Genomic DNA, 115343 nt, shown 5'->3' with positions numbered 1-115343 from the left:
ACCTCGTGGAACGGCGAGTGGCGGGCCGTCGGCCCCGGTGGCAGCGCCACCTGGGACGGCGAGCACCGGATCACCTCCAGCCTCGACGGGGCCGCCGACGTGCCGCCCGGCGAGCACGAGCAGATCGCCGGGGCGCTGGTGGAGTTCGTCGCGGCGGTGCGCGGCGGCCCGACGCCCTCGGGGGCGATCGCCCGTAACATCGGCAGCCTGGCCATGGTGGAGGCGGCGGTCCACGCGGCCGAGACCGGTGAGCGGGTCTCGATCGAGGAGCTGCTGTCCAGCGCGTACGCCGAGGCGCTCACGCTCCCGGCGCGCGAGGAGATCCACGCCCGGCTCGCGTCCTGGCCGTCGCCCGCCGAGCACCTCAGGAACGCCTGATGTTTCCCGCCCTCCCGCTCGGTTAGGTGAGGGATCGCATCCGACGAGCGGGAGGGAACGGGCATGAGCACCGACGACAAGATCCGCAACAAGGCTCAGGAGCTGAAGGGGCGGGCGAAGGAGAACATCGGCGACGCCACCGACGACGAGCGGCTGCAGGCCGAGGGGCGCGCCGACCAGACCGAGGGCGGCCTGAAGCAGGCCGGCGAGAAGGTGAAGGACGCGGGCAAGAAGGTCAAGGACGCCTTCAAGAAGTGACCCCGCGCCGCCGCCCGGGCGCCTTCCGGGGGTGCGGGCGCCCGCCGTGGCGGCGCCGTCGAGGACACGGTGCCGGCGGGTCAGCGGGTGCAGGCGGGGACGGGGCCGAGCCGGACGGTGACCGTCTGGCCGTCCGGCAGGCCCAGGAGAACCGCGTCGTCCGTCACCGTCACCGACGGTGCGGGCGGCTCGGCTTGCGTTCCCGACAGGTGGACGAGGCTGACGTAGACGGCGGTGCCGCCCGGGTGTCCGATCGCGACGGCGTACGGGGTGGCGGAGCAGGGGCCGAAGGCGTTGGCGTGCTCCGCCGTGGCCAGGCCGGTGCCGGTGAAGCCGTGCAGGGCGCGTACGGCGCTGGTCAGGCCGTCGGCGCGCCGGGCCGAGGCCACGCCGTCGCCCTGCCGCAGCTCGGGCGGCGCGGCATCGGCGAGCGCGTGGCCGCCGTCGCGTACGTGGTGCCCGGCCGGTGCGGTGACCTGGTGGATCCTGATCTCTGACGCGCCCGCCGCGACGACCGCCGTCACCACGCGTACCTCCCCGTCCTGCCACGCCGACGCGGCGAACCCGTCGGAGACGGCGAGGGGCTCGATGACCCGCCGCAGGTACGTGGCGCCGCCCGGCGCGATGACGGCCAGGTTGTTGTCCACGCCGCTCGCCTCGGGCCCAGTGTGGCTGGTGTAGGCGAGCCTCAGGTAGTGGGGGTCGGGCGGGCCGTCGGGGTTCCTGACGCGGTCGCGGTCGCTGCCGTGGTTGAGCAGGCGTACGACGCCGTCGCCACGGGTGGCCTCGATCAGCCAGCCGGGCGCCGGCATGGCCACGCTCTGGTCGGCCAGGTCGATCGCGGCCGGCTCCTCGGGCTCGGTCCAGACCGGGTGGTCGGGCGGCAGCAGCAGGCCGAGGAACGCCTTGCTGGCCCAGTACGGCGACGCCGGACCGGAGTAGGGCTGGACGACCGGCGGGAAGGGGTCGTACCAGCCGAGGGTGAGCAGGCCGCGTTCGTCGGGCGCGCCGCGTTCGGCGAAGTGCCGCAGCACGCCGCTGGCCAGGCGGCGGGTCCGGCCGGGCGGCAGCGGCGTGGCGCCGGTCAGCGCGCCCAGCCACAGCGGTGCGACGGTCGCGAACCGGTACGTCAGCGACCGCCCCTGGTGCACGGGCCCGCCGTCGGCGGCGAAGAAGTGCTGGTACTGCTCGAGGAAGAGGCGCAGGCGCTCGGCGTACCGCTCGGCGCGGGCGGTGTCGCCCGCCATCCTGGCCCACAGCGACGGATAGAGGTGCAGGGCCCAGCCGCAGTAGTAGTCGTAGTTCTTGCCCGTGCCGTCGGTGTACCAGCCGTCGCCGGTGTACCACTCCTCGATGCGCTCAAGGCCGCCGGTGATCTCGCCGGGCTCGTACGGGCCGCCCACCTCGGCCAGGAACTGCTCGACGATCACCCGGAACAGCACCCAGTTGTTGTCCGGGGTGCGCTTGCCGATGAACCCGGCCAGCCAGCTCACCACCCGCTCCTGCTGCTCCGGCGTGAGCCCGTCGTACAGCCAGGGCCGGGTCTCGTGCAGGGCGATCGCGATGGAAGCGGCCTCGACCAGCGGCTGCGCCATGTCGGTCAGCTCCGGCCAGGCGTAGGGGTGGCCGCGGTCGGTGCCGGAGATCAGGCCGGTCGCGTACCGCTCGATCAGCTCGGGCGGCACCTCGCCGCGCGCCCCCGCGATCCTGAACGCGGCCAGCAGGAACGTGCGCGCGTAGCCTTCGAGCCCGTCGCTGACCGTACCGGAGATGCTGGGCTTGCCGGGCAGCCGGTATTGGGCGAAGCCCTCGGTGGCGTACGGCACCACCGAGGCCAGCAGATGGTCGGCCATCGCCTCCCAGTGGGCCCTGGTCCAGCCGGTGTGTCCGGACAGCCGGTCGTCGGGCGGGGGGAGGTGAAGCGGCATGAACCGCATCCTAGGTGGATCAACCGCCCGCATTCGAGACCGGGCCGGGCGCTGCGCGGAACCGGAGCGGGTGGTCGAGCAGGGTGCCGGCGCCCGCCCGCTCCCGCTTCCGGCCGACCTGACCGCACCACACCGGCTGAGCACGCGCCCCGACGGTCAGTGGGCGGGCCGAGTCACGTGCGCGGGTGGGTGTCGTCCGTCGCAGGGGTGCGTGAGGGGGTCTGGCGGACGGGGATGGGGTGGACAGCGGCGATCAGGGGCCAGGTGAGGGCGGCCATCTCCGACGGAGGGCGGGGGCAGCCGCGCTGGAGCCAGTCAGCGGCGACGCCGATGAGCGCTCCGGCCGTGAAGGCGGCGACCACGTCGTGCGTGTCCTGCGAGTCGCCACGGTCGCCGGGCGTGCCGGGGCGGGCGGCAGGCTCGGACGGACGCACGCCGGCGCGGGCGGCGGGCTCGGCTGGTCCTGCGCCGGCGCGGGTGGACTCTTCGTGCAGGCGGGCCTCGATGGCGGCGGCGGTGCGGCGGCGGATGTGGTCGGCGACGCGGGCGCTGCCCTGAGGGCCGAGCAGCGCGCGGTAGAGCCCGGCGTGCTCGGCGAGGCTGGCGAAGAACGCCTCCAGCGACGCGGCCGCCTCGGCGAGCGGGTCGTCGGCGTCGAGGCCGGGCATGGGCAGCGACTCGATGAGCCGGTCGATCATCGCGGTGCAGGCGGCCTCGGCCAGCTCGTGCACGTCGCGGTAGTGGTCGTAGAAGGTCGAGCGGCTGACTCCGGCGAGCTCGGCGACGTCGGCGACGGCGATGCGGGACAGGTCGCGTTCCTCGACGAGCCGGAGCAGGGCACGGGCGAGGGCGGCCTGAGTGCGGCGGACGCGCCGATCACCCGATGGTGTGTTGCTTGCTCTCGAGGTCGCCACGCGCTTCACCCTACCTTCTGACGACAGGTGTAGGTTTTCCTACATGTGTGGGTAATGTTCGGGGCGAGAGGGCGGAAAGGACCAGGACATATGCGCATACATGCAGCCGGGGACGGGAGGAAGGCGGAGTGACACCGCCAGAGAGCATCCTGATCGTCGGCGCCTCGGCCGCGGGTCTGGGCACGGCCGAGGCACTGCGGCGCAACGGCTACACCGGGCGGCTGACGCTGCTCGACGCCGAGCCGCACCTCCCCTACGACCGGCCGCCACTGTCCAAGCAGGTGCTGGCCGGGGCGTGGGAGCCGGAGCGCGCGCAGCTCCGCACGCAGCAGCAGCTCGACGCCCTGGGCGCCGGCTTCGTACGCGGCGAGCCGGCCACGGCCCTGGACGCGAAGGCGCGGGCGGTCACCACGGCGTCCGGCCGCGTGGTGCGCGCCGATGCCGTCGTCATCGCGACGGGCCTGGTCCCGTGCCGGCTGCCGGGCCAGGACGACCTCGCGGGCGTGCACGTACTGCGCAGCCTTGACGACTCGCTCGCGCTGCGCCTCGGGCTGACCGCGGCCAGGCGGCTGGTGGTCGTCGGCGAGGGCGTGCTGGGCGCGGAGATCGCGGCGACGGCCAGGGGCATGGGCCTCGACGTGACGCTCGTCGGCATGGGCAGGGCGATCCTCGCCGACCAGCTCGGCGACGTCATCGCCGATCACCTGACCCGTACGCACGCCGAGCAGGGGGTGCGGCTGCGGCTCGGCGTCGCCGTCGAGGCGCTGACCGGCACGGCCGGGCGGGTGACGGGCGTGCGCCTGGCCACCGGCGAGACGCTCGACGCCGATGCCGTGGTGGTGGCCATCGGCTCCCGCCCGGCCACCGGCTGGCTGGAGGGCAGCGGGCTGCGGCTGGGCGACGGGGTGGAGTGCGACGCGCGCTGCCGGGCGGCCGACGGCGTCTACGCGGTGGGCGACGTGGCGTCCTGGCATCACGAAGGGCTGGGCCGCAGGCTGCGCCTGGAGAACCGGACCAACGCCACCGAGCAGGCCCAGGTCGTGGCGGCCAACCTGCTGGGCGCGGACCGGGCGTACACGCCGATCCCCTACTTCTGGACCGACCAGTACGACGTCAAGATCCAGGCGCACGGCCTGCCGTCGGCCGCGGCCGAGACGAGCATCGCGGAGGGCGATCCCGAGCAGCGCCGCTTCGCCGCCGTCTACCGCGAGGACGGCCGGATCACCGGCGTGCTCGGCTGGAACATGGCCAAGCAGGCCCGCGTGCTGCGCCAGCAGCACCTCACGCCCGCGTGAGGCGGCGTCACCGGCATCACCGAGCCGCCCGCGCCGGGCGGCGGACCATCCGAACACGAGGAGAGGCCGCATGAGTGCCAACGAGCAGGTCCTGAACTACCCGATCCCCAACGACGCGGCGCTCGACCCGCCCGCGGAGTGGGCGCGGCTGCGCGCGGAGTGCCCGGTGGCGCACGTGAAGCTGCCGAGCGGCGACGGCGCGCGGCTCATCACGAGGTACGAGGACGTCAAGGCGGTGCTCGCCGACCCGCGCTTCACCCGCCGGCTCACCGCCCCCGACGCGGCGCGGCTGTCGGCGGACGGCGGCGGGGTGTTCAACAGCGACATCGCGCAGATCATCCCCGACGGCGGCGAGGGCCACCAGCACTGGCGGCGGCTGGTGGGCCGGTGGTTCACGGCCAAGCGGATGGCGGCACTGCGGCCGTCGATGACGCAGATCGCCGACGACCTCATCGACGACATGGTCAAGCGCGGCGCGCCCGCCGACCTCAAGGCGTCGCTCGGCTTCCCGCTGCCGGTGTACGTGATCTGCGACATGCTCGGGGTGCCCGCCGAGGACCGCGACCGGTTCTCGTACTGGTCGGACACGTTCCTCAACCTCACCCGCTACTCCAAGGAGGAGATCGACGCCGCCCAGGCGGAGTTCTTCGAGTACATGTCCGGCCACGTCGCGGCCAAGCGGGAGCAGCCGGGCGAGGACCTGCTCAGCGAGCTGCTCGCGGCCGGCGGTCCCGAGCAGGGCGGGCTGTCGGACCTGCAGATCCTGGTGACGGGCATGGGGCTGCTGGTTGCCGGGCACGAGACCACCGCCAACATGATCGGCAAGATGGTCGCGATGCTGCTCGCCGACCGGAGCCGGTGGGAGCGGCTGCTGGACGAGCCCGCGCTGATCCGTACGACGGTCGAGGAGTCGCTGCGCATGGACGCGAACGCCGGCGTCGGCCTGCCCCGCTACCTGCCGGTCGAGGCGGAGGTCGGCGGTGAGGTGCTGCCCAAGGGCACCACGGTGATCTGCAGCATGGCGGCGGCCAACCGCGACGAGCGCGCCTTCGCCAACGCCTCCGAGATGGACATGACCCGCAGCCCGAACCCGCATCTCGCGTTCGGCTCCGGCGCGCACTCGTGTCTCGGCCAGGCGCTGGCGCGAACCGAGCTGCAGGTCGTGCTGGAGGTGCTGCTGCGCAGGCTCCCGTCGCTGGAGCTGGCCGTGCCCGTGGAAGAGCTGGAGCGCGTGGAGGGGCTGGCGGTCGGCGGCCTGCGTACGCTGCCCGTCCGCTGGTGACACCCCGTTCGAGAGGAGACGGACACCGATGAAGGTCATCATCGACGAGGACAAGTGCTGTGGTGCGGGGCAGTGCGTGCTGCTCGCGCCGGAGGTGTTCGACCAGCGTGAGGACGACGGCATCGTGATCCTGCTGGACGAGACGCCGGGCGCGGGCCAGCACGCCGCGGTGCGCGAGGCGGCCGCCGTGTGCCCGGGGGCCGCCATCGGGCTCGCGGAATGACCATCGGGCTCGCGTGATGAGACCGGGTCCGTCCGGCGGTCGTGGCGGCCGGGCGGGCTCTCACCGGGCGAGGCGCGGGTCTCCTCCCTCCGCGCGGCCCGGTGGAACACCATCCACGCCCCGCTGACCCCTTCCGCTCACCGGAGTCAGCCCGGCGGAGCCACGCGTACGCCCCGCCGGCCCCGTTCGCGGGGGTCAGCGGGGCGTTCTCGGTATGCCCGCGATGATGGAGCGGGTGCGGGCCGGAGCCGTGGGCGGCAGGTCGGCGAGCACATCGGCCAGCGTGACCGCCGCGAGGCTGCGCCGCCACGCCTCGTGGGCCTCGAACATCTTCGCCGCCAGCACGCAGGTCTCCCTGCAGTCCTCGGGCGGCAGCGCGCCGCGCCCCCGCATCCGGATCTCGCGGCACTCGTACGGCGAAGCAGCCCCGTCCACCGCCTCCACGATCTCCAGCAGCGTGATCTCGCCCGGCGGCCGGCCGAGCCTGAACCCGCCTTTCGGCCCCGTCGTCGTCGCCAGCACCCCCGCTCTGACCAGCGCCTGGAGCTGCTTGGCCAGGTAGGGAGCGGGCAGGTCGTAGTAGTCGGCGAGCTGTGCGGCCGACGCGGTCGCTCCCGGGTCGAGCTGCGCCAGGGTCGTGGCGCAGTGCAACAGCCATTCGGTGCTCACAGGCAACTTCACGACGACCAGCATAATCTGAGATATTGAGGATCCGAAAAGTCCGAGATATAGTTCGTGACGTCATCGCACACATGGGGGAGATCAACCATGCGCATCGCAGTCGCCGGAGCCACCGGCAACATCGGCTCCAGGACGGCCGCCATCCTTGAGAAGGACGGGCACGAGGTCGTCCGCATCAGCCGGTCGCTCGGCGTCGACCTGACCACGGGCGAGGGGCTCGACCAGGCGCTGGCCGGGGCCGACGCGGTCATCGACGCGCTCAACGGCCCGCCGGGGGGCGTGGAGGAGACGGTCGCGTTCTTCGGCACCACCACCCGCAACCTGCTGGCCGCCGAGCAGCGCGCCGGGGTTCGGCACCACGTGCTGCTGTCGATCGTGGGCGTCCACCGCGTGCCGGGCAACGCCCACTACGCCGGCAAGCGTGAGCAGGAGCGGCTGGTGGAGGCAGGGCCGGTGCCGTGGACGATCGTGCCGGCCACGCAGTTCCACGACTTCGCGGAGATGGTCGCGAGCTGGACGGAGAAGGACGGCGTGGCCACCATCGCGCCGCTGCTCGTCCAGCCCATCGCGCCCGAGGACGTCGCAGCGGTGCTGGCCGAGGTCGCGCTCGGCGAGCCCCAGGGCCGCTATGCCGACGTCGCCGGGCCCGACCCGCAGGACCTCGTGGACATGGCACGGCGCACGCACCAGGTACGGGGGCGCGAGGTGAAGCTGGTGCCGACCTGGTCGGGGTTGTTCGGGCCGTCGATGGCGGGGGACGTGCTGCTGCCGGGCGAGCGCGTACGCATCATGCCGACCACGTTCGAGGAGTGGCTGGCCCAGCAGAAGTGAGTTCCGTGCGGCCTCTTCCTCCCGCGGGCGGAAGGGGCCGTTTCCGGCGGGCACGGCCGGGGGCGCCGGCTCCGGCGAGGGCCGGGATGAGAGCGGCCGGGTCCGGCAAGGGCTGGCGAGAAGTACTGGCCGGTTCAGAAGTACTGGCCGATATGGAAGGGGCGCACGGTCAGCGACGCCGACGCGCGGCTGATCACCTTGACCTTCCTGATGCCCTTCTTCCTGTCGATCCGCACCTTGACGCACTTCATCCGCACCTCGTGGTGCCCAGGCGGCGCGAAGCGGGAGATGATGATGCCGCGCCTGCCGAAGTTCCGCCCCGTGAGACCCACGCCCACCTCGCGGAAGGTGCGCCAGGAGCCCTTGATGGGGAAGGCCGTCGAGCCGACGATCGCGTGGCTGGCGGCGTCCGGGCAGTGCAGGAGCACGCGGATGACGTCGTTCTGGTGCGGCGACTCGGGCGAGACGAAGAAAGAGGTGAGCGTGCGCCAGACCGGCTTCTTGCCGTCGCCGTTCCCGTCGTCATCGTCCTCGGCGGCCTGTACGGGGGCGGCGACGAGCGCGAGCGTCACCGCCATGGCCGCGATCGCCCGCATCCATCCCCCTCGCCTTGTGTGGCCGGCGTCTCCCATGGTGGCGAACGCGACCGTCGTCGCGGCCGGCGCCACGCCGCACCGGCGGCTCGTCCGGACGGCGGGCGCATAAACTGCCGGATATGCGGCGTTTGAGCAGTACGGTGGTCGTGGTCGCCGGGGATGGGGCCGCTGACGTGATCGCGGGGCTGGACGACCGGCACAACGTGTACGCGATCCGGCGCGGCGAGCGCACCGCGGCCGAGGTGACGGATCTCGCGGCCAGGTCGGCGGCCACGTACGTGGTGCACGACGCCGACCCGCTGGCCGACGTGGCCGCGGCGTGGACCGCGTACTTCGACGGCACGGGCGTGGTCGGCGCGCTGGAGGTGGCCATCGAGGCCGCGCTCGCCGACCTGCGGGCGGACCGGCTGGCGCTGCCCGACTACTACCTGGTGCTGGAGTCCGGCGACATGCCACAGACGTGGCGGCACTGGTGGCTCGGCGTGCTGGCGGGGGAGGCGCCCGTACGGGTGGTGCCGGTGCCCGCGTCGTCGTCGGCGGTCGCCCATGAGCTGGGCCGCCTGGCGGCCGGTCGGTGGTGGCCCTCGGACCTGGAGACGTGGCTGCGCGGGCTGCCCAAGGTGGTGCCCGACCAGTTGCTGACGGGTCCGGCCCCGTCGTAGCCGGCGAGCAGGCGGCGCGGCCGCCCGCGACGCGCTGCCCGCCGGCGGGACCGAGGTCGTACAGGAGCGCCTCGTCGCGCATGGTGACGGCGTCGGGAGCGAAGAACGCGCACTGCCCGTGATCTCTGGCAGCGCGGATTTCAGGTGCGGCAGCGGCTCGCCCGTGTGGGTTTCTCAGGGGCGCACCCGGGCGGCGGCGGCCCGGCCCGGCCCGTGAGGACTCTTGGGGCACCCGTGCGGCGGCAGCAGGCCCGCGTATGTCTGATCGTGGCGGGCCCGGCCGTGGCCGCCGTAAGTGCTCCTCGCCCGGTCTCCGCCCTGCTCGGGAGAGCGGCTCGGAAGGGAGACGGTGGAGCGACTCCGGCGCTCGCCGGATAGGGGCCCGGTGGGGGCTCGACCCTGTCCGGCGGCGCGCGGCGAAGGCGGCGAAGCGGGCGCCTCCGGCGCGAGGAGTCACGTCACCGGCTCTGCCGGACGGAGGGGACGCGAGGTCGTCGCGCCCCTCGGCGCGTCCGTCAGCGGATCCGTGTCCGGATCCGTCAGTGAGCGGCCTCGTACTGCTCGACGACGGAGGAGGCGATGCGGCCTCGCTCGCTCACCGGCAGACCCTGGGCCTTGGCCCACTTGCGGATCTCGGTGGCCTTCTCGCGGCTCACGGCACGCGAGGAGCCGCCGCGGCGGCCGCGTCCGCCCCGGTCGGCGCGGACGGCCCTGGCCTTGGTGATAAACGGCGCCAGCGCCTTCTCGAGCTTCTCTCTGTTGGCTCCCGACAGGTCGATCTCGTAGTTGGTGCCGTCGAGCGCGAACCTCGTCGTGCCCTCGGCTTCACTGCCGTCGATGTCATCGATAAAGGATTCAACAATGCGCTTCGCCATTAGGTGCTCCAAATACGTTTACGTTGCAGGTACTGTAACGCTCTTCAGCAGGAATCGCATCTCAGGGGCGTGTCGTGCCTCCGATGGCCCGTCCTCCGGCGCTTTCCCTGGTCAACACTAAACATACCCTCCACCTCATGATTCCGGGTACGGGCCGGCGAGGCCCGCGGTTCGGCCTTCAATGGCGCCGAAACAGCGGTGTTGAAGAGCAATTCAAAGGACACGGTCCGGCCTCGGACATAGGCGAACTCGTCACATCGCCCCGCCCCGCGCGGCGCTGCTTCAACGGTTACTCAAGACCCGCAAGGGCCGGACGGCACGGCGCAGCGCGCCATTGACGGGCTTGCGACCCGGGAACGTTCCAGCAATCCAAGCCGCTTGCGCGGGTACTACCGCTCCCCTAAGTTACGGTCCATAACTTAGGGGGTGATCCGGTGCGGACGGGTGGCCGCCCGGCGAGCTTCACCGTCGCCGACGTGATCGCGGCCGGCAAGCGGATCGGGCTCAACGAGCTGACCATGCAGCGCGTCGCCGACGCGCTCGGCGTGACCACGGCGGCGATCTACCGCCACGTGCCGAGCCGCGCCGACCTGGAGACGCTGGTCGGCGAGGCCATACTCGACGAGCTGCGGCTGGCCGACGACCCCGACGAGCCGCTCGTCGCCCACCTGGTGAGCTTCGCGCTGCAGCTGCACCGCTTCGCGCTCGCCCATCCGGGCTGCGCCTCCTACATGCTGCGCCTGTTCCCGCGCGGGGCGTCCGGTCTCCGGCTGATGGAGGAGGAGCTGCTCGCCCTCGGCAGGCGCGGCTACGATCCCGCCGCCGCGACCGTCATCGCCTCCGGCGTCTCGATCATCGCGCTCGGCCTCACGGTGGCCCAGGAGGAGCGGGCCACCATCGCCGGGTCGCCGGTCGTCGCGCAGGCGCTCGCCTCGATGGACGACTCGGCACTGCTGCGTCAGGCCAAGTCCGGCATCCCCCACCACACCCCGGAGGACCTCTTCGTGCTGCTGCTCAGCGCGGCCGTCGAGGGGCTGGTCGCCCGGCTGCCGCCGGGCGCGCCCGTCCCGGACTCGCCATGGGCGCACAAGCCCCCCGGTGATCCCACCATCCCGACCACGGAGAAGACGCCCTGAACACCGACGACAACGGCCTACCGCCCCTGTCCCCCGAGGACCCCGCCACGGTCGGCCCTTACCGGATCGAGAGGCGGCTCGGCAGCGGCGGGCAGGGCGTCGTGTACGCCGGCCGCGCCCCCGGCGGCCCCCTCGTCGCGATCAAGCTGCTGCACGCCCACCTCGTCGCCGACGACGGCGCCCGCGACCGCTTCCTGCGCGAAGTGGAGACGGCCAAGCGGGTGGCGCCGTTCTGCACGGCCCAGCTGCTCGACTCGGGGTTCGCCTGGAGCCGGCCGTACATCGTCAGCGAGTACGTGCCGGGACCGTCGCTGCAGACCTCCGTACGCGACGACGGGCCGCGCGGCGCGGCGGCGCTGCACCGGCTGGCGATCAACACCGCCACGGCGCTGGCCGCCATCCACGCCGCCGGGGTGGTGCACCGCGACTTCAAGCCGGCCAACGTGCTGCTCGGGCCCGACGGTCCCGTAGTGATCGACTTCGGCATCGCCAAGGCGCTCGACCAGAGCCTGTCGGTGATCAGCAGCCAGCCGTTCGGCAGCCCGGCGTACATGGCCCCCGAGCAGATCTCCGGCGGCGAGGTGGGGCCGCCCGCCGACATGTTCGCCTGGGCCGCCACCATGTACTACGCCGCCACGGGCCGGCGCGCGTTCGGCGGCGAGGGCATCCCGGCGACGCTGCACGCGGTGCTGACGAGCGAGCCCGACCTGACGCCGCTTGACGAGCGGCTGCGCTGGCTGCTGCGCGACTGCCTGGCCAAGGATCCGACGCGCCGTCCGGCGTCGGCGCAGGTGGTGGAGCGGTTACGGGCGTTCGCCTCGTTGACGGACCCGCGCATGCCCAGCCTGGGTCCCGCGCCGAGCCCCGGAAACCCGCCGTGCTCCAGAGACCCATCCGCTCCTGGGCACCCATCCGCTCCTGGGAACCCGCCCGGGAATCCGTCATCGCCCGGGGGCCCGCCGTCCGGCCCCTTCGGCGTGGTTCAGGGGCCGCCGTCCGGACCCTTCGGCGCCGTCCAAGGACGACCCTCCGGACCCTCCGGCGCCGTCCAAGGACCACCTTCCAGACCTTTCGGCGCCGTTCAGGGGCCGCCCTCCGCCGACACCGGCCCGAGCGCGCAGGTGCAGGGGGCCGCGCTCGACACCGGACCCACTCCGCGCGGCAGGACGCGCGCGCTGAAGGTGGCCGTCCCGGTCGGGGCGGTGGCCGTGATCGCCGCCACCGGGATCGGCTGGTACGCCCTGTCGCCCGCCGTCTCCCGGCCTGAGGCGGCGGCCCGCACCCCCGTGCCAACCGCCACGCAGCCACCGCCGCAGCCCACCGCCGAGACGACGACCGAAGAACCCGCAGAAGAACCCGCAGAAGAGCCCACGGAGGAGCGCAAGCCCGCCGAGGCCAGGACCCGCAGGGCGAAGGACCTGGCGAGCTCACGGCCCAGATCCGCCACGCCCACCGCGCCGCGCCGCGTCCCCGCCACGACCGCCGCCCCGACCCCTGCCTCCGTTCCGACGAGGACCTCCGTTCCGACGAGGAAGGCGTCCGCGACGCCCACCCGCAGACCGGCGACCCGCACGCCCGAACCCACCGCGAAAGCATCGAGGTCACCGGCCTCCAAGCGCACCTCCGCCGCGCCCGCCCCCGAGCCCACCACGGGCACGATCTCGTGGTCGGACGTCGACGGGTACTGCAAGGCCAAGGGCTATTCGGGTTCGTACACCGCCGGGTGGACCTACACCGGCTGCAACGGCTCCGACTCGACGATAGACCTGGCCGCGGTGTGCCGGTGGAAGTACCCGGGCTACTCCAACGTCAGCGCCAAGATGCCGGCCAATCCGTGGATACCGACGACGACGTGCGACTTGTCCTGAGACCCCGCCGGGCCGAAGCCCCCGCTTTCAGGGGTGATTCCAGGGATGACCCGGAGGGCGAAGCGGGCCCGCCCCGGAAGAATGGTGCGACATGACGATGAGGAGAGCGGTGCTGATCGCGGGTCTCGCCGGGCTCGCGGCCGTGACGACGGCCTGCGGCGTGGGGGGCTACGTGAGCGAGGACTCCGTCTCGTACGACGTCCCTGACAAGGTGGCGGCGCTGCGGGTCACGACCGACAGCGGCACCATCGAGGTGGTCGGGTCCGACCGTGAGGGCATCCACGTGACCGAGCGGCTGCAGTGGCGCAAGGACAAGCCGACCACGTCCCACGACGTGCGCGGCGACACGCTGGAGCTGGCGTTCGAGTGCCCCACCGCGTGGGGGCTCGGCGCGGCCGGCGTCACCTGCGACGTGTCCTACCGGGTCGAGGTGCCCAAGGCGACCCGCCTCAAGCTGGCCTCCGATTCGGGCGATGTGAAGGTGATCGGCGTCGCGGGCGACGTGGAGGTCACCAGCGACTCCGGCTCGATCAAGGGTGACGAGCTGAGCGGCAAGCGGGTCATCACGAAGTCCGACTCGGGCGACGTGACGCTGGCCTTCGCCGGGCCGCCGGATTCGCTCACCACCGAGACCGACTCGGGGGACACCGAGGTACGCGTCCCCGAGGGGCCGTACCGGATCACCGCCAAGACCGACTCCGGTGACAAGGACATCAAGACGACCGGCGACGCCAAGGCGCAGCGCTCGATCCAGCTGACCAGCGACTCCGGCAACCTCGAACTCTCGCCCGCCTGACCGGGGAAGGCGGCGCTCCCGGCGTGGGCGGCGCCGCCAGAACGTAGGGTCGAGATCGTCACCACATCGGCCTTTTGTGGAGCGTCCATGACCGTCACTCCGGCGCAACTGCGGGCACTCGCGAACCGGGCAGAAGCACTCGCCGCCGAGGTCCGCGCCCTGTGCGCCCACCCCTCCCCTGTCACCACCCCGGACGCCGGCGCGTCGCCCGGCGCCGACCCCCTGGCGGCGGCGCGGCAGGCCGCCGACTGGCTGGCCAGGAGCACCGACGACCTGCGGCGCGCGGCGACCGAGCTGGCCAGGCTGCAGGTGGAGCCGTGCGGCCTGGCCTGGGCGGTCTGCCCCGAGCACGGCAACACGCTCTCCTCCATGGCGGGCGTGTCGAAGTGCCGGGTGTGCGGGTGGAGCCGGAGCACCCCGCGGCCGGGTCAGCCGTGCGGGGCGCCGGTGACGTGGAAGGTGATCGACCGGTCGGGCGGCGAGACGCGGATGTGCGACGGCCACGTGCTCGGCGCCCGCGCGGTCTCCCAGGGCGCCACGTTCATCCGCATCGACCAGGCCCTTACCTGACGGCGGGTTGCGGGAGGGCCCGCGCGGCCCCTCCCGCACCGCTCCTCGGCTATTCGACCTCCGCCACGGGCTGCGCGAACTGCGCCTCGTGCAGGCGGGCGTACGCGCCGCCCGCGGCGAGCAGCGACTCGTGCGTGCCCTGCTCGACGATCTGCCCGTTCTCCATGACGAGGATGAGGCTGGCGTCGCGGATCGTGGACAGCCGGTGGGCGATGACGAAGCTCGTCCGCCCCTTGCGCAGCTTGCTCATCGCCCGCTGGATGAGCACCTCGGTACGCGTGTCGACCGAGCTGGTGGCCTCGTCCAGGATCAGGATCGCCGGTTCGGCGAGGAACGCCCGCGCGATCGTGATGAGCTGCTTCTCGCCCGCGCTGACCGCCGCGCCCTCCTCGTCGATGACGGTGTCGTAGCCGTCGGGCAGCGTGTGGGCGATGCGGTCGACGTGGGCGGCCTCGGCGGCGGCCTCGATCTGCGCGCGGGTGGCGTTCTCGGCGCCGTAGCCGATGTTCTCGGCGATCGTGCCGCCGAACAGCCAGGTGTCCTGCAGCACCATGCCGATGTTGGAGCGCAGCTCCTCCCTCGGCATCTCGGCGATGTCCACGCCGTCGATCGTGATGCGGCCGCCGGTCACCTCGTAGAAGCGCATGATGAGATTGACCAGCGTGGTCTTGCCCGCGCCCGTGGGGCCGACGATGGCCACGGTCTGGCCGGGCTCGACGGTGAGCGACAGGTTCTCGATCAGCGGCCGGTCGGGGCTGTAGGAGAACGACACGTTCTCGAACGCCACCCGCCCCCTGACCTGCTCGGGCCGCGCGGGCTCGGCCGGCTCGGCCGACTGCTCGGCAGCCTCAAGCAGCTCGAAGACCCGCTCGGCGGAGGCGACGCCCGACTGCACCAGGCCCGCCATGCCGGCCACCTGGGTGAGCGGCTGGCTGAACTGGCGGGAGTACTGGATGAACGCCTGCACGTCGCCCAGCGAGATCGACCCCGACGCCACCTTGAGCCCGCCCACCACGGCGACCAGCACGTAGTTGAGGTTGCTGATGAACATCATGGCCGGCTGGATGACGCCGGAGATGAACTGGGCGCGGAAGCCGGAGGTGAACAGCGCCTGGTTGTGCTCGGTGAAGGTCTCGGCCGACTCCTTCTGCCTGCCGAACGCCTTGACCAGCGTGTGGCCGCCGTACATCTCCTCGATGTGGCCGTTGAGCTTGCCGGTCGCGGCCCACTGCGCGATGAACTGCGGCTGCGACCGCTTGCCGATGAACGCGGTGACGACGACCGTCACCGGCACCGTGACGACCGCGATCAGCGCCAGGATCGGCGAGATCACGAACATCATGGCCAGCACCGCGACGACCGTCAGCAGCGAGGTGACGAGCTGGCCCATCGTCTGCTGGAGGCTCTGGGCGATGTTGTCGGTGTCGTTGGTGGCGCGGCTGAGGATCTCGCCGCGCGGCTGGTCGTCGAAGTACCGCAGCGGCAGCCGGCTCAGCTTGCCCTCGATGCGCTCGCGCAGCCGGGCGACGGCCCGCTGCACGACGGTGGTGGTCATGCGGAACTGCGCGATGCCGAGCCCGGCCGCCAGCAGGTAGACGGCCAGCGCCCAGCCGAGCACCTGGGCCAGCTCGGTGAAGTCGATGCCCTGGCCGGGCACGACGTGCATCGAGGCGACCATGTCGGCGAAGGTGTCCTGGCCCTGGGCGCGCAGCCCGGCCACCGCCTGCTCCTTGGTGACGCCGGCCGGGAGCCGTTCGCCGATGACGCCGGAGAAGATCAGGTCGGTGGCGTGGCCGAGGATCTTCGGGCCGATCACGGTGAGCGCGACGCTGGACGCGCCGAGCAGCAGGATGACGATCACATGTGCGCGTTCCGGCCGCAGCAGCCGCAGCAGCTTGCGCAGCGTGCCGCCGAAGTCGAGCGGTTTCTCCGGCGGCCCGCCCATCATGCGGCCTGGGCCGATCTGCGGTTGGGGCCGGCGCGCGGGTGCCTGGGTCGTCATGCCGCGGCCTCCTGTTCGGTGAGCTGGGACAGGACGATCTCCCGGTACGTCGGGCAGGTCGTCATGAGCTCGGCGTGGGTGCCGCTGCCGACCAAGCGGCCGTCGTCGAGCACGAGAATGCGGTCGGCGTCGCGGATCGTGTTGACCCGCTGGGCCACGATCACGATGGTGGCGTCGGTGATCTCCTCGGCGAGCGCGGCCCGCAACCGGGCGTCGGTCGCGTAGTCGAGCGCCGAGAACGAGTCGTCGAAGAGGTAGATCTCCGGCCGGTGCACCAGGGCCCTGGCGATGGCCAGGCGCTGGCGCTGGCCGCCGGAGACGTTGGTGCCGCCCTGCGCGATCGGCTCCTCCAGCTTGTGCGGCATCGCCTCGACGAACTCGCGGGCCTGCGCGATCTCCAGGGCGTGCCACAGCTCCTCGTCGGTGGCGTCGGGGCGGCCGTACCTGAGGTTGGAGGCCACGGTGCCGGAGAAGAGGTAGGGCGCCTGCGGGACCAGGCCGACGATGCGGGAGAGCACGGCCGGGTCGAGGTCGCGTACGTTGACGCCGTCGACCAGCACCTCGCCGTCGGTCGCGTCGAACAACCTGGGGATGAGGTTGAGCAGCGTGGTCTTGCCGCTGCCGGTGCCGCCGATGATCGCGGTCGTGCGCCCGGGACGGGCGGTGAACGTGATGTCCGACAGCACCGGCTCCTCCGCGCCTGGGTAGCGGAAGCCGACCGAGCGCAGCTCCAGCTCGCCGATGCGGCGCTCGGGCGTGACGGGCTTCGCCGGCGGATGCACGGTCGGCTCGGTGTCGAGCACCTCCTTGATGCGCTCGGCGCAGACCTCGGCGCGCGGGATCATCATGAACATGAACGTCGCCATCATCACTGACATGAGGATCTGCATCAGGTAGGAGATGACCGCGGTCAGCGCGCCCACCTGCATGTCGCCGCCGGCGATGCGGTGGCCGCCGAACCAGACGACGGCGATGCTGGAGAGGTTCACGATCAGCATGACCGAGGGGAACATCAGCGCCATCAGCCAGGCCTTGAGCGAGACGTCGGTGAGCCGGTCGTTGGCCACGGCGAAGCGTTCGCGCTCGTGCTGGTCGCGGACGAACGCCCTGATCACCCGGATGCCGGTGATCTGCTCGCGCAGCACCTGGTTGATGCGGTCGATGCGCTCCTGCATGAGGCGGAACAGCGGCCGCATCCGTACGACGATCAGGCCGACCGCGACGACCATCACCGGCAGCACCACGAGCAGCAGCGACGACAGCGCGGTGTCCTGCCGCACCGCCAGCACGATGCCGCCCACGCACATGATCGGCGCGGCCACCATCATGATCAGCGTCATCATGACGAGGAGCTGGATCTGCTGCACGTCGTTGGTGCTGCGGGTGATCAGCGACGGCGGGCCGAACTTGTTGACCTCCTGGACGGAGAAGTCCTGCACCCGGTGGAAGACCGCGGCCCGCAGGTCCCTGCCGAGTGCCATGGAGGTGTAGGCGCCGTAGTAGACGGCCACGATCGAGCAGGTGATCTGGATGAGCGTGACGCCCAGCATCACGAGCCCGACGCGCAGGATCGTGCCGGTGTCGCCCTTGACGACGCCGTCGTCGATGATGTCGGCGTTGAGCGTGGGAAGGTAGAGCGTGGCCAGCGTCTGGACGAACTGGAAGAGGACGACGAGCGTGATCTCTTTCCCGTACGGCCTGAGCTGGACGCGCAGGAGACGGAACAGCATCAACTACTGCTTTCTGTGTCAGGGGTGGGGGTTTCCGGCTGGTCGAGCAGCCGGCCGAGCAGCACGAGGTCGTCGTCGTGCCGCTGCTGCGACGGCCGTACGAGCAGCCCGTCGAGGAGCAGGGACACGATCTGGGCGTCGTCCATGTCGTCGATCTCGTCGGCGCCATAGCTCGACTTCGCCTGCGCGGCGACCGCGATCAGCATGAGCAGCAGGTGCGCCGCGGTCCGGGGAGAACGGTGCAGCCGGTCGCGGTCGGGCTCCATGAGGGCGGCCAGCGCGTCGATGATCCGGTTGCGGCTGTCGACGAGATGCCGGCCGAATTCCTCGTCCTCCATCGCGAGGTCTCTGGCAGCGATGTGCAGCCTTTCGTTGATCGCCATGCCCTGGCGCACTTTGCCGACCACCCGCACCAGGCGGGCGCGCAGTTCGAGCTCGGTGCCGACGGCCTCGATCTCCTCGACCGCCGGCCGGGGGTCGAACGCGCGCACGAGCGTCGCCCGTACGAGCGACGCCTTGTCGGGGAAGACGCCGAAGATCGTGCCCTCGGCCACGCCGGCGGCCTCGGCGATCTGCCGGGTGCTCACCGCGGTGCCGTGCTCGCGCAGCAGGGGGAGCGTGGCCTCGACGAGTGCGGCCCGGCGGTCTTCCGGCGCCATCGCCGGCACCCTTCGCCTCTTACTCGCCGGCACCCTTCGCCTCATACTCATGGGATCGAGGCTAATGAGTGAGTACTCGCTCGTTCAACGGGTTTTTCGGAAGCTGTCCTTTTCGTGCGGGCTCATGGGGTCTGGTGAGGAGCCAGGCCGGTGGCGTCGAGAATTCTGCGGACGGTCTCCTGCGGCGTGCTGTCCTGCCCCACGATCGTCTCCCGCCCGCCCGGCAGCAGATCGCGCTCGCGGTACCACCGCCGCATCTGCTCCACGGTGAACTCGCTGCGCTGCGGGTCGTGCTCGCGCAGGATGTCGCGGCGCACGACGTCCTGGCCGATCAGGGCGAGGCCGCGGCGGCCGTACGCCTGCCTGAGCGCGCGGGCGACGCTGGTCTTGCCGGAGCCGGAGTTGCCGCGGATGACGACGAGGACGGTGCCGGGAGAGCCGCAGAGCACGCGCGACACCGTACCGGAGGCCGCCGGCCACGAGAGGCGGCCTCCGGAGGCGCGTCGGGCTCAGGCGGCGGCGCCGAGGTAGCCGTTCGGGTCGAGCACGTACTTGCGGGCCGCGCCCTCGTCGAACTCGTGGTAGCCGCGCGGCGCCTCGTCCAGCGGGATCGGCGTCGCGTTGACGGCCTTGGCGATCTGTACGCGATCGTGCAGAATCGCCTGCATGAGCTGCCGGTTGTAGCGCATCACCGGGCACTGGCCGGTCGTGAAGGCGTGCGACTTGGCCCAGCCGAGGCCGATCCTGATCGACAGCGAGCCCTGCTTGGCGGCCTCGTCGGCGGCTCCCGGGTCGCCGGTCACGTACAGGCCGGGAATGCCGAGCGCGCCACCCGCCCTGGTGACGTCCATCAGCGTGTTGAGCACGGTCGCCGGGCGCTCGGTCTGCGCCTCGCGGCCGTGGCCGCGCGCCTCGAACCCGACCGCGTCCACGGCGCAGTCCACCTCGGGCTCGCCGAGTATCTGCTCGATCTGGTCCTTCGGGTCGCCCAGCGAGACGTCCACGGTCTCGCAGCCGAAGCTGCGCGCCTGTTCGAGCCGCTGCTCGTTGAGATCGCCGACGATGACGACGGCGGCCCCGAGCAGCAGCGCGGACGCGGCTGCCGCCAGCCCCACGGGACCCGCGCCGGCGATGTAGACGGTCGAGCCCGGCTGCACCCCTGCGGTCACGCAGCCGTGGTAGCCGGTCGGGAAGATGTCCGAGAGCATCGCCAGGTCGAGGATCTTCTCCATCGCCTGGTCCTTGTCGGGGAACTTCAGCAGGTTCCAGTCCGCGTACGGCACCAGCGCGTACTGCGCCTGCCCGCCGACCCAGCCGCCCATGTCGACGTACCCGTACGCCGAGCCGGGCCGGTCCGGGTTGACGTTCTCGCAGATGCCGGTCTTGCCCTCCTTGCAGTTGCGGCATCGGCCGCAGGAGATGTTGAACGGCACGGACACCAGGTCTCCGGTCTTGATGAACTCGACACCTGGCCCCGTCTCGACGACCTCGCCGGTGATCTCGTGGCCGAGCACGAGCCCCTGGGGCGCGGTCGTACGGCCGCGGACCATGTGCTGGTCGCTGCCGCAGATGTTGGTCGCGACGGTCTTGACGATGGCGGCGTGGGGTACCTTGCGCCCCACGTTGGCCGGGTTGACGCCGGGGCCGTCCTTGAGCTCGAAATCGGGATAGTCGACTTCGTGCACCTCGACCTTGCCTGGGCCTTCGTACACGACTCCCTTGTTGCCGGACATGGGGCACTCTCCCTTGTCAGAAGGTGACGAGCGTGTGGATCTTCACGGCTGTTCAGATCACCTCACCTTCCCGGATATAAGGGACAGGAGCTGACATAGACGCACAAATCTGCATCTATTGCCGAGAATACCTTTCGACTCTCGCCCGGTCGCGGCCGTGACCGACTACGGGGCCGCCGTTGACCGACCCCTGCCGTAGGACTGAAAGAAGCTTTCATGGTTCCGATAATTTTCGGCCGCTATAGATACACGTGAGAGCCGCTGTTACCCGGGCTTTTACCGATGATGTACCGAAACATTTCTGCTTCTCGTTGACACATTTCGGAGGCGTACTCACAATGACCGGCAGGTGCAGCCCCCGAAATGATCAAAGGGACCAGCATGATCGAAAGGAAACGCCGCAGCGCGCTCGCCACCGCGCTTTTAAGCGGGCTCCTCGCCACCTGCCTCGCCGTGACCGTGACCTCCGCCGTCGCCTCGGCCTCCGCCGCGCAGCGCCACACCGCAGCCGCCGACTGCAGCGCGGGTTACGTCGCGCTGACGTTCGACGACGGGCCCAACCCCGGCAACACCGCCAACCTGCTCAACGCCCTGACCTCGAACGGCCTGCGCGCCACCATGTTCAACATCGGCCAGAACGCCCAGAACAACCCCTCCCTGGTCAGGGCACAGCGCGACGCCGGCATGTGGATCGGCAACCACAGCTGGTCGCACCCCCACCTGACCCAGCTCGGCAGCTCGCAGGTCGCCTCCGAGCTGCAGCGCACCCAGCAGGCGATCCAGCAGGCGACCGGCAGCGCGCCCCGGCTGTTCCGCCCGCCGTACGGGGAGACCAACGGCACGGTCAGGTCCGTCGCGCAGCAGCTCGGGCTCACCGAGGTGCTGTGGGACGTCGACTCCCAGGACTGGAACGGCGCCAGCACCGCCCAGATCGTCCAGGCCGCCAGCCGCCTGCAGAACGGCCAGGTCATCCTCATGCACGACCAGTACGCCACCACCCTGGCCGCCATCCCCCAGATCGCCGCGAATCTCCGCAGCCGCAACCTGTGCGCCGGCATGATCTCGCCCACCACCGGCCGGGCCGTCGCACCCGACGACGGAGGCGATCCCACCACCCCGCCGCCCGGCGACTCCTGCACCGCCACCATCACGCCCGGCCAGCAGTGGAACGACCGGTTCAACCTGTCCGTGACCGTGTCCGGGTCCAACTCGTGGATCGTCACCGTCACCCTGACCCCGCCGCAGCGCGTCATCGCCACCTGGAACGGCACCCCGTCGTGGGACTCCAGCGGGTACGTGATGACGATGCGGCCGAACGGCAACGGCAACACGTTCGGCTTCACGATCCAGCATGGCGGCAATTGGAACTGGCCCTCGGTCTCCTGCCGTACCGGCTGACCCGCCTCTGGCGGCGCGAGCGGGGGTGACCCGGCTCTGGCAGCGCGAGCGAGGGGTGACCCGCCTCTGGCAGCGCGAGCGAGGGGTGACCCGCCTCGTGGGGTGCGATGGGGGGGTGACCCGCCGCCGTGACCGACCGCCCGCGCGAGGCCGCCAGAGGTGAGCGACCGCAGCCCTCGCGCGGGCGCCGGAGTTGAGGCGGCCCACGCGAGCCGGAGCCGAGGCGACCCACGCGAGCCGGAGCCGAGGCGACCCACGCGAGCCGGAGCCGAGGCGACCCACGCGAGCCGGAGCCGAGGCGACCCACGCGAGCCGGAGCCGAGGCGACCCACGCGAGCCGGAGCCGAGGCGACCCACGCGAGCCGGAGCCGAGGCGGCCCACGCGAGCCGGAGCCGAGGCGACCGCAACAACGCGCCGGCGCGAGGGCCGGATAGGGCGAGCGGCCACCTCCCCGACGACTCGCCCTACGGGAGGCGAGACCAGGTGCGACCACAGGCCCCTGGCGCGAGGTGCCGGGCGGGGACGGCGGCGCCGTCTGCCGGGACGGCTGCCAGGGCGATGGCCGCCCCGCCCGGCTTCGCGCAGGCGCGCAGACGGGTGTGGGCTCATCCGGCCTCACACCCTGGAGCTCCCAGCCTCACTTTCCGCAGTGGCGGGTCGGGCGGGACGGCGGCTGCAAGGCCAGGCTGCGACCGCAGCCCACGGTCACCGGTCCGGGCAGGAGGTGCGGGGTCGGCTGGGGTGAGCGACCACCGCGGGCGGCCGGGGGCGCGAGAGGCCGGCCGATCCTGCCCGGACCGGCCCTCCACGCCCGGCCGGTCGTGGCCGTCCGCTCCCCCGGGGCGGTCCATGATGTCGCCCCCGGCAGGTCCGGGCCGTCCTCCTCTCGGCGGGTCAGGCCGTCCCCGTCCCACACGGTCAGAGCCGTCCTTCTCTCGGCAGGTCAGGCCGTCCCCCTCCCACACCGTCAGGGCCGTCCTCTCCCGGTGGGTCAGGCCGTCCCCCTCCCCCACCGTCAGGGCCGTCCTCTCCGGCCGGTCCGGGCCTTTCGACCTCTCTGGCCGGTCGTGAAGCCCTGGTGGCCTTCTAGTGCGGCCGGCCGGGGAGCTCGCGGCGGACCCACGAGCCGGGGGCCCGCCGCCAGGCCGGCGTCACGAGAGTGGCGCCGGCCATGCCGCGTCACGGGCGCGGCACCGACCGCACCGACGCCACGCACGCAGCACCAGCCACACCAACGCCACGCACGCCGACCGGACCGACGCCACGCACGCGGCGCCGACCGCACCGGCGCCACTGACAGCACCGGTGTGCCACGGGGAGCGGCGCCGCCAGACCCGGTGTCAGCGAGAGGCCGGCGAAGGCAGGGCGTATGGGAACAAGCCGGGGGCTTCACCGACGCAGCGGCCGTGGTCAGGGCGCCACCGTCCGGTGCGCCTTCACCGACGCAGCGGCCGTGGTCAGGGCGCCACCGTCCGATGCGGCGTTTCCGCCGGCGGTTGCGTGCTCCAAGCATGACTCAGCGACCGGCTCCAGCATGCTCAGCCATGGCTCCCCGGCAATGGCTCGGCGACGTTGCGCGTGTGACGTTCGAGCGGTCGTGACCGTACCGGGTCCCCCAGGCCCGGGACGATCATGGTCGTTCGTACGCTTTGGGCGGGAACCGTTACCAGTCCCAGCCGCCCCAGGGGCCGCCCCAGCCCCACCAGCGCCTCCTCCTCCAGCGCCAGCGCCTTCTCCGCCAGCGGCATCGCCAGCCTCGGCGTCCGCAGCCGCCCCCTTGGTCGTATCCCGGGATCCCAGCCATGGTGATTCCTCCCCCGTGTTTACTCCCTTCGCATTCACACTAGGCCGGAAATCACCACAAACTAGGACATATTTCCGGATTTCGCCGACCTTTGACGGCGAATTCACTACGTAAAGCGGTCAACGCATCGGCCCGTCCGCGGCCCCCATCTCCGCCGACAGCCAGGCCGCGATGTGCTCGGCGTAGCTGCCGGGATAAGGCAGCGGATCACCGCCGATCGTGAACACGGCGCACAGGATGTTCACCCCGAACAGCCGGTCCCAGACCCGCGCCCGGCGGTACGTCCCGGCGTCCACGGCCGCACGCACGTTCGGCCAGCCGTGCCGGCTCATGAACGCGGCGTCGATCGCCGGGTCGAACAGGTGCGCACGGTCCCAGTCGAGCACCCCGACCAGCGTCCCGTCCGGGGCCCAGTGCACGTTGCCGCCGGCGAGGTCGCCGTGCACCAGCACGTCGGGCACCGCCTCCAGCTCCAGCGCCGCCGCCAGCCGGCGCTCCGCCTCAGACCGCAGCCGCGACGGCAGCCGGGGCAGCACGTCGTGCTCGATCACGCGCGCCCAGTGCCCGTCGTGCGCCCGGGGCGCGGGCAGCAGCCTGCGCAGCTCGTCCGTCACGGGCAGCTCGCGCAGCGCCGACAGCAGCCCGGCGATCCGCCGGGGATCGCCCTGGCCTTCAGGCAGCCCCGCACCGTCGATCCACGAGACCGCGACCGCCCGGCGCGAGCCGAACTCCACCACGGGGGTCAGCGGCTCCGGCACCTGGAACGGCGGCCCCGCGGCCTTGATCGCCCGCAGGATCTCGACCCCGCGCGGCATCTGCGCCGCTCCGAGCGGGCGCTTGGAGACGCGGACGGCCGCCACCCCCGGCAGCAGCACGACGTCGTGCACGTTCCCTGGGCCGAGCCGCGCCTTGTCGAGCGGCGCTCCGGGCACCAGCGCGTCGGCGATCTCCAGCAGGTCGTCGGTCAGCCGGTCGTTCTCAGTCGATTGCACCGCGCGAGACTATCCGCTGCCGGCAGAGCCGCGAGGATCAAACCTGCACAAGGGGCGCGTGTCACCAGCGGGACGGCGGCCCGTCCGTGCCTAGCGTGAGCGCATGGACGACCGGATACGCCATCACTGGGCGGCTTTCAAGGAGTCGCCGTTCGTGCCCGCCGCCGTGCTCGTCCTCATCGTGTCCGCGGGCGCGGGGCTGTTCGCCGGGTCCTACACGTACGCCATGGCGAACCCCACCCCGCACCGGATCCCGGTCGCCGTGGTCGGGGTGACCCACGAGACCGTACGCGGCGAAGCGTTCGCCGCCGGCATGGAGCAGGCGCTGGACGCCTCGCTCGACCTGACCTATCAGCCGTCCCTGGCGGCGGCCCTGCAACTGGTCGAAGAGCAGCGGGTCTTCGGCATCCTCGTGGTGCGCGGCTCTGACGTCAGGCTCGACGTCTCCGGCGCCGCGGGCGCGTCGGTCGCGCAGGTGCTCACCGAGGCCGCGCCCCAGGTGGCCGCCCGCATCGGGGTACGGCTGACCGTGCGCGACATCAAGCCGCTGCAGCGCGGCGACCCGCGCGGCCTCGCGCTGTTCTACATCACGCTGGCCGCCGTGGTCATGGGGTTCATCGGCGCCGTCCAGCTCAGCGTGCACGCCTCGGAGCTGTCGCCCTGGGAGCGCATCGCGGCCGTCGCGGCGTACGCGGGGCTCGGCGCGCTGGCCATCGTGGCCATCGTCGACTGGGTGCTCGGCGCGCTCCACCTGCCGGTGCCGGAGTCGTGGTTCATCCTGGCGCTGACCATGTTCACGTCGGGGATGGTGTTCACGATGTTCAACACCCTCGTCGGGCGCTGGGCCATGGTGCCCACCTGGGGGCTGATGGTGCTGCTCGGCAACCCGTCGTCGGGCGGCGCGGTGTCCTGGCCGCTGCTGCCGTCGCCGCTCGGCGCGATCGGCCGCTGGCTGCCGCCCGGCGCCTCGGTCAACGCCCAGCACACCGCCGTCTACTTCAGCGGGCACCAGCGGCTGATACCGTACCTGGTGCTGGCGGTCTGGGCGCTGGGCTCGATGGCGGTCTTCCTCCGCTACCGCGAGCGACACCCCGGCCCGAGAGCGCGACACCGTACCGGCTCATGACCGCAACGACGCGGGCTCGTCCAGCCGCAGCGCGAGCAGGGCGACGTCGTCGCAGAACCGGTCGCCGCGGTGCGCGAGCAGCCGGTCGGCCATCTCCTCGAGCGGCAGGTGGCGCAGCGCGGAAGCGGCGGCCGCGAGGTCGTCCATGCCCGCGCCGATCCCCTCCGCCGGCTGCTCGACCAGGCCGTCGGTGTAGAACAGCAGGGTCGAGCGGGCGGGCAGGACCTGCGCGTGGTCGGGGCGCGACAGCTCGGGTGCGACGCCGAGCGGGTGACCGCCGTCGGTGCGCAGGTAGGAGGCGGTGCCGTCCTCGGTGACCAGCAGCGGCGGCGGGTGACCCGCGCTGGACCAGCGCAGCAGCCACTCCCGGTCGCCGTGCTCCTCCAGCCGGGCCAGCAGCACCGTCGCCATCGGCCCGCCGTGCAGGGCGTGCAGCACCTCGTCCAGGCGGTCGAGGATGCGCGACGGCGGACTGCACTGCTCCCAGGCGATGACGCGGAGCATGTTGCTGATCTGGCTCATGACGACCGCCGAGCGCACGTCGTGGCCCATGACGTCGCCGACCACCAGGCAGGCCACGCCGTCGGGCAGCATGACGACGTCGTACCAGTCGCCGCCGATCGGCGGGACCGCGCTGGAGGGGCGGTAGCGGGCGCACGCCCGCAGGCCGCGCATGTCGGGCAGATGCGGCAGCAGGCTGCGCTTGAAGGTCTCCGCGGCGCGGCGGAGTCGTTCGTACAAGCGGGCGTTCTCGATGGCCACGCCGGCCGCGCTGGCCAGGGCCGCGATGAGGTGCTCGTCGTCGTCGGTGAACGGGCCGCCGCCGCGCTTGTCGGCGAAGTACATGTTGCCGTACGCGGTGCCGCGCACCATGACGGGCACGCCCAGCAGGGTGCGCATCACCGGATGGCCGGTCGGGTAGCCGCGGAAGGCGGGATGCGTGGTCACGTCGTCCACCCGCATGGGGCGGCGGCGGGAGACCAGCTCGGCCAGCAGCCCGTGCGCGGTGGGCATGCGGCCGATCTCGTCGGCGACGTCGTCCGCCACGCCGTACGTGACCAGGTCGGTGAACTCGCCGTGCTCGTCCAGCACGCCGAGCGCGCCGTAGCGGGCGTCCACCAGGTGTGCCGAGACCTCCACGATGGTGTGCAGCGCCTGGTTCAGCTCCAGCTCCGAGCTGATCGCCAGAAACGCGTCGAGCAGCCGCCCCATCCGGCCGTGCAGCTCCTGGATCTGCCGCAGCCCCGCTCGCATCCGCTGGACGCTCTCCGCGCCGAGCGGGCCCAGATCGTCGCCGTACGCGCCGTTTTCGCGTTCCTGCTCGCTCACCTCCACCCCCCGGGACGCCTCGCCACCCTCATGCCCAACCGCTTTGGCATGACACCTGGTCAGCGGGGGTGCGCGGCGGGGAGCCGCACCCCGCCACATCTTGACTCTCAGCGTTCACCCAGGTTGACCCTTTAGCGTTATGGGATGGTTACCAACCTGGCCGCCGAGAAAGGCAGCGGCCTGCAAAGGCACACGCAAGCGCTGGAAGCCCGGCAGACCTGGCTTGACGCGCTCCGCGGCCTGGCCGTGCTCGCCGTGCTCTTCGAGCATCTGATCGACGCGCTGTTCCCCGAGGTTCGTACGACCGTCAGCCCGTGGTTCGACTTCGGGCAGTACGGCGTGATGGTGTTCTTCCTCATCAGCGGATACGTGGTGCCGGCCTCGCTGGAACGGCGGGGCAGCGTCACCGGCTTCTGGGCGGGGCGGTTCTTCCGCCTCTACCCGCTGTGGATCCTGGTGGCGCTCGCCGGGACCCTCTTCGCTCTGGTCCCCGTCTACTGGGAGCTGCCGGAGCAGGTGGCCGAGCACCCCATCGCGGGAGCCGTCGCCCACGTGACCATGTTGCAGGACTTCCTCCAGGTGCCCAGCGTCGTCAACGTGTTCTGGACGCTGTCGTACGAGATGGTGTTCTACCTGCTGGTGACCGCGCTCTTCCTGCTCGGCCGGGGCCGCCCGCGCACCGCCGGGGTGCTCGGCGTGGCCGTCGCGGGCGTGCTGGCGGGCGGGCTGCTGCCCGCGGGCGCGCTGTCGAGCGCGCTGGGCGTCGAGACGACCGTGCTCGCCGTCACCGCCGTGGGCGTGCTGGGGCTGGCCGCCGTCCTCGCCGGCGGCCCCCGTCTGCGCCTGGCCGGGGCCGCCGCCATGGCCGCGCTGGCCGTCGTGCTGCTGTGCGTCAACAGCCGCATCGGGGCCTGGCAGAGCGTCGCCATCATGGCCACCATGTTCGCCGGGACCGCGCTCTACCGGCTCGACCACGGCCAGCTCAGGCGCGGCGTGGCGCGCTGGACGATCGGGCTGGTGCCCGCGGCGTCCATCGCCGCCGCCGTCTGGTACGGCCCCGGCTGGGGGATGCCGGACGACGAGGCGATGGCGTTCCGGTGGAGCTGGTCGGCGGCGGTGGCGGCGGCCTGGCTGACGTTCCTGGCCTGCCGCCTGCTCCGCTCGTACGCGATGCCGCGCCCCTTCGTCCGGCTCGGCCTCATCAGCTACTCCGTCTACCTGGTGCACCCCCTCTACATTCAGGTGCTGCGGCGGCTGGTCCCCGACCCGGGGCCGGTGCCGCTGCCCGCCCGCATCGGCTACGGGCTCGCGGTGGGCTGCACGGTGGTGGGGTCGGCCGCCCTGACCTACCGGTACGTCGAGCGGCCCGCCCACGCGTTCGGCCGCCGCCTGCGCGCCAGGTCCGCAGCCGGAAGGCCGGGCCGGGCGGTCAGAGCGTCGAACTGAGCCCCTCGGCGATCTTCCACATCTCGGCCTTGACCTTCGCCATGCTCCCGAGGTCCTTCACGAGCAGCGGGCTGATGGAGATCTCCACCCACTGCCGCTCGGCCAGTTGCAGCAGCAGCGTCGGCGTGCCGTCGCCGCCGTCCTCGCCGGCCCCTGGACGACGTAGTAGCCGGCACGGCCGCCGACGGTGACGTCCTCGCCGTCCTTCTCGTCGCGCAGCGCCTGGATGCGGTCGGTGACGTCCGCGGTGGCGTCGTTCTCGTACACGTAGAGCTGGACGCAGTAGTAGCCGTTCTCGTCGCCGTTGTAGTCGTAGGAGGTGGTGTACCTGTCGCCGAAGTCGAGCGACCGGTGCTTCCACCGCAGGCCCTTGGGCAGGTAGCCCACCTTGACGTGGCCGAACTCCCGCCCGTCGCCCAGGTCCCCGAGGCTCGGCGGATCCGATGGCTCCTGCGGGACGTCGTCGATGGGCGGCGGCTCCGGCGCGGGAGTGACCGTGACCGGGTCGGGAGGCGTGGCCAGGGAGCCCGCGGCCACGTACCCGGCGGGCACGGCCGCGGCCGCCGCCATCGCCAGAGCCGCCGCGGCCGCCCTGAGCCTCCTGCGCCGGCTGCCGGTGCCGGCGATCACCCGTTCCAGCAGGTCGGGCGCGGCTTGCAGGTGCGCGGTCCCCTCGGCCATGGCCTGGCGGAGCGCCTCCTCAAGCGTGGGCATTCCTGATCACTCCTTCCAGTTCCTCGTCGCCGAACGCCGCACGCAGCTTCGCCATCGCCTTCGACGCCTGGCTCTTCACCGTCCCGGCCGAGCAGCCCAGCACCTCGGCCGTCTGCTGCTCGCTGAGGTCCTCCCAGTAGCGCAGCACGATCACCGCGCGCTGCCTGGGCGGCAGCGCGCGCAGCGCCTCCATGAGCACGTGCCGCAGGTCGGCGTCCGTGACGCGGGCCGCACGCTCCGGCGGGCTGTGCACCGGGATGATGCTGAGAATCGCCCGGCGGCGGGCGCGGCTGATGGAGAGGTTGATGATGGCGCGGCGCACATAGGGCTCGGGGCTGTCGCGCCGGACCCGGTCCCAGTTCCGATACGTACGCTCCAGCGCCGTCTGCAGCACGTCCTCGGCCTCCGTCGCGTCCCCGCAGGCGAGGTAGGCGACGCGCAGCAGGCTGGTGCCGCGTGCGGCCACGAACGCGGCGAAGTCGTGTTCCGCGCCGCTCATGATCGTCTTTCCACTGTCACGCCCTCTAGTACGCCTGGGCCGCGAGCCGCGTTGCCCGGTGGCCGGCGATCATCTCGCGGGCGCCCGCGGGCAACTGCCGGGCGGGCTCGGGCGTATAGGAGGGCGTGACGAGACGTATGAGATCGATGGTCCGCTCGGTGATCGCCGCCGGTGCGGTGCTCACCCTCGCCGCCGCACCGCCGGCCGCCTCTGCCGCCGCCGCGCCGCCCGAGGGAGCCTACTGGCGCACCCGGATCATCATGGAGTGGAGCAATTCGCACAGGTTCGGCACGAAGGCGCACCCGTACCGGCTCTCCGAACGGCTGGTCGCCGAGAAGTGGGCCACGCCCGACGGCCGTTTCTGGAGCGGAAGCCGGCACCTGGGGGCGCGGCAGGCCGGTCCCGCCGACGAGAAGGCGTGGCGGCGGGACGGCTCCCCGGCCACGTGGAACAAGACGATCGACGGCAAGACGGTCAAGCTGTCGGCCAAGCCCGCCCACGGGCACGTCACCCCCGAGCGCGAACGGAACCAGTTCTCGCTGGCGGGGCAGCGGCTGACGTACGACGAGGTGCAGCGCCTGCCCGCCGACCCCCGCCGCCTGAAGGACTGGCTCAGCCAGGCCGGCCGGGTCCGGAAGATCGCTGAGAACCAGATGAACTCGTGGGTCCAGGGAAACCTGGAAAAGCTCCTGTTCGACCTGCCCGTCCCGAAGGAGGTCCGTGCCGGGGCGTACCGGCTGCTGCTCACGCTGCCCGGCGCGCGGGCCGCAGGCCAGGCCAAGGACGCGCTCGGCCGCACCGGCGCCGCGGTCGTCATCACCTGGGCCGAGGGCGAGAGCTCGGGCACGCAACGGTTCATCATCGACACCGGGCGGATGGTGCCGCTGTCGTTCGAGAACATCAGGAAGGACGGCGCCGGGCCTGCCGACCGGACGACCACGACGCTGGTCGAGGCCGGCTGGACCGATACGCCGCCGGCGGTCCCCGCGCTCCCCTGACACCCCGGCCGACGCCGGTCCCCGCGCTCCCCCGACACCCCCGTCCGCCGGCCCCGGGGGCGGTCGGCGGACGGGGTGTCCCGGCTGGTCGGCGGCCATGGCGATCTTCCACCTTCCGCTATAGGCTCCAGATCAAGATCATGTGTCCTGCACCACGCCCACCCCAGGGGAGCGTTCACGGCCGGACCCAGGCGCCGCCCGCGTGATCGGAGCCCCGAGGCCACCGCCCGGCCCCGGCCGGACGCCTGACAGGGAGCCGCCCATGCCAGGAACCAGCTCGATGCGCGTGATCATCGCCGGTGGCGGCATCGCCGGGCTCACCACCGCACTGAGCCTGCACGCCGCCGGCATCACCGACGTGACCGTCCACGAGGCGGTGGAGGAGATCCACCCGCTCGGCGTCGGCATCAACCTCCTCCCCCACGCCGTACGCGAGCTCATCGAGCTCGGACTGGGCGACCGCCTGGCCGAGGTCGGGGTGGCCACGGCCGACCTCACCTTCCTCACCCCGCGCGGGCAGCAGATCTGGTCGGAGCCGCGCGGGCTCGCCGCCGGCTACCGGTGGCCGCAGTACTCCATCCACCGGGGGCGGCTGCAGTTACTGCTGCTCGACGCCGTACGCGAGCGGCTCGGCCCCGACGCGGTCGTGCTCGGCTCCCGCATCACCGGCCTCGACCACGACGCCGACCTGCTCGTCGGCGCCGACGGCATCCGCTCGGACGTGCGGCGGGCGCTCTTCCCCGACGAGGGCGAGCCGATACCGGGCGGTGACGTGCTGTGGCGCGGCACCACGTACGGCAGGCCGTTCATGACCGGCAGGTCCATGATCATGCTCGGCGACCGCACGCAGAAGCTCGTCGTCTACCCGATCGCGCCGCCGTCGGAGGACGGCACCCAGCTCATCAACTGGGCGATCCAGCACCGCACCGACGTCCTGGGCGTGCCCACCGGTGACTGGAACCAGCCGATCAGCGTCTCCAAGGTGCTGCCCCACGTGCAGGGCTGGCACTGCGACGAGCTCGACGTGTACGGGCTCGTCGCGGGGGCCGAGCAGGTGCTCGAATATCCGCTGGTGGACCGGGATCCCCTGCCGTACTGGTCGAAGGGGAACGTCACGTTGGTGGGCGACGCGGCGCACCCGATGTACCCGACCGGGTCCAACGGCGGCACCCAGGCGATCATCGACGCGCGCGTGCTGGCGTACGCGCTGGCCAACGGCCTGGGCCTGGAGTTCTACGAGGAGCAGCGCCGCCCGGTCACCGGCGAGATCGTGCTGGCCAACCGCAAGGACGGCCCCGAGGTCATCCTGAAGATGGTCGACGAGCGCGCGCCGCAGGGCTTCTCCGACATCGAGTACGTGATGCCGCGGGCCGAGCGCGAGGAGATCGCCCTGCACTACAAGAAGCTGGCCGGGTTCGAACCCACCACGCTCAACGCCCGCCGCAGCTGGTCAGTGACGCTGGACCGGTGACGGCTCGGCGGCCGGCAGCGGCTCGCGCGCCCGGCCCAGGCTGCTCGGCCACCAGGCGCGCCCGCCGAGGTCGCGGACGAGCGCGGGCACCAGCAGCGACCGCACCACGAGCGTGTCGAGCAGCACGCCGAACGCGACGATGAACGCGGTCTGCACGAGGAACGTCAGCGGGATCACGACCAGCGCGGCGAACGTGGCGGCGAGCACGACCCCGGCCGAGGTGATCACGCCGCCGGTGCTGACCAGGCCGCGCAGCACGCCCTCGCGGGGCCCGTGCGCCTGGGTCTCCTCGCGGACCCTGGACATCAGGAAGATGTTGTAGTCGACGCCCAGGGCCACCAGGAAGACGAACCCGTACAGCGGCACGGACGCGTCGCTGCCGGTGAAGCCGAGCAGGTGCTCGAAGACGAGCATGGAGACGCCGAGCGTGGCCAGGAAGTTCAGCGCCACGGTGGCGACCAGCAGCACGGGCATGGCCAGCGAGCGCAGCAGCACGATGAGGATCAGCAGGATGATCACCAGTACGACCGGGACGATGAGCAGCGTGTCCTTCTGCGCGGTCTCCGTGGTGTCCACCTGCTGGGCGCTGTAGCCGCCGACCAGCACGCCGTCCTCGGCGTGCAGCGCGTCGCGCAGCCGCTTGACGGTCTCCTTGGCCGGCTCGCTGTCGGGCTCGTCGCGCAGCGTGGCCTCGATGAGCACCTTGCCGTCCACGACCTTGGCCTCGCCGCCCGGCCGGCCGGTGGCGCTGACCGGCGCGGCGTCGAAGACGCCCTCGACGGATTTGGCCTTGTCCGTCACGGCGGCGGCGCGCCCGGCGGGCGCGACGATGACGGCGGGCTGTCCTGAGCCGCCGGGGAAGTGCTCGCTCAGCGCCGCCTGCGCGGCCACGGAAGGCGCGTCGTTGACGAACGTCTCAGCAAGCGGCACGCCCCTGGCGTTGAGCTGGGGCGCGAAGAGCGCGAGCGCGGCGAGCGGCAGCACGGACGCGACCCAGACGAGGCGGGGCCGGCGGTCGATGAGCCCGGCCACGCGGTCCCAGATGCCGCGCGCGCCGGCCTCGCCCTGGCGCGGCTTGGCCGGCCACAGGGCGGCGCGGCCCAGCAGCACCAGGGTCGCGGGCAGGAACGTGAGCGCGCTGAGCGCGGCGCAGGCGATGCCGATCGCGCCCACGGGGCCGAGCGCGCGGTTGTTGGTCAGGTTGCTGAGCAGGAGGGCGAGCAGCCCGAGCGCCACGGTGGCGGCGCTGGCCAGGATGGGCTCGATCGAACGGCGCAGCGCGATGCGGCCGGCGGCGTACCGGTCGCGTCCGGCGGCCAGCTCCTCGCGGAAGCGGGCGGTGAGCAGCAGCGCGTAGTCGGTGGCCGCGCCGATGACGAGGATGGACAGGATGCCCTGCACCTGGCCGTCCACGCGGACGATGTCGCGGTCGGCGAGGAAGTAGACCACGGCGCAGGCCAGCCCGAGCGCGAAGACCGCGCCGGTGATGATCACCAGCGGCAGCAGCACGCTGCGGTAGACGGCCAGCAGGATCACCAGGACGGTGACCAGCGCGACCGCGAGCAGCAGGCCGTCGATGCCGGCGAAGGCGTCGCCGAGGTCGGCCCTGGTGGCGGCGGGCCCGCCGAGGTGCGTGGTCAGGCCCTCGACGGGGACGGCCTTGCGGATGCGCTCCAGCACGTCGCCGAGCTCGCCGCTGCCGATGTCGGGGCTGAGCTGCACGATGCCGCGCAGCGCCCGCTCGTCATCGGAGGGGAAGGCGGGGGTGGGGGTGCCGACGACGCCGGAAGCGCCGCTCAGCCCGGCGAGCGCGCGGGTGGCCGCCGCCGTCTGCTCGGGGGTGATGCCGGAGCCGCCTGAGGTCCAGATGACAATGACCGGTTGCGCGGCTCCCTGCCGGAACTTCTCCTGGACGTCCAGAACGCGTGTGGATTCGGCGCTCTGGGGCAGGAAGGCGGCCTGGTCGTTCGTGGCGACCTCGGTGAGCTTGCCGGCGAACGGTCCGAGCCCGCCTCCCACGGCCAGCCAGGCCAGCACCAGAAGCGCCGGGACGAGCCAGCGGATCGATCGCCGCGCCATGGCGGTCACCCTTTCGTCATGCTTTGTAGCTCAACCAATGAGATTCTCAATAATTGAGCTAATGTAGCATGGACGCCATGAACGGCGGCGAGGGGGACATCGATCTGCACTCCTTCGCGACCCGGCTACGCCGGATGACCGCCGAGTTCAACCGCATCGCCCACGAGTTCGCGCAGGCACAGGGCCTGCACACGACCGACGTGCAGGCGCTCATCATGATCTTCGACGCGCCGTCCCCCATCACGCCGGGCAAGCTGCGCGAGGAGCTCAACCTCACATCGGGCGCGGTCACCGCCTGCCTCGACCGGCTGGAGCGGGCCGGCCACATCCGCCGGGTCCGCGACGCGCACGATCGGCGCGTCGTCCACCTCCACTACCGCGAGGCGGCCCAGGAGCTGGCCGCCGCGTTCTTCCGTCCCCTGGCGGATGGCACCGAGCGTGCGCTGAGCCGCTTCAGCCCCGCCGAGCTGCGCACGGTCGCCGCCTTCCTCGACACGATGAACGAGGAACTGGGCGCCCTCCGCTCGGCCCCGCGCTGACGCGCCCGCCCGCCGCCGCCAGGCGAACCCCACCCCGCCCGTCCACCACGCGCCACCCCCCGGCCTTCTACCGCCGTCACGCGCTGCCCACCCTGCCCGCCCGCCTCCGTCAGGCGAGCCCCCGGGGCTCAGGTTCAGGTCGCGGTCGAGACCACGACGCGGCGGTTCTTCGCGCGGCCGTCGGGATCGTCGGAGCCGTCGGGCTTGGTGTTCGGCGCGACCGGCTTGCTCTCGCCGTAGCCCCGCGCCTTCAGCCGCGACCTGTCCAGGCCGCCCTCGGTGGCCAGCCAGTCCACGACCGCCTGCGCCCTTCGCTCCGACAGCGCCTGGTTGTGGTCGTCCGAACCCTTGGCGTCGGTGTGGCCGTCCACGTTGATCACGGCGTCCTCGGCCGCCTTCTTCGCGATCTCGCGGGCCACGCGCTTGAGCTCGGCCTTCGCGGCGGGCTTGATCGTCGCGCTGTCGAAGTCGAACAGCACGTCCGCCTCGATGCTGAACGCGATCGAGTCCTCCCCTTCGAGCGCATCGCTCTCGCCCGCCTCGTACGCCTTGAGCTCCGCCGAGGGGATCTCCACGGCCGGCACGTCGACCGCGGGCACCTCGACGGCGGGCACGTTGACCTCCGGAATGCACTCGTTCTGCTCGTTGCAGGCACTCGGCCGGTAGGCGGAGCTCCGGTAGAGGGACGGCCGGTAGAGGGAGGGCCGGTAGACGGAAGACCGGTAGACGCTCGGCACGTAGCCGCCGTCCTTGGGCACGACCTGGCATTCCTCCGGCTCGGACCGCCCTTCCTGGCGCCTGGCCTCCTCCCGATCGCCCTCCACGCGTACCGGGTCGAGCTTGATGCCGCCCACGTTGACGCCGGGGATCTCCACCGGCGGGATCTCCACGGCCGGGATCTCCACCGGCGGGATCGACGCCTTCCCGAGGCACCCGCCGGGAGCGGGCGCGACCTCGGTGCACTGGGCGGGGACGCGCTGTGCGGGGATGTCCACGCCGGGGATGGTCACGGAGGGCACCTTGACGCCGCCGATCACGGCCTCAGGGATGACCACCGGGTCACTGTGCACGGCCGGGATCTCGACGGCGGGGATCAGCTCCCCATGAGGGCAGCTCGTCGGCTCCGGGGTGGGCGTGCCGGGCTGCCGCGGGGCGCGCGGTGTGGCGGCGCCCGCCACGGGTGACCCGGTACTCGCCGGTGTCCGCCCTTCCTCGCCGCCTCCCCCGTTCGCAGGCGCGCCACACCCCGCCAGCACCATCGCGAGAAGTGACACCACGAGCACAGCTTTCGCCACGCAGAATCCTCCCCCATGAAAACAGGTGTTCGATGACAGCGGGTGGGAGATCCACCACCCGACTGCGCATTATCGCCTCACCTCCCGACTTTCAGGTGCATTTGCCCGATCTGCGGGGAGTGGAGAGGTCCGCAGGTTTTCGAGCAAGGGGTGATGGTCGTGGAGAGTGACGAGGGCGCGATCCGGGTGGGAGTGGAGGAGGAGTTCCACGTCGTGGATCTCTCCACCCGCCGCCTGGCCGCGCGGGCCGACCTGTTGCTCCAGGCGCTGCCGCCGGAGAGCTTCACCCAGGAGTTGCAGCGTTCGACGGTGGAGTCCAACAGCGCGCCGTTCATGAGGCTCGACGACCTGGCGCGCGATCTGGGCGGGCTGCGCAGGCGGCTGGTCGAGGAGGCGGACGCGGTGGAGCTGGGCATCGTCGCGGCGGGCAGCGCACCGCTGGTCGAACGGCGCGAGCAGAAGGTGTCGCAGGAGCCGCGTTACGAGCAGATGCTGAGCGACTACCAGCAGCTCACCCGCGACCAGCTCATTTGCGGCACGCACGTGCACGCCCAGGTGCGCGATCCCGATCTGGCGGTCGCGGTGGCGCACCGGCTGACGCCGTGGGTGCCGCCGCTGCTCGCGCTGTCGGCCAGCTCGCCCTATTGGGACGGCGAGGACACCGGGTACGCGAGCTACCGCAGCCTGATCTGGCAGCGCTGGCCCACGGCGGGCCCGATCGACAAGTACGACTCGGCCGCCGAGTACGACGACATGGTCAACGAGCTGATCAGGACCGGCGTGATCACCGACTCGGGGATGATCTACTCCGACATCCGGCCGTCGCAGCACGTGCCCACGGTCGAGCTGCGCATCTGCGACTCCTGCCCGCGGGTTGAGGACATCGTGCTGATCGCCGGGCTGTTCCGCGCGATGGTGGCGAGGGAGCTTGAGGAGATCCGGCAGGGCGTGGAGCGGACGGTGCAGCTCGCGGCGGTGCGCGCGGCCTCCTGGCAGGCGGCGCGCTCGGGCCTGGAGGGCGAGCTGATCGACCCGGTGAACGGCGTGCCGCGCCCCGCGCCGGTGGTGATCAGGCGGCTGGTGGAGGGCCTGCGGCCGCAGCTCGAACGGGCGGGCGACGCCGGCCTCGTGTCCACCCTGGTCGAGAGGGCGCTGGCCAGGGGAAGTTCGGCGGAACGGCAGCGCCGCGCGTTCGCCCGGCGGGGGCGGCTCGCCGACGTGGTGGACCTGCTGCTGGCGGAGACCCGGGCGTGCGGGTGGGACCGGCAGGGCGATCCGCCCGCGTACCGGTCGGCGTCGTGAACGGCGTCCCATGTGCGGGCTGAGCGGAGAGATCCGCTTCGACGGCGGGCAGGCCGACATCGGGACCGTCGGGCGGATGGCGGAGGCGATGCACGCGCGCGGCCCCGACGGCTCCGGCCTGTGGTCGCGCGGCCCGGTCGCGCTCGGCCATCGCCGGCTGAAGATCATCGACCTGTCGGACAAGGCGGCGCAGCCGATGGTGGACGCCGAGCTGGGCCTTGCGGTGGTGTTCAACGGCTGCCTGTACAACTACGCCGAGCTGCGGCGGGAGCTGCGCGGCGCGGGCTACCGGTTCACCTCCACCTCCGACACCGAGGTGCTGATGAAGGCGTTCCACCGGTGGGGTCCGCGCTGCGTGGAGCACTTCAAGGGCATGTTCGCCTTCGCCGTGTACGAACGCGCCACCGGCCGTCTCGTGCTGGGCCGCGACCGGCTCGGCATCAAGCCGCTGTACGTCGCCGAGGACGGCACCCGGCTGCGCTTCGCCTCGTCGCTGCCCGCCCTGCTGGCCGCCGGGGGCGTGGACACCGGCATCGACCCGGTGGCGCTGCACCACTACATGACGTTCCACTCGCTGGTGCCCGGCGAGCGCACGATCCTGGCGGGCGTGCGCAAGCTGCCGGCGGCCACCGTACGGGTGATCGAGCCGGACGGCGCGAGCACCGGCCACCGCTACTGGGACCCGCTTCACACCCGCGCCGCGCTCCCCGAGGCGGCCGGGCTGACCGCGGCCGAGTGGCGGGAGGCGGTCCTGGGCGCGCTGCGCGAAGCCGTACGCAGGAGGATGGTCGCGGACGTGCCGGTGGGCGTGCTGCTGTCGGGCGGCCTGGACTCCAGCCTCATCGTGGCGCTGCTGGCCGAGGAGGGGCGGGAGCCGCCGGTCACGTTCAGCATCGGGTTCGAGCCGGCGGGCGGCGAGCAGGGCGACGAGTTCGCCTACTCCGACATGATCGCCGGCCGCTTCCGTACCGATCATCACCGCATCCGCATCCCGGACACGCGCCTGCTGGACGGGCTCGAGGGCGCGGTGCGCGCGATGAGCGAGCCGATGGTCAGCCACGACTGCGTGGCGTTCTACCTGCTTGCGCAGGAGGTCGCCGAGCACGTCAAAGTGGTGCAGTCGGGTCAGGGGGCGGACGAGGTGTTCGCCGGTTACCGCTGGTTCCCGCCGCTGGCCGGCGTGCCACGCGCCGAGGCGGCCGCCGTGTACGAGCGCGCGTTCTTCGACCGTTCGCACGAGGAGCTGGCCGCGCTGCTGGAGCCGGACCGCCTGCTCGACCATGATGCGAGCGGCGACTTCGTCCGCGACCACCTGGCCAGGCCGGGCGCGGACACCGCGCTCGACGCCGTGCTCCGCCTGGAGATCACCGCCATGCTGGTGGACGACCCGGTCAAGCGGGTGGACAACATGACGATGGCGCACGGGCTTGAGGCGCGCACCCCGTTCCTCGATCACGAGCTGGTCGAGCTGGCCGCGGCCTGCCCCGCCGAGCTGAAGCTGGCGCACAGCGGCAAGGGCGTGCTCAAGGACGCCGCGCGGCGGCTGCTGCCCGCAGCGGTCATCGACCGGCCGAAGGGGTACTTCCCCGTGCCCGCGATCCGGCACGTGCGGGGCGCCGTGCTCGATCTGCTCCGTGACGCGCTGACCGGCAGGGCCGCCCGCGAGCGCGGCCTGTTCCGCCGCGACCTGGTGGACCGGCTGCTCGCCGACCCCGAGCGGGACAGGACGCCGACGGGTGTGAACACGTTGTGGCAGCTCGGCCTGCTGGAGCTGTGGCTGCAGACCCACGGGTTGTGATGGCGCGGCCGGGTGACGACACGCCCCGCCCGCCCGTCGCCGTGAGCCGGGCGGGGCCGGTGTACCCGTTCGAGGTGCCGCGCCTCGACGACCTGGCGCGCCCGCACCCCGACGGGAACCTGCTGGGCGGGCTGTCGCATCTGCCGGCGGCGGCCGGGCTGACCGCGTGGACCTGCCACGCGCCCGCGCTCGCCCCCGGCGACGGCGCGGTGGCGTACGTCAGCGACCAGGACGGCGCGCCCCGCGTGTGGATCCGGCCGCTGCGCGGCGGCGGCGAGCCGTGGACGGTCGGCACCGGGCCGCAGCCGGTGGTGGACGTGCGCTGGTCACCGGCGGGGACGCACCTCGCCGTGCAGGTCGCGCCGGGCGGCGGCGAGCACACCCAGGTGTGGGCCGTCCAGCCGCACGGCGGCGACCTGCGGGTGCTCGCCGCGCCCTCCGGCGGCTCGGCCGTGCCGGTGCGCTGGACCGGGCGGGGCGAGACGCTGCTCGTCACTGAGACGTCGGCCGACGGCGTGTCCAGGGCCGTGCTCGTGGACGCCGTCACCGGCGCGCGCCAGGTCATCGCCGCGGGGCCGCTGCTGCGGCCCGTCGCCGTCAGCCGCGACCACGCCAGGATGCTGCTGCGGCGCGGGCCGCGCGGCCACCGCCGCATGTACGTGGTCGATCTGGTGTCGGAGGCGCTCGGCGCGCACGAGCCGAGCGACGAGCACCCCTTGCTGCCCGGCCTGCCGGGCACCACCGACGACGGTGCGCTCTCCCCCGACGGCAGGACCGCCTACCTGGTGTCGGACGCGGGACGCGACCGCGCCGCGCTGCTCGCCGTCCACCAGGGGGCCGAGGCCGTGGTGCTGGCCGAGCGGCAGGACGCCGAGCTGGACAGGTTCGCGCTCAGCCCGGACGGCCGCCGCGCGCTGCTCGTGTGGAACCGGCACGGCCGCTCCGAGCTGGACGTCATGGACCTGGAGCGCGGCCGGCTCGAACACCTGCCGCCGCCGCCCGCCGACGTCGTCACCTCGGCCAGGATCGGCTGGGATGGCGACCTGGCCGCGCTCGCCGCCGAGAGCCCGCAGGAGCCGTCCCACGTGCTGCTCTGCGACCTCGACCACGGCGGCTACCTGCACGCGGCGGGCGCGGGCCGGCTGCCCACGGCGGCCGGGGCCGAGCTGGTGCGCTTTCCCGCCCGCGACGGGCTGGAGCTCGCCGCCTGGCTCTACCGGCCGCCGCACACGCAGGGCCCCGCGCCGTTCGCGATCTTCCTGCACGGCGGGCCGGAGGACCAGGAGCGGCCCGCGTTCAACCCGCTCTACCAGGGGCTGCTGGCCGCCGGGATCGGGGTGCTCGCCCCGAACGTGCGCGGCTCCGGCGGGTACGGGCGGGCCTTCCGCGAGGCCGACGACCGCGAGCTGCGCTTCCACGCGATCGACGACGTCGCCGACTGCGCGGCCGAGCTGGCCCGCATCGGCGCGGGCGACCCGTCCAGGCTCGCCTGCATGGGCTGGTCGTACGGTGGCTACCTGACCCTCGCCGCGCTCGTCGCCCACCCCGGCCTGTTCCGGGCGGGCGTGACCGTGAGCGGCATCGCCGACTTCGAGACCTTCTACGCCCGCACCGAGCCGTGGATCGCCGCCGCGGCCGTCCCCGAGTACGGCCACCCTGAGGCGGACCGGCGGCTGCTGCGCGCGCTGTCGCCGCTGCGCTCGCTCGACAGGCTGGCCGCTCCCCTGCTGGTGGTGCACGGGGCGCAGGACACCAACGTGCCGCTGTACGAGGCCGAGCAGGTGATCGCCGCGACCGCCGCGCTCGGCCTGCCCTGCGAGCACCTGATCTTCGACGACGAAGGTCACGAGATCCGGCGGATGGCCAACAGGGCGGCCTTCGTCACCAGGGTCGTGGCGTTCCTGTCGGCCCACGTGAACCCCAGGTGACCCCCGGCCGCCCCCGCTCAGGCGGGCTCGTGCCGCCAGCCGGAGCCGAGCGTGGAGGTGACCGTGACCTCGCCGCCCGCGCGTACGACCGTGAACCTGGCCGGCGTGCCCGTCGCCGGGTCGGTGACGGTGAGCGTGGTCTCGCCGTCGGGTCCGGGGTAGACGCGCAGCGTCAGGCCGTCGAGGTAGTCGTAGTCAGGCCGGTCGTCGCGGGCCCCGACGGGCAGGACGGCGCCTTCGCGCACGTAGATCGGCATCGACGTGAAGCCGTGCCGCTCGGTGCGCCAGCGCCCGCCCTCGACGCGCTCGCCCGTCAGGTAGTTCGTCCACGTGCCCTCGGGCAGGTAGAGCTCCACGGTGCCGTCGGCGCTGAAGACGGGGGCGATGAGCAGGTCGGGGCCGAGCATGTACTGGGTGTCGAGGTGGGCGACGTTGCGATCGCCGGGGAACTCCATCGCCATCGGCCGCATGACGGGCGTGCCCCGCTCGTGCGCCTCGATGCCCGCCTGATACAGGTACGGCATCAGCCGCAGCTTGAGCTTGGTGAACACCCGGGTGACCTCGACCGCCTCCTCGTCGAACGCCCACGGCACCCGGTACGACGACGAGCCGTGCAGCCGCGAGTGCGAGGACATCAGCCCGAAGGCCACCCACCGCTTGAACACGCCGGGATCGGGGGTGCCCTCGAAACCCCCGATGTCGTGGCTCCAGAACGCGAAACCGGAGAACGCCAGCGACAGGCCGCCGCGCAGGCTCTCGGCCATGGACTCGTACGACGAGCCCGAGTCGCCGCCCCAGTGGACGGGCAGCCGCTGACCGCCCGCGGTCGCCGAACGGGCGAACAGCACCGCCTCGCCGCGCCCGCGCCGCTCCTCCAGCACCTCGAAGACGGCCTGGTTGTAGAGCTGGGCGTACAGGTTGTGCATGCGCTCGGGCGAGGAGCCGTCGTGGTAGACGACGTCGAGCGGGATGCGCTCGCCGAAGTCGGTCTTGAACGCGTCCACACCCTGGTCGAGCAGGCCGCGCAGCTTCGACTGGAACCAGCGCGTCGCGCCCGGGTTGGTGAAGTCCACCAGGCCCATGCCGGCCTGCCACATGTCCCACTGCCAGACGCCGCCGTCGGGCCGCCGCAGCAGATAGCCGCGCTCGGCCGCCTCGGCGAACAGCGGCGAGCGCTGCCCGATGTACGGGTTGATCCACACGCATACGCGCAGGCCCTTGTCGTGCAGCCGGGCCAGCATGCCTTCGTGGTCGGGGAAGACGCGCGGGTCCCAGGTGAAGTCGCACCAGTTGAACTCGCGCATCCAGAAGCAGTCGAAGTGGAACACCGACAGCGGCAGGTCGCGCTCGGCCATGCCGCCGATGAACGAGGTGACGGTCTGCTCGTCGTAGTCGGTGGTGAACGAGGTGGACAGCCACAGCCCGTACGACCAGGCGGGCAGCCGGGCGGGACGGCCGGTCAGCGCGGTGTAGCGTTCGAGGATCTCCTTGGGCGTGGGCCCGTAGATGACGAAGTACTCAAGGCTCTCCCCCTCGACGGAGAACTGCACGCGCTGCACCACCTCCGAGCCCACCTCGTACGAGACGTGCCCCGGGTGGTTGACGAACACGCCGTAGCCCCGGTTGGTGAGGTAGAACGGCACGTTCTTGTACGCCTGCTCCGACGAGGTGCCGCCGTCGGCGTTCCAGATGTCGACCGTCTGGCCGTTCTTGACCAGCGGGCCGAAGCGCTCGCCGAGCCCGTAGACCACCTCGCCGACGCCGAGCGAGAGCTGCTGGGCGAGGTGGGCCGACGGCCCGGTCCTGCGCTTGCCGACCGGCCCGGGGTCGGTCTGGGCGTCGGCGTCGAGCCGGAAGTAGCCGATCGACTTGTGGCCGCTCTCGGTGAGCCGCCGCTCGCCCGCGTGGAAGGCCAGGTTCCAGGGGGCGCCGGGCGTCACGGTGGCGCTGAGCGCTCCGCTGGTGAGCGTCGTGCCGTCGGTCTTGGCCGGGCCGTCGCCGTCGCCCGGCAGGTCGAAGCCGCGCTGCTCGCCGCCGCCGATGTGGTGGTCGATGCGGACGCGGATCACGTTCTCCAGCGGTGACGATAGCCGCAGGGTCAGCACCGGGCGGTTGAGCGTGTCGCCGCGGCGGGTGATGACGGTGGTGGGCGCGGTCACGGTGATCGCGTCGTCTTCTGTGTGGATGTCGTAGGCCTCGGCCGCGTACAGCGCGGTGACGCCGGGGCGGAGCTGCCAGAGCCCGTCGGTGAACTTCATGGTTCTAGCCTTTCAGCCCGCCCGCGAGCAGGTCCGCCCGCCAGAAGCGCTGCAGCACCAGCAGCAGCACGATCAGCGGGATCACGGCGACGGCCGAGCCGGTGATGACCAGCGAGTACAGGTCGCCGTCGCCCGCGCCCTTGCCGAGGAACGTGTACAGGCCCAGCGTGATCGGATACTTGTCCTGGTCGGAGAGCATGATGAAGGGCAGCAGGCAGTTGTTCCAGATGCCGACGAACTGCAGCAGGAACACCGTGACCAGGCCCTGGATCATCATCGGCAGCACGATCGTGACGAAGATCCGCAGCTCGCCCGCGCCGTCCAGGCGGGCCGCCTCCAGCGTGCTGTCCGGCACCGCGGCCACCGCGAAGACCCGGCACAGGAAGATGCCGAACGGGTCATTCCGGACAGGCAGCGGGCGCAAACGGACACGACGCTCTTGCGGAGCGCGGGGCCTACGTAGACTCCACCCCGTCGGCGTCACTGGAACGCGGGCGATGCGCCGAGGGCGTTCGATCGAGGGGTCGCCATGCCTGCTGACATGCGTGACGGCGCGGGCGATTTCTCCGCGCCGCAGAGCCGGAGCTCGGGCGCGCTCATCCGGGCCTGGCGCGGCCGGGCGCTGCTGACCCAGGAGGAGCTCGCCACCAAGAGCGGCGTCAACGTGCGGACGATCCGCCGCCTGGAGAACGACGCCGTCCACCGTCCCCGCAGCAGGTCGCTCAGGCTGCTCGCGGAGGCGCTCCAGCTCGACCCGTACGAGCAGGCGCTGCTGGCCGCCGCCGCGACGTCCGCGGGCAGCGCGGACAAGGCCGCCCACGCGAAGGACGCGGGAGACGACGCCGAGACGGGCGACGGCCGCCAGGCTAAGGCCACCGCCGGGTGGCGTGCCCCCCGCCAGCTCCCCAGGGGTGTGCTGCGGTTCGTGGCCAGGGCCGGGGAGCTGGCGGAGCTGGACGCGCTGCTGGGCCCGCGAGCGGACGAGGCGGGCACGCGGATCTGCGTCGTCTCCGGCATGGCGGGCATCGGCAAGACGTGCCTGGCCCTGCACTGGGGACACCGGGCACGCGCGTGGTTCCCCGACGGCCAGCTGTACGTGAACCTCAAGGGCTTCGGCCCGGCGGGCGACGCGGTGGACCCCCGGGACGCCCTGGCCACGTTCCTGGAGGCGCTGGGCGTGCCGCCGCGCCGGATCCCCGAAGACCTGCCCGCCCGCGCCGCGCTGTACCGGACGATCCTGGCGGACAAGCGGGTCCTGATCGTGCTGGACAACGCCGGGCAGGCCGATCAGGTCACGCCGCTGCTGCCCGCCGCACCGTCCTGCGCGGTGCTGGTGACCAGCAGGAACGCGCTGACCGGCCTCATCGCGACGGAGGCGGCCGCCGCGCTGCCCCTCGGCCTGCTGCGTCCCGGCCAGGCAAGAGAGCTGCTGGCGGCCCGGCTCGGCGCGGCCCGCGTCGCCGCCGAGCGCGAGGCGGCCGACGCCATCGTCGCGCGCTGCGCCGGGCTGCCGCTCGCGCTGGGCATCGCGGCCGCGCACGCCGCCGCGCACGCGACCACCCTGGCCGCGGTCGCCGCCCGGCTCGCCGGCCGGGGCAGGCGGCTGGACACCCTCGACGCGGGCGACCCGGCGGCCGACGCCCGTACGGCATCGGCCACGCCTGCCATCGGGCAGGGCGGCACGCGGACGCGGTACGCGCCGAACTCGCCGCCCTCCCCTGACCCCGGTCCGGCGGTGAGGGCCGGCCCGCCCCTCGGCCGCTGAGCGGCACCGGTCAGAAGGCGAGATGCCGAAAGGAGGACCGGACAGGAGGCGAGACCGGGAAAGGGCCCAGGACAGGAGGGGAGACCGGGAAAGGGCCCAGGGCAGGAGGCGGTCAGCTCTCGGCGAGGGCCTCTTCGCCGACCTTCGCGCGGAGCCGGTCGTTGGCCTGTTCGAGCGCGTCCAGCACGATCGCCCGCCGCTCCTCGTCCACCTCGCCCAGCGTCTCCTCGGCCAGCTCGGTCCAGACGCCTTCGATGGCGGGCAGCAGCCGGTGTCCTGCCTCGGTGACGACGATGCGGACCTGGCGGCGGTCGGTGGGGACGGGTTCGCGGCGGAACCAGCCGCCGGTCTCCAGGCGGGCGAGGCTGCGGGTGGCGGTGGGCTGCTCGACGCCGAGCCGGGCGGCGAGCTGGGAGACCGTCATGCCGTCGGGCTCCTGCGCCAGCACCCAGAGCAGCACGTCCTGGCCGGGATGCAGGCCGAGCGCGGCGAGCTTGCGCGCCTTGGACGCGCGGTAGAGCTGGCTCATCTTGTTCAGCGCCCGGTTGACGCGCATCACCTCACGTGCTTCCACAGGACCTCACCCTACTGGTATATAGTCGGCTACCAGATAGCCGACTATGGAAATGAGAGATCGCAATGGACCTCGGACTGGCAGGACGGGTGGCGCTGGTCACGGGCGCGTCGGGCGACATCGGCCGCGCGATCGCCGCGTTACTGGCGCAGGAGGGCGCCCTGGTCGCCGCGACCTGGCACCGGAACGAGCAGCGGGCCCGCGAGCTGGTGGACTCGATCGCCCGCGAGGGAGGCAAGGCCACGGCGGTCCGCCTCGACCAGCGCGACGAGGGGTCGATCCGGGCGGCCGTCGAGCAGGTGCGGCGCGACCTCGGCGAGATCGCGGTACTCGTCGCCAACGCGGTGTCCTGGCCGACGAGGGGACCCGAGACGTGGGAGAGCCTGACCGGCGACTTCACCGCCAACGTGACGGGGACGCTGTCGGTCATCGAGGCCGCGCTGCCCGGCATGCGGGCGGCCGGATGGGGGCGGATCGTGGTGATCTCGTCGGACGTCGTCGCCCAGCCGCTGCCGGCCGGCGTGGCCTACCCCGCCGCCAAGGCCGCGCTGGAGACCGCTGCCGAGGTGCTGGCGGCGCGGGAGGCCCCGTACGGCGTGCTCACCAACGTGGTCAGGCCGGGCTTCACGCTGACCGACCGGGCACTGACCACGCCGGGCTTCGGCCAGGAGGTGGTGGACGCCGAGGCGGCGAAGACGCCCACCCGCCGCATCTGCACCCCGCAGGACGTCGCGAGCACGGTCGCCTACCTCGGCTCGGCCGCGAACGGCCACGTCAACGGCGAGGTCATCTCCGTCGCCGGCGGCCGCCACCTCACCCGCTGACGGCGACAGGCGAACGCCGTCCACCGGCACCGCGCCAGGCCCGCAGGAGCGTGCGGCGGCGCAGCGCCTCGCGGACGGACATCCCGTACGGCCCCCAGCCAGGACGCCTCCCACCGCACCCGAAGCCCAGCGTGAAACGGCGGCGGGCGGACACGGGAACCCCGCATCCGCCCGCCTGGCCCGTTCAGGCCGTCAGCAGACCACCCAGTAGCGGGCGCTCCAGCGGCTGCCGACGCCGGTGTCGCTGATCCTGCTCGGCGCCATGCTCGCGTTCAAAACCTGCCGCGCGGAATTGAGCAGAACCGTTTGCGTGCCGGTCGTCTGGTTGTTGTGAATGGATCCGACGGTGGAGTTGAACGGCGAACCCAAAGTGACCGTCCCGCACGCCCACCGCGATAACCGGCTGCCGTTGAAATTGGTGTCCGACCAGAGGCAGGCGTATTCGTACGAGCAGTTCGCGGTGCCCAGCGGAGTGACGGGCTCGTTGACCGAGCGGGCCTTCGCCTCGCCCGGCAGCGGCAGGGTGAGGATCATCGCGCCGTCCTCGTACGCGATCTCGTTGATGCCGATCTGCTTGCCGCCGCCGTAGTCCTTGAGGTGCTTGTCCACCTCGGCCTGTAGCTCCTTCTTCTGCGACTCGGTGAGCTGGATCTCCGGCGGGGCGGCGGCCCGCGGCTGCGCGGCGGCGCTGCCGGCGAGCATGGTGGCGGCGAGCATGACGGCCGTTCCCATCGTGGCGATGATGCGTCCCCAGCGAATCACTGTAAAACCCTTTCTTCCGCGTGCGCCCGTGCATTTCCCGGGCCTCGTGAGAAGTGTGTGATCCGCGCGCGACCGGCGTCGATCTCTTTCGGCCGCCGCCGAAAGTGCGGTGCCTTTATCGCGCGGGGCGTGCCGTCTTTTCCGCGGATTTCTCAGTACGAAGTGCGGGCGGCCGCTTCGGCGTGCGGCGGCCCGGTGAGCGCCGTGCCGAGCCCGGTCGCGTGGTGGAGCATCAGGTTGGCCTGGCGGACGCTGGCGATGAGCCCGGCCCTGCGCAGCACGTGGGCGTGCTCGCTCGCCGTGCTGACGGAGACGCCGACGTCGCGGGCCAGCTCGCTGGTGGTGCAGCCCGGGGCGTGCGCGATCCGGCTGAGGATCTCCGCCCGCGTCCTGCCCAGGAGCGCCACCAGGTCCCGGCTCGCGACGTCGTCCGGCATGGCCCTGCGGGGGATCGGGAAGACCAGCACGGGCGGCAGCGCCGGGTCCACCAGCGTGACCGGGTTCGCCCGGCCGAAATAGGTGGGGATCAGCGTCAGGCCGCGCCCGCGCAGGTGCACCTCCCTGCCCGCCCCCGCCGGGTAGTCGACTTCCAGCACGGGAGGGCGCCAGCGCATCGCCGGCGCGAGCCCGGCGAGCAGCTGTTCCGCGCCGCCGGAGACCAGGTGACGGTGCATGATGGCGCGTTCCGCCGCCAGCGCCCGGTCGGCCGCCGCCCAATGCGGAGCGAGCACGGCCCGGCAGTACGCCGTCACGACCCGCCCGAGCCGCTGCAACGTCCGCTGATCGCCGCGTGCCAGCTCTTCGAGATCGGCCGAGGCCACGCCGGCGCTGCGGCGCAGCAGCTCCATGTCGTGCCGCACGCGCTTTGTCGGGGTGTCCAGCAACGCCTCGATGGCCAGGTCGTCGCCCGCCTGCGCCTGGATCGGAGTGAGGAAGTCGGGGAAGTACGGGCCCCGTGGCACGAGCGGAAGCAGCAGGTGGCGCACCGACGGCAGCAGGCCGTACTGCTTGAGCCGGACCCGCGCCTGACGGCGCCACGACGCGAGCGTCTGGTCGCCGTCGCGGGCCTGCAGGCGGTGCAGGCTGCCCACCATCTCCCATAACAGGTCGGTACGGGTCGCGATGCGGGTGAGCGCGAGATCGTCCGCGGTGAACACGATGCGCAGCACGTTCTTGGCATGGCCGACCATCAATCCCCCTTGTCCGCCGTGGCCCTCGTGCTCCCCCTGGATGCGTGGGCCGGCCACGGGCGCGCGTCTGACGATCGGAGTATCACTCGATCACGAGGGCCGGGGAATCTTCGATCCCCTACAAGTAGGGCATCAGGCGGCCACAATGCGGACCGGCCGCTTCAGGCGGAGGGCCGACGACGGGCAGCGCCGATCACCGTACGGGACGCTTTGACACCTTCATAGGTAACCGCTATCTATTTGGCTAACCGTTAGGGGGTGGCATGCAGGACGCGGTGCTGGCGCTGCTCGCCAAGGAGCCGTCGCACGGCTACGAGTTGCACGCCCGGCTGCGCCGCAGCCTGGGCCCGCTCGGCGAGGCGATGAACCGGGGCCAGATCTACGTGACGCTGGCCCGGCTGGAGAAGGCAGGGCTCGTCGTCTGCGAGCGCGCCGACGGCCTGCCCGACCGGCCCGAGCGCAAGGTCTACGCGCTCACGCCCGCCGGGCAGCAGCGGGTGGCCGCCTGGCTGGCCGAGGTGGGCTGGCCGAAGCCGGACCTCGCCGAGTTCCATCTCAAGCTGGCCGCCGCCGCGGCGGCCCGGCTGGCCGACCCGGTGGAGCTGATCGCGGCGCAGCGCCGCGAGCTGCTGCGCCGCCTGCGCGAGACGCAGCAGGCGGCGCTCGCCGAGCCGCCGGAGTCGGGCGCCGCCCTGCTGCTGGAGGGGGTCGTGCTGCGGTTGCAGGCGGACCTGCGCTGGCTCGACGCCTGCGAACGAGCCTGGACCCGTACGGAGGACGCATGATCGCGGTGCAGGCCCGTGGCCTGGTGAAGACGCACGGCCAGGGGCGGAGCCGGGTCCGCGCGGTGGACGAGGTCGATCTGGAGGTGCCCGAGGGGCAGACGCTGGCCGTCATGGGGCCGAGCGGCTGCGGGAAGTCCACCCTGCTGCACTTGCTCGGCGGCCTCGAACGGCCGAGCGGCGGCGAGGTGTGGGTGGCGGGGCAGCGCATCGACACGCTGAGCGAGCGGGCCCTGGCCCGCCTGCGGCGGCGCTCCGTCGGCTTCGTCTTCCAGGCGTTCCACCTGGTGGAGGAGCTGTCGGCGGCGGAGAACGTGGAGCTGCCCGCGCTGCTGGCCGGGCGTTCGCCCCGGCAGGCCAGGCGGCGGGCGTCCGAGCTGCTGGAGCGGGTGGGGCTCGCCGAGCGTGCCAGGCATCTGCCGTCGGAGCTGTCGGGCGGGCAGCGCCAGCGGGTCGCCATCGCCCGCGCGCTGGTCAACGAGCCTCGGGTCGTCCTCGCCGACGAGCCGACGGGGAATCTCGACAGCGCGGCGACCAACGACATCCTGCGCGTCTTCGAGGACCTGCGGCGCTCCGGTCAGACCCTTGTGATCGTCACCCACGACGAACGGGTGGCGGCCACCGCCGACCGGCTGATCATGATGCGCGACGGCATGTTCGTCGGCGACACGGTCATGGCGGGCACGGGCGGCGGCGGATGGTTGTCCGGGCTGGGCGGCCACATCGGGCTGGAGGGCTGAGCACCGTGGGCTCCCTTGACGCCTCCAGGCAGGCCCGGCGGGCTCATCGGGCTGGAGAGCCGAGCGCCGTGGGCTCCGACCGCACCGGGGGACTGAGCGCAGCCGGATCTCTCGCCCTTCTCGTGCGGCTGGTGCGTGCCGATCTGCGCCGGCATCGCGTTCAGGGCGTGCTGCTGCTGATCGCGGTGGCCGTGGCCGCGGCGACGCTGGCCGTGGGGGTGTCCCTGCCCGACGTCAGCGACTCGCTGTACGCGCAGACGCGCGCCGCCACCGCAGGCCCCGACGTGGTGGTGCTGTCCGGCGACACGGGCCCCGCCGTGTCCTCGGCGCTGGCCTCCCTGACGGAGGATCCGCGTGTCGTCGCCCATCGGGGCCCGTACCGCGTCGTCTACGCCGATCTCATCGCGCGCGACGGGATCGCGTCCCCGGTCGTGGTGCACGCCATCGGCGAGCGGCCCGCACCGGTCGAGCGGCCGATGGTGACCTCGGGCCGGTGGGTAAGCCCAGGCGGCGTGGTGCTCGAACGCGGCTTCGCCACCGCGCTCGGCGTCGGCCCCGGCGACGAGGTCACGATCGCCAGCCGGACGTACCCCGTCGTGGGGATCGCCGTCACGGCGGCCACCTCGATCTACCCGTGGGCGGCGCAGATCGGCCCAGGCGGAGGTCCCAGCGACTACAGCGGCCTGGCCTGGCTGACCACGTCCGACGCGCGCACCCTCGCTCGGTCCGGCGACCTGCCGGTGACCACCGCCGTGGACCTCAAGCTGCGCGATCCCGCCACCGCCGACACCTTCCGCGACGCCCACCACGAGCTCGACGGGATCAGGGTGAACTTCCACTCCTGGCAGTTCAAGGCCCGGCACGACAAGACCATCCTCAGGAACGCCCAGCCGATCCTGGTGCTCGGCGGCTGGCTGCTCGACCTGCTGGCCGTCACCGGCGTGGCCGCGCTGGCCGCCGGGCGGGCCGCCGAGCAGACCCGCAGGGCAGGTCTGCTCAAGGCCGTCGGCGCCACGCCCGGCCTGATCGCGATCGTCCTGCTCGCCGAATACCTGGTGCCGGCGCTGGCCGGGAACGCGCTCGGACTGGTGACCGCCCGGCTGGCCATGCCCGCCATCGCCAGCCCCACCGCCAGCCGTATCGGCGACGTCTCACTGACCGGCACCGCCGTGGTCGCGGCGACGCTGCTGGCCGTCGCGGTGGCGGTGCTGTCCACGCTGCGTCCCACGTTGCACGCCATGCGTACGGCGACGGTCACGGCACTGGGCGCCGGCGTCCGCAGGCCGGCGCACCGGCCCTGGCTGACCAGGCTGTCCGCGCTGCTGCCCACGCCGCTGCTCCTCGGACTGCGGCTGACCGCCCGCAGACCGGGCCGCGCCGTGCTGCAGGCGTGCGCCACCGCCGTCACCGTGATCACGCTGGTCGCCCTGCTGGCCCTGCACGCCCAGCACGACCGCGGCTACGGCCTGGGCGGCTCGCAGGCCCTGCCGAACCTGCGCGGCGAGCACGACCGCGCGCTGCTGCTCGCCGTCACCGTGCTGATCGTGGCCCTGGCCGTGGTGAACACGCTGATCCTCACCTGGACCACCGCCATGGACGCCCGGCTGAACCTGGCCATCGCCCAGGCCGTCGGCGCCACCCCCGGGCAGGTCGCCGCCGGGCTGTCCGTCGCCCAGCTCCTGCCGGCGCTGTCCGGCGCGCTCGCGGGTGTTCCGCTGGGCGCTGTGCTGCTGTCGCTGTTCGCCGCGCGCAACGCCGCGGCGCCGCCCATGCCGGGGCTGCTCGGGGTGGCGGTGGCGACCGTCCTGGTGACGGCGGCGCTCGTCGCCCTGCCCGCGCGGCTGGCGGCCCGCCGCCCCGTGGCCCCGACGCTCACCGCCGAAGCGGCCTAAGCGGCGGGGTGGAGTAAGCGGCGGGACCGGCAGGCGACGCGACCAGCGGCGCAGCGAGATCAGCGGCGCGGCCCTCAGCGCCGGGGGCGGTGCGATCGGAGCCGCGTGCACCAGAATGGGGGCGATGTCAGATCAGCTCCTCGCGCGGGCCGCCGCCTCGCTCCACGGCCTGGCGCTCGGCGACGCCTTCGGCTCGCAGTTCTTCGTCCCCGCCAACCGCGATCATCTGTCCGCGCGTTCGCTGCCGCCCGCTCCGTGGCAGTGGACGGACGACACCGAGATGGCCTGCTCGATCTACCGGGTGCTCGCCGATCACGGCGGCATCGACCAGGACGAGCTGGCGGCGAGCTTCGCCGCCCGCCACGACTTCGATCGAGGCTACGGCCCGTCCACGAACCGGATGCTCCGGCTGGTACGCGAGGGCGGCGACTGGCGTGAACTGTCGGCGGGGCTGTTCGACGGGAAGGGCTCGTGGGGCAACGGCGCCGCGATGCGGGTGGCGCCGCTCGGCGCGTGGTTCGCCGGTGACGCGGCGGAGGCCGCCCGGCAGGCCGAGCTGTCGGCGCGGGTCACCCACACCCATCCCGAGGCGGTGGCGGGCGCCGTGGCCGTCGCGGTGGCGGCGGCGGTGACCGCCGCGGATCCCGGCCTGCCCGCGGGGCCGTTCCTCGACCGGGTCGCCGAGCACGTGCCGCCCGGCATGGTCCGTGACGGCATCACCGAGGCCAGGCGGCTGCTCACGATCGGCGACCCCGCACTGGCCGCCGGTGCGCTCGGCAACGGGCGGCAGGTGGCGGCGCACGACACGGTGCCGTTCACGCTGTGGGTGGCCGCCCGGCACCGCGACGACTTCGAGACGGCCATGTGGACCACGGCGGTGGCGGGCGGCGACGTCGACACCACGTGCGCCATCGTCGGCGGCATCGTAGCCGCCGGCCCGCAGGCGCACCTGCCACGGCAGTGGCGGGTGCGCTGCGAGCCGCTGCCCGGCTGGGCCGCCGCCCCGCCGCTCACCTTCTAGGCGACCGGGTCACTTCCCGCAGTGCTCGAGCTTCGAGGTGTACTTCTTCTTGCCGTAGTCGCCGCCCCACTGGACGCAGTAGCCCTTGGCCTTGAGCTTGACCGGCCCGGCGTAGGTGGTGAAGTAGCCGGAGTCCACCACGTAATTCTGGCGCTCACGGCGGATGATCGCCTTGAGGAAGACCTTCTTCTTGCTGGGCTTGTTGCGCCAGGTCACCACACAGTTGGTCGTGCCGTTGTAGAGCAGGTAGACGGTGGCGCCGCCCAGGGGCTGGCGGTCGATCACGTGGTACTTGCCGCCGCCGCAGGCGGCGATGGGCGACGAGGCGGCCTGCGCCGGGGCGCTCGTGAGGAGGGATCCGGCGAGGGCCGCCGCGCTGGTGAGCGCGAGCACGCCTGCCCTGGTGAAGATGCGCATAAAAGCCGTTCCTAACGATGGACGTCGGTGAGTGGTGGCCTCCCGCCGTGCTGCGCGGCGAGGCGCGCGATCATGATGATCGTTCACACACGTGTGCGGCAACTTATGCACCTTTGCTACCTATGTCAACCTGAGTAAAACGCATCCCTCGATCCCCGGCAGTCACTCGCCGCCCACGCGCAGCGCGGCGTCGAGGTTGCGGCGGCGGGTCAGGGTGGCGTGCGCGTACGACCCGGCCAGCGCGCACAGCGCCAGCCCGGCCGCCAGCGCCAACGGCGTGAGCAGCCCGGGCGCGTGGCCGGTGACGGGCAGGCCGCCGGCGAAGACGGACACGTCCACTCCTGGCCCCAGCGCGGCCGGCAGGATCATGCCCAGCGCCACGCCGACGGGCGCGGTGATGAGGACGACGGGCAGCAGCTCCAGCAGGACCAGCCACCGGGCCTGCCGGTCGGACAGCCCGAGCGTGCGCAGCAGCGAGATCGTCCGCGTCCGCCCCTCGGCGCCGGCGACGAGCGACATGACGATGGCGACCAGCGCGTACGCCCCCAGCGCCACCGTCACCACCACCATCGTCGTGCGGACGGTCGCGGTGAGCGGGTCGGCCTGGATGTCGCGCAGCGCCGCCGCCTGTGTCTCCACGGTGGCCGATGGGACGAGCCGGGCCAGCTCGGCGGGCGCGATGTCGCCCTTGATCAGCAGCGTGTTGGCGGCGGGCCAGGGCAGCACCTCCCACGGCAGGAGGATGAACTGCCCGCTGGAGTAGAACCCGGGCACGGAGTCGATCACGCCCCGGCCGTTCACCGGCGCCTCCGACAGCCACGTGAGGTCGAAGGCGCCGCGCTGTCCCAGCGCGGGCGAGAGCAGCGCGGACGTGGCGCCGGACAGCGCGGGCGGGGTGATGGGCGCGCCTTCGGTGACCCTGCGCCAGGCGTCGAGTTGCACGGCGACGGTGTACGGCTGCTCGCCGGTGTCCGGGATCTGGGCGCGGCCGGTGAGCGCGAGGGCCACCTCGTCGACGCCGGGCGCCCGGCGTACCCGCTCGATCACGTCGGCCGGGATGTCCTCGATCGACGTCACCTTGATCGGCGCGCCCACCTTCTGCCAGGACGCCAGAAGCTGCGTGGTGGTGATCCCCTCGTGGGTCACGGCGGCGAACACCGACAGGCTCAGCGCGGGCAGCAGGATCAGCACCGGCAGCGCGCCGGTGAACCGCTGCCGCGCCGCCCTGGCCAGCCCCAGGAACGGCACGGCCGAGCGCCCTTTGGCGGCCAGCCGGACGACGAGCCGCAGCGGATAAGGGTGGCACCGCAACGTGATCAGCGCGGCGGCGAGCGTCAGCGCGACCGGGATCAGCAGCAGGTACGGGTCCTGCTGCGCGGTGCCGGACGGCCCGCGGGCGCGCAGCGCGTACGCACCCGCCAGCGCGAGCACGACGACCAGCGCCTCCACCGTGACGCGCCGCGCCGAGGGCCGGACGGTGGCGAGGTCGGCGCGGCGCTCCCGCAGCGGGGCGCGGTGGGCCAGCGCCACGCGGGTCCCGGCGAAGGCCACCGCGGCGACGACCACGACCGCCGGGCCGATGTGCACGATCGGCAGCGCGGGTCCCGCCGGCAGGAACGACAGGCCGTACCCGGCGAGGGCGGCGGGGACCACGGTGAGCGCGGTCAGCCCGGCCCCCGCGGCCACCACCTGCCACAGCGCGGCCCCGCGTGCCCTGGCCAGGGCGAGCGTGCGCTCCAGGCGGTCGGTCAGCAGCCGGACGGCCAGCGCGATCACGCCGAGCGCGACCGCGAACAGCCCGCCGAGCACCAGGTACAGGACGGTCTGCGCGGCCGACAGCGCGGTCATGAAGGCGTCGATGAGCTGCGGCAGCCCGCTGACGAGGCGGTAGCTGATGGTGCCGTCGCCCTGGACGTCCACCTGCCGGTGGAAGTCGGCGACCGCGGGCGGGATGCCGGGCGCATCGAGGGCGTTCGCGCCCCATGGGTCGAGCGGCAGGATCCAGCGGTAGGTGAGCGTGCGGGTCCTGTCGCTCAGCGCGGCCAGCCCGGCGTCCGACATCAGCGTGGTGGTGTGCAGCTCCTCCGGCCCGTCCATGGGGACGACCCTGGTGACGTGGAGCATGTCCGCGTCGTGGCCCCAGGCGGGGTCGGCCGGGTTCGCGGCCCGGTAGACGCCGACGATGCGCACGGCCGTGGAGACGCTCGCGCCGAGCAGCCGCATCTGCCCGACGCGCAGCCCCATCCTGGCCTCGGCCTCCTCGGCGATGCCCACCTCGATGACGGGGATCGCCGAGCCCATGTACCGCATGGACGAGGGCGCGCCGGGCGCGCGGCCCCGCACCCACGTCACGCGCCGGTCGGCGTCGGACAGCCAGCCGAGGTTGACGAACTCGCGAATATCGCCGGTGCCGTCGGCGGGCGTGCGGAAGGTCTTGGCGCTGATATGGCCGCCGGGCGCGACAAGCGGGCGCAGCGCGGCCGGTATGAGCCCGCGCCAGCGCCGTCCGGCGGCCTCGAACTCGGCGCGCGAGTGCATCTCCCCGGCGGGCAGCGCGGGAGCGCCGGTGACGACCAGGTCGGTACGCGCCACTCCGGCCGTGGCCAGCGACCGGCGCAGCGCCTCGTCGTACGACGCCTGCATGGTCCTCGGCAGGCCGGACACGAGCAGGCAGGCGACCGCCGCCAGCACGGCGAGCAGCGCCACGGTGCCCGCGTGCGCGCGTACGCCCAGGGGGATACTCACCGCTCCTCCAAGCTCTGCCCTCGCCACATGCGCCGGGCCAGCCCGGCGACGATCACCGCAAGCGCCGCCGTCACCAGGGCGAGCATCACGGCCACGGACGGCCACGGGAGCCGGAACAGCACGGCGGGCTCGACCGCCGCCGCCTGCCCGGACAGGACGATCCGCGGGACGACCAGGTTCCCGACGGCCACGGCGAGCGCGGTGCCGGACACGAGCGACAGCCCGACGACGAACGCCTGCTCGGTGGCGAGCATGCCGAGCATCTGACCGGGCCCGGTGCCGAGCGCCCGCAGCACGGCGAACTCGGCCCGGCGTTCGCGCGCGGCTACCACGGCGTTCACCAGGAAGCCGAGCACCGCGAAGCCGAGCGCCGCGGCGAACCCCAGCGTCAGACCGCCGTGCAGCGCCCCGACCAGCGGATCGCCGCGCAGCCGCGCGGCCAGTTCGTGCCGGTCGACGGCGCCGGCGTCCCATTGGGGGTTGCGGCGGAGCACCTCTTCGGCGGGCGCGGAGTCGGGGGTGGCGAGCCACCATTCGGTGGCGGGGCGGGACGGCAGCGCCGCGGCCAGCTCGTACGCGTGCAGCGACTCCCAGTCGGCGAGCACCGCCTGCTGCCCGGGTTCGCCGGTGGGCATGCTCGCCACGATGCCCGCCACCTTGATCCGCATGACGTTCCCCGCGAAGCGCACGGACCCGTCCTGCCCCTCGCGGAGCTTGAGCGTGGCGGCGAGGCCGGGCGTGAGTACCACGGGCAGCGGGCCCGGCGCGAAGCGGTCGGCTCCGAAGGCGGTCACGCCCTGCGGGTTCGTCGCGGCCGAGGTGACGGGGACATCCGTGCCGTCCGCGCTCAGCCCGGCCAGCCGCAGGCCCGCCTGCTCGTCGCCGGCCAGGCCGCGTACGGACAGCGGATAGGTGATCTCGCCGGAGCGGCCCGCCAGCGCCGCCAGATCGAGCCGCACCATGTTGACGCCTTCACGCAGCTCGCCGAGCGGCAGGTCGTGCCAGGTGCCGAGCGCGTCCGACAGCACGAGCCTGCCGGTCGCGGCGGCCGGAGACTCCACCCGCACGGTGAGGGCGCGCGGCCTGCCGGGCAGCTCCAGGCGGCCGGCCCGCTCGCCCTTGATCGCGGCGGCGAGCTGCGGGACCGTACGCGACGACAGGTCGGGACGCAGGTGGAACACCTGGGGCAGCCGGTCGGCGTCCAGGGCGAGCAGCAGCGCGCTCTCACCGCCCACGTCGGTCTGCGCGCGGAAGGCCGGCGAGGCGGCGGTGATGCCGGGCAGCCCCGCGAACGCCGTGCCCCGGCCGAGCACGCCCAGCTCGGGCGCCTCGTACGGGCCCGGCAGGCGCAGGTCGGCACCCGCCCGGTGATCGGCCTGGTCACGGTGCGAGTCCCGCCAGGTGGCGGTGGTGGCCATGGAGACGACGCCGACCGCGATGGCCAGCGTCAGCAGCAGCGCCGGGCCCGCGTACCTGAGCGGACGCCTGCTGACCTGCCAGGAGCCGAGCGCGGCGGGGAGGGTGGCGCGGCGCGCGGTGATCCGCTCGGCCAGCCGCGACACGCGCGGCACCAGCCGCAGCCCCAGCAGGCCGCCCGCGAGCAGGGCGAGCGCGGGGCCGGAGATGATCAGCGGGTCGATGCCGAGCCCGCCCGCCGCCGTCGCGGTGACCGGCCCGCCGTAGCGCTGGAGCTGCCAGATCGCCAGCGCGGCCGCCGCGAGCAGCGCGATGTCGCCGCCCGCGCCGTGGATCAGCGCGCGCCGCAGGCCGCGCCCGCGCGCCGACTGCTCCTGCACGTACGTGCGCCGCCCGCCGGCCACCGACGGCAGCGCGAGCAGCACGGCAGCGGCCAGCGCCGCCCCGGACGAGACGAGGTACGCGCCCGCGTCCGGCGCCACCGGCGGGGACGCCATCCCGGGCAGCAGCCCGATCAGCGCGATCAGCGGCGGCCCGAGCAGCGGCGCCACCACCGCGCACGGGAGCGCGATCAGCAGGGCCTCGCCGCCCGCCAGCGCCACGAGCCTGCCCGTGCCCGCGCCGCGCGAGCGCAGCAGCGCCGTCTCCATGCGGCGGTGGTCGGCCAGCAGCCGCGCGGTGAGCACCAGCGCGTACCCGGCGAGCAGCAGCAGTTGCAGCATGGAGATCAGCAGGACGGAGCGGGTCACCAGGGACGCGCTGTCGAGCTGGGTGAGCAGCGCGGGCAGCTCCGTGGCGGCCAGGCAGCTCACGCAGCCGCCCGCCATGAGCCTGGCGCCGATCCCCTCGGCGGCCGCCGCCAGGGGGCGCAGCCGCTCGGAGGTGAGCGCGCCGAAGTCCGGCTCGGCCGCCCACACCGCCCTGACGCTGGTGGCGAAGCCCGCGACGAACGTCTCCCGCGTCACCATCAACGGCCCGTACGTGGTGTACTCGCCGCGCTCCACGCCCCGGCTCAGCAGCTCCTCGCCCGCCCACCGCTCGCTCACCGGGTCGTCGAGCCGGAAGACGCCGACGACGCGGACCTTGACCGGCTTGCCGTCGCTCCTGGCCTTCGTGACGAACTCCGCGCCGCTTGCGAACCCGGTCGCGGTGGCGGCCGGCTCCGAGATGACCGCCTCCACGCTCTCCCCGCCGGTTCGCGGCCACCTGCCGGTGACCAGCCGGGCGTGCCGGTCGAGCCCGTCGTGGCTGCCGAAGCGCAGCAGCCCCGGCAGGTCCGCGTCCTCCTGGCCGGGCATGACGTACGAGTCGGAGCGCAGGCTGGTGGTGACGGCCGGGGGTGCGCCGAAGGCGGCGGCCAGCTCGTCGCGGACGAGCCGGTCGTACCGGGGGAATGTGGTGGCGTCGACCTGGGCGGTGACGGTGACGCTCGTCTGGCGGTAGGAGGCGTCCTGTACGGCGCGGCGCACGCCCGGCCCGGCGATGGCGACGGCGTACATGATCATCGCCACCAGCGTGGTCGTCGCCAGGAGGATCGCCCCGAACGCGCCGAGCAGGAGCAGCGGCTCGTCCAGGGCCCGCTTCACGACCAGCGGCGCCCGCATGTTCGGCCTCTCCTTCCCCGTTCCTCATAGACCTTCGGACGGGGCGGGGAACCGCGGCAAGAGTGATCGACCAGCTGATACGGGAAGGTGACCCGGGCCGTCTCGCGGCGGAAGCGGCCGGGTAGCCGTCATCGACCGCCGGAATGCGGAAACGTCAGGGTGCCGCACGCGCGGCAAGCGGCCCGTACGCACGGACGGCGCGGACGGGCCGCGGGCCTGCCGGGCTCAGGCGTTGCGCTCGCCGGTCAGCCGAGCTCCTTGCGCCCTTTCTCCGTGAGCGTCGCCATGTGCACCGCCAGGCCGAACGTGGTGAAGCCCGACCTCGCCGCCTTCGTGAACTCGGCGATCACCTGGTCGGGCGGGTAGTCGTCGACGAGGAAGTCGTAGGCCGCGTCTCCGTGGTCGCGGATGGCGGCGAGAACCGTCTTGGTGGTCAGCTCGGGGTTTCCCACGTTCTCCTCCAGCGGGCTCCTCCTGTGGTCGCCTCGCACCACGGTCGCACCGGACGGCGGAGCCCGCCATCCACCTCAGAGCTGGTTTTTGATCACCTCGGGTGTGTCCGGCACCGGCTTCGCGAGGTAGCGGGCCTCCTCGGAGGGGGTGAGCAGCCGGGCCTCGCGCAGGATCTTCAGCGACTCCCGCCAGGACTCCCTCGCCTCCTCAAGACGGCCGAGGTCGTGCAGGGTGTGGCCGTACCACCAGTGGGACACGGCGAGCCCCATGGCGTAGCCCGCCTCGCGCTGCAGCCTGATCCCCTCCCGGTACTCCTCGGCCGCCTCCTCCAGCAGCCCGTGCGCCCGCAGGCAGTCGGCGAGGGCGTCGTGGCCGATGCCGAGACCGCCGGCGCCGCTCTCCTCCTTGAGCGTCGCCAGACCGCGCCGCGCCTCGTCCACGGCCTCCGCGGTCCTGCCCTGCCGGTAGTAGACCTGCGCCCGGTTGTTGCGGACGTACGCCTCGTGCAGGGTGCGCCCCGTGCGCCGGGTGACCTCGATGGCGCTCCCCAGCGCGGCGAGCGCGGCGTCGTAGCGCCCCATCTGTGTGTAGGTGATGCCGAGATCGTTGAAGATGCCCGCCGTCGTGTCGGGCAGCCCCGCCCGGTCGCAGCAGTCCAGCGCCTCCTCCAGGCAGCGGACCGCCTCCTGGAGATGCCCGAGCTGCTGGTGGATGGCGGCGAGCTCCTGCAGCAGGTTGCTCTGCACCTTCCAGTCCCCCTCCTGACGAGCCTGCCGCAGCACCTCCTCCCCCACCTCCAGGGCCTCGGCGAACCATCCCCTGCGGTCGAACAGCCACAGCAGGTGATAGCCGAGCCCGGCCGCCGAGCGGTCGGCAAGCCGCGTCGCCTGGCGCACCGCGGCCAGGAGATTGTCGCGTTCCCTGTCCAGCCAGGCGTTGGCGTCCTGCAGCGTGGGCAGCTCCTCGCCCGCCTGCTCCGGGGTGAACAGGACGGTGGTCGAGTGGTCGTTCATCAGGTCGTTGGCCCGCTGCGCGGTGGCCAGGTAGTGCTGCAGCATGCGGCCGGCCGCGCTCTTCCGCTCCTCGCCGGGGATGTCCTGCTCGCGCGCGTACAGGCCGACCAGGTCGTGCAGGCGGTAGCGGTCGGGTCCGGCGCGTTCGAGCAGGCGGGCGTCCACCAGATGTTCCAGCGCGTCCTCCGCGCGGTGCTCCGGCCAGCCGGCCAGCGCGGCCGTGGCGGGCGGCGTGCACGCCGGCAGGTCCGCGTGCCCGAGCAGGCAGAGCAGGTGAGCAGCGTCCCGGCCCGCGGGCTCCTCGTGCAGCTGCTGGTGGCTGACCGCGAGGCTGGCACGCACCGCGAGGTCGGCGTACTCCAGCAGGTCGAGCCGCCGGGCGGCGTCGGCGAGCCGGACCGCGAGATGGGAGAGCGGGCGGTCGGGGCGGGCGGCCAGCCGGGCGGCCACGATGCGCAGCGCGAGCGGGAATCCGCCGCAGAGCCGGACGATCTCCCGCGCCGCCTCGGGCTCGGCCTCCACGCGGTCCACGCCGACGATCCTGGCGAGCAGGGCGGCCGCGTCGGCGTCGCCGAGCCCGCCGAGGTGCAGGTGCCGGGCGCCGTCCAGGGTGGCGAGCGGATGCCGGCTGGTGATCAGGACGCGGCAGCGCGGCCCCGCGGGGATGAGCGGGCGGATCTGGCGTACGTGGCGGGCGTTGTCGAGGATGACCAGCAGGTTGCTCGCGGCGGTGAGCGAGCGGTAGCGGGCCGCCGCCTCCTCGGCGTCGGAGGGGATGGCGGCGCCGTCCAGGCCCAGGGAGCGCAGCAGGCGGCGAAGCGCCTGCGCCGGGTCGAGCGGGGCGAGCCTGTCGGTGGAGCCGTGCAGGTCGACGTAGATGACGCCGTCGGTGAACCGGTCGGCGACGAGATGGGCGACGTGGACGGCGAGCGCCGACTTGCCGATGCCGCCCGGCCCGTCGATCACCGTCACCGGGCTGTCGCTCAGCAGGTCGGCGCGCAGCCGCGCCACCTCGGCGGCCCGCGCCGTGAACGCCTGGACGTCGGCGGGCAGCTCGGCCGGCCTGACGTGCCAGGCCCGCCGCTCACCGGGCAGGTCCAGCTCGGGATCGCCGGCGAGCACGGCCTGGTGCAGCCGGCGTATGTCCTCGCCGGGCTCCAGCCCCAGCTCCTCGACCATGGCCTGGCGCAGGCGCCGGTAGACGTCGAGCGCCTCGGGTGCCCGCCCGTCGCGATAGAGGGCGAGCATGAGCCGGCCGGCCAGGCGCTCGCGCAGCGGATGCTCCCTGACGTGCGCGATGAGATCCACGGCCAGCGCCCGGTGGTCGCCGGTGGCCAGGCGCAGCTCGGCGTGGTCCTCCAGCACGCCGAGCCGCTCGGTCTCCAGCCGTTCGGCCTCGATCACCGCCCAGTGCGCGTCCAGCTCCGGCAGCGCCGGCCCGCGCCACAGCTCCAGCGCGCGGCGGAACAGCACGTCCGCGGTCGCCGCCGCGCCGTCCGCCCAGGCGGCGCGGGCCTGTTCCGCCAGGTGCGCGAAGGCGTGGACGTCCACGCGATCGCGCTCGACCGCGAGCCGGTAGCCGCCGGGGACGGTCTCGATGGCCTCCGCCGCGCCGTGGGCGGCCAGGGTCTCACGCAGCTTCGAGACCACGATGTGCAGCTGCTTGCCCGCGGTGGCGGCGGAACTGCTCGCCCACACGTCGGTGAGCAGCGACTCGGCGGCCACGGCCCGCCCCGCGTCGAGCGCGAGGCGTACCAGCACACCGACCCGCCGCCGCCCGGTGATCGCGACCGCCGTGCCGCCGGCCTCGACCACCAGCGGCCCGAGTAGTTTGATCTCCAGCCCCAACGAACGCTCCCGTCGCCAGCCGAGACCCGGCATTCTACGACCGGAGGACCCGTCCCCCGGCGGGAGCCGGCGGGAGCCGCCGCCCCGCCGTCACTCCCGTGACACGGCCTTGTCGGCGTCGCGGACGAAGGACGGCAGCAGCTCGACGCCCCAGCCCGGCGCGGTCGGAGCCGGTACGACGCCGCCGCTCACCTGTGGCATCGGCCCGTAGACGCCCTGAGTCCACGGGGTGGTCTCGATGCTCCACTCCTGCGGATGCACGCAGGCCGGCATCGCCGCGGCGAGGTGCAGGGTGAAGACGCGCAGCAGCGAGTCGTTCGCGCAGTGCGGGGTGCACGGGATCCCGGCCGCCTCGGCGAGCACGGCGACCTTGCGGGCCCGCGAGACGCCGCCGATGTAGCCGATGTCGGGCTGCACGATGTCCACGGAGCGCATGGCGATCATGCGGTTGAACTGCGGCAGCGAGAAGTCCTGCTCGCCGCCGGAGACCGCGATGTCCAGGGCCGCGGCGACCTGCGCGGTCGCTTCGAGGTCGGGGAACGGGCAGGGCTCTTCGAAGTGGAAGTAGCCGTGCTCCTCCAGCATCCGCCCGACCCTGATCGCCCTGGGCACGGAGAACCCGCCGTTGGCGTCGGCCGACAGGTCCACGTCGGGGCCGAGCGCGTCGCGCAGATGACCGATGATGCGCTCGGTACGCCCGGGCGCGGCGTCCACGTCGCGGCCCATCGCCTCCCCCACCCGGATCTTGACCGCGCGGAAGCCCTGCTCGGCGATGAGCTCGCCGAGCCGCTCCGCCTCGTCCTCGGGGGTGATCTCGCGGGACATGCTGGAGGCGTACATGGGGACGGACGTCCTGGCGTGCCCGCCGAGCAGCTGCGCCACCGGACGGCCGGCCGCCTTGCCCATGATGTCCCACAGCGCCGTCTCCACCCCGGCGACGGCGCGGTGCAGGAAGCTGCTCGGGAACTTGTAGTGGCGGCGCAGGCACGCGTCCACCAGCGCCTCGGCGTCCCACGGGTCGCGGCCCAGGAACATCGGCGCCACCATGCGGTGCAGCACGCAGACCGTGGTGCCCGCCTCGTACGGCGCGGTCTGCCCGATGCCCTCAAGGCCGTCGTCGGTGCGGACCCGGACGACGGCGAGCGGCCCCCGGGTGAGGGTCTCGATCTCGGTGATCTTCACAGGTGCTTCCTCAGCGTCTCGACGAGCGGAGTGCGTACCGCGCACCGGTCGAACCTGAACGAGTCGGCCAGCTCACGCGCCCGGCCGGCGTCGATGCCGGCGAAGAGCGCGGCGAACTCGTCCACCATCGGCTCGGCCAGCAGGATGTGCCGCACCAGCACGTGGATCCACTGCCGCTGACCGAACGGCGGAGGGTCGAAATGCGGGAACTCCTCGGCCACGGTCTTCTCGATCGGCTCCAGGAGGTGGCGGACGCCGGTGTCCACGCCGCCCCACACGTCCACGCCCAGGCGGGCCTTCTTCTCCAGGATCGGGTCGATCGTGCGCACGTACGGGGAGTCGGCGGCGGCGTGCACCACGCCCTGCAGCCCGATGTCCTTGTACGTCCACAGGCTCCAGCCCGCGCCGTGGGCGTCGTAGATGTCGAGCTGGTCGGCCAGGACGCGGTAGCGCGCGGCGTCCAGCGCCGGGTCGCCGCCGTACCGCGTGCTGTAGACGGGGCCGAACTCCCCCACCCAGATCGGGGTGCCGGTGCGCCGCATGTACGCGGCACGTTCCAGGAATCGCGCCTCCAGGTAGTCGCGGTCGACGTACCGGCCGCGCGAGATGCCCGGGTAGTCGCCGCTGTCGGCGAAGCCGGCCAGCGCGTAGTCGTGCACGGTGTAGACGGTGCCGGGCAGCGGGTCGGCGAACTGCTCGAAGTCGGTGGCGTGCCGGTCGCCGTCCAGGAAGAGGACGTGAGCGGGATCGACGGCGCGGATCGCGGCGTGCAGCCGCTCGTAGAACGGGCCGATCCGCTCGCCGGACGGGTCGGCGGGCTCGTTGAGCGGGTTGTACCCGGCGACCCACGGGTTGTCGCGGTAGCGGTCGGCCAGCGCCTCCCACAGGTGCACGACCCGGTCCTGGAAGTGCCGGTGCGTCCAGAACAGCGACCGGTGGGTGGGGTTGTCGCTGTGCCAGCGCTGGTTGTGGTAGCCGGGCGCGGCGTGCAGGTCGAGCACGGTGTACAGGCCGTGGCGGGCGCACGTCTCGATCACCCGGTCGAGCAGCAGGAAGCCCTCCTCCTTGAGCCGCATCGGCCGGTCGTCGTCCTCGAAGTGCCGGTAGTTGAACGGCACCCGGACGCTGTTCATGCCGAGCTCGGCCAGGAAGCGCGCGTCGTCGTCGGTGAAGAACACCTCCAGGAAGCGCTCGAAGAAGGCGTCGTACACCTCCTGCCCGAGCACCCGGCGCAGCGCGGCCCGCTGCAGCTCCTCCGTCGAGGGGTAGCCGGTGATGAAGTTCTCCATGTTCATCCAGCCGCCGAGCCCGACGCCGCGCAGGCGGACCGTCTCTCCGGTCGCGGTCGCCAATCGGTCGCCGTCGATGTGCAGCCTTACGGACTCGTCGTGCATGGTGAAGCGATCTCTCCTTGGAAGATGGGTCATTTGCCGAAACCGGCCGTGAGGCCGCGCACCAGGTGGCGGCGTCCCAGCACGTACGCGACGAGCATGGGAAGCGTGGACAGCACCACCGCGGCCAGCACCGCGGGGACGTCCACGGTGAACTCGCCCTGGAACGCCCACAGCGCCATCGGCAGGACGCGCAGGTCGGGGCTCTGGGTGAGGATGAGGGGGAACAGGAAGCCGTTCCAGACGTGCAGGGCATCGTAGATGCCGACCGTGACCAGGGCAGGGCGGGCGAGCGGCAGCACCAGCCGCCACAGCATGCCCCAGTCGGTGGCCCCGTCCATCCGCATCGACTCGAACAACCCTCTGGGGATGTCGCGGATGAAGTTCGCCAGGATCAGCACCGTGATCGGGATCGCGAAGCCGATGGACGGCAGGATCAGCGCGAGCAGGCTGTCGTACAGATGCAGCCGGGTGATCATGTAGTAGAGCGGGATGATCGTGGCGTGCACGGGGATCGCCAGGCCCAGCAGGAAGACCGAGAAGCTCATGCGGGCGAGACGGCCCTCGCCGCGCACCACCCCGTACGCGGCCATCAGCGACAGCCCGACCGTCACCACGACCGAGGCGACCGTGATGACGACGCTGTTGAGGAAGTACCGCCCGAAGCCGCTCTGCAGCACCAGCGCGTAGTTGCCGAACGTGATCTCGTCGGGCGGGGCGAGCGGGTTGCCGTCGAAGAAGCCGGTCTGGCTGCGCAGGCTGGAGATCACCACGTAGTAGATGGGGACGATGATCACGGCCAGCCAGACGAGGCCGCCGATGCCGGCGCCGATGTTGGGCAGCCGCCGCACCTTGACCCGGGTTCGCGGGCGGCGGCGGGCGATCGTCGTGGTGGTGACGGCCATCAGAGCCCTTCCTGCTGGCTGCGCATGCGGACGAAGCCGGTGTACTTGGTCAGCGAGAAGGCCAGCGCGAGCCCGGTCACGACCAGGATCACCGCGAGCACGCTGGCCTTGCCCATGTCGTTGGCGGAGAAGCCGGTGAGGTACATGTCGAGCGGGAGCAGCCGCGTGGCGTTGCCGGGACCGCCGCCGGTGAGGACGAACACCACGTCGAAGTAGGTCAGCGAGCCGGTGACCATGAGGGTGGACGACGTGATGATCGTGTTGCGGAGCTGCGGCAGCGTGATGTAGCGGAACTGCTTGACCCGCCCGGCCCCGTCGATGTCGGCGGCCTCGTACAGCGAGGCCGGGATCTGCCGGACGGCCGCCTGGTAGAGCAGGGTGTGGAAGGGCACGAACTGCCAGGCGATCACGAAGATCACCACGTACAGCACGAGGTCGGGGTCACCCAGCCAGTCCAGGCTCAGGAAGCCGAGCCCCGGCACGCCGCCCAGCCCGAAGTTCGGGTCGAGCACGGCCTTGAACGCGATGGCCACCGCCGCCGACGAGAGCAGCAGCGGGAGGAAGTACAGCACGGCGAGCACGGCGCGGTAGCGCTGCGTCCCGGCGGTGAAGACGCCGAGCAGCAGGCTGATCGGCGTCTGCACCACCCACGAGAACACCATGATCTTCACGGTGAGGACGAGCGCGTTGCCGGTCACGGGGTCGCCGAGCACCTCGGTCCAGTTGCCGAACCCCTCCCACGAGATCTCGCCGAGGCCGTCCCAGCGCGTCAGGCTGAGGATCACCGCGCCGCCCAGCGGGACCACCGCGAACACCACGAACATCGCCAGCGCCGGCAGGGTCAGCAGCCCGCTGCGGGTGCGGGCACGGGTAGCGGACACGTGCATCGCCTCAGCCGCTGATCGTGGCGTTCATGGTGGTGGCGAACTGCTCGGGCGTGATCTCCTCGAGGAAGACCTGCTGCAGCGTGGTGAGCAGCTTGTCGCCGGCCTCGGGCGCGAGCGCCTGGTCCAGGCTGAGCTGGAAGTTCGGCGCCTTCTTCGCCACCTCGTAGATCATCGAGTAGTACGCCGGGTCGTCCGACTTCGCGATGGCGTCCTCTGCGCCCTCCACCGGCGGGACGTTGCCGACCGCCAGCAGGTCGGCGGCGTACTTGTCGTTCAGCAGGTCGTTCTTGATGTACTCGCGGGCCGCCTGCTTCTGCTCGGGGGTCGCCGCCGACGAGATCGACCAGAAGTTGCTCGGGTTGCCCACCACGTTCGCCGGGTCGCCCTTGCCGCCTTCCACGGCCGGGAAGGGGACGTAGCCGAGCTTGCCGTCGCTGATGAACTTCGGGTTCGCGGTCTTGATCGTCTGGTACGTCGCGGGCAGGCCGAGCGTCATGGCGGCCTTGCCGGTGTAGAGCAGGGCCACGTCGGCGCCGCTGTCGGTGGAGATCGAGGAGAAGCCCTTGACGAAGCCGCCCGCCTTGACCAGCTCCTGGATCTTCGTGGTGGCCTCGGTCACCGCCGGGTCGGACCAGGCGTTCGGCTTGCCCGCCGTGATGTCGTTCATGACGCGGGGGCCGCCGATGCGGTCGATCAGGTACGCGAGCCACGGCAGCAGCGGCCACTTGGCCTGGCCGCTGACGGTGAACGGCGCGATGCCCGCCGCGTTGAACTTCGGCACCAGAGCCATCAGCTCGTTCCACGTCTTCGGGGGCTGCGCCGATCTTGGCGAACAGGTCCTTGTTGTAGTAGATCACCACGGGCTTGACGCCGTTGTTCGGCAGCGCGTACGTCTTGCCGTCCACCTTGCCGACCGCGGCGATCGAGGGCAGGAAGCGCTTCTTGACCGCGGGGTCCTCGGCGAGGTCGCTGATGTCCTCGACCGCACCGGCGGCCACGTACGACGTGAGCACGCCGCCGCCCCAGCCGTAGATCAGCGTGGGCGCCTGCTTCGCGCCGACGGCCGTCCTGATCTTCTGCTTGTACGGGTCGTTCGCGAACTCCTGGATGGCGAACTTCTGCCCGGGGTGTGCGGCGTTCCATGAGCCGAACGAGTTCTGGAACGCCTTGGCGGTGACGCCGCTGATGATCCACGCGGAAGGGCCTCCCGCGTCGCCGCCCGCCGCCGAGGCGGTGCCGGCCTGCCGTGGACCGGATGTCCCGCACGCGGCGACGCCGGTCATCAGCACGGCGAGCGCCATCGCGAGCAGTGGCCTGGGGGAACCGACCGCTGTCTTCATGTCCTTCACCTTCCTGGCACCTTCCTGCGCACCACACGGAGACGCGGCTCCCTGGCGCGACACCGCACAGCGCCGGTCTTGCTGCGGTTAGTCCGGCTTAGTCCGACATCGTGCAGCCCTGCTCAGACCGATGTCAATCGTTATCGATAACGTTTTATATGCGCTAGGATCGGCGGCGTGAACAATGGCCGGGTAACGATCCGCGACGTGGCAGAGCATGCCGGTGTGTCGGTCGCGACGGTGTCGAAAGTGCTCAACGACCGGCACGGCGTATCGGCGGCCACCGTCGATCGCGTGCGCGCGGTCATCGCCGAGCTGGGCTACGAGTCCAGCCTCGTGGCCCGCAGCCTGCGCAACCAGCGGACCAACGTGATCGGCATCCTGGTCTGGGACATCGAGCCGTTCAGCGCCGAGCTGCTCAAGGGCGCCGCCCGCGCGATCAGGGGCACCGCCTACGAGCTCGTCGTCTACGCGGGCGGCGGCAAGGGCTCGGGCCGGGTCGGCTGGGAGCGGCGCTATCTGTCACGGCTGTCCGGCACCCTCATCGACGGCGCGGTGCTGGTCACGCCCACGGTGCTCGACGTCGACGGCGGCGCCCCCGTCGTGGCGGTCGATCCGCACAGCGGGCGCGAGACCGTCCCGACCGTCGACGCCGACAACCTCCAGGGCGGCAGGCTCGCCACCGAACACCTCATCGGCCTCGGCCACCGCCGCATCGGCTTCCTCGGCAGGCCGCCGCGCGACCTCGAGTCCGGCCCGCTGCGCGAGGAGGGCTACCGCTCGGCGCTCGCCGACGCCGGCATCCCGGCCGACCCGGCGCTGGTGCGCGTCGCCGACTACGACGAGAACGACGCCCGCACCACCGTCCGCGAGCTGCTCAGCCTGCCCGACCGGCCGACCGCCGTCTTCGCGGCCAACGACATGTCGGCCATCGCCACCATGGAGGTCGCCGCGTCCATGGGCCTGCGGGTGCCCGAAGACCTCTCGGTGGTCGGCTTCGACAACGTCCCCGAGAGCGTGATGAGCGAGCCCGCGCTCACCACCGTCGAGCAGCCGATCCAGATGATGGGGCGGCTGGCCGTCGAGATCCTGCTGGAGATGCTGGCCGGACGCGAGCCCGCGCAGCGCCACGTCCGCCTCCCCACCCGCCTCATCCCCCGCGCCTCCAGCGCCCCGCCGCCTGGCCGCTGAACGCCGGCGAAGCGCCGCCCGCAGGCCCCGCCGGACGTCCTGGCGACCGCTCAGCCGGACGGCCCCGCCCCGTCAGCGGGACGCCCGCTCGATGATCTCCTGTTCGGTGAGAGGGTCGGCGGGATGGTGGCTCAGGCACTGCCGCGCCCGGATGAGGACCTCGGGGACGCCCTCGCTCGCGGCGTAGAACTGCCCCGTCTCCAGCCGCCCGACGCGGTCCGCGCGGCCGCCCCGGGCTCTGGCCAGCCCTTTGACCACCTCGATCTGCGTGGGGCTGTTGATGCGGCCGATGAACTGCGTCGTGGCGTTGCCGGCGATGTGGTTGTGCAGGCCGCGCGGCGTCTGGGTGGCGAAGACGAGGCCCAGGCCGTACTTGCGCGCCTGCGAGGCCAGGGTGAGCGTGCTGGCCAGCGCCTCGGTCTTCGGCACCGCCGGTACGAACGTCTGCGCCTCGTCCATGACGTACAGCGCCTTGAGCGGGGTGTCCCGGGCGGGATCGCGTTTGATCCAGGAGAACAGCGCCATCTGGAGCCGGCTGACGAAGCCCGGCCTCGCCTCGTCGCTGAGACCGGCGAGGCTGATGACGGAGACGCGGGCCCGCTTGCCCTCCGAGGGGGTCAGCAACTGCTCCGGGTCCACCGGCTCGCCCCGGCCCGCGAAGAGCGGATCGTTGATCGTCGCGGCGGTGAGGAGCTGCCCCAGCTCGGCGGCGATCTGATCGGCGCGGTCGATCTGGCTGACCTCCAGCGGCAGGGCGGCGAGGAGCCTGAGGAACGCGGCGAAGTCGCCGCCGCCCGAGCGGGCGAAGTGGTCCAGCGCCTGGCGGAGGATCGCCTTCCCCTTGCGCGCCTTGGCGCTCGCCCCGTCCACGTTCGCCCTGGGCGCGAGCGCCTCGACGGCGAGGCCGAGGGCGGAGTCCAGCTCGTCGCGGTCGTCCAGCACCGGCGTGAAGTCGGGGAGCGGCTGGAAGGCCAGCGGGCGCCCGCGCGAGCGTCCGGGGGTCCAGATCACCACCTCGGTGCCGGCGAAATAGCGCGCCGCCTTGCCGGCGTCCTCATCGCCCCAGCCGGGAGGCGGGCTGGGCCACGGGTCACCCAGCCTGGCCAGGTCGTTGTTGGAGTCGAGCACGATCGACGACACCCCGAGCAGCGCGCACTCCTCGATGAGCCGCCGCAGGAACACGGTCTTGCCGGAGCCCGACCCGGCGAACACGGCCGTGTGACGGGTGAGCGTGCTCAGCTTGATCTCCAGGTCCGCGCCGCTGTCCAGGCGCCTGCCCACCGTGATGGCCGCGGCGCGGCCGCCCGCCGTCTCCCGCGCCTCGCCTGCCGGTTGACCGGGTTCCGCGGTCGCAGGCTGCGCCGCCGGCGGCCCGAACAGGCTGGTGAACAGCTCGGTGCGGCCGGCCGGGCGGCGGGCGCGCAGCCAGCTTTCGAACTCCGGGTCCCCGTCGGCGGCCATCTGCCGCAGGGCCTCGAAGACACGCAGATCGTCGCCCCGCACCGTGACCGAGCGCCCGCCCCACTCCTTGAGCTGCGCCAGGCGGGCCTGCGTGGCCGGGCCGTCCGACCAGGCGAGGTTGCGGAGCACGACGAAGCAGCGGTCGGGCGTGTCCGGGCCGAGGCCGGAGGCGGCGATGCCGTCGTTCAGCCGTTTGAGTGCGGCGATGTGATGCGGCGCCCCGATCATCCGGAACGTCCAGTGCCGCTGTTCCTCCGACTCCGGGTCCAGCGCCTGCCGCAACCTCGCGTGCAGGCTGGGGCGGCGGCCCGGCAGCGGATCGACGGAGAAGGCCTCGCCCGCCTCGCCCTGCTCCTTGATCCAGGCGTCGAGAGCGGCGGCCAGCAGGGGCGGCGCGAGTTCGTCTTCCTTGTCCGCGTCGAACGGACTCTCCCCGTCGGCCCGTTCGCGCAGGTCGGCGAAGCGTGTGTCGAGCCGGGCCAGGTTCGTCTCCGGCACGGCGGGAGCGGTCTCGGCGACGGTCACCGTCGCGGGGGCCGGTTCTTCCCGGTCGAAACGTTCCAGCGGGCGCACCTGGCCATCGGCCCGGCAGGCCGCGATGTGCGTGCTGATGAGGCGGAGGAGCGTCCTCGGCGTGTGACCGGGGGCCGTCGCGAACGCCTCGGGGGCGATGGGCCACGTCGGTGCGGGCGGCGTGACGCCCGCCTGCGCGAAGGCCACCGCGAACCTCCGCTCGACCAGGACCCGCGCGATGTCCGGGCTGGTGATCGTGGTGAGGATCAGCGAGGGACGGAACCGGTCCTGTGCCGTGCCGATGGCCCGTTTCCTGATCAGGTTCCACGACGAGGGCAGGCATGCCACCAGGCAGAGCGTTCGCTGCGTGGCGTGCACCAGGGCCATGAGGCCGCTCGCGATCTCGTCGATCACGTCCTTACGCGGTTCGGCGTCGGCCGGCGGCTCGGCGGCATCCGTACGGGAGTGCTCCAAAAGCGCGTCGATCTGGTCCACCGCGATGACGCTGGGACCGGTCAGCGCGAGGATCATCGACAGCTCGACCGCGATGTCGTGCGGCTTCTTGACGACGGGGCTCATGCCCCACGCCTTGCGATCGCCTTCCTCGGTCTCCTCGGTGGACGTCAGGTGGTCGTGGGCGACCTCGAGTGCCGGGCCGGACGCGGCGGCGTACAGGGCGAGCGCCCGGATGGTGTCGCGGCAGCGCAGCAACTGCCGGTTCCTGGCCACCAGGCCGTTCACCAGGGCGTCGAGGTCGGCGCGGCCGAGCCCGGACTCTTGCTCGATCGCCGCCTCGATCCGGTCGCCGACGCCGGCGAGCGCGGCCAGGGCGCGCAGGGCCGTCATCGCCTGGCTCGGAGCGTCCGGGCCCGCGGCCGAGCGTCCGAGGTCCTCGACCATCGCGCTCGTGGTGCGGTGCCAGAAGTCGTCGCCCGCGCTGAAGTCCACCAGGAAGAAGTAGCCGCCCGCCTGCGCGATCTTGCCTCTGACCCAGCCGAGGAAGTGAGTCTTGCCGGCTCCGCCCTCGCCCTGGATCACGACGCCGAGCGGGCTGGTACGGGTGGCGGCGGACGCCTCGTCGATGCCGTCGAGGACCAGTTGTTCCGCCCGCGGATGCATGCCGTCGACGTGGAAGGGAGGCGGGTTCCATGCGTGTTCCGCGGTCGTCGCCCAGTTGAGCACCCGGGAGATGGCGTGGAGCGCGCGTTCCTCGTTCTCGTTCATCGGGCCTCGATCGCCAGGAGGTGCTTGTCCACACCGCCTATGAGGACGGCGGCCCGCCTGTCCTCGTCGGTCAGGGTCTTCTGATCCGCCTCCGGGGCCAGGTGGACGCCCGGGGACTGCTCCAGCCGCCGGAGCGCGTCGTCGACCTCCTCGCGGGGAACGTCCTTCAGCCGGGCCCGGACGTGGGTCAGGAGCACCCAGTCCTGCGGTTCGCGGGCCAGGTTCCAGTAGGCGTCGCGGATCGCCTCGGTGAGATCGGACGAGGGCGCGGGCCCTTCCTCGCGGGCCTTGACGACGAACTCGGCCAGGCTCAGGTCGGTCGCGTCGAGATAGCCCTTGATCACGCGGAGCACCCCGTACAGGGTGCGGCCGAGCGATCCGCCGCGCTCGGGAGCCGAGCCCTCCAGCTCCGTCACGCACCACGCCCAGCCGTCGTCGGTGAGCGTGTGGTGGTAGGACCTGCCCAGCTTCTCGCTCGTGACGAGGCCGCACTCGTTCATCCGCAGCCGCGGCTTCCCGTCGAGGGCGTCACCGATATGAGCGCGAAGCTCCGGGTTCGACGCCGCCCCGCCGAGCGTCATCAGCCCCAGAAGCAAGGCCCGCTCCCGGGCTGCGAAGGCGGTGTTCTCCATGGTCAGCTCTCCTCGAATCGATCGTCCACGACCTTGCCGAAGCTGGTCGCTATGAGTTCGCGGCGGCCGTTGACGTCCATCAGGGTTCCGGCGGCACGCACGGGGGTCCGGTTCCTGTGGGCGTCGACGGCCACGTCGTAGGCGGCCTCGTCCGGCAGGCGCACCCAGATCGAGCCGCGTGGCTCGCCGTCCCCGGTCGTCACCCGGCCGCGTACGTGGACGCGGAACCTGTCCTCGCCCCCGTTGTCGAAGAGGGCGCCGATGAGACCCGTGACGGAAGCGCCCTCGCGGTGGAGGCGCCGCAGCCGGTGGGCGACGCGGCGCAGCAGGGGCCCGCTTCCGGCGTCGAAGACCACCGTCCGCGCGGGTACCGCCGAGGGCAGCGCGCGGGCCCAGCGGAAACCGACCTCGAAACCGGCTCCGGGATCGGGACCCGCGAACCGGGCCAGCGCCGCGCATAGGTCGGCCGACACGCCGTCGCGCACAATGCCGTCGAAGACGCTGATGTCACCGGTCCTGCGGACCTCGGCGCCGGCCTCCCGCATGAGCAGCGCGGCACGCTGGAGCAGGGTCAGGGTACGGCGCGCCAGCGGCGGCTCGCCGTCGCCCTCCTCCTGTAACGGGACGCGGACGGTGAGGAGGTCGGCGGCCGGCACGATCGGACCGACCCGGACGCGGGCGAGCAGGTCACGCACGGGTTTGGGGGCAGCGCCGTCGAACACCGGCCTGGGGCCGGTCAAGGCAGCACGCGCCGCCGCGCTCAGGGCGGTCTGGGCGCTGTTGAGCGCCGTGACCGCCTCGACCAGCCCGAACTGCCCGTCAGCGGGGACGATGGGGGTGCGGTACCACTGGACGTCGACCATGGGCGAACCGATGTCGGAGGCGACGTCCTCGGCGGCGCGGCCTTCCACCTTGGCCAGCAGGGCCACGATCTCCCGCAGCCGCCGTGGCCCGTCGGCGAGGCCGTCCGCCCCGGGCACCAGGACCTCGTGATCGCCGTCATGGACCCAGACGGCCGCGCCTCGCCAGCCCTCCGGCTGGCGTACCCAGCCGGTCGCGGCCAGATAACTGCTGATGTCGGAGACCGACAGGCCCTCGATCACGCGAGTGACCCCGTGGGCGCCCCGACGAGCTCACGTAACGCACGAACTGTTAAAACGTTCCCCAAAGGCACCTGAATCGGCACAATTCGCTTAGTACTGGGCGCGGCGATGGGCTGCTCGCCCTCGAATCCGCGGTAATAGCAGAGCCGGCGCAGCGTCAGCCCTTCGGTCTCCACGCGCGCGTAACGCTCGGCCTCCGGCGGGACGACGACGAGAAACAGGTAACGCGGAACGAGAAACGGGCCTTCGACGAGCTTGTTGTACTGCACCTCGTTCAGCCCGCGATACTGCAGATGCGGGCCCTTGAACAGCGGCGTCGACCACGACTTGACCTGCACCTCGATGGCGGGCGACGAGATGTATCCGGCCCTTCCCGGATAGCGAAAGCCCAGGTCGATGCCGTCGTAGTCGAGATCGTCCTGATACACGAGCAGGCCCGCCGCGGAGGCGAGCACCCTCACGTAGTCCTCGGCGAACTTGCCTTGATGGTTCCGCTGGTCCAGCACGCGATCTCCCTCACCGCCGACCGCCCGATCCGCAGGCTAGAGAGTATCCATCTCGCGGCCAAGAGGAAGAGAGATTTCGCTCTGGCGACGTATCGGAGCCACTTTTCCCCCGATTTCTTTTACGGTCACCCCGAATATACGAAATAGTGCGCCCAGCCGAACGGCCGCTCGGCCTGCGCGCCGGCGAGAAAGCCGGTCTCGCTTCCCGCGGCGGCGATCCCATCGGCAAGCCCCGCCGGCGGCCTCGACGACACGAATTCCGCGTCCTGCTGATCCTGCTTTGACCGGTAATCGCGCCTGATGATTTCGTGGCATGCGAGTGAAGGATCACCTCAGCACGAACGCCATGCGAGCCGACTTCGCCGTCGACATGTCGAACACCGTCCGCGAGCGGAAGCTGGGCGGTGACCGTCCCGCCCGCTGTTCGCGGGTCGTTGTCTCGCAGGGGGCCGAACAAGACCCGTCATCTCCGTGCCCGCACCATCTGCGAGCATGGATTCCGCAAGACACGCTGTCACCACGGAAGCGCCGATCATCCCGACCTACGCTTCCCGCATGGCTTTTGTGATCCCAGAGCTCAAGGTCGGCCTGGCCGAGCTCGGCGGCGGGCCCGACGCCCGGTGCGCCAAGTGCGGCAAGCGTGCCACCTTGTACTTCGTCGAGCCGCCGACGGGGAAGCCCACGTACGTGTGCACGGCGGACGCGGGCGCGGAGATCGAGGCGATGCTCCTGCGCGCGGGCGACTGAACGGCTCACCGATCGGCTTTTCGCGATGTGAGCGCGGGGCGTAGAGGATAGGTCGCGGCCGTTCCGCGGGGTGGCGCCGAGGTCGCCGTCGCCGTCGCGGCTTTCCACGCCGTTCCATTCCCTTAAGCCTGACGCACGGGCATCGTCCAGGGAGCACTCATGTCAACGATGGTGTTAGTCCATGGTTTCTGGCACGGTTCGTGGTGCTGGAGCGAGGTCGTCCCCCATCTGGTGGCCGGCGGGCGGCGGGCCGTCGCGGTGGACATGGCGGGGCACGGGCTGTACGCGCGCCATCCGCGGTGGTTCACCCGGCAGCCGTACGATCCCGAGGCGGTCGCCACCGAGGTCTCGCCGGTGGCGGATGTGACGCTCGACGACGCGGCCGAGCTGCTGCTGTCGCAGGTCAAGCTGATCGGCGGCGGCGAGCCGGTCACGGTGGTCGCCCACAGCGCGGCGGGGCCTGTGCTGACGCGGGTCGCCGAGCAGAGCCCCGACCTGGTGGCGCACGCGGTCTACGTCACCGCGTACATGCCGGCGTCGGGCGTGCCGGCGGCGGCGTACACGCGGATCCCCGAGGCCGCGGGCGACCGGGTGGCGCCGCTGGTGCAGGGCGATCCGACCAGGCTGGGCGCGCTGCGGCTCGACTTCGCCACGGACGACCCCGCCTACCGGCAGGGGCTGCGTGAGGCGTTCTACGGCGACGTGGACCCGGCCGTCGCCGAGGCCGCCACCGCGCTGCTGACGCCCGACAGCCCGTTCGGGATCATGACGGGGACGACGGAGCTGACGCCTGCGGGCTGGGGTTCGGTGCCGCGTACGTACGTCGTCTGCACCCGGGACATGGCCATCCAGCCGGCTGTGCAGCGGAAGTTCATCGCCGAGGCCGATGCGGCGTTCCCCGGCAATCCGACCTCCGTCGTGTCGCTGGCCGCCTCGCACTCGCCGTTCCTGTCCGTGCCGGGTGAGCTGGCGGCCCTGCTCCTCCCCCTCGGCCGGTAACCCAAATGGGTGATATCGCTTTTCTGTTATCGTTGCTACATGGCTGATCGGGAAGAGGTTCGCCAGCGCATCATCGACGCCACGACCGAGCTGCTGCGCGACAAGGGCCGCGCGGGAGTGACGACGCGCACGGTCAGCGCGGCGGCCGGCGTGCAGGCGCCCACGATCTACCGCCTGTTCACCGACATGAACGGGCTGCTGGAAGCGGTGGCGGCCGACGGGTTCGAGCGCTACCTCGCCCGCAAGGACAGCCGGCCGTTCTCCGATGACCCGGTGGCCGACTGGCGGCGCGGCTGGGACACCCATGTCGAGTTCGGCTTGGAGAACCCTGAGCAGTACCTGCTCATGTTCGGGCAAACAGGGTCCAACATCGGCAGGGAGCAGGCGCTGTCGCGGCTGCGCATGATCGTCGAACGGGTCGCCGTCGCGGGCCGGCTCGCGGTCGGCGCCGAGACGGCCATGGGCATGGTCCACGCGGCCTGCGTGGGCCTGACGCTCAACCTCATCCGCACCCCTCCGGAGGAGCGCGATCTGTCCCTGTCCGGCCGCCTGCGCGACGCCCTGCTCGCGGCGGTCACCACGGACGCGCCCGCGGGCCCGCCGGACGTCGCTCAGCGGGCCGTGGGCTTCAAGGCCGTGCTCGGTGACGCGAAGGAGCTGTACACGCCGGGCGAGCGCGCCCTGCTGGAGGAGCTCCTCGACCGGGCCGCGAACCACGCGCCTGACCGCTGAAGGTCCCGGGCGCGTGCGCCGCGGGAGACCCCGTGCCACGGGTGCGCCACGGGGTCCCCGCATGCCGCGGCGACGGGTGCGCAGAGGGGTCCACACACCCGTCGCCGCGGGCGAAAAAGCAGGTCAGAGCAGTTTGTCCTGGGTGAACGGGACGTCCCTGAGCCGCCGGCCGATGGCGTGGTAGATGGCGTTGCCGATGGCCGCGGGCACGCCGGTCCCGGGCGTCTCGCCGAAGCCGCGGATCCCGGTCATGCCGCCGTCCTTCCGGTCTGCGAACAGCGTCTCCACCGAGGGCACGTCCGCGCAGACCGGCACCAGGTACGTGGACAGGTTCGGGTTGACGACGCGCGCGGTGTTCGGGTCCACCATCGTGTGCTCCATCAGCGCGAAGCCCATCCCCCACGTCACACCGCCGATGACCTGCCCGCGCGCGGTGCGGCGGTTGAGCACCCGGCCGAGGTCGTGCGCGGTCACCACCCGGGTCACGCGCAGCCTGCCCAGCCTCGGGTGGATGCGCACCTCCAGGAACACCGCGCCGAACGAGTGCCCGGGGGTGTTCTGCCCGGTTCCCGCCACCTCGATGGCGCGGCCGTGACGGTTCATGACGTCGCGGTAGGTGTCCCTGCGGTCGCCGTCACCCCTGGAGAAGAGGCGGCCCTCCCGTACCTCGACCTCGGCGGCGGGCACGCCGTGCAAGGGCGAGCGCGGGTCGGCGACGGCCAGCTCGATCACGGCCTTCCGCGCCTGCCTCGCCGCCTGGTCCGCGGGACCGGCCACGCTGGGCATCGTGGACGAGCCCGCCGACACCCCTGCCGACGGATAGGCGGTGTCGCCGAGCAGCGTCGTGACGTGGCCGAGCGGCACGCCGAGCCCGTCGGCGACGATCTGGCTGAGCACGGTGTAGGTGCCGGTGCCGATCTCCTGTGAGGCGACCCGCAGCGTGGCGCGCCCGTCGGTGCCGATGACGAGGCGGGTCTGGGCCGGGATGACGTTGTGGGTGTGAACCTCGGTGGCCATGCCCCAGCCGACGTACTCGTCGCCGTCCTTGGTGGCGCCGGGCCTGGGATCGCGCCGCTCCCAGCCGAACGCCTCGGCCGCCATCCGGTAGCAGTCGAGCAGCCGCTTGTCGGCATAAGGGACAGGCGGGTCGGCCTGCTGGTCCGCGTCGGCGTGATTGCGGATTCTGAGCTCCACCGGGTCGATGCCGAGCTCGTAGCTCAGCTCGTCCATGGCGGTCTCCAGCCCGAAGTGGGCGGTCGTCTCGGGCGAGCGCATGTAACTCGACGTCGGCAGGTCGAGCCGTACGCCGAGCTGCCGCACATGGACGTTGGGGCAGGCGTACAGGCGCACCGCGGAGTCGCTGCCGTTGTAGATGTTCTCGTCGAGTCGGGTCACCTGCGCGGTCGAGGTGCTGACGATGGCGGTCAGCTCGCCCTGTCTGTCGGCGCCCAGCCGCAGGTGGTGGCGGTATTCGGCGCGGTGGCCGTTGGAGGTGAACATCTGCGCGCGGGTCAGCACCAGCTTCACCGGCCGGCCACAGAGCTCCGCCACCGCCGCGGTGAGCAGCGTGTGCGGGTAGACGGGGGCCTTCGCGCCGAAGCCGCCGCCCAGGTAGGGCGAGATGACCCTGACGCGTTCCGCGGGCTTGTCGAAGCCGAACGCGGCCGCCACGATGTCGCGGACGAACATCACGCCCTGGGTGCTCTCGTACAGGGTCAGCACGCCGTCCTCCCAGACGGCGGTGGTGGTGTGCGGCTCGATCGGGTTGTGGTGCTGCATCGGGCTGCTGTACGTCCGCTCGACGCGTACCTCGGCCCGCTCGCAGGCCGCCGCGGCGTCGCCGCGCTTGATCTCGTTGGGCCGGTCGCGGAAGTTCTGCGGCAGGAACGCCTCGTCGAGCACGTCCGCCAGCCGCACGACCGGCTCCTCGGCGCGGTAGCGCACCCTCACCAGGGCGGCGGCCTCCTGCGCCTGCTCCAGGGTCTCGGCCACCACGTACGCGACGGGCTGCCCCTGGTGGTGCACCCGCGCGTCCTGCATGGGGATGAAGCGCCGGTTGTACGGGAAGTTCGGCACGTTCAGCTTCCGCATGTCGGCGTGCGTGTAGACCGCGACCACGCCGGGGTGCGCGAGCGCCGCCCGGCTGTCGATCTCCAGCACCTCGCCCCTGGCGATCGTGCTCATGACCAGCGCGCCGTGCAGCACGCCGGGCACCTGCTGGTCCGCCGCGTAGCGGGCGGCACCGGTGACCTTCGCCCGGCCGTCGACCCGTGCGACGTCCTGCCCTACGAGCCCGCTCATCGCAGCCCTCCCAGCTCGCTCAGGATGCTCACCAGCGCGCGCTGGACGAGCTCGGCCTTGAACCCGTTCGCCTCGTACGGCCTGGCGTCCCTGACCAGGAGCCGGCCCGCCGCTTCGATCGCCTGGACGGTGAGCGGCCGTCCGCGCAGCGCCGCCTCGACCCGGGTGTCCCGCCACGGGCGGGTGCCGACGCCGCCGAACGCCAGCCGTACGTCCCGCACACGGCCGCCTGTCGTCCGCAGGGCGGCCGCCACCGACACCACCGCGAACTCGAACGTGGCCCGGTCGCGCAGCTTCAGGTAGCGCGACCGCCCGGCCAGGGCGGTGCGCGGCACGTCCACCCCGGTGATCAGCTCGTCCTGCCGCATGACCGTCTCCCTGTCGGGGGTGGAGCCGGGCGACAGGTAGAAGTCGGCGATGGGAACGGAGCGCTCGCCGCCGGGGCCGAGCAGGCGTACGGTCGCCTCCAGCGCGGTCAGCGCCACCGCCAGGTCGGAGGGATGGGTGGCGATGCAGTGCTCGCTGCCGCCCAGGATCGCGTGTCCCCGGTTGTGCCCGGCGATCGCCGGGCAGCCGCTGCCGCGTACCCGCTTGTTGCAGGGCGACGCCGCGTCGCGGAAGTAGCCGCAGCGGGTGCGCTGCAGCAGGTTGCCGCCGATCGAGGCCATGTTGCGCACCTGCGGGGACGCCGAGGCGAGCAGCGCCTCCGACAGCAGCGGGAACTCGCGCCGCACGGCCTGGTGCTCGGCGACCTGCCGCATCCTGGCCGCGCCGCCGATGCGCAGCGCGCCGGAGCCGAGGGTGATCGCGTCGAGGCCGAGCCGGTTGACGTCGATGAGGTGGTCGTGCGCCTCCGCGCCGTCGCGCATGAGGTTGAGCAGGTCCGTGCCGCCCGCCACGAACGTCGCGTTCGGGGTGCTCGCCGCCGCGCGTACCGCTTCCGCCGGGTTACGGGCGACCGTGTATCCGAAGGCCCTCATCGCCGCACCTCCTTCGCGGCGTCCGCGACGGCGGCGACGATGTTCTGGTACGCCGCGCACCGGCACAGGTTGCCGCTCATCCACTCGCGGATCTCCGCCTGAAACCCCGTATGCCCCTCGTTGATGCAGGCGACGGCGGACATGATCTGGCCGGGCGTGCACGCGCCGCACTGGAAGGCGTCGTTCCTGATGAACGCCTGCTGCACCGGGTGCAGCCGGTCGCCGCGCGCCAGCCCTTCGATCGTGGTGATCTCGGCGCCCTGCCGCATCACCGCCAGCGTCAGGCACGACTTGACCCGCTCGCCGTCCACCAGCACCGTGCAGGCCCCGCACTCGCCCCGGTCGCAGCCCTTCTTGGTGCCGGTCAGGCCGAGGCGTTCGCGCAGCGCGTCCAGCAGCGTCACCCTCGGCTCCAGCACGACCTTGCGCGGCCGCCCGTTGACGGTCAGCGAGACCTCGACCGACGCCCCGGGCGCGACGGCGTACGCCTGCTCGGCGGTGGACGCCGCGGCGGCGGGCGCGGGCAGGCCCGTTCCCGCCACGGCCGCGCCCACCGCGACGGCCTTGAGCACCGTACGGCGGGTGTGCGTGGGCACGTCGCGCTCGTAGTCATCGGGCGTGCCGAGCAGCCGCCGGCGCAGCTCGGCGACCTCCGCGCCCGCCTCGGGGCCGTCGTCGTCGGTGAGGTCGAACGAGGTGGACGCGCCGAGCAGCGGCCTCAGGACCCGCTCGGCGCGCCCGACGGCCGGGTGGGTCAGGAACGCACGGTAGGAGTCGAGGTCCTCGACGGCGAAGACCGCGCTCCACTCGTACTCGCCGCCGACGTCGCGGCCGACCACGAAGGCGGTCACCTGCGGGACGGTCCGCCCCTGCTCGCGCAGGGCCCGGAGCGCCTCCTCCCGCTGGTCCGGCGGAACGCCCTCGCGGAAGGTGAATCTGCTGCCGTGAAAGATCATGATGCTCCTTCTCCGTACGGGCCGAGCGCGCGCGGATCAATGCAAGCATCGACAACAGTATTTTGTTATCACTGATTACGTCAAGCGCCGCTAACGGCAGCGCGTTAGCAGCGATACCCGGGTGGGGCGCCGGCCCGCGTCAGGCGAGGATGATCTGGAGCTCGAAGCGGCCCTCGTGCGGGATGCGGAGGGCGTGGAAGCGCCGCCGGCCGTCGCGGAAGTACCGCACGCTGCCCGCCGCGAGCGTGGCCGCCGTCGGCGAGCCCCAGCGGAAGCGGATCGTGGTGCGTCCGCGCCGGACGGCCCGCTCGTCGAGGCCCCCCGAGGAGAAGTTCGAGATCATCGCGGCCGGGCAGGCCGTGGCCATCGTCTCGGCCGACCTGCGCGCCGACACCCGTTCGGACCGGCCTCGGTGGCGGACATCGCGCGGTTCGCGCTCGTCCAGCAGGCCCGGGTCAAGGGCGCGCTGCGTGCCATGGACGGCGAGGTCGAGCAGGTGGCGGGGCCGGGCGGCAAGATGCTGTGGGACCTGCGGGGAGCGCCGCGCCCGGACGAGGCGGCGCCGTTCCATCCGCCGCCGGACGAGGCGTGGGACGGGCTCGCCACCGAGGCGAAGGCCCTGGTGGCGTGGCTGGCCGAACGCGAGCCGCACCCGTGTCGCCGCTACGACCGCTGGTGGGACCAGCTGCCCGCGCTCACCACCGTCCTGCTGTCCGCATAGCCCCCGACCCGCTCTGCTCCCCGGAGCGACGCCTTCCGTCCCAAGATCGCAAAAAAGCCTTTGCAAAAAAGGCTTTGCGGTTTTACGGTGGCATCATGACAGCCGCCAAGGTGCCACTCACCGCTCGCACCGCCGCCCGTCGTTACGCGCTCGTCAGCTTCCTCGCCTGGCTGCCCGCCGGGCTGATGGGAGCGCCCATGGTCCTGCTGATGCTCCAGCGCGGCATGGACGTCGCCACCGTCGGACTCGTCATGGCGATCCACTCCATCGCGGTCGTCGCCCTGGAGCTGCCCACCGGCGGGCTCGCCGACGTCATCGGCCGCCGCGCGACGATCGCGGCCTCCGCGCTGTTCTCCCTGGCCGGTCTGGTGCTGATGGGCCTGGCGACCGGCTTCGGGCTGTTCGCCGTCGCGTTCGTGCTCAAGGCGGTCTCCCGGGCGCTGGCCAGCGGTCCCGTCCAAGCCTGGTACGTCGACACCATGCACGCCGCCGACGGCCCCGGCGCGGACCTCAAGCCGGGCCTGGCCAGGGGCGCGTCGATGGGCTCCATAGCGCTGTGCGGGGGCACGCTGGTCGGCGGCATCGTCCCGCTGGTGCTGCCCGCGTCCTGGTCGCTGGGGCCGCTCGTGCCGCTGTCGGTGCCCATGCTGCTGGCCGCCACCGCCGCCGCCGTGCAGCTCGCCGTCACGCTCGCGGCCCTGCCCGAGCCGCCGCGCGAGCGCGCCGCCTCGTTCGGGAACGTGCTGCGCGGCGTGCCGGTCGCCATCACCGCCGGTCTGCGCAGCGGGCTGCGCGAACGCGCCGTCACCAGGCTGCTGCTCGTCGCGGCCGGCGTGGGCGTCGTGCTCAACGCCATCGAGATCTTCACGCCCGGACGGCTGCAGGAGCTCACCGGGCAGCCGGAGAGCGCGGGCATGGTCTACGCCGCCGTCGGCGCCATCGGGTACGCGGGCAGCGCGCTCGGCAGCGCACTCGCCCCGCTCACCGCCCGGCTGGCGCGCGGCTCGCGCCGGGGTGCGATCACCGGCACCTGCCTGACCGCGCTGTCGCTCGCGGTCCTCGCCGCCTCCACCTCGCTCGGCGGCGCCCTCGCGATCGTGCTCGCCGGTCTCGGTTACGTCACCCTGTACGTCGGCTGCGGCGTCAGCGAGCTGCTCCGCGGCGAGATGCTGCACCAGCGAGCCTCATCGGCCGAGCGCACCACGCTGCTGTCGGTCGACTCGCTGCTCCTGCAGGCCGGAGGCGCGGTGGCGGCGGCCGGGCTCGGCTGGGTGGCGACGCACCTGGGCCTGGCCACCGCCTGGTGGATCACCGCCGGCGTCATCCTGGCCACGGCCGTGCTGTTCCCCGCGCGGAGCGCTCCCGTGCCGCTGCTGCCCAGGCGCCGCAGCCGGTCCCGGCCGTGGCGGCCGGATAACAGGATCGCCATCTTCCGGCGCGGAAGATCTTCTGAGAGGCACTCTGGAATTGTGCCCACTTCCCTGGAACGACGCCGTGCACGCCGGCGCTCGTGGATTGAGCGGGTCGCGTGGATCTTCCTGATCGGATCAGCCGCGGCGCTGACTTTGAGCGGGGCTGTGTACATGGCATTGCCCTTGCCCGACCCGGTCCTTGAGGTCGTGGACAAGAAGTCCAGCCCGCTCGGCATGCTCTTCGGCGGCGCAGGGATGTGGACCGGGATCATGGCCATCTACTATGCTCGCCGGCCGCCGTCGGCCCCGTCTCGGGAGGTCGCCGCACCGCCCCCGCCCGCCGCCGAGCCGCCGCCCACCCCAGAAGCGGCCGGGTCGCCGAGGACCGGGCGAGGCGTGCGTCTGGGACTTTCCGCCGCTCGCGTCCGAGGCCCGATGGGAGTGTCCGGTGGTGGCGGCTGCCTAATGGGCGAGCGGGACGTGGTGACCTGCACGCGCGTCGTCAGCGCGGCTCTGGGGCTGGAGGACGGCGAAAGGCCGGACGAGCCCGTCCAAGTGGACTTCCCGCTGCTCGGCCGGGCGCACGAGCCGATCACGGCGGAGGTGGCGGCGTGGGACGGAGAGGCCGGCGTCGCGGTGCTGCGGCTGGCCGAGCCGCCTCCAAAGGGCGCGCAGCCGGCCAGGCCGGTCATCGCGGACGACCACTGGGGCCACTCCATCCGGGTGCTGGGCTTCCCCGGCGCGCACGGCGGCGGGAAATGGGCGCCAGGAGAGCTGCGCGGCCGGCGCGGTGACGGCTGGATCCAGGTTGATGATAAGGCGCGCGAGTTGACGCCCGGCTTCAGCGGGGCCGTCGTATGGGACGAGGAGCTGAACGCGCTCATCGGCATCCTGACCACCGACGGCTCAGGCGCCCCGTACGTGATCCCCGCCGACGTGCTGCTGCGCGACCTTGCGGCCCAGGCGGCGGCCCCCGCGCCGTACCGAGGGCTGGAGGCGTTCAGGGAGAGCGACGCCGAGGTCTTCTTCGGCCGCCGTCAGGAGGTCGCGGACCTGCTGGAGCGGACCTCGCGGCCGGGCGTCACGGTCGTGTACGGCTCTTCAGGCAGCGGCAAGTCCTCGCTGGTCATGGCCGGGCTGGTGCCCAGGCTCCGGGAGAGGGCGTGCGTGGTCACCGTACGGCCTTCGCATGGGCGTACACCGGTCTACGCGCTGGCCGCCGCCCTGCTCCCGGCGCTCGAACCCGACCAGAGCGAGGCCGCCCGCATGGCCGAGCTGCCGAATCTGGCCCAGGCGCTGACCGGCGGCGGGATCGTCGAGGTCGTCCAGCGGGTGCGGGCCCGCAGCGGCATGGACGAGGTCGTGCTGGTCATCGACCAGTTCGAGGAGATCTACACCGCGGCCGGCGACTCCGACGCGTTCGTGTCCGCGTTGCTGCCCCTGCTGCGGACGCCATCGGCGGGCGTGCACACGGTGCTGACGGTGCGGATCGACTACTCCCACGACGTGCTCGCCCAGCTCGAAACCGCCCAGCTCCGGCGGGACGCGTCCTACATGGTCACGCCGCTCGACCGCGATCAGCTGCGGGAGGCGGTCGAGGGTCCGGCGCGTGAGCGCGGGGTGGCGTTCGAGCCTGGCCTGGTCGATCGCATCCTCGACGACGCGGGCGACGAACCGGGGCAGCTCCCGCTGGTGGAGTTCGCCCTGACCTTGCTGTGGGAACGGCAGAGCGGCGGCGTGCTGGGGCACGACGCGTACCAGGAGATCGGCGGCGTGACGGGAGCTCTGGCCGCCTACGCCGAGCAGGTCTGGAACGAGCAGCTCTCCCCCGCCGATCACCCCCACGCGCGCTCCTTGCTGCTGCGGCTGGTCCGGCAGGCCCCCGACCACCTCCCGTCCTGCGCCGAGCTGCCGCAGGACGCGCTCGGCGATGAGCAGTGGCGGCTCGGCCAGGAGCTGGCGACCACCCGGCTGCTGGTCGCCGCGGAGGACCGGCAGGGCGTGCGGACGCTGCGGCTGGCCCACGAGTCGCTGATCACCCGCTGGGGGCGGCTGAAGGAGTGGGTGGAGGAGGACTGCGAGTTCCGTATCTGGCATTACGAGCTGCGGCGGGCCGCGGAACGCTGGTCGGCCGAGCGCGAGCCCGCCCGGCTGCTGGGCGGCACCGACCTGGAAACCGCACGGGAATGGCTGCGGGAACGTCCTGACGATCTGCTGAAGGACGAGCGCGCCTTCATCGAGGCGAGCGCCCGCGGGGCGGCTCGGGCCCGGCGCACGTGGCAGGTCGCGGTGGCCGCGGGCGTGGCCCTCGTCTTCGTCGCCGTGTTCCTCTTCATCCAGAACCGGAACAAGGAGCAGGAGGGGCAGGAGCGGCTGCGGGCCGCGGCAGCGCAGACCCTGGCCGACCGTGCGGAGAAGGGTCAGGCGAACCCCGACCTGGCGGCCCTGCAGGCGGTGGCCGCCTACCGCACCGACCCCGGCGTGCAGAAGGCGCAGCGGGTGCTGTTCGACCGCTACAGCGACTTCGCCGCCGCGGAACGGCTGCTGGCCGGTTCCGGCGTCACCTCGGAACGCATCCTCGCCGCCGAGGACGGCGGCGTGGTCGTCCAGGAGGAGAGCCACGGGGTCGCGATCTGGCAGCCGGACGGCGGCTCGGCGCTGCCGGAGCGGATAACGCTGTCGTCGCCGCTGGCGGGAACGGCGCTCTCCGCCGACGGCCGCGTGCTGGCCGTCGCCACCGAAGAGGGGGTCGTCGAGCTGCGGCGACCCCGCGATCGCGAGCTGCTCGGCACGCTGGAGATCCCCAAGGGGAAGGCGCTGCTCGCCCTCGACCCTGCGGGCCGGTATCTCGCCGTCCGGGTGGCGGGCTCGCGTACGGTGCGGGTCTGGGACCTGGAACGGCGCCGGGCGCGCGGCGTCTCGCTGCCCGGCGAGGCGCAGACGCTCCAGATCGCCGACGACGGGCGGCTGTCGGCCTCCCTGGGCGACGGCAGGCTGCTGGTGTTCGAGCCGGGACGGTCACGCCCGGCCAGGACGGTGCGCACGGCGGCCGTCTTCGCCCACGACGGCAGGACCGTGGCCGGCTGCGTCCGCACCCGCGACGGCGTACGGGTGCGCAGCCACGACCTGACCACCGGCGCGAAGATCGCGGACTTCCCCCTCACGATCCGCGGCTGCGAGGGCAACGTCGGCAGGCCGGGCACGCTGAGCCACGGCGGCAGGCTGCTGTGCGTGGAGGACGTCGTCATCGACCTGCGGGCCGGGCGGATCATCGGCGCGCCCGCCACGTACACCCCCTCGTACGTGGTCACCGGCCGCGACGGCCGCTGGAGCATCTGGGCGGTCGGCGGGCCCGGCCTGGTCAGGTATCCCGCCGCCCGCACGCTCGGCACCGACCCGTACGCGGTGCGCCAGACCACGGTCACCGATGACGGCCGCCACGTCGTCACCTACGACGGCGACGGCCGCCTGCGCGTGTGGGACGCCGCGTCGAAACTGCTGGTGAGCGAGCGGCTCGCGGCCCCGGACAGCGGCTCGGACCCCGGAGTGGAAACGCGGGTGGTCGCGCTGACCGGGCGTCAGGAGATCGCGGTGATCAGGGCCGGCTTCCCCGACCTGACGCTGATGTCGGTGCCCGACCTGCGCACGATCGGCTCTGCGCGCCTGCCCGCCGGCTCGGCCGATCCGGCACCGCTCAGCCTGCACGCGGCCGCGAACGGCCGTCTGGTCGTCTTCGCCGGGGGCATGCTCACCGTCTGGGACACCGGGCCGCTGCGGCAGGCGTTCGCCGGAGTGGACCTGAGCGAGCGCATTCCCACCGGCGCGACGTGGGACGCGGATCAGGCGCTGGTCGTGCTGCCGAACACCGAGGGCACCGCCGCCCTGGTCATCGAACGGGAGACGAGAGAGGTCGAGCACTGGGACCTCACGCTCGGCCGTGCCACCAGGAGCCATCTCCTCCCCGGCGACGGCGCGTTCGGCACCGTCGCGGCGAGCCCCGATCTGGCCCGCCTCATCACCTACTCTGGCACCGCCGGCGAGCACTTCACGGCCTGGTCGCTGCCGGTGTCGGGACAGCCGACGGCGACGCGGCCCGAGGGCCCGTCCCAGGGCTACATCTTCGACCTGCTCCAGCTCCGCAAGGCGAACCCGGAGCTGCGCTACAATCCCGCGTTCTCCATCGCCAAGATCGGCGACGCGGAAGGGACCCTCACCCTGTTCGACAGGGGCAGGAAGCTGCTCTACAACGCCAATGAGGCGTCCATCCTGTCCAGCGCGCCGGACGACTGGGCCGCGCACGTGTGCGCCGTTCTGGGCGGGCGCTCGTTCACCGCGGCGGAGCGGGCCCAGCTCCCGCCGGGCACCGACACCGCCCCGTGCGCCTCCCCCTGAGCCACCGCATACGGCCAGCCGAGGCCGTGGAGAGCGGCTCGCCGATCCGCGAGCCGCGGCCCGGCCTGACGCGCCGCCCCCGGGTCACCACGCTGCGCGCCTGGGTAGAGGCCCCACGAGGGAACGGGGAGGTGGCCTGATGAAGGCGATCGTGGTGACCGACGAGGCCGCGGGAAGGGCCGGGATGACCCTGGCGGAGCGGCCGCGGCCCGAGCCTGCCATCGGCGACGTGCTGGTGGAGGTGCACGCCTCAGGCTTCACTCCCACGGAGCTGGAGTGGCCGTCGACGTGGGCCGATCGCCTCGGCCGCGACCGTACGCCGGCGATCCCCGGCCACGAGGTGGCCGGCGTGATCGGCGCGCTCGGCTACGGCACGACGGGACTGTCGGTGGGGCAGCGGGTGTTCGGCATCACCGACTGGTACCGCGACGGCACCCTCGCCGAGTACGTGGCCGTCGAGGCGCGCGATCTCGCCCCGCTGCCGGGCGACATCGACTTCACGGTGGGCGCGAGCCTGCCCGTCTCGGGCCTGACCGCCTGGCAGGCGCTGTTCGACCACGGCCGCCTCCAGGCGGGGCAGAGCGTGCTCGTCCACGGCGCGGCCGGCGGTGTCGGCTCCATGGCGGCCCAGCTCGCCGGCGAGGCCGGCGCGTACGTCATCGGCACCGGGCGCGCCGCCGACCGGCAGGCGGTGCTCGGCTTCGGCGCGCGGGAGTTCGTTGACCTCGGCAACGACGCCCTGGAGGACGTCGGCCAGGTGGATCTGGTGCTGGACGTGATCGGCGGGGAGATCCAGCGGCGCTCCGCGGCCCTGGTCAGGCCAGGAGGAACGCTGGTGTCCGTCACGGGGCCGCCAGAGGTGCGACCCTCCGGCGGCCTGGCGATCGACTTCGTCGTCGTGCCCGACCCCGTCCGGCTCGGCGGGATCGCCCAGCGGGTGCGGGACGGGCGGCTGCGGCCGCTCATCGGGACCGTCGCGACGCTGGACGACGCCCCTCCGCCCTCGACCCGGCCGAGCGGGTCAGGGGGAAGACCATCATCAGCGTGCGCCCGTGAGCGGCCGCGACCGGGTCAGTTGGCGACCACGGCGGTCAGCTCGTCCAGGATCAGGGTGCCGGTGTAGCGCATGTGCGGCCTGATCTCGTTGAAGTAGACACGGCGCAGGGTGATCGGGTAGGCGATGCCGGACGGCACCTTGTACGTGATCTGCTGCCAGCCCGGCTCGGTGATGAACGCGGGCTCGATCGTGTGCAGGATGCCGTTCTTGTCGAAGACCTCCAGGCGCGTCCGCTGGTTGTAGCCTTCCGACTTCACCCAGAGCTTGAACGCCGTCGGCTTGCCCGCCACCGGGAAGCGGTTGACGATCGGCCAGATGCCGATGCCGCGCGTCTCGGTGCTCTGCGTGAAGTCGTAGTCCAGCCGCAGGCCGTTGGCGGCGCGCCCGCTCGGGGTGGAGGAGACGGTGCCGCTGGCGCGCATGGTCCACACCCGCCAGTTGGAGGTGTCGTCGAAGGAGTCCACGACCTCCTGCGCCGTCCCGATGCCGACGACCAGGGCGGTCCGCACGCCGCCTGCGGTCATCGTGACGACGTGCTCGCCCGAGCTCGCGCGGGCGGTGACGGTGAACGAGCCGGTCGCGTCCGGGGTGACGGTCAGGGCGCTGGTGTCGTAGGAGAGGGTGACGTCGGCGGGGTCGATGGGGGCGGCGTATCCGGCGGCGTCCACGCCGTTGACGTCGAACGTCCCCTTCGCGCCCTTCTGCGGGAGGTTGAGCCTGCGCGGTCCGGTCTCCAGGCGGGCCAGCTCGCCCAGCACGGTCATCTCGATGTTCCCGGTGGCGTCGCCCAGCCTGGCGGTGACGGTCGTACGGCCCGGGGCGACCGCGCGGAACACGCCCTCGTCGTCCACCCGGCCGATCTGCCCGTCCGCGACCTCCCACAGCGGCCCGGCCTTGCGGGGCATCACGGCGGGACCGTACGTCTCGTCGTACGCGTCCGCCTTCAGCCTGCGGGTCAGCCCGGGAAAGACCCGCTCGGTACGCCACGACGCGCCCGCGTCAGGGCCGGGGAACCGCTTGCGCTCGGTCTCCGTGCTCACCCGGAAGCCGGTGACCCTGCCGCTGCCGCCGGGGTAGAAGATGCCGAGGCCGGTGGGCACCGGCCGGACGCCCGCCGCGTCGGACGGCCGGTTGACCAGCTCGGCGTCCTGCTCGCCCGGCTCGCGGGCGACGAACGTCGTCGAGCCTCCGCCGTCCAGGTTCAGCGCGGTGTGCGCGCCCAGATCGACCATCATCTGCGCCAGCTCGTTCAGTCCGATGCCGCGGGAGTACTCGGGCTGGCGGCCGTCCACCGCGACCACCCACATCTTGGTGCCGTCGGCGTTGAAGCCGACGGCGGTGCGCGGCTCGGGGGTGTTGTTCTCGGCCGAGAGCTGGAGCGGCTGACCGTTCTCGACGAGGAGCTGGCGGCCGCTCATGGCCGCCCTGACCTTCATGTCGCCGGGGGCGCGTACCCGGTAGTCGACGGAGACCGGGTCGCCGACCCGCAGCGAGGACAGCGCGGTCGCCCCGGCCTCCCTGCCCACCAGCACGAACGTGCCCTCGGGGATCGCGCCCTCGCGGGGGACGGTGACCTTCTCGGTCACGACGCCGTCGCGCACCACCACCTCGATGGTCTGGCTGACGTTGCTCACCGGGCGGCAGCGGCAGTAGGTGCCCCAGACCGGGGTGAACATGCCGACCTGGTCCTTCAGCAGCTCCGCCTTGTTCAGCGCGTTCAGCGGTACGGTCTTGCCTCCCGGCAGGTTGACCGTGCCCTCGAAGACGATCTCGCCGATGGCGCCGAGCTGGTCCTCGGAGAACATCACCGCGGTCTTCTTCGTCTGCGTCGCCTTACTGTTGGGCAGCGGCGACTGCAGCACCTCGCCGTCCTGGACGGCCACGCCCCATGGCGCGCCGGAGCCGTTGATGTCGAAGTAGTCGGCGTTCACGGCGGCGACCGCGCCGGCCTCCTTGGCCATCTCGGTCAGCGGGCGCCGCTGCGCGACCTTGCCGGGGAAGATGCGGTCGATCCGCACGCCTGAGGTGAGATCGACCGACAGCTGGTACGTCTGCAGCCAGCCCTCCTGGCCGTCGGCGGCGTCGGGGCCGTACAGCTCGACCGTGCTCAGCTCGACGCCGGGTGCGACGGGCCGGGTCTCGCGGTACGTCTCGGTGCGACCGGCGAGCTGCGCGGCGTCGGCAGCAGCCGTGACGGCGGGCGGCTCGGCCCACGCGGGGACCGGTCCTGTGAGAGTGAGGGCCAGAGCCGCCGATAACAGGGCGGAGGGGACTTTCCATCGCATCGAACCGGGACGAGACATTCTCATCTCCTTAGACAGCGATTCTTCTCAGACGGCGATGCCGGCCGCCCGCCGGAGCATGAACTCGGTCACCGGGGCGAACTCGGCGGGCGTGAAGTTGTCCTCGATGGGCAGTACGGCCTCGTGCCGTCCCCGGGACCGCGCGAGGAACAGGGCGATGTCGTTGGCGTCGGCGATCGAGAGCGTGGGCAGGCCGGCGGCGATCGCCGCGCCCGCCATGCCGTGGTCGGCGATGACGAGATCGATCAGGACGCCGTCGCCGGCCGCCGCGGCGAGCATGGCGTCCATGTAGTCGGGGCGGTGGGTGTGCATGATGGCCTCGTCGTGGAAGGCGCATGCGACTCCGCCGAAGAAGCGGATCCCCGTACGGCCGGCGGAGTACTCGCCGACGGAGATGTCGAGACGGTGGTCGTCCAGGACGCGGACGACCCGGTTGCCGGTGTTGCGCAGGGCGCGCGCCAGCTCGGCGTAGTGGTCGAGCAGCCCGGTCGGGTGCCCGGTCGCCAGCAGCACCGTGCCGCCGCCCTCGCGCAGGAAGGGGGCGAGCGCGTCGGCGTGGGCCAGGATGCCGGCCAGCGTGTGCTCCGGCGCGATGTAGCCCTCCTCGGGGTCGCCGTCGGTGATGCGGTCGCCGATGCCGTCCTCGACGGCGGCGACGACCTCCTCCAGCGTCGCGGTCCGCCAGTCCGGCAGCCCGAAGGTGTTATCCGGGTCGCCGGCGAGCATCTTGCGCGCGTACGCCAGCGACTGCCTGCGCAGGGTCCTGATGCCGCCGGACAGGCTCCGCTCGACGAGCAGCTCGCGCAGCACGGCCTCGTGGTGGTGGGTGCGCATGCCGTCAGCCCGCCGCGACCGCGACGGCGCTCTCGGCCCTGGCCGACGGTGGCCGCCAGGCGCCCTCGGCCCTGGGGAACGCCCGCGCCCTGCCGACCACCAGCCGTACGGCCTCTCCCGGGGACCGGCCGCTCTGGGCCGAGTGCACGATCACGATCGAGCCGCCGACGTCCACGTAGGTGCGCACGACCGGGCCGAGGAACTGCACGTCGCGGACCACGCCGCGCAGCGCGGGGGCGGAGCCGTCCCCGTCGCCGGCGAGCGTCACGTCCTCGGGGCGTACCGACACATCGACGGGCGCGCCGCGCGGGACGGACGCGGATGCGCCCGCGGGCGTCACCGGGAGCACGGCCCCGGCGATCTCGACGTCCCACGAGCCGGGCGAGGTGCCGGCGACCTCACCCGCCAGCCAGTTCGTCATGCCGACGAAGTCGGCGACGTAGCCGTTGGCCGGGGTCAGGTAGATCTCGTGGCCGCTGCCGAGCTGTTCCAGCGAGCCGTCCCGCATGACCGCGATCCGGTCGCCGAGCGCCAGCGCCTCCTCCTGGTCGTGGGTGACGTAGACGATCGTCGTCCCGGTGCCGCGCTGGATCTCGCGCAGCTGCGTACGCAGCTGGATGCGGGTCTTGGCGTCGAGGTTCGACAGCGGCTCGTCCATGAGCAGCACCGACGGGCGGATGGCCAGCGACCTGGCGACGGCCACGCGCTGCTGCTGCCCGCCGGACAGCTCGTTCGGCCGCCGTCCGCCCAGTCCGGCGAGCCCCACCATGTCCAGCGCCTCCTCCGTACGCCGGGCCCGCTCCTCCCTGCCGAGCTTCTGCGCCTTCAGCCCGAACTCGATGTTCTCCGCCACCGTCAGGTGCGGGAAGATCGCGTAGTCCTGGAACACCATGGACGTCGGCCGGGCGTCGGGGCCGAAGCCGGAGACGTCCACGCCGTCGATGAGCACGCTCCCGCTGTCGGGCCGGATGAACCCGGCGATCATCCGCAACGTGGTGCTCTTGCCGCACCCGCTGGAGCCGAGGAGGCAGAGGAACTCGCCGCGGCCGACGACGAGGTTGAGGTCACGGACGGCCGGCACCCCGTCGAACGACTTGCACAACGACTTCAGTTCGATCATGAAATCTCCCTCAGCAGGGGTCACAGGTCGTAGAGCCGCAGGCGGGAGCCGAGGGCGAGCTTCGCGACGGCGAGCCCGGCGAAGCTGACCACCATCAGCCCGGCCGCGACGCCGGTCGCGGCGCCCCACTGGCCGAACTCGGCGAGGTTGACGATGGTGGGCGCGCCCAGGCCGATCCCCGGCGACGTCAGGAAGATCACGGCGCTCAGCGTGTTGATCGCGTGCAGGAACCCGAACACGAGCGACGTGGTGAACGCGCCGCCCAGCAGGGGGAACATGATCTGGACGATGACCCGGGCGCGCGAGGCGCCGAGGTCGGTCGCGGCCTCGTCGATCGACGGGCTGATCTGGTTGATCGTGGTCACCGCGGTCCGGTAGCCGACCGGGATGGCCCGTACCACCATGACCAGCACCAGGATCAGCGCGGTGCCGGTCAGCGCCAGCGGCGGCTCGTTGAACGTGAGCAGCCACGAGATGCCGATCATCGTCCCGGGGATCGCCGACGGCAGCACCGCGAGCCCGTCCATCACGCCGCGGCCGAACACCTTCGTGCGGTGCACGACGTACGCGGCGACCAGCGTGCTGATCGTGGTGATGATCGCCGCCGTGGCGGAGAACAGCGCGGAGTTGCGGATGTCGTCACCGCGCAGCAGCGCCGTCTGCCAGTGGTCCAGCGTCAGGCTCCAGTTCGCGCCCCACGCCCGGGTGAACGAGCCGAACAGGATGCTGCCGTAGATGAGGATCATCAGGAAGCTCACCAGGCCGAGCACGGCGAGCAGGGCCCGCCGCACCGCCGTGGGCAGCGGCGCGGGCGGCAGGCTGCCGGTCTTGCCCGAGACGGTCACCGCGGAGCGGCGCGCCAGGACCCGCCGCTGGATGAGGAAGAGCACCAGCGTCGGTACGAACAGCAGCACGCACAGCACCGCCGCCATCCCGAAGTCCTGCCTGCCCACGGCCTGCACGTACGCCTCGACCGACAGCACCTGGTACCCGGCGCCGATGAGGACGGGGTTGCCGAAGTCGGTGATGACGAACATGCAGACGAGCAGCAGCGCGTTCAGGATCGTGGGGAAGGCGAGGGGCAGCGTGACCCTGCGGAAGGTCTGAAACCACGTCCAGCCGAGGTCCCTGCTCGCCCACTCCAGGGTGGAGCCGATGTTCTTCAGCGTCGGCAGCAGCGTCAGCGTGGCCATGGGGAAGAAGGCGAGCGTCTGGACGAGCCAGAGGCCGCCGAGCCCCAGGAGGCTGACGTCCAGCCCCAGCAGCTCGTGCGTGATCAGGCCGCGCCGCCCGAACAGCAGCAGCACCGCGAGGCCGACGACGAACGGCGGCGAGATGAGCGGCAGCAGCGCCATCACGCGCAGCACGCCCCGGCCCCTGATGTCGGGGCGGCTGAGCGCGTAGGCGAACAGGAAGCCGACCACGGTGGCGCTCAGCGTCGAGGCCACGCCGATGACGACGGTGTTCTCGGCCGCCTCCGCGACGCGCGGCTCGGCGAGCCTGCTCCACGCCTCACCGCCGGGCTCGAACAGCATGGCCACCGTCGGCACCAGGACGAGGAGGACGAGCAGACCGCCGACGTAGAGCGCGAGCGTGCCGACCGTGACCCGGTCGGCCAGCCGGCGCCTGCGGCTGCGCGCCTGCCAGTCCGGCCGGGCCGCCCGCCCTGGGCGCGGATCGCTCGTGAGGGTCGTCGAAGACACGGCCGTCAGACCCCGTACCGCTTGGCGAACTCCTTCGACACCGCATCGCGCATCTCACCGGCGCGCACCGGGTCGTAGTCCACGAGGTCGAGCTCGGCCAGGCTCTGCGCGCCCTCGGGGAGCTTGACGTCGCCGCGTACGGGATAGGAGTGGACCAGATCGACGATCATCTGCGACGCCTTCTTGCCCTGCAGCCACTGGACGAACTTCTCGCCGCCCTGAGGGTTCGGCGAGCCCTGGACGAGCGCGTTGCCGGAGATGACGACGCCGGTGGGTTTGGGGTAGACGACCTCGATGGGGAAGCCCGCGCCGCGCACGTTGAGCAGGTCGTGGGCGAAGGACACGCCGGCCGCGTACTCGCCGGTGGCGACGAGCTGGGACGGCGCTCCCCCGCTGTCGGTGTACTGGCCGACCAGCTTGTGGAACTCGTCGAGGAACTTCCAGGCCGCCGCGTCGTCGCCGGTGCGGAAGAACTGCGTGGCCACGAACGTGTAGCCGGTGCCGGACAGCGTCGGGTTCGGCATGACGAGCTGGCCCTTCAGGTCGGGGCGCAGCAGCTCGTCCCACGTCTTGGGCAGCGGGGCGCCGCCGGTCTCCTCCTTCCACCGGTCGGCGTTGACGCCGACGGTCATGAGGATCAGCTCGTTGGCGTGCCAGTAGCCCTCGGGGTCGATGAACCGCTTGTCGATGCCCTCGGCGCCGGGCTTGTAGGAGCGGATCAGCTTCTCCTTGGCGAGCGGGCCCGCGTCCCCGCTGGCCAGGCCGATCACGTCGGCCTGCGGGCGGCCCGCCTCGGCCTTCAGCCGCGCCAGGAGCTCGCCGGCGCTCTGCCGCAGCACCTTGACCTCGACCCCTGATTCGGCCTCGTACGCCTCGGCGAGCCGCCGAGCGGGTTCCTCGGGCATCGGCGTGTACCACGTCACCGAGCCGCCGGACGCGGACGCGGCGTCGTCGCCGCCGGATCCGCAGGCCGCCGACCCGGCCATGAGAAGTGCTAGGGAGAGCGCGCCCGCGGCGACGCGTAACAGGGTCGTGCGCATGAGTGACCGCCTTCGGATCGAGGCGCCCCCAGCGGGGACGCAAGGTCACGATGCACGAAATGGTGTTATCCAATATGGGTGATGTCAATACCTCTTGTACACCAATTGTCCTCCGGCAGTCGGCAAGTCGTCATCCCAAGGACGTCGCCGCCTGCGTCACCCCGCGGGGGTGGCCGAGATCCTCCTCCGGGTTCGCCGTCAGGTCCAGCTCCGATGTGATCATGTAGCGGTCGCCTCTGAACAACGTCCTGGTGAACTCGATGGGAACGCCGTCCGACGTGCGGGTCACGGTCCTGAACAGGAACGCGGGCGAATACGGCGGTGCTTCGAGCACCTCGGACTCCTCGGGGCTGAGCACCGTCGGCTCGATGTTCTGGGTGCCCGATGCCACCTTGAGCCCGTACTTGTCGGCGAGCAGCCGGTAGAGGGACTTCTCCTCCAGCTCCTGGGCGGGCAGGTCGGGCACCAGGGCGTCCGGCAGCGTGGTGGTGGCGAGCGCGATCGGGTCGCCGTCGGCCAGCCGCAGCCGCTTGATCGTCACGATCGCGTCGGACGGCGCGATCTGCAGCCGCCAGCTCAGGCGGACGCCCGCGTCGGACCGCTCCACGCCGAGGACGCGCGTCGAGGGCGTGATGCCGCGCCGGCGCAGGCCCATGGAGAACGACGAGGCCGTGGGCGACTGGGTGATCGTGGGCCGCGCGACGTAGGTGCCGCTGCCCTGCCTGCGGATGAGATGGCCGTCCCTGACCAGGTCGTCGACGGCGCGGCGCACCGTGAGCCTGGAGACCCCGCAGTCCTCTTCGAGCACCCGCTCGGGAGGGATCGGATCGCCCACGTTGAGGTCTTCGAGCAGGCTCATGATCCGCTCACGGACCATGTTGTGCTTGCGCCCGCGCCGAGCGTCCGCGTCGCTCACGTCCACCCCTCCAGCCCTTTCACCGGCCCCCTCCAGACGGTCTCACCGGCCCCTCAGGCCCGTCGCCGGCGACCCCGACCGTTCTCCTGCAGTTTACGCCCCGGCCACGAATTGGTATTGACGACTTGTATACCAACTCTTACAGTCACCGAAGAATCCTGACCCTCCAGGTGAACCAATGGCGGAGCGCCGTCGCCCCGCCGCTCCTCCGTCCCTCCGACGGGCCGCGACCGTCAGGCCGGGTCCGATCATCGTCGCATCAGGGCCGACGCATGACCACCCTGCCTTGGGACCGCGCCCTTCCCGTCAAGCCTGAGCCCTGAGACACTCCGATCGACAAGGGAGCAGCAGTGGGAAACCCCATGGTCAATCGCCGCCACCTGTTCGGGCTTGCGGGCGCGGGCGGAGCCGCACTCGCCACGTCCGGCCTGTTATCCGCTCCCGCCCACGCGGAAGCGGCCCCCGCGGAAGCCGCACACAACAGGCCGCGCCGCCGCCCCGCCTGGCCCGAAGGGTTCGTCGAGGTGCAACCCGTCTCCGTCGAAGGCGACATCGCCTGGTACGACGTGTCCCATTGGGGCGTCGAAGGCAAGGGCTGGTCCGACACCAAGGCGTACTTCGACCGGCTGCCGGCCAAGGCGGAAGGCGTCGTGACCCCCGAGGTGTGGGCGCGCAGCCGTACCTCCGCCGGGATCCTGACCCGCTTCGTGTCCGACTCCACCACCTTCCGCGCCCGCTACCGGCTCATCTCGGCCACCACCGCGATGTACCACATGCCCGCCATCGGCCACAGCGGCGTCGATCTGTACGCGCGCGCCGAGGACGGCTACGACGCCTGGCTGGCCAACACGCACCCGGCGGGTCAGGACGTCGACGAGCAGATGGGCCTCGCGGTCGATCCCGGCGAGCGCCTCTACACCGCCTACCTCCCGCTGTACAACACCCCGCAGACCCTCCAGATCGGCGTCAAGGCCGGCTCGAAGTTCGTCGGCGTCGCCCCGCGTACCGACCCGCCCGCCGTCTTCTACGGCAGCTCGATCATGCAGGGCGGCGTCGCCTCCCGCCCCGGCATGTCCATCACCGCGCTCCTGGGCCGCCGCTTCGACATCCCCGCCATCAACCTCGGCTTCTCCGGCAACGCCCGCATGGAGCCGGAGATCGCCGAGCTGCTCACCGAGATCGAGGCGTCGGTGTACGTCGTCGACAGCTCTCCCAACATGAACCCGCAGCAGATCTCCGAACGCGCCGAACCCTTCGTGCGCATCCTGCGCGAGGCCCGCCCGGACACCCCCATCGTCCTCGTCGAGGACCGCCGCTACGGCGACGGGCGGTTCGTCAAGTTCCGTCGCGACCGCAACGCCCAGAACGCCGCCGCCCTCCAGGCCGCGTACCGGAACCTGCGCGACGCCGGCGTGACGGGCCTGTCGTACTTGTCGGCCGACGAACTGCCGGAGGCGGAGGAGCTGGTCGATGGGTCGCATCCGAGCGACCTGGGGATGATGACGTACGCGAACGCGTACGAGAGGGTCCTCCACCCCATCCTCGCCCGCCGCCACCACTGACCCCGCCCTCCGTCAGAACGGCAGCCGCTCGTACGCCCGGCCGCCGAGGGCGTGTTCGAGGTAGCCGGACACGGTGTCGTCGTCCCAGCGGGCTCCCGTGAGTGCGACGTACCCGTCAGGGCGGACCAGCACAAGGCCGTCGCCGTCCACCCCGTAGAGAGCGTGCGCATCCCCCTCCGCGTCGATGAGCACGCTCTCGCCGCCCTCGTACGCAAGCCCCGGCTTGACGATGCGGTGGACGTGCACGTCCTCGCCCGCCCGAGGCGCGGGCCCGCTTCCGAAGACGAGCAGCGTGAAGTGCGGGCCGCGGAACAGGTCGAACAGCCGCACCTGCGCCCCGCTCGCCGGGGCGGTGCAGCGGGCGTCCGGGGCGCGGTCGCCCGCGCGGATGCCGAGCGCCTCGTCCAGGTCGCGGGCCAGGCTGCCGCCCCGGTAGGTGATGCCGAGCTGGCTGACGTCGGCGAACGGGTCCTTGCCCTGAAACGCGCCGACGATGCGCTCCGACACGCGCGCCGAGTCGGAGCCGGTCCAGTACCTCCCCCGCGCGGTGGTCGAGGCCAGCACGTGCCGGGCGACCGGCAGGCGCTCCTCCTCGTAGGTGTCGAGCAGCGCCTCGGGGGCTCCGCGCAGGACGTACGCGAGCTTCCAGCCGAGGTTGTAGGCGTCCTGGACGCCCGTGTTCATGCCCTGGCCGCCGGCCGGGGCGTGCACGTGCGCGGCGTCCCCGGCCAGGAGGACGCGGCCGTTGCGGTACCGGTCCACCATGCGGATGTTGACCCGGTACACCGACAGGTAGACCGGATCGCGGAAGCGCACCCCGGGCAGCCCGACCCGCTGCCGGAAGATCTCGGCGAAGGTCTCGACCGAGATCGAGGACGGCTCCTGCTCCGCCCCCTGGGGCAGCGGCGCGGTGAAGAACCAGGTGCCGCTCTTCGGCATGGGGGCCAGCGTCACCATCGCGCCAGGACCGGTGGCCCACATGTGCGCGGCCGAGGCGTCCAGCCCGTCCACGCTGAGGTTGCCGTACAGCATGCGCTGCTGCTCCCACGTTTCGCCGAGGAAAGCGATCCCGGCCCGCTTGCGCACGGTGCTGCCGCCGCCGTCGCATCCGACGAGGTAACGCGCCCGGACGTCGCGGTGCCGGCCGTCCACTCTGAGGCATGCCGTGACCTGGTCGCCGTCCTGGGTGAGGTCGACAAGCTCGCACCCGAGCTCCACCCGGACGCCGAGCGAGGCCAGCCGCTCGCGCAGGGCCTCCTCGGTGAACTGCTGTCCCACCATGAGGCTGCCCGGGTAGGGCGCGCCGGGCAGGGGCGGCGCGTCGTACATCACCGCCTCGCGCACCACCTGGCCCTGCGCGTCGTAGAAGCGCGTGGGAAGAGCCGGCTCGGCGCGTTCCACCAGGCGGCCCAGCACCCCCAGGTCCTCGAACACCTCCTGCGTGCGGGCGCGGACGCCACGGGCCCGCGTCCCCACGGGGTGCGTGGTGACACGATCGATGATCCGCACGGCGACGCCGCGCCGGGCGAGGTCGCACGCCAGGGTCAGGCCCACCGGCCCCGCGCCGACGATGAGGACGTCCGTCACGTCCGGAGTCTCCATGGATACGCACTCCTTCCTCGGGACGGCCCTTGTGACCGCTCGCCCATTCTTAGTGGGCACATGCCCACTCGTCAATTCGACGGTGCACCATCGAGCGTGTGAACAGGCACGACGGGTTCGGCCATCGCGCACCCGGCGGCCCGGGGACGAGTGGCCCACCATGGGGGTGAGCGTGCCGAGGTTCGTGCGCGAGGCCCCTGACGGGCGCGGGATCAGCCGGCGATGCTCCAGCAGTAGAGCAGCTCATCGCTCTCCTTGGCCCGGCGGGCCAGCGCGACGAACTCACCGAGCATGTGGATCGCGTCGTCGAGATCGCCGAGGCCGGTCGGATCCCGCTCCATCCACTGCCGGGCCACCTCGGGCAGGCGGGCGTCCTCGACCGCGGCGAGCGTGTCGCGCGTCGATCGCGCCGTCAGTGGTGGTAGGCGTGGATCACCGCGTGCCCCCTGCCCCGTCCGATGATCCACTTGTTGATCGGCGTGGTGACGAGGAAGGCGATCAGCAGCGAGACCACCAGCGCGCCCCAGAACAGCCCCGAGGCCAGGGTCGCGTCCATCGCGCCGGGTATGACCAGCATGACGCCGTTGTCGACGATCTCCATGACGAGGATCGACAGGGTGTCGGCGGCCAGGGCCAGGCGCAGCGCCTTGCGCCACGTCACGCCGGCACGGAACAGGCCGCGCAGCGTGAGCGCGTACCCGAAGATGAACGCCAGCACGACGGCCAGCAGGATGCTGGGCAGGTTGTGCCAGCCCAGGGCGGTGGCGATGACCATGCCGAGCACCTCGCCGATCGCACAACCCGTGAGACAGTGCAAGGTCGCCGAAGCGGCCACTCCCCACGTCGCCTTCGTCGGCCCGTGGTGACCGTGTCCCTCGGGCTGATGCCGTCCGTGACTACTCTGCGGGTCCGTAGCGGACGTGTGAGAGCCGTGCTCGTGCATCTCATGCCCATCGTGATGCGTCATTTCCGACACGTCCCTTCTACCGCAACAGAGACGAACGAACCCGGGCAGCCGGCGGCCACTATACCCCCTGTGGGTATAGTGGCCGCACCGGTGGGCCGGGCAGGGCGGCGCTCACATCAGAGCCGGCCGAGGACTTGTGGAGATCGCGCGCCTGGTCGAGCTGCCGGCCGACGACACGGCGGCCCGCCGCCACCCCCACACCGCGGCCGCGCTGGTCGGCCTGGCGACGGGCAAGGGGCTCGTGGCGGTCACGGCGCTGCTCGCGGGCCCCGCCGCACTGGCGGCGGCACCGGGCCTGACCGCGCGCCTGGCCCACCACTGCCACGCCCTCCTGGCGCTTTAGCCACCACGGCGTTCACGGATCAGGAGCGAACGAGCCGGGCGATGGCGTCGGACGCCTCCTTGACCTTGGCGTCCGCCTCGGGACCGCCTTTCTGCGTGGCCTCGGCGACGCAGTGAGCGAGGTGCTCTTCGAGCAGCGCCAGGGAGAACGACTTCAACGCGCTGGTCGCCGCCGACACCTGCGTCAGGATGTCGATGCAGTACTTGTCGTCTTCGACCATGCGTTGCAAACCGCGGACCTGCCCTTCGATGCGGCGCAGGCGCATCGCGTAGTCCTGCTTCGTACCGGTGTATCCGGGCATGCTCACCCCTCCTAGTCAGCCGCTCACGACAACACCATACCCCCCTACCGTATTTCAGCCGGAGCCGCGGACTTGACAGATACCCCCGGGTGGTATGTATTTAGCCATCACACATACCCCCTAAGGGTATTTCGCTTCCTGACCAGAGAGTTCTCATGTCCGCACCATCACCCCGGCGCTGGGCCGCACTCGCCCTGATCGCCACCGCCCAGTTCATCGTGATCATGGATACGTCGATCATCGGCGTCGCCCTGCCCCGCATCCAGCAGGACCTCGGCTTCTCGCAGGAAGACCTGTCCTGGGTCTTCAACGCGTACGTCGTCGCGTTCGGCGGCCTCCTGCTGCTGGGCGGCCACCTGTCGGACCTGTTCGGCGCCCGCAGGCTCTTCACCACCGGCTGGATCGCTCTGCTCGCGGGCTCGCTCCTGGCCGGGATCGCACCCGAGGTGTGGGTCGAGCTGACCGGCCGCGCCGTGCAGGGCGTGGGGGCCGCGCTGATCGCGCCGTCCGCGCTCACCTTGCTGAGCCCGCACTCACCGACGGGTTCTCAGCCGCCTTCGCCGGAGCCGCCGCCATCGCCCTCGTGGGCGCCCTGACCGCCGCCACCACGCTGCGGACCCGTACCACCGCACCCACCGAGGAAGTCACGGCCTCCCGTACCTGACGCTGCCCTGGCCCCCGAACCACAGGCGGGCCAGGGCGCGTCCACGCCATTCGGCCCCGATGCCCCACCCGCGCGTTGCTTCGAGAACTCGCCGGACGCGGACGGCGTCTGAACGGCGCCATCGCCGAGCGGCCCTCTTCGCGACTCCGCTCAAAACAACCGGGACACGGCACGCGCCCGGCCTCAGCCACCCCCTTCACCGGACAGCAGGCGATCCACGAGGGCGTTGAGCGTCTTGGCGCCGTCCGGGCCGAGCCGAGAGCTGCTGCGAGGGCGTTCTGCCGTGCGCTTCCGCCGGACTCGTACAGACAGACGAGGACGCTCAGTTCCGCCTCGGAGACACCGGAGGCCGCGGTGGTAACACGGCCTGGGCCGTTCGGCTCGGCGGCCACGTCCTCGCCGGTGTCTGGATCGTGGCGGGCTCCCTGGTGAGCCGTTCCTGGCCGGTGCGCGTCGTCGGCGTCATCACCGGCGTCTGGCTCGCCGGCCACACCCGAAGTCCGTGAATTCACCGGCCATTCGCACTCGGGAACGCACACGCGTTGTTCCGCTCTCTTTCCGTCTCCCCCGGGCGCCCGGATCAGTAGCGTGTACGGCGTGAGGATCGGAGCGTCGGCGCTGATGGCGTCGGTCCTGCTGGTGGCGGGATGCGCGGCGGGACAGCAGACGGGCGACCCCTCGGCCACCAATGCGTCAGCGGCCGAGACCGCGACCAGCACAACCAGACAAAGGCGGTCGCCGACGCCGGGCCCTGTCGTCACCCCGGCCGCCGCCCCCGACGGCTGGCGGTACGCCTACATCAGCGAGCGCCCCGGATCCCGCATCACCGGCATCACCACCGCCGGGCCGCAGGAGGCGTGGGCGGCGGGGGCCGTGGACGGCCGGCTGCTGCTCCTCCGCCACGACGGCACCGCCTGGCGCGAGGCCGAGCCGCCGCCGGGCCCGCCCGTCGTCCCGTCCGCCGGGGAGGTGTGGATCGCCGCGTCCGGCCCGGACGACGTCTGGCTGCTGCTCCCCGAGGTGGTGCCCGGCGAAAAGCACCATCGGGCGCTGATGGCGGTCCGCTGGGACGGCTCGGCATGGCATCAGATTCCTGGGCGTATCGAATCCCCAGGTGTCGCCGCCTTCAAGGTGCTCGGCCCCGCCGACGCCTGGGCCGTCCTCGGACCCGGCGAGCAGGAGGCGTTGCGCTGGGACGGGCGTTCATGGACGAAGGTGCCCTTGCCCGCGAACGCCACGGCCCTGGACGGCTCGCGCGCCACCGGGCTGTGGGCCGTCGGCTTCCGCACCTCTGGGGAGGGCGTCACCGCGACCGAGGAGGCCCAGCCCGCGGCCATGCGCTGGGACGGCGGCTCCTGGCGGCTGGTGCGCACCCCGACGTACGCGTTCCCGTCGCCCAAGCCGCCCGAGGGCACCGCGTCGCTGGAGAGCGTGCTCGTCCTGGGGCGTGACGACGTGTGGGCGAGCGGCACGCACACGTTCAACCACGGCGAGGTGGAGAACGAACCGGCCGATCCACCGCCGATCCTGCTGCACTGGGACGGCCGGAGCTGGACCCGGCAGGACGCCTCCGGCGATCGCGACTACTGCTGCCCTCTCCTGGCCGCGGGCCCGTCCGGCAGCGCTCTCGTCGTGAGCGGCAGCCCGCGCCTGCGCGAGAGCTGGCGGCTCGCCTCCCCTGGCGCGTCCCCGGTCAAGCTGCCAAGCCTGCCGAAGGTTCCGGGGCTGAAGAGGTCGCAGTTCTTCAAGGTCGCGGGGACGGCTCGTACGGGCATGACGTGGGCGGCCGGCACGCTGTCGGCCGACGGCGGCTTCTGGAGCCGCGCCGCCATCGCCGCCCTGAGCTGAGCGCCTTCCGCAACCCGGTGGAACGGCATACTACGGGAGCATGGTCGACGAGACGCAAAAGTCGGATGCGCGAGAACTCGTACGGCTTCTCCTCGCGCTGGGTGCGGACGACTTCGACGGCATCGTCGCCAGGACCGACTTCACCTGCTGCCAGAGCTGCGCAATCGCGGAGCTAGGCGGTGAAGTGCCGGAGGACGAGCGGCACGCGTATCGCGGCTACGTCTTCTGCCACCGGCAGGACATGCGGGACGCCGTGGACGGCGGCCGCCTCAGCCTGGCCTACGGGGTGTTCAACGACGCCGCCGTCACCGCCGACCAGGCGGCATCGGCGAAGAGGTGACCGAGACGATCCGCCGCCACGAGGACGATCCGGTACCGGTATCGCTGCCGCAGGCCAGAAGCCTCCTGCTCGACCTCACGCCCAGGGCGGGCAACTTCGCCGTCTTCATCGGACGTTCGGGCGGCGTCGTCCAGATGCGGTGGGAGAACGGCCGCAGGCTCTGGCTGGAAACCCCTGATGAGAAGGCCCGCCATTCCCACGGCCGCCACGTCACCCCGGACGAGGCGGACGACATGGTGACGATCCTGGCCCGCGAAGACCGCGGAGCCGTCGACCGGCTGGGCAACCTGGAAACCCACCCCTGGGACGGCTGAAAACGAACGGCCGCGCAGGACAGGCGGTAGCTGTCCTGCGCGGCGAGCGAGGTCGAAGGCCGCAGAGCCGGTGGGCGTGGTCGGAGCCTCCCCGGCGATCCGCTCCGGGAGGCTCTGACCGCCGCCGTCGGGCTATCTCAGAGGCGTGGGTCCTCCTGAACCCTCAGGGCGTTGATGATCGGGTCGCGCTCGCCGTTCTCGCGGGTGAACTCGATCTTCAGATCGCCGCCGTCGTGCTCGACGGTGACCGTGTTGGCGTCCGCGGTCAGCGCGCCCACCTTCGCCTGCACGTCGTGGTCGTGGAGCACGGGTTCGCCGTCGACCAGGACATCGAAGGCACGCTGGCCCGCCTTGACCTTCTCGATCTCCGCGAAGTCGAGGCCGATCCGGTACTTTCCGGCGGGCGCGTTCTTGAACACGTAGGAGAACGTCTTGCCGGTCCGCTGGGTGCGGAACAGGTCGTCGTCCTCCGTGCCGCCGATGGCGGCCTTGGTGGCGCGTGCCTTGCCGCCGGCGTGGCCCCACGACCGCGAGCCGAGTTCCTGGTCGGGCGACCAGACGAAGCCGTCGGCACCGACGTACCCTGACCCGCCCGCGTCGACGCCCTGCCAGTAGGCAGAGGTCGCCAGGCGGACCGGCTTGAACTGGGCTTCGCCCTTGGCGGCGTTCGACGCCACGAGCAGGTCCCCGGCGAGCACGCCGGGCTCGACGGCGGCGTTGTCGACCGTCGCCGTGACCGTGGTGGACTCGCCGGCCGCGAGCGTGACCGTGCCGGACGCGGCCGCGCCCGAGAGGGTCAGCCACGGAAGGTCGGCGGCCTCGTGCCCGCCGTCGTCCGTGCGCTTCTGCTCGCTGATCCGCACCTCGAGCGGGGCGGAGCCGGTGTTGGTCACGGTCACGTCGGCGGTGGCCTTCTGGTCCGGGCCGAGGAGCCAGTCGAGCTCGCCCGCCTTGACGCTCGCGACGCCCGTGGTCAGCGCCGCGTCGAACACCTCGGCCTGATCCTTGTTCGCGATGGTCACGGTGCGGCTCGCCGTGACGTAGTTCGGCGCCCAGATCTGCACGGTGTTCTCACCGACCAGCGCCTGGGCCTTCCACCGGCCCTTCGCGTCGGCGGTGATGACCCGCTCGCCGCTCGGCCCGGTGAGCGTGACGATCGCGCCCGCGACCGGCTTGCCGTCGTTCGCGTCGGTGACCGTGCCCTCGATCGTGCCCGCGGCCGGGAGCGTGTACTCCAAGCCCAGACCGGCCGTCAGCTTGGGCTCGTTGAAGGAGTACTGGTGAGCGGGGTTGCGCGTCAGGCTCTCCACGCCGACCGTCGCCGACGACCCGCGGGTGAGCGGGTTCTCGCCGCCGACGCCGGGGCCGTACCCGATCTGGATGCGGCCGTCCGCGATCAGGGTGACCGAGAAGCTCACCCGGGCCGTCCTGTCGTCGCCGAAGGTGACGTTGCGCCACTCGATGACCTCGGCGGCCAGGCCGTCCACCTCGGTCATGCCGAAGTAGATGCCCGCCTCGTCGTCGATCACCAGGTCATCCCAGAACGGGAAGATCCCGTCGTAGGCGTACCGCGTCGGCAGCTCCGTGTTGTTCCACAGGGAGCTGGCCCGGTCGAAGACCAGCGCGCCGTTCGAATTCACGCACACGCCGTCCCAGGCCGTGTCGTAGAACGGGAACAGGAAGCTGGAGTCGAACCACAGCACGCCGCACATGTCGTCGCCGTGCCACCCGGCGTCCCGCGCGCCCTGGCGGTAGAGCCCTTCGGTCACCTTCACCGAGTACGAGCGGCCGGCGGGGACACGGGCACGGGGCCCGGATCCGGCTCCTCGGGCTGCGGCTGCGGCTCCTCCTCCTTGTCTCCGCGCGGATCGAGCGTCACGCGGAGCGCCGCGATGCTCGGGGCCCGCAGGCCCTTGCTGCCCCGCAGCTCCACGGTGAGCGGTCCGCCGTCGTGCTCCGCCACGGCGGTGTGCCAGTCGGCGGCGTCCGGGCCGACGCCCTTGACGGGGTCGTAGGCGTACCGCGTCAGCTTGCCGCCGATGAGGACGTCGAACACCCGCTTGCCCGGCTTCACCTTCTCGATCTCGGCGAACCCGAGGTCGACGGCGTAGGTGCCCTTCGGTGCGTCGGGGAACGTGTAGATCAGGCCCGTGCCCTGCGTGGTGCGCTGGGACTGGAACAGGGCGTCGTCCTCGGTGCCCGCGATCGGGACCCGCGTGGTGATCGTCTTGCCCTTCCCGGTGTAGCCCCACTTCTTGCCGCGGGCCTCCTGGTCGGCGGACCAGGTGAAGCCGGAGGCGTCGGTGAACGAGGGGCCGCCGGCGTTGACGCCGACCTGGTACTTCGTGGTCGTGAGCGTCACCGGGACGTAGGTCTTGGACTGCCGTCCCGCGTCGGAGCGCACGATGATGTTCGCGCCGAGCGTGCCCGGGTCGGCGTCCTTCGAGGAGATCGAGACCTTGACCTCCACCGTCTCGCCCGGGGCGAGGGTGCCGCCGGCCGAGGAGAGCGACAGCCACGGCAGGTCGGTGATCAGGTCGTCCTCGACGTCGATCAGCAGGATCTCGTCGGCGAGCTGGTCGGCCGCCCACAGCGCACCGGTCGCGTCGGTCTCGAGGCCGCCGCCCTGGCCGGCCTTCTGGCCGGGGAACCACCACGCGTTGACGAGCGAGCAGTCGTCGGGGCGGACCTGTAGCAGGCGGGTGGGCCTGTCCGTGGTGCGGTCGGTGTACCAGATGGTGTTCGACGCCTGGTTGTAGGCCAGGCCCATCACCTCGCGCAGCGGCGGGGCGCAGAAGGACAGCAGCTCACCCGCGTTCTCGTGCGACGTCCCGGCGACGGTGCCGATCAGGCCGTTCGCCCGGCCGCCGACGTAGAACACGTCCTCGGCGGGGTTGTAGGCGAGCCCGGTGAGCTGGATGGTGGACCAGTCACCCTTGATCTGGCTGGTCTCCTTCCCCGTCTGCCGGTCGAAGCAGTGGATGAAGCTGGCCGGGCTGTCCTCGATCTGGCACATGTCGCCGGTCTTGGTGTCGAGCGCCATGTCGAACGCCCGGTAGTCGGGGTTCCACTTGGCGTCGAAGACCTTGCCGGTCGGCTTGCCGGTCACCGTGTAGGCGGTGTTGGTCCGCGCGTCGTAGTCGTGGACCCAGACGTCGCCGTCGTACCCGATGCCGGAGGGCTCCTTCTCCTCGATCTTGCCTGGGAGCTGGATGCGGGTGATGACGTCGCCGCCGGAGGTCTTGCCGACCTTCTTGGCCGCCTTCGCCTCCGCGGTGCTCGACGTCTCGCTCTTGCCGTCGATGCTCGACGGCTTCATGCCCTTCGCGCCGGACTTCCACGCGGCGAGGTCGATCTTGCTGTCCGCGCCCTTCCCGGTGCGCGTGGTGGCGCCGTCGGCGTCCAGCTCGGGGTGGCGCGCGGCCTCGCCCAGCGTGTACGTGAGCGGGGCCGAGCCGGTGTTGGTCAGCGTCAGCGTGCCCACACCGTTCTGGCCGGTTCCCATCACGACGTCGAGACCGCTCACCTTCAGGTTCGCGGCGCCGGTGCTGAGGCGCGTGTCGATCGTCGCCCTCGCGTAGAGCTTGTCGAGGGTGAAGTCGTACGACCCCGTCACGTAGTTCGGCGCCTCGACGGTCATCGTGTAGGAGCCGAGCGGGAGCTGGCGGCGGACGATGCCGGTCCCGTCGGTCGTGACGCTCTCGACGAGGCCGTTCTTGTCGGTGATCGAGATCTTCGCCCCGGACACCGGCAGCCCGTCGTTCTTGTCGACGACGGTCGCGTCGACGTAGCCCCAGTCAGGCAGGTCGAAGGTGATGATCATTCCGTCGCGGAGCACCGGGACGTTCTCGGAGAACCGGATGCCGTCCACGCCGGCCCAGCCCTGGATGCCGGTGGTGGCCTTGGCGCCGCCGGTCACCGGGTCGTCGGTGCCGATGCCGTCGCCGTACCCGAAGATCACCTTGCCCGAGCGGGTGAGCGTGGCCGAGAAGTTGACCGGCTCGGTGTACTCGGACCGGAACGGGTAGGCCCAGATCTTGGCGTTGCGGTACTCGATGACGAACGCGTCCTCGCCGTCGACCTTGGTGGCCGCCGTGAAGACTCCTCCGTCGGAGGCGAACTCGACGGGGGTCTGGATCCAGAACGGGAAGACGCCCGCGCCGCCGCTGCCGGGTCCGGTGGTGGTGGTCGGGGAGATCACACCGCGCAGGCCGATCGAGATGGTGTCGTGGCTGCCGTTGTAGAGCGCGATCGGGAACGGCAGGTCCACCGTCGCCCACACGCCGCTGCTGAACGTGACCTTGTCGGTGCCGCGCAGGTACTCGCCTTCGGAGACGGAGCAGCTGTAGCCGCCCTCGTCGACGACGAGCCCGACCGGGATCTCCAGCGAATTGTTCTCGGGGCCGACGGTCAACGGGACGGACGTCGGCGAGAAGCAGGCGTTGGGCGTGACGGCGAGCGCGTACTGACCCTCCGGCACACCGGCGATCGTGAACGCACCGTTGGCGTCCGTACGCACGGCCTCCAGCGGCGTGTCCTTGACGGAGACTTCGGCGTTCGGGACGGGCTGCTTCTTGTCGTCGACGACCTTGCCGGTGATGTCGTGGCGCGCGGCGGCGGTGAGGGCGATCTCGACCGAGGTCTCCTGGCCGAGGGTGATCGAGGCGCTCGCGGTCGCGGTCAGGTACCCGAAGATCCTGGTGCTGAGCTGGTAGTCGCCGACCGGGAGGCTCACCGTGAACCGGCCGTCCTTGTCGGTCCCGACGGACCGGCTGAACGGGCCGCTGATCGTCACCTCGACGCCGGAGACCGCCTTGCCGTCGGCGGTGACGACACCGGTGAGGGTGCCGCCCTGCCGGGGTGCGAGCTCGAGCAGGCGGACGAGGTCGAGCCGGCCTTCGCCGTACTTGTTGTTGAACTCGGCGGTGCCGCCGCACTCGGTGTCGTCGACGTCGACGGCCGACTCGGCCAGCAGGCGGCGGGTCTCCTCGACCTGCCCGATGAGGGTCGGGTCATAGCTCCACAGGGCGGCGACGGCGCCGGCGACGTGGGGAGCCGCCATCGAGGTGCCGGACAGCGCGGCGTAACCGTTGTTCGGGTAGGACGACGTGACGTCGACGCCCGGAGCGGAGATCTCGGGCTTGATCTGGCCGTCCACACCCTCGCCCTTGCGGGAGAACGCCGCGAGCGTGCCGTCCGACGCGTAAGCGCCGACCGAGTAGGCGCTCTTGGCGGCGGCGGGCGTGGAGATGGTGTCGCATGCCGCGGCCGGCGAGGAGTTGCCCGCCGACCAGACGCTGAAAATGCCCGCGGCGCTCCAGGCCTCGTCGATGGCCTGGAAGAAGTCCTCGAAGTCGTGCTCGAGCCTCTGGCCCCACGAGTTGTTGATGACGTGGGGGCGCTTGGACGGGTCGGGGTTGTTCCCGTTGACGTCGGTCGGGGCGAGCAACCACCAGCCGGACTCGAGCAACGACTCGGCGCCGGTCTCTTCGCAGCAGCCGTTCGTCGCGATCCACTGCGCGTCCGGTGCGACGCCGATGTGGTTGGTGCCGTCGTCGCCGACCATGGTGCCCATGGTGTGCGTGCCGTGTCCGTTGTCGTCGCACGGCGCTCCGGTGCACGTATCCCGGGTGGCCATCCAGTTGTAGTTGTGGTCGACGGTGCCGTCGGGCTTCGTGCCGCGGTATTGCCGCATCAGGGCGGGGTGGTCGAATTGCACGCCCGAGTCGATGTTGGCCACGGTGATGCCGGCACCGGTGGCCCCCATCTCCCAGGCCTTGGGGGCGCGAATGGCGTCCAGACCCCACGTGACGGTGCCGTCCTCGGCGGTGGCCTTGGGGCGGGGGGCCTGGTCGTCCGGCGCCTTCTTGTCCACGGGATCGATCAGCGCGACCTGTGGCGCCGCATGGATCTCGGCGACCTGCCTGACCGAGGCGACGTCGAGCGCGAGCTCCTGTGTGCCGCCCTTGACGAGCACGGCGTTGACGAGCGGGTAGGAGGTGTACTTCACGCCCGCCGCGTCGAGTTCGGCGGAGACGGACTCCACGGAGGCCTTGGCCGCGGCCTTCAGTGCGTCGTAGACGAACTGACCGCGGGCGGTCCAATCGGTGATCTTCTTCGCCGGCTCGAGGTCGGCATTGGTGTCGAACGTGATCCAGAAGTCGGAGACCGGCTCCGTGCGGAACCGGCCTTGCAGGTCCGACGCGATCTTGGCGGCGGGTGCACCGGGATCCGGCTCGGCGGCCGACGCCGGTGGTGGCGAAATCATGCTCAGGCCGACCGCTAAGGTCAGCGGAGCGACGAGGGCTTTCAGTCTCACGTGCGGGGGTCCTCCGGCCTACAGGGGTTGGTAGGGGTCGTGGCTCTCGTCATCGCCGTCATCGCCGTCATCCCGGCTGTCCGGGGCGTCGTCCCGGCTGTCCGGGGCGTCGAGGGCGTGAGGGGTGTCGAAGGTGTCAGCGGTGTCAGGGGCACCGGCATCTCCGGGCGACGGCTCCAGCGGTCGCTGACGCTCGATGAGGGAGTCGTCACGCGCGGTGGGTCGCTCAGGCATGCGCTGCCCTAGGGCCATGGATCATGGGAGCCATGCTCGGGCGGGCCAGCGACCTTCGCTATACGGCGGATACGTTATTTTTCATGACGAATCGCCGGAGGAATCCTCTTCTGCGAACACTCCGGACTCTACGGCCTTAACGGCGAGCGCGGTTCGGGAGTTCACCTTCAGCTTGCGCATCGCCGCACGCAACTGCTGATCCACCGTGGCCGGTGACTTGGTCAGGATCCGGCTGATCTCCCGGTTCGTCTTGCCGGCGACGACCAGGCGGACCACGTCGAGCTCACGAGGTGAGAGCCGGTCGCCGTATCCCCGCCGGCCGCCGCGCCACAATCGCGGAACCTCGGCGCCGTGTTCGCGAAGCCGCTGTGCGACCCGGTCCGCATCGCCGCGGGCTCCGAGCCTGAACAGTTGCTCGTACTGTGCGGCCAGCAGCTCCCGGCCCTGCTCGATCCGGCCTTGCGCGATGAGCGCCTCGGCTTGACGCTCGCGGGCGAGCATGGCGTCGTAGGGGCGCGGCAACGCGTCCCAGGCGCGCGCCGCCCGGTCGTACGCCCTCGCCGCGCGGGCGTGGTCTCCGTCCGCGGCGGCCAGCAGCGCACGGCAAACGGCGAGGGCGGCGCGCGGCGCGGGCGCCGTACGGCCCCGCAGTCCTCTGGCAAACTGGTCGGCCAGGCGTGTCGCGGCCCGCAGGTCGCCCGCGGCCAGGTGCGCCTCGATCCGGGCGGGGACGAGGTCCGTCGCCCAGATCCAGATGCCCTTCCTCCGGACCGTGTCCATCGGCTCGTTCGTGATCTGCAGCGCCCGGCCGCTGTTTCCGTCCGTCAGCCACAGCCTGGCCAGCGCGGCGGCGGCCTCCATCGTGTCGTCGGCCGCGCCGAGACGGGCGGACTCCTCAAGGACCAGCCGGAACTGCTCCACCGCGGCGCGCCGCCGTCCCTCCGCGGCGGCCAGCCGGGCCGCGAGGCGGATGCTGCCGAGGTAGAGCGCCGGCCGGTCCCGGTCGGCGTCGGCCAGCGCCGCGCTCTCCTCCGCCAGGCCCTCCCACCGGCCGGTGAACCACGCCAGGTTGGCCTGTTCGAGCCGGACGTTGTTCTGCAGCCGGGACGCTTGCTCGGCCTCGGCGAGGCGCATGGCCACGGCGAGGTGTCTCTCCGCGTCGGCGTACCGGCCCCAGATCAGCGCGCCGGTGCCGACGTTGGTGTGGATGCGGGCCACGTCGAGACGCTCCGCCGAGGTCGCGCCGTCGACGGGCAGGCCGGCGACGACATCCCAGGCCTCCTCCTCGCCGAGCATGAGCAGCGCGGCGGCTCGGTTGCCGGCCAGGTTCAGCCGCTCCGCGGGAGAGTCGACGTCGGCGGCCAGCTCGGCGGCGCGATCCAGCCAGCGCCGGTGGGTCGACGCCGGCCACGGTCCCGCATAAGCCCAGCCCAGATACGTCATCGCCCGTGCCGCCTCGACCGGGTCATGGTCGAGGTTGGTCACCGCCTGCTCGAGCTCGCTGAGCGCGGCCTGCGCCTCGCCCCCGATGATCAGGAGGCGGCCCAGGGGGTTACGGATCTCGGCCTGCTGGCGGGCGGAGAGACCGGGCGTCTCCAGCACCGAACGCAACGTACGGATCACGCGGTGGTAGACCTCGTCGACCGGTTCGCGACGGCCCAGTGCGGCCACTCCGGCGATGCGCGCGACCCGTGCCCGATCCGCCGGTGGCAGCTCGGACCACGACAGCAGATCGACCAGCAGGTCGACCGCCTTGGTGTGGTCACCCGAGGCCATGGCCAGCTCGGCACCCTGCTCGGCGTACCGCGCCCAGGAGCGCGTCTCGCCCGCCTCGCGGAAGTGGTGGGCAAGGCGTGCGACAGGCAGCGGATGGACGCCCTCCAAGGCCCGGCCGGCCCGCAGGTGGAAGTGCCTGCGGTCGATCAGCGGGATCGCTTCGTAGACGGCCATGGCGGCCAGCGCGTGCCGGAATCGCCACTGGCCGTGGTCGTCTCCGTCCAGGACGCCGACCTCGGCCGCCTCCGCGAGGGCACCTCGGCACGCGGCCGGTGACAGACCGGCGGTCATCGCGATCGTGGCCACCGATGACCGCTCGGCCAGCGTGGCCGCGGCTCGCAGCACCTGCTGCGCCGCCGGCGACAGACGGCCCACCCGCTCCCGGGTGGAGTCGCGCACCGTCGGCGGCACCTGGAGCTTGCGCAGCTTCAGCCGGACCCACTGTCCGTCGCGGAAGACGAGGTCGGCGCGGTCGCACATGAGGCGGACCGACTCCTCCAGCATCAGCGGAACCCCGCCGGTCCGCTCATGCATGAACGTCGTGAACTCCTGCGAGATCGGGTTGCCGTCCAGCATCGAGGACACCAGCGCCGCCGTGTCGCCGGGTGGCAGCGGCGCCAGGGCGATCCTCAGCTGGGTCACGCCGGCAGGAAGCCGGGACGTCAGCCGCAGCAACAGCGATCCCGCGTCCACCTCCTCCGGCCGATAGGAGATCACGAGGCTCGGCCCGTCCGATTGCTGCCGAGAGGCGACGAACAGCAGGAACTCCAAGGTCACCTCGTCGGCCCAGTGAGCGTCCTCGACCACGAGAACGTCGACATCCGCAGCCCGCAGCAGCTCGTCCAGGGCGCGGAACAGGCGATGCCGTGCCGCCTTCGCATCGTTCAAAGGCGGCAATGCGGGCGGCAGGTCCGAGGACCATTCAGGGAACAGGGGCCGTAACGCACCCGCGAGCTCGGTGAGCCGCAATCGCGACACCGGACGGTCGATCCCACGGAACGCGTCGACGATCGGCCCCAACGTCAGCGACTCGCGAAGCGGCGGGCACACCGAGACCAAGGCGGTGCGCTCGTCCGGTGCGGCCAGCCACTCGCGCAGCAGCCGGCTCTTCCCGATCCCCGCCTCACCCTCGACCAGCACGATCGCCGGTGGCCGGGCCAAGGCGACGCGTAGCGCCGCCAACTCCCGATCACGACCTACGAACTGCGGCGCAGAGACCGTCGGTGAAGTCCCATCGTCCTCGGGCAAGGGGTCGAGCATGCGAGATGTTCTCGCTTTTCGACGTTCGCGCGCAACTTCTCACCTGCCCGCGTTTCACATCGTGAGCTGCGGGTACTCCCGATCTCCCGGTCGGAGCAGCGGCCCGGTCCGGTCATGCGCGGGGCTCGTGACGCCCCGTCGATCCGGCGATCGGGACATTGCCAGGTCTCCTCGCGCCCAGTGCGTGGGGCGGGCGGGTGGAGGACGACCGATCGCGCTCTTGTGCCGGACGGATTCGCCTCCAGCCGGGCTCACGCCATCCCTGCGCCACGCCCGCCCTGACGTCCTTGTAGCCGTCGGGGCCGCCGGATCGCAGGCGCCCCTTCCCGTCAGCGTCAGGCGCACCACCAGCGGATGCCCTGGTACTGGCGGCCCCAGCGCTGCCACCACGAGATGCGGTGCTGGTACGGGGCCAGGGTCAGGCAGTCGGAGTCCGGCCCGCGCCGCTTGACCTGGTAGGTGACGGAGTAACTGCAGTTGTTGAGGACTTGCACCTTGTGGGTCATCTTGGTCGTCCAGTGCGTGACGCTGACGCAGCTGGCCGGCCTGGGCCGTGGTGGCCTGCGCGGGCGCGGCGGTCAGGCCCCCCAGACCGATCGCACCAGCGACGAGGGCGGTGCCGAGCTTGGCGGTGATGTTCATATCCCCTCCTCCTTTGTCCGCTTGCGGATGAGGAGAACGTAGGCCGCCCGGTGTTGAGCCCTTGTTGAGTTCGCGTTGAGCCGCCTAGGTTCTGAGACGATCAGCAGGTGCGGTCAACACCTCGCACCGGGATGACTTCCTGCAGGCGCTCCGAGTGGAGGAAGGCGGCCAAGGTCCGCCGCC

The 115343-nt window shown here is 72.2% G+C and carries 92 protein-coding genes and 3 pseudogenes (1 of these 95 running past the window's edge); 40 read left to right on the top strand and 55 right to left on the bottom strand.

Translation table 11 applies throughout. From position 1 onward, the window contains the following. Together WBK31_RS02860 and WBK31_RS02855 are read left to right on the top strand one after the other, a co-directional pair. A protein-coding gene (locus tag WBK31_RS02860) for a Gfo/Idh/MocA family oxidoreductase (protein ID WP_364057981.1) crosses the window boundary here: on the top strand, positions 1-378 show its 3' portion. Its footprint begins 705 nt before the window's first position; 378 of the gene's 1083 nt are visible here — the last part of the coding sequence; its start codon lies off the left edge, out of view; its stop codon occupies positions 376-378. Positions 379-441: 63 nt separating this feature from the next. Beyond that, on the top strand, positions 442-636 hold the full coding sequence (locus WBK31_RS02855) for a CsbD family protein (protein WP_364057984.1): 195 nt from the start codon (positions 442-444) through the stop codon (positions 634-636). Positions 637-716: 80 nt separating this feature from the next. Here the strand turns inward: WBK31_RS02855 and WBK31_RS02850 are convergent, their stop codons facing one another. Continuing rightward, complete coding sequence (locus WBK31_RS02850; RefSeq protein ID WP_406674288.1) at positions 717-2564, bottom strand: DUF2264 domain-containing protein; 1848 nt, start codon at positions 2562-2564, stop codon at positions 717-719. A 173-nt stretch (positions 2565-2737) separates the two neighbouring features. Beyond that, entirely contained in the window at positions 2738-3478 is a 741-nt protein-coding gene (locus WBK31_RS02845; protein ID WP_364057991.1) for a TetR/AcrR family transcriptional regulator, read from the bottom strand. Between the two features lie 128 nt (positions 3479-3606). On the opposite strand from WBK31_RS02845, the gene WBK31_RS02840 reads away from it, so the two are divergent. The 3 genes from WBK31_RS02840 to WBK31_RS02830 all read left to right on the top strand — a co-directional run bounded on the left by WBK31_RS02840 (position 3607) and on the right by WBK31_RS02830 (position 6278). Then, complete coding sequence (locus tag WBK31_RS02840) at positions 3607-4773, top strand: FAD-dependent oxidoreductase (protein WP_364057994.1); 1167 nt, start codon at positions 3607-3609, stop codon at positions 4771-4773. Positions 4774-4843: 70 nt separating this feature from the next. Then, entirely contained in the window at positions 4844-6055 is a 1212-nt protein-coding gene (locus WBK31_RS02835; protein ID WP_364057997.1) for a cytochrome P450, read from the top strand. A gap of 28 nt (positions 6056-6083) precedes the next feature. After that, positions 6084-6278, top strand: a complete 195-nt coding sequence (locus WBK31_RS02830) for a ferredoxin (protein ID WP_364058000.1) — start codon at positions 6084-6086, stop codon at positions 6276-6278. Between the two features lie 195 nt (positions 6279-6473). Here the strand turns inward: WBK31_RS02830 and WBK31_RS02825 are convergent, their stop codons facing one another. Next, positions 6474-6959, bottom strand: a complete 486-nt coding sequence (locus tag WBK31_RS02825) for an Rrf2 family transcriptional regulator (RefSeq protein ID WP_364058003.1) — start codon at positions 6957-6959, stop codon at positions 6474-6476. Positions 6960-7046: 87 nt separating this feature from the next. On the opposite strand from WBK31_RS02825, the gene WBK31_RS02820 reads away from it, so the two are divergent. Beyond that, positions 7047-7790, top strand: coding sequence for an NAD(P)H-binding protein (locus tag WBK31_RS02820; protein WP_364058006.1), 744 nt, complete (start codon positions 7047-7049; stop codon positions 7788-7790). Between the two features lie 134 nt (positions 7791-7924). Here the strand turns inward: WBK31_RS02820 and WBK31_RS02815 are convergent, their stop codons facing one another. Then, positions 7925-8386, bottom strand: a complete 462-nt coding sequence (locus WBK31_RS02815) for a hypothetical protein (protein ID WP_364058009.1) — start codon at positions 8384-8386, stop codon at positions 7925-7927. Positions 8387-8505: 119 nt separating this feature from the next. On the opposite strand from WBK31_RS02815, the gene WBK31_RS02810 reads away from it, so the two are divergent. Then, entirely contained in the window at positions 8506-9048 is a 543-nt protein-coding gene (locus tag WBK31_RS02810) for a hypothetical protein (RefSeq protein ID WP_406674287.1), read from the top strand. Between the two features lie 539 nt (positions 9049-9587). On the opposite strand, the gene WBK31_RS02805 is transcribed toward WBK31_RS02810, so the two are convergent. Continuing rightward, complete coding sequence (locus WBK31_RS02805) at positions 9588-9923, bottom strand: Lsr2 family protein (RefSeq protein ID WP_364058015.1); 336 nt, start codon at positions 9921-9923, stop codon at positions 9588-9590. A gap of 434 nt (positions 9924-10357) precedes the next feature. On the opposite strand from WBK31_RS02805, the gene WBK31_RS02800 reads away from it, so the two are divergent. The 4 genes from WBK31_RS02800 (at position 10358) to WBK31_RS02785 (ending at position 14293) form a co-directional block, all read left to right on the top strand. Beyond that, positions 10358-11059, top strand: a complete 702-nt coding sequence (locus WBK31_RS02800) for a TetR/AcrR family transcriptional regulator (protein WP_364058018.1) — start codon at positions 10358-10360, stop codon at positions 11057-11059. Further along, a complete protein-coding gene (locus WBK31_RS02795) occupies positions 11056-12927 on the top strand; it encodes a protein kinase domain-containing protein (RefSeq protein ID WP_406675440.1) in 1872 nt (623 codons plus the stop codon). The genes WBK31_RS02800 and WBK31_RS02795 overlap by 4 nt, the downstream gene beginning before the upstream one ends. Before the next feature lie 91 nt (positions 12928-13018). Then, positions 13019-13723 (top strand): DUF4097 family beta strand repeat-containing protein, encoded by a 705-nt coding sequence (locus WBK31_RS02790; RefSeq protein ID WP_364058021.1) that lies wholly within the window; start codon positions 13019-13021, stop codon positions 13721-13723. 87 nt (positions 13724-13810) lie between these two features. After that, complete coding sequence (locus tag WBK31_RS02785; RefSeq protein WP_364058024.1) at positions 13811-14293, top strand: hypothetical protein; 483 nt, start codon at positions 13811-13813, stop codon at positions 14291-14293. A 49-nt stretch (positions 14294-14342) separates the two neighbouring features. Here the strand turns inward: WBK31_RS02785 and WBK31_RS02780 are convergent, their stop codons facing one another. From WBK31_RS02780 to fdhA, 5 genes are all read right to left on the bottom strand, one after another. Further along, positions 14343-16295, bottom strand: coding sequence for an ABC transporter ATP-binding protein (locus WBK31_RS02780; protein ID WP_364058027.1), 1953 nt, complete (start codon positions 16293-16295; stop codon positions 14343-14345). Beyond that, complete coding sequence (locus WBK31_RS02775; protein WP_406674286.1) at positions 16292-18025, bottom strand: ABC transporter ATP-binding protein; 1734 nt, start codon at positions 18023-18025, stop codon at positions 16292-16294. Before WBK31_RS02775 ends, WBK31_RS02780 begins: the two co-directional genes overlap by 4 nt. After that, on the bottom strand, positions 18025-18684 hold the full coding sequence (locus WBK31_RS02770) for a helix-turn-helix domain-containing protein (protein ID WP_364058033.1): 660 nt from the start codon (positions 18682-18684) through the stop codon (positions 18025-18027). The genes WBK31_RS02775 and WBK31_RS02770 overlap by 1 nt, the downstream gene beginning before the upstream one ends. A 122-nt stretch (positions 18685-18806) precedes the next feature. Next, positions 18807-19133, bottom strand: coding sequence for an AAA family ATPase (locus WBK31_RS02765; RefSeq protein ID WP_364058036.1), 327 nt, complete (start codon positions 19131-19133; stop codon positions 18807-18809). 60 nt (positions 19134-19193) lie between these two features. After that, positions 19194-20417 carry a formaldehyde dehydrogenase, glutathione-independent gene (gene fdhA / locus WBK31_RS02760; protein ID WP_364058039.1) on the bottom strand — a complete coding sequence of 408 codons (1224 nt, stop codon included), beginning with the start codon at positions 20415-20417 and terminating at the stop codon, positions 19194-19196. Positions 20418-20798: 381 nt separating this feature from the next. Between fdhA and WBK31_RS02755 the strand changes: the two genes are divergently transcribed. Beyond that, entirely contained in the window at positions 20799-21815 is a 1017-nt protein-coding gene (locus tag WBK31_RS02755; protein ID WP_378784790.1) for a polysaccharide deacetylase family protein, read from the top strand. 1924 nt (positions 21816-23739) lie between these two features. Here the strand turns inward: WBK31_RS02755 and WBK31_RS02750 are convergent. Then, complete coding sequence (locus WBK31_RS02750) at positions 23740-24612, bottom strand: aminoglycoside phosphotransferase family protein (RefSeq protein WP_364058045.1); 873 nt, start codon at positions 24610-24612, stop codon at positions 23740-23742. A gap of 103 nt (positions 24613-24715) precedes the next feature. Here WBK31_RS02750 and WBK31_RS02745 point away from each other — a divergent pair, with 103 nt between their 5' ends. Then, positions 24716-25738 (top strand): ABC transporter permease, encoded by a 1023-nt coding sequence (locus tag WBK31_RS02745; protein WP_378784794.1) that lies wholly within the window; start codon positions 24716-24718, stop codon positions 25736-25738. On the opposite strand, the gene WBK31_RS02740 is transcribed toward WBK31_RS02745, so the two are convergent. Then, positions 25733-27067, bottom strand: coding sequence for a GAF domain-containing SpoIIE family protein phosphatase (locus WBK31_RS02740; protein WP_364058051.1), 1335 nt, complete (start codon positions 27065-27067; stop codon positions 25733-25735). The two genes, WBK31_RS02745 and WBK31_RS02740, sit on opposite strands and share 6 nt — an antisense overlap. Before the next feature lie 144 nt (positions 27068-27211). On the opposite strand from WBK31_RS02740, the gene WBK31_RS02735 reads away from it, so the two are divergent. Next, positions 27212-28513, top strand: a complete 1302-nt coding sequence (locus WBK31_RS02735) for an acyltransferase (protein WP_364058054.1) — start codon at positions 27212-27214, stop codon at positions 28511-28513. 57 nt (positions 28514-28570) lie between these two features. Here the strand turns inward: WBK31_RS02735 and WBK31_RS02730 are convergent, their stop codons facing one another. Together WBK31_RS02730 and WBK31_RS02725 are read right to left on the bottom strand one after the other, a co-directional pair. Next, entirely contained in the window at positions 28571-29227 is a 657-nt protein-coding gene (locus WBK31_RS02730) for a hypothetical protein (RefSeq protein WP_406674285.1), read from the bottom strand. Then, a complete protein-coding gene (locus WBK31_RS02725) occupies positions 29214-29726 on the bottom strand; it encodes a SigE family RNA polymerase sigma factor (protein ID WP_378784800.1) in 513 nt (170 codons plus the stop codon). Before WBK31_RS02725 ends, WBK31_RS02730 begins: the two co-directional genes overlap by 14 nt. 137 nt (positions 29727-29863) lie before the next feature. Between WBK31_RS02725 and WBK31_RS02720 the strand changes: the two genes are divergently transcribed. Both WBK31_RS02720 and WBK31_RS02715 read left to right on the top strand, forming a co-directional pair. Continuing rightward, positions 29864-30724, top strand: a complete 861-nt coding sequence (locus WBK31_RS02720; protein WP_406674284.1) for a CU044_5270 family protein — start codon at positions 29864-29866, stop codon at positions 30722-30724. Between the two features lie 262 nt (positions 30725-30986). Beyond that, positions 30987-32195 carry a flavin-dependent oxidoreductase gene (locus tag WBK31_RS02715; RefSeq protein ID WP_406674283.1) on the top strand — a complete coding sequence of 403 codons (1209 nt, stop codon included), beginning with the start codon at positions 30987-30989 and terminating at the stop codon, positions 32193-32195. On the opposite strand, the gene WBK31_RS02710 is transcribed toward WBK31_RS02715, so the two are convergent. Next, a complete protein-coding gene (locus WBK31_RS02710) occupies positions 32175-34274 on the bottom strand; it encodes an MMPL family transporter (RefSeq protein WP_364058069.1) in 2100 nt (699 codons plus the stop codon). The two genes, WBK31_RS02715 and WBK31_RS02710, sit on opposite strands and share 21 nt — an antisense overlap. Positions 34275-34351: 77 nt before the next feature. Between WBK31_RS02710 and WBK31_RS02705 the strand changes: the two genes are divergently transcribed. Beyond that, positions 34352-34813 carry a MarR family transcriptional regulator gene (locus WBK31_RS02705; RefSeq protein WP_364058072.1) on the top strand — a complete coding sequence of 154 codons (462 nt, stop codon included), beginning with the start codon at positions 34352-34354 and terminating at the stop codon, positions 34811-34813. Between the two features lie 134 nt (positions 34814-34947). On the opposite strand, the gene WBK31_RS02700 is transcribed toward WBK31_RS02705, so the two are convergent. Then, positions 34948-35991 carry an OmpA family protein gene (locus WBK31_RS02700; RefSeq protein ID WP_406674282.1) on the bottom strand — a complete coding sequence of 348 codons (1044 nt, stop codon included), beginning with the start codon at positions 35989-35991 and terminating at the stop codon, positions 34948-34950. A 276-nt stretch (positions 35992-36267) separates the two neighbouring features. Between WBK31_RS02700 and WBK31_RS02695 the strand changes: the two genes are divergently transcribed. The 3 genes from WBK31_RS02695 to WBK31_RS02685 are packed head-to-tail and all read left to right on the top strand — an operon-like array spanning position 36268 to position 41136. Continuing rightward, a complete protein-coding gene (locus tag WBK31_RS02695) occupies positions 36268-37410 on the top strand; it encodes a glutamate--cysteine ligase (protein ID WP_364058078.1) in 1143 nt (380 codons plus the stop codon). 10 nt (positions 37411-37420) lie between these two features. Beyond that, positions 37421-39208, top strand: coding sequence for an N-acetylglutaminylglutamine amidotransferase (locus WBK31_RS02690; protein WP_406674281.1), 1788 nt, complete (start codon positions 37421-37423; stop codon positions 39206-39208). After that, positions 39184-41136 carry an alpha/beta fold hydrolase gene (locus WBK31_RS02685; protein WP_364058084.1) on the top strand — a complete coding sequence of 651 codons (1953 nt, stop codon included), beginning with the start codon at positions 39184-39186 and terminating at the stop codon, positions 41134-41136. The genes WBK31_RS02690 and WBK31_RS02685 overlap by 25 nt, the downstream gene beginning before the upstream one ends. Positions 41137-41153: 17 nt before the next feature. Here the strand turns inward: WBK31_RS02685 and yicI are convergent, their stop codons facing one another. Then, positions 41154-43394 (bottom strand): alpha-xylosidase, encoded by a 2241-nt coding sequence (yicI, locus tag WBK31_RS02680; RefSeq protein ID WP_406674280.1) that lies wholly within the window; start codon positions 43392-43394, stop codon positions 41154-41156. Positions 43395-43398: 4 nt separating this feature from the next. After that, complete coding sequence (locus WBK31_RS02675) at positions 43399-43818, bottom strand: carbohydrate ABC transporter permease (protein ID WP_406674279.1); 420 nt, start codon at positions 43816-43818, stop codon at positions 43399-43401. Positions 43819-43923: 105 nt separating this feature from the next. Between WBK31_RS02675 and WBK31_RS02670 the strand changes: the two genes are divergently transcribed. After that, positions 43924-45159 (top strand): NB-ARC domain-containing protein, encoded by a 1236-nt coding sequence (locus WBK31_RS02670; RefSeq protein WP_406674278.1) that lies wholly within the window; start codon positions 43924-43926, stop codon positions 45157-45159. 112 nt (positions 45160-45271) lie between these two features. On the opposite strand, the gene WBK31_RS02665 is transcribed toward WBK31_RS02670, so the two are convergent. Next, on the bottom strand, positions 45272-45733 hold the full coding sequence (locus tag WBK31_RS02665) for a MarR family transcriptional regulator (protein WP_364058097.1): 462 nt from the start codon (positions 45731-45733) through the stop codon (positions 45272-45274). A gap of 65 nt (positions 45734-45798) precedes the next feature. Between WBK31_RS02665 and WBK31_RS02660 the strand changes: the two genes are divergently transcribed. Beyond that, a complete protein-coding gene (locus WBK31_RS02660; protein ID WP_364058100.1) occupies positions 45799-46557 on the top strand; it encodes an SDR family oxidoreductase in 759 nt (252 codons plus the stop codon). A gap of 192 nt (positions 46558-46749) precedes the next feature. On the opposite strand, the gene WBK31_RS02655 is transcribed toward WBK31_RS02660, so the two are convergent. Together WBK31_RS02655 and WBK31_RS02650 are read right to left on the bottom strand one after the other, a co-directional pair. Further along, positions 46750-47289 carry a peptidase inhibitor family I36 protein gene (locus WBK31_RS02655; protein WP_364058103.1) on the bottom strand — a complete coding sequence of 180 codons (540 nt, stop codon included), beginning with the start codon at positions 47287-47289 and terminating at the stop codon, positions 46750-46752. Between the two features lie 182 nt (positions 47290-47471). Next, complete coding sequence (locus WBK31_RS02650; protein WP_364058106.1) at positions 47472-48509, bottom strand: winged helix-turn-helix domain-containing protein; 1038 nt, start codon at positions 48507-48509, stop codon at positions 47472-47474. A 263-nt stretch (positions 48510-48772) separates the two neighbouring features. On the opposite strand from WBK31_RS02650, the gene WBK31_RS02645 reads away from it, so the two are divergent. From WBK31_RS02645 to WBK31_RS02630, 4 genes are all read left to right on the top strand, one after another. Further along, the gene (locus WBK31_RS02645) at positions 48773-49294 is read left to right on the top strand and encodes a PadR family transcriptional regulator (protein WP_364058109.1); all 522 of its coding nucleotides are present in this window, start codon (positions 48773-48775) and stop codon (positions 49292-49294) included. Next, positions 49291-50031 (top strand): ABC transporter ATP-binding protein, encoded by a 741-nt coding sequence (locus WBK31_RS02640; protein ID WP_378784815.1) that lies wholly within the window; start codon positions 49291-49293, stop codon positions 50029-50031. Before WBK31_RS02645 ends, WBK31_RS02640 begins: the two co-directional genes overlap by 4 nt. Before the next feature lie 131 nt (positions 50032-50162). Beyond that, the gene (locus tag WBK31_RS02635; RefSeq protein WP_406674277.1) at positions 50163-51923 is read left to right on the top strand and encodes an FtsX-like permease family protein; all 1761 of its coding nucleotides are present in this window, start codon (positions 50163-50165) and stop codon (positions 51921-51923) included. Between the two features lie 124 nt (positions 51924-52047). After that, a complete protein-coding gene (locus tag WBK31_RS02630; RefSeq protein WP_364058118.1) occupies positions 52048-52944 on the top strand; it encodes an ADP-ribosylglycohydrolase family protein in 897 nt (298 codons plus the stop codon). A gap of 9 nt (positions 52945-52953) precedes the next feature. Here the strand turns inward: WBK31_RS02630 and WBK31_RS02625 are convergent, their stop codons facing one another. The 11 genes and pseudogenes from WBK31_RS02625 to WBK31_RS02575 all read right to left on the bottom strand — a co-directional run. Next, complete coding sequence (locus WBK31_RS02625; RefSeq protein WP_364058121.1) at positions 52954-53361, bottom strand: spore-associated protein A; 408 nt, start codon at positions 53359-53361, stop codon at positions 52954-52956. A gap of 162 nt (positions 53362-53523) precedes the next feature. Beyond that, positions 53524-56106 carry an FtsX-like permease family protein gene (locus WBK31_RS02620; protein WP_406674276.1) on the bottom strand — a complete coding sequence of 861 codons (2583 nt, stop codon included), beginning with the start codon at positions 56104-56106 and terminating at the stop codon, positions 53524-53526. Further along, positions 56103-59126, bottom strand: a complete 3024-nt coding sequence (locus WBK31_RS02615) for an ABC transporter permease (protein WP_406674275.1) — start codon at positions 59124-59126, stop codon at positions 56103-56105. Before WBK31_RS02615 ends, WBK31_RS02620 begins: the two co-directional genes overlap by 4 nt. Positions 59127-59371: 245 nt before the next feature. Then, positions 59372-59620 (bottom strand): hypothetical protein, encoded by a 249-nt coding sequence (locus WBK31_RS02610; protein WP_364058130.1) that lies wholly within the window; start codon positions 59618-59620, stop codon positions 59372-59374. A 33-nt stretch (positions 59621-59653) separates the two neighbouring features. Then, positions 59654-62440: an AfsR/SARP family transcriptional regulator gene (locus WBK31_RS02605; RefSeq protein ID WP_406674274.1), complete on the bottom strand. Its 2787-nt coding sequence runs from the start codon at positions 62438-62440 to the stop codon at positions 59654-59656. A gap of 90 nt (positions 62441-62530) precedes the next feature. Next, positions 62531-63622 carry a mandelate racemase/muconate lactonizing enzyme family protein gene (locus WBK31_RS02600; protein ID WP_364058136.1) on the bottom strand — a complete coding sequence of 364 codons (1092 nt, stop codon included), beginning with the start codon at positions 63620-63622 and terminating at the stop codon, positions 62531-62533. Then, positions 63619-65016 (bottom strand): glycoside hydrolase family 5 protein, encoded by a 1398-nt coding sequence (locus WBK31_RS02595; protein WP_378784823.1) that lies wholly within the window; start codon positions 65014-65016, stop codon positions 63619-63621. Before WBK31_RS02595 ends, WBK31_RS02600 begins: the two co-directional genes overlap by 4 nt. Positions 65017-65045: 29 nt before the next feature. Continuing rightward, a complete protein-coding gene (locus WBK31_RS02590) occupies positions 65046-65918 on the bottom strand; it encodes a carbohydrate ABC transporter permease (RefSeq protein WP_378784824.1) in 873 nt (290 codons plus the stop codon). Continuing rightward, positions 65918-66805 carry a carbohydrate ABC transporter permease gene (locus tag WBK31_RS02585; protein ID WP_378784825.1) on the bottom strand — a complete coding sequence of 296 codons (888 nt, stop codon included), beginning with the start codon at positions 66803-66805 and terminating at the stop codon, positions 65918-65920. The genes WBK31_RS02590 and WBK31_RS02585 overlap by 1 nt, the downstream gene beginning before the upstream one ends. 4 nt (positions 66806-66809) lie before the next feature. Beyond that, positions 66810-67607: pseudogene (locus tag WBK31_RS02580) on the bottom strand (extracellular solute-binding protein); the annotation flags it as partial. 73 nt (positions 67608-67680) lie between these two features. Further along, positions 67681-68088 (bottom strand): annotated as a pseudogene (locus WBK31_RS02575) (extracellular solute-binding protein); the annotation flags it as partial. A gap of 234 nt (positions 68089-68322) precedes the next feature. On the opposite strand from WBK31_RS02575, the gene WBK31_RS02570 reads away from it, so the two are divergent. Next, positions 68323-69336, top strand: a complete 1014-nt coding sequence (locus WBK31_RS02570; RefSeq protein ID WP_406674273.1) for a LacI family DNA-binding transcriptional regulator — start codon at positions 68323-68325, stop codon at positions 69334-69336. A gap of 72 nt (positions 69337-69408) precedes the next feature. On the opposite strand, the gene WBK31_RS02565 is transcribed toward WBK31_RS02570, so the two are convergent. The 4 genes from WBK31_RS02565 to WBK31_RS02550 are packed head-to-tail and all read right to left on the bottom strand — an operon-like array spanning position 69409 to position 74775. Beyond that, the gene (locus WBK31_RS02565; RefSeq protein WP_406674272.1) at positions 69409-72534 is read right to left on the bottom strand and encodes an ATP-binding protein; all 3126 of its coding nucleotides are present in this window, start codon (positions 72532-72534) and stop codon (positions 69409-69411) included. Then, positions 72531-73166 carry a hypothetical protein gene (locus tag WBK31_RS02560; protein WP_364058156.1) on the bottom strand — a complete coding sequence of 212 codons (636 nt, stop codon included), beginning with the start codon at positions 73164-73166 and terminating at the stop codon, positions 72531-72533. Before WBK31_RS02560 ends, WBK31_RS02565 begins: the two co-directional genes overlap by 4 nt. A gap of 2 nt (positions 73167-73168) precedes the next feature. Continuing rightward, complete coding sequence (locus WBK31_RS02555; RefSeq protein WP_406674271.1) at positions 73169-74269, bottom strand: hypothetical protein; 1101 nt, start codon at positions 74267-74269, stop codon at positions 73169-73171. Continuing rightward, positions 74266-74775 carry a DUF4365 domain-containing protein gene (locus WBK31_RS02550; protein WP_378784832.1) on the bottom strand — a complete coding sequence of 170 codons (510 nt, stop codon included), beginning with the start codon at positions 74773-74775 and terminating at the stop codon, positions 74266-74268. The genes WBK31_RS02555 and WBK31_RS02550 overlap by 4 nt, the downstream gene beginning before the upstream one ends. A gap of 555 nt (positions 74776-75330) precedes the next feature. On the opposite strand from WBK31_RS02550, the gene WBK31_RS02545 reads away from it, so the two are divergent. From WBK31_RS02545 to WBK31_RS02535, 3 genes are all read left to right on the top strand, one after another. Further along, positions 75331-75522 carry a hypothetical protein gene (locus WBK31_RS02545; protein WP_364058165.1) on the top strand — a complete coding sequence of 64 codons (192 nt, stop codon included), beginning with the start codon at positions 75331-75333 and terminating at the stop codon, positions 75520-75522. Between the two features lie 168 nt (positions 75523-75690). Beyond that, a complete protein-coding gene (locus tag WBK31_RS02540; RefSeq protein WP_406674270.1) occupies positions 75691-76521 on the top strand; it encodes an alpha/beta fold hydrolase in 831 nt (276 codons plus the stop codon). A 39-nt stretch (positions 76522-76560) separates the two neighbouring features. After that, the gene (locus WBK31_RS02535; protein WP_364058171.1) at positions 76561-77253 is read left to right on the top strand and encodes a TetR/AcrR family transcriptional regulator; all 693 of its coding nucleotides are present in this window, start codon (positions 76561-76563) and stop codon (positions 77251-77253) included. A 123-nt stretch (positions 77254-77376) separates the two neighbouring features. On the opposite strand, the gene WBK31_RS02530 is transcribed toward WBK31_RS02535, so the two are convergent. The 5 genes and pseudogenes from WBK31_RS02530 to WBK31_RS02510 all read right to left on the bottom strand — a co-directional run bounded on the left by WBK31_RS02530 (position 77377) and on the right by WBK31_RS02510 (position 81884). After that, positions 77377-79554 carry a xanthine dehydrogenase family protein molybdopterin-binding subunit gene (locus WBK31_RS02530; RefSeq protein ID WP_406674269.1) on the bottom strand — a complete coding sequence of 726 codons (2178 nt, stop codon included), beginning with the start codon at positions 79552-79554 and terminating at the stop codon, positions 77377-77379. Next, positions 79551-80534, bottom strand: coding sequence for an FAD binding domain-containing protein (locus WBK31_RS02525; protein ID WP_406674268.1), 984 nt, complete (start codon positions 80532-80534; stop codon positions 79551-79553). The genes WBK31_RS02530 and WBK31_RS02525 overlap by 4 nt, the downstream gene beginning before the upstream one ends. Beyond that, complete coding sequence (locus WBK31_RS02520) at positions 80531-80983, bottom strand: (2Fe-2S)-binding protein (RefSeq protein ID WP_364059546.1); 453 nt, start codon at positions 80981-80983, stop codon at positions 80531-80533. The genes WBK31_RS02525 and WBK31_RS02520 overlap by 4 nt, the downstream gene beginning before the upstream one ends. A 243-nt stretch (positions 80984-81226) precedes the next feature. Further along, positions 81227-81490: pseudogene (locus tag WBK31_RS02515) on the bottom strand (Dabb family protein); the annotation flags it as partial. Between the two features lie 139 nt (positions 81491-81629). Further along, on the bottom strand, positions 81630-81884 hold the full coding sequence (locus WBK31_RS02510; protein WP_406674267.1) for a hypothetical protein: 255 nt from the start codon (positions 81882-81884) through the stop codon (positions 81630-81632). Positions 81885-81902: 18 nt separating this feature from the next. On the opposite strand from WBK31_RS02510, the gene WBK31_RS02505 reads away from it, so the two are divergent. From WBK31_RS02505 to WBK31_RS02495, 3 genes are all read left to right on the top strand, one after another. Next, positions 81903-82211: a hypothetical protein gene (locus tag WBK31_RS02505; RefSeq protein WP_364058183.1), complete on the top strand. Its 309-nt coding sequence runs from the start codon at positions 81903-81905 to the stop codon at positions 82209-82211. 95 nt (positions 82212-82306) lie between these two features. Then, complete coding sequence (locus WBK31_RS02500; RefSeq protein ID WP_406674266.1) at positions 82307-88015, top strand: MFS transporter; 5709 nt, start codon at positions 82307-82309, stop codon at positions 88013-88015. 139 nt (positions 88016-88154) lie between these two features. Then, a complete protein-coding gene (locus WBK31_RS02495) occupies positions 88155-89138 on the top strand; it encodes an NADP-dependent oxidoreductase (protein WP_406674265.1) in 984 nt (327 codons plus the stop codon). Here the strand turns inward: WBK31_RS02495 and WBK31_RS02490 are convergent. The 6 genes from WBK31_RS02490 to WBK31_RS02465 all read right to left on the bottom strand — a co-directional run bounded on the left by WBK31_RS02490 (position 89087) and on the right by WBK31_RS02465 (position 96988). After that, entirely contained in the window at positions 89087-91375 is a 2289-nt protein-coding gene (locus tag WBK31_RS02490) for a phosphodiester glycosidase family protein (RefSeq protein WP_406674264.1), read from the bottom strand. The two genes, WBK31_RS02495 and WBK31_RS02490, sit on opposite strands and share 52 nt — an antisense overlap. Positions 91376-91402: 27 nt before the next feature. Further along, a complete protein-coding gene (locus tag WBK31_RS02485) occupies positions 91403-92209 on the bottom strand; it encodes a phosphatase (protein ID WP_364058198.1) in 807 nt (268 codons plus the stop codon). 4 nt (positions 92210-92213) lie between these two features. Then, on the bottom strand, positions 92214-93329 hold the full coding sequence (locus tag WBK31_RS02480) for an ABC transporter ATP-binding protein (protein WP_406674263.1): 1116 nt from the start codon (positions 93327-93329) through the stop codon (positions 92214-92216). A 20-nt stretch (positions 93330-93349) separates the two neighbouring features. Beyond that, a complete protein-coding gene (locus WBK31_RS02475) occupies positions 93350-95032 on the bottom strand; it encodes an ABC transporter permease (protein WP_406674262.1) in 1683 nt (560 codons plus the stop codon). 5 nt (positions 95033-95037) lie between these two features. Next, on the bottom strand, positions 95038-96072 hold the full coding sequence (locus WBK31_RS02470) for an ABC transporter substrate-binding protein (RefSeq protein ID WP_364058207.1): 1035 nt from the start codon (positions 96070-96072) through the stop codon (positions 95038-95040). A 130-nt stretch (positions 96073-96202) separates the two neighbouring features. Further along, a complete protein-coding gene (locus tag WBK31_RS02465) occupies positions 96203-96988 on the bottom strand; it encodes a GntR family transcriptional regulator (RefSeq protein WP_364058210.1) in 786 nt (261 codons plus the stop codon). 350 nt (positions 96989-97338) lie between these two features. Between WBK31_RS02465 and WBK31_RS02460 the strand changes: the two genes are divergently transcribed. Then, positions 97339-98550, top strand: a complete 1212-nt coding sequence (locus tag WBK31_RS02460) for an SGNH/GDSL hydrolase family protein (RefSeq protein ID WP_406674261.1) — start codon at positions 97339-97341, stop codon at positions 98548-98550. Between the two features lie 12 nt (positions 98551-98562). On the opposite strand, the gene WBK31_RS02455 is transcribed toward WBK31_RS02460, so the two are convergent. The 3 genes from WBK31_RS02455 to WBK31_RS02445 all read right to left on the bottom strand — a co-directional run bounded on the left by WBK31_RS02455 (position 98563) and on the right by WBK31_RS02445 (position 100987). Beyond that, positions 98563-100152, bottom strand: a complete 1590-nt coding sequence (locus WBK31_RS02455) for an FAD-dependent monooxygenase (RefSeq protein WP_364058215.1) — start codon at positions 100150-100152, stop codon at positions 98563-98565. A gap of 212 nt (positions 100153-100364) precedes the next feature. Next, positions 100365-100493 carry a hypothetical protein gene (locus tag WBK31_RS02450; protein ID WP_364058218.1) on the bottom strand — a complete coding sequence of 43 codons (129 nt, stop codon included), beginning with the start codon at positions 100491-100493 and terminating at the stop codon, positions 100365-100367. Positions 100494-100564: 71 nt separating this feature from the next. Then, positions 100565-100987 (bottom strand): DUF4396 domain-containing protein, encoded by a 423-nt coding sequence (locus WBK31_RS02445; RefSeq protein ID WP_364058221.1) that lies wholly within the window; start codon positions 100985-100987, stop codon positions 100565-100567. A 268-nt stretch (positions 100988-101255) separates the two neighbouring features. Between WBK31_RS02445 and WBK31_RS02440 the strand changes: the two genes are divergently transcribed. Continuing rightward, positions 101256-101462 (top strand): hypothetical protein, encoded by a 207-nt coding sequence (locus WBK31_RS02440; protein ID WP_364058224.1) that lies wholly within the window; start codon positions 101256-101258, stop codon positions 101460-101462. Positions 101463-101481: 19 nt separating this feature from the next. On the opposite strand, the gene WBK31_RS02435 is transcribed toward WBK31_RS02440, so the two are convergent. Then, a complete protein-coding gene (locus tag WBK31_RS02435; RefSeq protein WP_364058227.1) occupies positions 101482-101763 on the bottom strand; it encodes a metal-sensitive transcriptional regulator in 282 nt (93 codons plus the stop codon). A gap of 155 nt (positions 101764-101918) precedes the next feature. Here WBK31_RS02435 and WBK31_RS02430 point away from each other — a divergent pair, with 155 nt between their 5' ends. The 4 genes from WBK31_RS02430 to WBK31_RS02415 all read left to right on the top strand — a co-directional run bounded on the left by WBK31_RS02430 (position 101919) and on the right by WBK31_RS02415 (position 104929). Continuing rightward, a complete protein-coding gene (locus WBK31_RS02430; RefSeq protein WP_406674260.1) occupies positions 101919-102359 on the top strand; it encodes an MFS transporter in 441 nt (146 codons plus the stop codon). A 665-nt stretch (positions 102360-103024) separates the two neighbouring features. Further along, positions 103025-104275, top strand: coding sequence for a hypothetical protein (locus WBK31_RS02425; RefSeq protein WP_364058233.1), 1251 nt, complete (start codon positions 103025-103027; stop codon positions 104273-104275). A 40-nt stretch (positions 104276-104315) separates the two neighbouring features. Then, positions 104316-104615: a DUF6891 domain-containing protein gene (locus WBK31_RS02420; RefSeq protein WP_406674259.1), complete on the top strand. Its 300-nt coding sequence runs from the start codon at positions 104316-104318 to the stop codon at positions 104613-104615. Continuing rightward, the gene (locus WBK31_RS02415) at positions 104612-104929 is read left to right on the top strand and encodes a hypothetical protein (RefSeq protein ID WP_378784858.1); all 318 of its coding nucleotides are present in this window, start codon (positions 104612-104614) and stop codon (positions 104927-104929) included. Before WBK31_RS02420 ends, WBK31_RS02415 begins: the two co-directional genes overlap by 4 nt. Positions 104930-105066: 137 nt before the next feature. Here WBK31_RS02415 and WBK31_RS02410 read toward each other — a convergent pair whose 3' ends face one another. Together WBK31_RS02410 and WBK31_RS02405 are read right to left on the bottom strand one after the other, a co-directional pair. Continuing rightward, a complete protein-coding gene (locus tag WBK31_RS02410) occupies positions 105067-106698 on the bottom strand; it encodes a malectin domain-containing carbohydrate-binding protein (protein WP_406674258.1) in 1632 nt (543 codons plus the stop codon). Between the two features lie 2 nt (positions 106699-106700). Further along, entirely contained in the window at positions 106701-111248 is a 4548-nt protein-coding gene (locus WBK31_RS02405) for a S8 family serine peptidase (RefSeq protein WP_406674257.1), read from the bottom strand. 39 nt (positions 111249-111287) lie between these two features. Here WBK31_RS02405 and WBK31_RS02400 point away from each other — a divergent pair, with 39 nt between their 5' ends. Next, on the top strand, positions 111288-111494 hold the full coding sequence (locus WBK31_RS02400) for a hypothetical protein (protein ID WP_364058241.1): 207 nt from the start codon (positions 111288-111290) through the stop codon (positions 111492-111494). 69 nt (positions 111495-111563) lie between these two features. Here the strand turns inward: WBK31_RS02400 and WBK31_RS02395 are convergent, their stop codons facing one another. After that, positions 111564-114518, bottom strand: coding sequence for a helix-turn-helix transcriptional regulator (locus tag WBK31_RS02395; RefSeq protein ID WP_406674256.1), 2955 nt, complete (start codon positions 114516-114518; stop codon positions 111564-111566). Positions 114519-114853: 335 nt separating this feature from the next. Further along, positions 114854-115024 carry a hypothetical protein gene (locus WBK31_RS02390; RefSeq protein WP_378784865.1) on the bottom strand — a complete coding sequence of 57 codons (171 nt, stop codon included), beginning with the start codon at positions 115022-115024 and terminating at the stop codon, positions 114854-114856. Positions 115025-115343 lie beyond the last annotated feature (319 nt).

It is taken from the genome of Nonomuraea sp. N2-4H, assembly GCF_045291505.1.
GTDB lineage: Bacteria > Actinomycetota > Actinomycetes > Streptosporangiales > Streptosporangiaceae > Nonomuraea > Nonomuraea fastidiosa.
This window is presented reverse-complemented; position numbering and strand designations above follow the sequence as displayed.

What these genes read in the sequence shown, in the direction of transcription:
- WBK31_RS02585 (WP_378784825.1), bottom strand. Translation starts at nt 66,805, where the DNA reads ATGCACGTGTCCGCTACCCGTGCCCGCACCCGCAGCGGGCTGCTGACC.
- WBK31_RS02745 (WP_378784794.1), top strand. Translation starts at nt 24,716, where the DNA reads ATGGACGACCGGATACGCCATCACTGGGCGGCTTTCAAGGAGTCGCCG.
- WBK31_RS02690 (WP_406674281.1), top strand. Translation starts at nt 37,421, where the DNA reads ATGTGCGGGCTGAGCGGAGAGATCCGCTTCGACGGCGGGCAGGCCGAC.
- WBK31_RS02820 (WP_364058006.1), top strand. Translation starts at nt 7,047, where the DNA reads ATGCGCATCGCAGTCGCCGGAGCCACCGGCAACATCGGCTCCAGGACG.
- WBK31_RS02720 (WP_406674284.1), top strand. Translation starts at nt 29,864, where the DNA reads ATGAGATCGATGGTCCGCTCGGTGATCGCCGCCGGTGCGGTGCTCACC.
- WBK31_RS02705 (WP_364058072.1), top strand. Translation starts at nt 34,352, where the DNA reads ATGAACGGCGGCGAGGGGGACATCGATCTGCACTCCTTCGCGACCCGG.
- WBK31_RS02565 (WP_406674272.1), bottom strand. Translation starts at nt 72,534, where the DNA reads ATGAACGAGAACGAGGAACGCGCGCTCCACGCCATCTCCCGGGTGCTC.
- WBK31_RS02530 (WP_406674269.1), bottom strand. Translation starts at nt 79,554, where the DNA reads ATGAGCGGGCTCGTAGGGCAGGACGTCGCACGGGTCGACGGCCGGGCG.
- WBK31_RS02485 (WP_364058198.1), bottom strand. Translation starts at nt 92,209, where the DNA reads ATGCGCACCCACCACCACGAGGCCGTGCTGCGCGAGCTGCTCGTCGAG.
- WBK31_RS02770 (WP_364058033.1), bottom strand. Translation starts at nt 18,684, where the DNA reads ATGGCGCCGGAAGACCGCCGGGCCGCACTCGTCGAGGCCACGCTCCCC.
- WBK31_RS02725 (WP_378784800.1), bottom strand. Translation starts at nt 29,726, where the DNA reads ATGAGCGGCGCGGAACACGACTTCGCCGCGTTCGTGGCCGCACGCGGC.
- WBK31_RS02850 (WP_406674288.1), bottom strand. Translation starts at nt 2,564, where the DNA reads ATGCCGCTTCACCTCCCCCCGCCCGACGACCGGCTGTCCGGACACACC.
- WBK31_RS02785 (WP_364058024.1), top strand. Translation starts at nt 13,811, where the DNA reads ATGACCGTCACTCCGGCGCAACTGCGGGCACTCGCGAACCGGGCAGAA.
- WBK31_RS02625 (WP_364058121.1), bottom strand. Translation starts at nt 53,361, where the DNA reads ATGCGCATCTTCACCAGGGCAGGCGTGCTCGCGCTCACCAGCGCGGCG.
- WBK31_RS02810 (WP_406674287.1), top strand. Translation starts at nt 8,506, where the DNA reads ATGCGGCGTTTGAGCAGTACGGTGGTCGTGGTCGCCGGGGATGGGGCC.
- WBK31_RS02420 (WP_406674259.1), top strand. Translation starts at nt 104,316, where the DNA reads ATGGTCGACGAGACGCAAAAGTCGGATGCGCGAGAACTCGTACGGCTT.
- WBK31_RS02490 (WP_406674264.1), bottom strand. Translation starts at nt 91,375, where the DNA reads ATGTCTCGTCCCGGTTCGATGCGATGGAAAGTCCCCTCCGCCCTGTTA.
- WBK31_RS02540 (WP_406674270.1), top strand. Translation starts at nt 75,691, where the DNA reads ATGGTGTTAGTCCATGGTTTCTGGCACGGTTCGTGGTGCTGGAGCGAG.
- WBK31_RS02590 (WP_378784824.1), bottom strand. Translation starts at nt 65,918, where the DNA reads ATGGCCGTCACCACCACGACGATCGCCCGCCGCCGCCCGCGAACCCGG.
- WBK31_RS02430 (WP_406674260.1), top strand. Translation starts at nt 101,919, where the DNA reads ATGTCCGCACCATCACCCCGGCGCTGGGCCGCACTCGCCCTGATCGCC.
- WBK31_RS02480 (WP_406674263.1), bottom strand. Translation starts at nt 93,329, where the DNA reads ATGATCGAACTGAAGTCGTTGTGCAAGTCGTTCGACGGGGTGCCGGCC.
- WBK31_RS02470 (WP_364058207.1), bottom strand. Translation starts at nt 96,072, where the DNA reads ATGCGCACGACCCTGTTACGCGTCGCCGCGGGCGCGCTCTCCCTAGCA.
- WBK31_RS02805 (WP_364058015.1), bottom strand. Translation starts at nt 9,923, where the DNA reads ATGGCGAAGCGCATTGTTGAATCCTTTATCGATGACATCGACGGCAGT.
- WBK31_RS02790 (WP_364058021.1), top strand. Translation starts at nt 13,019, where the DNA reads ATGACGATGAGGAGAGCGGTGCTGATCGCGGGTCTCGCCGGGCTCGCG.
- WBK31_RS02815 (WP_364058009.1), bottom strand. Translation starts at nt 8,386, where the DNA reads ATGCGGGCGATCGCGGCCATGGCGGTGACGCTCGCGCTCGTCGCCGCC.
- WBK31_RS02710 (WP_364058069.1), bottom strand. Translation starts at nt 34,274, where the DNA reads ATGGCGCGGCGATCGATCCGCTGGCTCGTCCCGGCGCTTCTGGTGCTG.
- WBK31_RS02455 (WP_364058215.1), bottom strand. Translation starts at nt 100,152, where the DNA reads ATGGAGACTCCGGACGTGACGGACGTCCTCATCGTCGGCGCGGGGCCG.
- WBK31_RS02670 (WP_406674278.1), top strand. Translation starts at nt 43,924, where the DNA reads ATGCCTGCTGACATGCGTGACGGCGCGGGCGATTTCTCCGCGCCGCAG.
- WBK31_RS02650 (WP_364058106.1), bottom strand. Translation starts at nt 48,509, where the DNA reads ATGGTCGGCCATGCCAAGAACGTGCTGCGCATCGTGTTCACCGCGGAC.
- yicI (WP_406674280.1), bottom strand. Translation starts at nt 43,394, where the DNA reads ATGAAGTTCACCGACGGGCTCTGGCAGCTCCGCCCCGGCGTCACCGCG.
- WBK31_RS02775 (WP_406674286.1), bottom strand. Translation starts at nt 18,025, where the DNA reads ATGCTGTTCCGTCTCCTGCGCGTCCAGCTCAGGCCGTACGGGAAAGAG.
- WBK31_RS02640 (WP_378784815.1), top strand. Translation starts at nt 49,291, where the DNA reads ATGATCGCGGTGCAGGCCCGTGGCCTGGTGAAGACGCACGGCCAGGGG.
- WBK31_RS02660 (WP_364058100.1), top strand. Translation starts at nt 45,799, where the DNA reads ATGGACCTCGGACTGGCAGGACGGGTGGCGCTGGTCACGGGCGCGTCG.
- WBK31_RS02855 (WP_364057984.1), top strand. Translation starts at nt 442, where the DNA reads ATGAGCACCGACGACAAGATCCGCAACAAGGCTCAGGAGCTGAAGGGG.
- WBK31_RS02435 (WP_364058227.1), bottom strand. Translation starts at nt 101,763, where the DNA reads ATGCCCGGATACACCGGTACGAAGCAGGACTACGCGATGCGCCTGCGC.
- WBK31_RS02630 (WP_364058118.1), top strand. Translation starts at nt 52,048, where the DNA reads ATGTCAGATCAGCTCCTCGCGCGGGCCGCCGCCTCGCTCCACGGCCTG.
- WBK31_RS02450 (WP_364058218.1), bottom strand. Translation starts at nt 100,493, where the DNA reads ATGGAGCGGGATCCGACCGGCCTCGGCGATCTCGACGACGCGATCCAC.
- WBK31_RS02535 (WP_364058171.1), top strand. Translation starts at nt 76,561, where the DNA reads ATGGCTGATCGGGAAGAGGTTCGCCAGCGCATCATCGACGCCACGACC.
- WBK31_RS02390 (WP_378784865.1), bottom strand. Translation starts at nt 115,024, where the DNA reads ATGACCCACAAGGTGCAAGTCCTCAACAACTGCAGTTACTCCGTCACC.
- WBK31_RS02615 (WP_406674275.1), bottom strand. Translation starts at nt 59,126, where the DNA reads ATGCGGGCGCCGCTGGTCGTGAAGCGGGCCCTGGACGAGCCGCTGCTC.
- WBK31_RS02835 (WP_364057997.1), top strand. Translation starts at nt 4,844, where the DNA reads ATGAGTGCCAACGAGCAGGTCCTGAACTACCCGATCCCCAACGACGCG.
- WBK31_RS02715 (WP_406674283.1), top strand. Translation starts at nt 30,987, where the DNA reads ATGCCAGGAACCAGCTCGATGCGCGTGATCATCGCCGGTGGCGGCATC.
- WBK31_RS02780 (WP_364058027.1), bottom strand. Translation starts at nt 16,295, where the DNA reads ATGACGACCCAGGCACCCGCGCGCCGGCCCCAACCGCAGATCGGCCCA.
- fdhA (WP_364058039.1), bottom strand. Translation starts at nt 20,417, where the DNA reads ATGTCCGGCAACAAGGGAGTCGTGTACGAAGGCCCAGGCAAGGTCGAG.
- WBK31_RS02735 (WP_364058054.1), top strand. Translation starts at nt 27,212, where the DNA reads ATGGTTACCAACCTGGCCGCCGAGAAAGGCAGCGGCCTGCAAAGGCAC.
- WBK31_RS02500 (WP_406674266.1), top strand. Translation starts at nt 82,307, where the DNA reads ATGACAGCCGCCAAGGTGCCACTCACCGCTCGCACCGCCGCCCGTCGT.
- WBK31_RS02560 (WP_364058156.1), bottom strand. Translation starts at nt 73,166, where the DNA reads ATGGAGAACACCGCCTTCGCAGCCCGGGAGCGGGCCTTGCTTCTGGGG.
- WBK31_RS02525 (WP_406674268.1), bottom strand. Translation starts at nt 80,534, where the DNA reads ATGAGGGCCTTCGGATACACGGTCGCCCGTAACCCGGCGGAAGCGGTA.
- WBK31_RS02645 (WP_364058109.1), top strand. Translation starts at nt 48,773, where the DNA reads ATGCAGGACGCGGTGCTGGCGCTGCTCGCCAAGGAGCCGTCGCACGGC.
- WBK31_RS02595 (WP_378784823.1), bottom strand. Translation starts at nt 65,016, where the DNA reads ATGCACGACGAGTCCGTAAGGCTGCACATCGACGGCGACCGATTGGCG.
- WBK31_RS02545 (WP_364058165.1), top strand. Translation starts at nt 75,331, where the DNA reads ATGGCTTTTGTGATCCCAGAGCTCAAGGTCGGCCTGGCCGAGCTCGGC.
- WBK31_RS02830 (WP_364058000.1), top strand. Translation starts at nt 6,084, where the DNA reads ATGAAGGTCATCATCGACGAGGACAAGTGCTGTGGTGCGGGGCAGTGC.
- WBK31_RS02730 (WP_406674285.1), bottom strand. Translation starts at nt 29,227, where the DNA reads ATGCCCACGCTTGAGGAGGCGCTCCGCCAGGCCATGGCCGAGGGGACC.
- WBK31_RS02755 (WP_378784790.1), top strand. Translation starts at nt 20,799, where the DNA reads ATGATCGAAAGGAAACGCCGCAGCGCGCTCGCCACCGCGCTTTTAAGC.
- WBK31_RS02655 (WP_364058103.1), bottom strand. Translation starts at nt 47,289, where the DNA reads ATGGGAACGGCCGTCATGCTCGCCGCCACCATGCTCGCCGGCAGCGCC.
- WBK31_RS02495 (WP_406674265.1), top strand. Translation starts at nt 88,155, where the DNA reads ATGAAGGCGATCGTGGTGACCGACGAGGCCGCGGGAAGGGCCGGGATG.
- WBK31_RS02395 (WP_406674256.1), bottom strand. Translation starts at nt 114,518, where the DNA reads ATGCTCGACCCCTTGCCCGAGGACGATGGGACTTCACCGACGGTCTCT.